Annotated in this window: 113 protein-coding genes (1 of these 113 running past the window's edge); 73 read left to right on the forward strand and 40 right to left on the reverse strand. The window is 41.2% G+C overall.

What is annotated here, in order from left to right:
* The first annotated feature begins 126 nt into the window (after nucleotides 1-126).
* The 10 genes from rnpA to ACFPZG_RS00050 all read left to right on the forward strand — a co-directional run bounded on the left by rnpA (nucleotide 127) and on the right by ACFPZG_RS00050 (nucleotide 10,250).
* Nucleotides 127-471: a ribonuclease P protein component gene (gene rnpA / locus ACFPZG_RS00005; RefSeq protein ID WP_283733419.1), complete on the forward strand. Its 345-nt coding sequence runs from the start codon at nucleotides 127-129 to the stop codon at nucleotides 469-471.
* Nucleotides 472-540: 69 nt separating this feature from the next.
* Nucleotides 541-1,314 carry a membrane protein insertase YidC gene (gene yidC, locus ACFPZG_RS00010; RefSeq protein ID WP_283733420.1) on the forward strand — a complete coding sequence of 258 codons (774 nt, stop codon included), beginning with the start codon at nucleotides 541-543 and terminating at the stop codon, nucleotides 1,312-1,314.
* Nucleotides 1,311-2,105: an RNA-binding cell elongation regulator Jag/EloR gene (gene jag, locus ACFPZG_RS00015; RefSeq protein ID WP_283733421.1), complete on the forward strand. Its 795-nt coding sequence runs from the start codon at nucleotides 1,311-1,313 to the stop codon at nucleotides 2,103-2,105. The genes yidC and jag overlap by 4 nt, the downstream gene beginning before the upstream one ends.
* Before the next feature lie 230 nt (nucleotides 2,106-2,335).
* Nucleotides 2,336-3,721 (forward strand): tRNA uridine-5-carboxymethylaminomethyl(34) synthesis GTPase MnmE, encoded by a 1,386-nt coding sequence (mnmE, locus tag ACFPZG_RS00020; protein WP_283733422.1) that lies wholly within the window; start codon nucleotides 2,336-2,338, stop codon nucleotides 3,719-3,721.
* 288 nt (nucleotides 3,722-4,009) lie between these two features.
* Nucleotides 4,010-5,899: a tRNA uridine-5-carboxymethylaminomethyl(34) synthesis enzyme MnmG gene (gene mnmG, locus ACFPZG_RS00025; RefSeq protein ID WP_317940426.1), complete on the forward strand. Its 1,890-nt coding sequence runs from the start codon at nucleotides 4,010-4,012 to the stop codon at nucleotides 5,897-5,899.
* A 61-nt stretch (nucleotides 5,900-5,960) separates the two neighbouring features.
* Nucleotides 5,961-6,677 (forward strand): 16S rRNA (guanine(527)-N(7))-methyltransferase RsmG, encoded by a 717-nt coding sequence (rsmG, locus tag ACFPZG_RS00030; RefSeq protein ID WP_283733423.1) that lies wholly within the window; start codon nucleotides 5,961-5,963, stop codon nucleotides 6,675-6,677.
* Between the two features lie 159 nt (nucleotides 6,678-6,836).
* Nucleotides 6,837-7,697, forward strand: a complete 861-nt coding sequence (gene noc / locus ACFPZG_RS00035) for a nucleoid occlusion protein (RefSeq protein WP_317940427.1) — start codon at nucleotides 6,837-6,839, stop codon at nucleotides 7,695-7,697.
* Between the two features lie 189 nt (nucleotides 7,698-7,886).
* Nucleotides 7,887-8,648, forward strand: coding sequence for a ParA family protein (locus tag ACFPZG_RS00040; protein WP_283733424.1), 762 nt, complete (start codon nucleotides 7,887-7,889; stop codon nucleotides 8,646-8,648).
* The gene (locus tag ACFPZG_RS00045; protein ID WP_283733425.1) at nucleotides 8,641-9,477 is read left to right on the forward strand and encodes a ParB/RepB/Spo0J family partition protein; all 837 of its coding nucleotides are present in this window, start codon (nucleotides 8,641-8,643) and stop codon (nucleotides 9,475-9,477) included. Before ACFPZG_RS00040 ends, ACFPZG_RS00045 begins: the two co-directional genes overlap by 8 nt.
* 65 nt (nucleotides 9,478-9,542) lie before the next feature.
* The gene (locus ACFPZG_RS00050; RefSeq protein ID WP_283733426.1) at nucleotides 9,543-10,250 is read left to right on the forward strand and encodes a DUF554 domain-containing protein; all 708 of its coding nucleotides are present in this window, start codon (nucleotides 9,543-9,545) and stop codon (nucleotides 10,248-10,250) included.
* Here the strand turns inward: ACFPZG_RS00050 and yyaC are convergent.
* On the reverse strand, nucleotides 10,225-10,827 hold the full coding sequence (yyaC, locus tag ACFPZG_RS00055; protein WP_381426360.1) for a spore protease YyaC: 603 nt from the start codon (nucleotides 10,825-10,827) through the stop codon (nucleotides 10,225-10,227). The genes ACFPZG_RS00050 and yyaC overlap by 26 nt on opposite strands.
* A gap of 64 nt (nucleotides 10,828-10,891) precedes the next feature.
* Here yyaC and ACFPZG_RS00060 point away from each other — a divergent pair, with 64 nt between their 5' ends.
* The 3 genes from ACFPZG_RS00060 (at nucleotide 10,892) to ychF (ending at nucleotide 13,198) form a co-directional block, all read left to right on the forward strand.
* The gene (locus tag ACFPZG_RS00060) at nucleotides 10,892-11,785 is read left to right on the forward strand and encodes a mechanosensitive ion channel family protein (protein ID WP_317940429.1); all 894 of its coding nucleotides are present in this window, start codon (nucleotides 10,892-10,894) and stop codon (nucleotides 11,783-11,785) included.
* A gap of 23 nt (nucleotides 11,786-11,808) precedes the next feature.
* The gene (locus ACFPZG_RS00065; protein WP_283733430.1) at nucleotides 11,809-12,012 is read left to right on the forward strand and encodes a DUF951 domain-containing protein; all 204 of its coding nucleotides are present in this window, start codon (nucleotides 11,809-11,811) and stop codon (nucleotides 12,010-12,012) included.
* An 85-nt stretch (nucleotides 12,013-12,097) separates the two neighbouring features.
* Nucleotides 12,098-13,198: a redox-regulated ATPase YchF gene (gene ychF / locus ACFPZG_RS00070; RefSeq protein ID WP_283733431.1), complete on the forward strand. Its 1,101-nt coding sequence runs from the start codon at nucleotides 12,098-12,100 to the stop codon at nucleotides 13,196-13,198.
* A gap of 43 nt (nucleotides 13,199-13,241) precedes the next feature.
* On the opposite strand, the gene ACFPZG_RS00075 is transcribed toward ychF, so the two are convergent.
* A complete protein-coding gene (locus tag ACFPZG_RS00075) occupies nucleotides 13,242-13,802 on the reverse strand; it encodes a DUF3267 domain-containing protein (protein WP_283733432.1) in 561 nt (186 codons plus the stop codon).
* A gap of 425 nt (nucleotides 13,803-14,227) precedes the next feature.
* Here ACFPZG_RS00075 and rpsF point away from each other — a divergent pair, with 425 nt between their 5' ends.
* The 17 genes from rpsF to rlmH all read left to right on the forward strand — a co-directional run bounded on the left by rpsF (nucleotide 14,228) and on the right by rlmH (nucleotide 30,223).
* Nucleotides 14,228-14,515: a 30S ribosomal protein S6 gene (rpsF, locus tag ACFPZG_RS00080; RefSeq protein ID WP_283733433.1), complete on the forward strand. Its 288-nt coding sequence runs from the start codon at nucleotides 14,228-14,230 to the stop codon at nucleotides 14,513-14,515.
* A 64-nt stretch (nucleotides 14,516-14,579) separates the two neighbouring features.
* Nucleotides 14,580-15,089, forward strand: coding sequence for a single-stranded DNA-binding protein (ssb, locus tag ACFPZG_RS00085; RefSeq protein ID WP_317940430.1), 510 nt, complete (start codon nucleotides 14,580-14,582; stop codon nucleotides 15,087-15,089).
* 44 nt (nucleotides 15,090-15,133) lie between these two features.
* Nucleotides 15,134-15,370 (forward strand): 30S ribosomal protein S18, encoded by a 237-nt coding sequence (rpsR, locus tag ACFPZG_RS00090; RefSeq protein ID WP_283733434.1) that lies wholly within the window; start codon nucleotides 15,134-15,136, stop codon nucleotides 15,368-15,370.
* A gap of 58 nt (nucleotides 15,371-15,428) precedes the next feature.
* Nucleotides 15,429-15,587 carry a hypothetical protein gene (locus ACFPZG_RS00095; RefSeq protein ID WP_283733435.1) on the forward strand — a complete coding sequence of 53 codons (159 nt, stop codon included), beginning with the start codon at nucleotides 15,429-15,431 and terminating at the stop codon, nucleotides 15,585-15,587.
* Nucleotides 15,562-16,500, forward strand: a complete 939-nt coding sequence (locus ACFPZG_RS00100) for a DUF2232 domain-containing protein (protein WP_283733436.1) — start codon at nucleotides 15,562-15,564, stop codon at nucleotides 16,498-16,500. The genes ACFPZG_RS00095 and ACFPZG_RS00100 overlap by 26 nt, the downstream gene beginning before the upstream one ends.
* Before the next feature lie 12 nt (nucleotides 16,501-16,512).
* Nucleotides 16,513-18,483: a DHH family phosphoesterase gene (locus ACFPZG_RS00105; protein ID WP_283733437.1), complete on the forward strand. Its 1,971-nt coding sequence runs from the start codon at nucleotides 16,513-16,515 to the stop codon at nucleotides 18,481-18,483.
* 2 nt (nucleotides 18,484-18,485) lie between these two features.
* Entirely contained in the window at nucleotides 18,486-18,932 is a 447-nt protein-coding gene (gene rplI, locus ACFPZG_RS00110) for a 50S ribosomal protein L9 (protein WP_283733438.1), read from the forward strand.
* Between the two features lie 16 nt (nucleotides 18,933-18,948).
* Nucleotides 18,949-20,304 carry a replicative DNA helicase gene (gene dnaB / locus ACFPZG_RS00115; protein WP_317940431.1) on the forward strand — a complete coding sequence of 452 codons (1,356 nt, stop codon included), beginning with the start codon at nucleotides 18,949-18,951 and terminating at the stop codon, nucleotides 20,302-20,304.
* Nucleotides 20,305-20,561: 257 nt separating this feature from the next.
* Complete coding sequence (locus ACFPZG_RS00120) at nucleotides 20,562-22,028, forward strand: M23 family metallopeptidase (RefSeq protein WP_317940432.1); 1,467 nt, start codon at nucleotides 20,562-20,564, stop codon at nucleotides 22,026-22,028.
* 242 nt (nucleotides 22,029-22,270) lie between these two features.
* Complete coding sequence (gene yycF / locus ACFPZG_RS00125; RefSeq protein WP_283733440.1) at nucleotides 22,271-22,981, forward strand: response regulator YycF; 711 nt, start codon at nucleotides 22,271-22,273, stop codon at nucleotides 22,979-22,981.
* Between the two features lie 5 nt (nucleotides 22,982-22,986).
* Nucleotides 22,987-24,804, forward strand: a complete 1,818-nt coding sequence (gene walK, locus ACFPZG_RS00130; RefSeq protein ID WP_317940433.1) for a cell wall metabolism sensor histidine kinase WalK — start codon at nucleotides 22,987-22,989, stop codon at nucleotides 24,802-24,804.
* A complete protein-coding gene (locus tag ACFPZG_RS00135) occupies nucleotides 24,795-26,117 on the forward strand; it encodes a YycH family regulatory protein (protein ID WP_283733441.1) in 1,323 nt (440 codons plus the stop codon). Before walK ends, ACFPZG_RS00135 begins: the two co-directional genes overlap by 10 nt.
* Nucleotides 26,104-26,931 carry a two-component system regulatory protein YycI gene (locus tag ACFPZG_RS00140; RefSeq protein ID WP_317940434.1) on the forward strand — a complete coding sequence of 276 codons (828 nt, stop codon included), beginning with the start codon at nucleotides 26,104-26,106 and terminating at the stop codon, nucleotides 26,929-26,931. Before ACFPZG_RS00135 ends, ACFPZG_RS00140 begins: the two co-directional genes overlap by 14 nt.
* Before the next feature lie 12 nt (nucleotides 26,932-26,943).
* Nucleotides 26,944-27,732 (forward strand): MBL fold metallo-hydrolase, encoded by a 789-nt coding sequence (locus ACFPZG_RS00145; RefSeq protein ID WP_283733442.1) that lies wholly within the window; start codon nucleotides 26,944-26,946, stop codon nucleotides 27,730-27,732.
* A 306-nt stretch (nucleotides 27,733-28,038) separates the two neighbouring features.
* Nucleotides 28,039-29,304 (forward strand): S1C family serine protease, encoded by a 1,266-nt coding sequence (locus tag ACFPZG_RS00150; RefSeq protein WP_283733443.1) that lies wholly within the window; start codon nucleotides 28,039-28,041, stop codon nucleotides 29,302-29,304.
* A 192-nt stretch (nucleotides 29,305-29,496) separates the two neighbouring features.
* Nucleotides 29,497-29,664: a CxxH/CxxC protein gene (locus ACFPZG_RS00155; protein ID WP_381426361.1), complete on the forward strand. Its 168-nt coding sequence runs from the start codon at nucleotides 29,497-29,499 to the stop codon at nucleotides 29,662-29,664.
* Between the two features lie 79 nt (nucleotides 29,665-29,743).
* A complete protein-coding gene (gene rlmH / locus ACFPZG_RS00160; RefSeq protein ID WP_317940435.1) occupies nucleotides 29,744-30,223 on the forward strand; it encodes a 23S rRNA (pseudouridine(1915)-N(3))-methyltransferase RlmH in 480 nt (159 codons plus the stop codon).
* Between the two features lie 223 nt (nucleotides 30,224-30,446).
* On the opposite strand, the gene ACFPZG_RS00165 is transcribed toward rlmH, so the two are convergent.
* The 3 genes from ACFPZG_RS00165 to ACFPZG_RS00175 are packed head-to-tail and all read right to left on the reverse strand — an operon-like array spanning nucleotide 30,447 to nucleotide 34,877.
* Complete coding sequence (locus tag ACFPZG_RS00165) at nucleotides 30,447-31,406, reverse strand: hypothetical protein (RefSeq protein ID WP_283733445.1); 960 nt, start codon at nucleotides 31,404-31,406, stop codon at nucleotides 30,447-30,449.
* Nucleotides 31,407-31,430: 24 nt separating this feature from the next.
* Complete coding sequence (locus ACFPZG_RS00170) at nucleotides 31,431-32,702, reverse strand: DUF4145 domain-containing protein (protein ID WP_283733446.1); 1,272 nt, start codon at nucleotides 32,700-32,702, stop codon at nucleotides 31,431-31,433.
* A 60-nt stretch (nucleotides 32,703-32,762) separates the two neighbouring features.
* Nucleotides 32,763-34,877 (reverse strand): AAA family ATPase, encoded by a 2,115-nt coding sequence (locus tag ACFPZG_RS00175; RefSeq protein WP_381426362.1) that lies wholly within the window; start codon nucleotides 34,875-34,877, stop codon nucleotides 32,763-32,765.
* Between the two features lie 527 nt (nucleotides 34,878-35,404).
* Here ACFPZG_RS00175 and ACFPZG_RS00180 point away from each other — a divergent pair.
* A complete protein-coding gene (locus ACFPZG_RS00180; RefSeq protein WP_283734554.1) occupies nucleotides 35,405-35,950 on the forward strand; it encodes a histidine phosphatase family protein in 546 nt (181 codons plus the stop codon).
* Between the two features lie 176 nt (nucleotides 35,951-36,126).
* On the opposite strand, the gene ACFPZG_RS00185 is transcribed toward ACFPZG_RS00180, so the two are convergent.
* Together ACFPZG_RS00185 and ACFPZG_RS00190 are read right to left on the reverse strand one after the other, a co-directional pair.
* Nucleotides 36,127-37,179: a DUF4179 domain-containing protein gene (locus tag ACFPZG_RS00185; protein ID WP_283733450.1), complete on the reverse strand. Its 1,053-nt coding sequence runs from the start codon at nucleotides 37,177-37,179 to the stop codon at nucleotides 36,127-36,129.
* Nucleotides 37,163-37,726 (reverse strand): sigma-70 family RNA polymerase sigma factor, encoded by a 564-nt coding sequence (locus ACFPZG_RS00190; protein ID WP_283733451.1) that lies wholly within the window; start codon nucleotides 37,724-37,726, stop codon nucleotides 37,163-37,165. Before ACFPZG_RS00190 ends, ACFPZG_RS00185 begins: the two co-directional genes overlap by 17 nt.
* 506 nt (nucleotides 37,727-38,232) lie before the next feature.
* On the opposite strand from ACFPZG_RS00190, the gene ACFPZG_RS00195 reads away from it, so the two are divergent.
* Nucleotides 38,233-38,871 carry an alpha/beta hydrolase gene (locus ACFPZG_RS00195; protein ID WP_283733452.1) on the forward strand — a complete coding sequence of 213 codons (639 nt, stop codon included), beginning with the start codon at nucleotides 38,233-38,235 and terminating at the stop codon, nucleotides 38,869-38,871.
* Nucleotides 38,872-39,046: 175 nt separating this feature from the next.
* Here ACFPZG_RS00195 and ACFPZG_RS00200 read toward each other — a convergent pair whose 3' ends face one another.
* Complete coding sequence (locus ACFPZG_RS00200) at nucleotides 39,047-39,505, reverse strand: staygreen family protein (protein ID WP_283733453.1); 459 nt, start codon at nucleotides 39,503-39,505, stop codon at nucleotides 39,047-39,049.
* A 113-nt stretch (nucleotides 39,506-39,618) separates the two neighbouring features.
* On the opposite strand from ACFPZG_RS00200, the gene ACFPZG_RS00205 reads away from it, so the two are divergent.
* Both ACFPZG_RS00205 and ACFPZG_RS00210 read left to right on the forward strand, forming a co-directional pair.
* Entirely contained in the window at nucleotides 39,619-40,101 is a 483-nt protein-coding gene (locus tag ACFPZG_RS00205; RefSeq protein WP_283733454.1) for an RNA polymerase sigma factor, read from the forward strand.
* Complete coding sequence (locus ACFPZG_RS00210; RefSeq protein WP_317940438.1) at nucleotides 40,098-40,613, forward strand: hypothetical protein; 516 nt, start codon at nucleotides 40,098-40,100, stop codon at nucleotides 40,611-40,613. The genes ACFPZG_RS00205 and ACFPZG_RS00210 overlap by 4 nt, the downstream gene beginning before the upstream one ends.
* Before the next feature lie 185 nt (nucleotides 40,614-40,798).
* Here ACFPZG_RS00210 and ACFPZG_RS00215 read toward each other — a convergent pair whose 3' ends face one another.
* A complete protein-coding gene (locus tag ACFPZG_RS00215; RefSeq protein WP_317940439.1) occupies nucleotides 40,799-41,758 on the reverse strand; it encodes an NAD(P)-dependent alcohol dehydrogenase in 960 nt (319 codons plus the stop codon).
* 145 nt (nucleotides 41,759-41,903) lie between these two features.
* On the opposite strand from ACFPZG_RS00215, the gene ACFPZG_RS00220 reads away from it, so the two are divergent.
* Nucleotides 41,904-42,449, forward strand: coding sequence for a GNAT family N-acetyltransferase (locus ACFPZG_RS00220; RefSeq protein ID WP_283733456.1), 546 nt, complete (start codon nucleotides 41,904-41,906; stop codon nucleotides 42,447-42,449).
* A 235-nt stretch (nucleotides 42,450-42,684) separates the two neighbouring features.
* On the opposite strand, the gene ACFPZG_RS00225 is transcribed toward ACFPZG_RS00220, so the two are convergent.
* On the reverse strand, nucleotides 42,685-43,617 hold the full coding sequence (locus ACFPZG_RS00225) for a GNAT family N-acetyltransferase (RefSeq protein ID WP_283733457.1): 933 nt from the start codon (nucleotides 43,615-43,617) through the stop codon (nucleotides 42,685-42,687).
* A gap of 74 nt (nucleotides 43,618-43,691) precedes the next feature.
* Nucleotides 43,692-44,654: an aromatic acid exporter family protein gene (locus ACFPZG_RS00230; RefSeq protein ID WP_283733458.1), complete on the reverse strand. Its 963-nt coding sequence runs from the start codon at nucleotides 44,652-44,654 to the stop codon at nucleotides 43,692-43,694.
* Between the two features lie 101 nt (nucleotides 44,655-44,755).
* Here ACFPZG_RS00230 and rbsK point away from each other — a divergent pair, with 101 nt between their 5' ends.
* From rbsK to ACFPZG_RS00270, 8 genes are all read left to right on the forward strand, one after another.
* Entirely contained in the window at nucleotides 44,756-45,661 is a 906-nt protein-coding gene (gene rbsK / locus ACFPZG_RS00235; RefSeq protein WP_317940440.1) for a ribokinase, read from the forward strand.
* A gap of 21 nt (nucleotides 45,662-45,682) precedes the next feature.
* The gene (locus ACFPZG_RS00240; protein ID WP_317940441.1) at nucleotides 45,683-46,594 is read left to right on the forward strand and encodes a nucleoside hydrolase; all 912 of its coding nucleotides are present in this window, start codon (nucleotides 45,683-45,685) and stop codon (nucleotides 46,592-46,594) included.
* 120 nt (nucleotides 46,595-46,714) lie between these two features.
* Nucleotides 46,715-47,638, forward strand: a complete 924-nt coding sequence (locus tag ACFPZG_RS00245; protein WP_317940442.1) for a DMT family transporter — start codon at nucleotides 46,715-46,717, stop codon at nucleotides 47,636-47,638.
* Between the two features lie 66 nt (nucleotides 47,639-47,704).
* Nucleotides 47,705-48,592: a TIGR01777 family oxidoreductase gene (locus ACFPZG_RS00250; protein ID WP_317940443.1), complete on the forward strand. Its 888-nt coding sequence runs from the start codon at nucleotides 47,705-47,707 to the stop codon at nucleotides 48,590-48,592.
* A gap of 97 nt (nucleotides 48,593-48,689) precedes the next feature.
* A complete protein-coding gene (locus ACFPZG_RS00255) occupies nucleotides 48,690-49,088 on the forward strand; it encodes a VOC family protein (RefSeq protein WP_283733459.1) in 399 nt (132 codons plus the stop codon).
* Nucleotides 49,089-49,305: 217 nt separating this feature from the next.
* Entirely contained in the window at nucleotides 49,306-50,112 is an 807-nt protein-coding gene (locus ACFPZG_RS00260) for a YitT family protein (protein WP_317940444.1), read from the forward strand.
* Nucleotides 50,113-50,220: 108 nt separating this feature from the next.
* Nucleotides 50,221-50,502 (forward strand): DUF2564 family protein, encoded by a 282-nt coding sequence (locus ACFPZG_RS00265; RefSeq protein ID WP_283733460.1) that lies wholly within the window; start codon nucleotides 50,221-50,223, stop codon nucleotides 50,500-50,502.
* Nucleotides 50,503-50,615: 113 nt separating this feature from the next.
* On the forward strand, nucleotides 50,616-50,876 hold the full coding sequence (locus ACFPZG_RS00270; protein WP_283733461.1) for a hypothetical protein: 261 nt from the start codon (nucleotides 50,616-50,618) through the stop codon (nucleotides 50,874-50,876).
* A gap of 66 nt (nucleotides 50,877-50,942) precedes the next feature.
* On the opposite strand, the gene ACFPZG_RS00275 is transcribed toward ACFPZG_RS00270, so the two are convergent.
* Nucleotides 50,943-51,113 (reverse strand): hypothetical protein, encoded by a 171-nt coding sequence (locus tag ACFPZG_RS00275; RefSeq protein WP_283733462.1) that lies wholly within the window; start codon nucleotides 51,111-51,113, stop codon nucleotides 50,943-50,945.
* Between the two features lie 155 nt (nucleotides 51,114-51,268).
* On the opposite strand from ACFPZG_RS00275, the gene ACFPZG_RS00280 reads away from it, so the two are divergent.
* Nucleotides 51,269-52,459, forward strand: coding sequence for a DUF4317 domain-containing protein (locus ACFPZG_RS00280; protein WP_283733463.1), 1,191 nt, complete (start codon nucleotides 51,269-51,271; stop codon nucleotides 52,457-52,459).
* A gap of 104 nt (nucleotides 52,460-52,563) precedes the next feature.
* Entirely contained in the window at nucleotides 52,564-54,933 is a 2,370-nt protein-coding gene (locus tag ACFPZG_RS00285; RefSeq protein WP_317940445.1) for a polyprenyl synthetase family protein, read from the forward strand.
* Between the two features lie 254 nt (nucleotides 54,934-55,187).
* Here the strand turns inward: ACFPZG_RS00285 and ACFPZG_RS00290 are convergent, their stop codons facing one another.
* The 6 genes from ACFPZG_RS00290 to ACFPZG_RS00315 form a co-directional block, all read right to left on the reverse strand.
* A complete protein-coding gene (locus ACFPZG_RS00290) occupies nucleotides 55,188-55,850 on the reverse strand; it encodes a VC0807 family protein (protein WP_283733464.1) in 663 nt (220 codons plus the stop codon).
* A complete protein-coding gene (locus ACFPZG_RS00295) occupies nucleotides 55,847-56,614 on the reverse strand; it encodes a MerR family transcriptional regulator (protein ID WP_283733465.1) in 768 nt (255 codons plus the stop codon). The genes ACFPZG_RS00290 and ACFPZG_RS00295 overlap by 4 nt, the downstream gene beginning before the upstream one ends.
* A gap of 114 nt (nucleotides 56,615-56,728) precedes the next feature.
* Nucleotides 56,729-58,063 (reverse strand): CitMHS family transporter, encoded by a 1,335-nt coding sequence (locus ACFPZG_RS00300; protein ID WP_317940446.1) that lies wholly within the window; start codon nucleotides 58,061-58,063, stop codon nucleotides 56,729-56,731.
* 210 nt (nucleotides 58,064-58,273) lie between these two features.
* The gene (locus tag ACFPZG_RS00305) at nucleotides 58,274-58,984 is read right to left on the reverse strand and encodes a response regulator (protein ID WP_283733466.1); all 711 of its coding nucleotides are present in this window, start codon (nucleotides 58,982-58,984) and stop codon (nucleotides 58,274-58,276) included.
* Entirely contained in the window at nucleotides 58,977-60,641 is a 1,665-nt protein-coding gene (locus ACFPZG_RS00310; RefSeq protein ID WP_317940447.1) for a sensor histidine kinase, read from the reverse strand. The genes ACFPZG_RS00305 and ACFPZG_RS00310 overlap by 8 nt, the downstream gene beginning before the upstream one ends.
* A 123-nt stretch (nucleotides 60,642-60,764) precedes the next feature.
* A complete protein-coding gene (locus ACFPZG_RS00315) occupies nucleotides 60,765-61,664 on the reverse strand; it encodes a DMT family transporter (RefSeq protein ID WP_283733469.1) in 900 nt (299 codons plus the stop codon).
* A 166-nt stretch (nucleotides 61,665-61,830) separates the two neighbouring features.
* Between ACFPZG_RS00315 and ACFPZG_RS00320 the strand changes: the two genes are divergently transcribed.
* Nucleotides 61,831-62,418: an N-acetylmuramoyl-L-alanine amidase family protein gene (locus tag ACFPZG_RS00320; RefSeq protein ID WP_283733470.1), complete on the forward strand. Its 588-nt coding sequence runs from the start codon at nucleotides 61,831-61,833 to the stop codon at nucleotides 62,416-62,418.
* 60 nt (nucleotides 62,419-62,478) lie between these two features.
* Here the strand turns inward: ACFPZG_RS00320 and ACFPZG_RS00325 are convergent, their stop codons facing one another.
* Complete coding sequence (locus ACFPZG_RS00325; RefSeq protein WP_283733471.1) at nucleotides 62,479-63,006, reverse strand: CarD family transcriptional regulator; 528 nt, start codon at nucleotides 63,004-63,006, stop codon at nucleotides 62,479-62,481.
* 138 nt (nucleotides 63,007-63,144) lie between these two features.
* Between ACFPZG_RS00325 and ACFPZG_RS00330 the strand changes: the two genes are divergently transcribed.
* Nucleotides 63,145-63,567 (forward strand): MarR family winged helix-turn-helix transcriptional regulator, encoded by a 423-nt coding sequence (locus tag ACFPZG_RS00330; protein WP_283733472.1) that lies wholly within the window; start codon nucleotides 63,145-63,147, stop codon nucleotides 63,565-63,567.
* 174 nt (nucleotides 63,568-63,741) lie between these two features.
* Nucleotides 63,742-65,403 (forward strand): malate:quinone oxidoreductase, encoded by a 1,662-nt coding sequence (locus ACFPZG_RS00335; RefSeq protein WP_317940448.1) that lies wholly within the window; start codon nucleotides 63,742-63,744, stop codon nucleotides 65,401-65,403.
* Between the two features lie 169 nt (nucleotides 65,404-65,572).
* Here ACFPZG_RS00335 and ACFPZG_RS00340 read toward each other — a convergent pair whose 3' ends face one another.
* Complete coding sequence (locus ACFPZG_RS00340; protein ID WP_283733473.1) at nucleotides 65,573-66,016, reverse strand: GNAT family N-acetyltransferase; 444 nt, start codon at nucleotides 66,014-66,016, stop codon at nucleotides 65,573-65,575.
* Between the two features lie 131 nt (nucleotides 66,017-66,147).
* Here ACFPZG_RS00340 and ACFPZG_RS00345 point away from each other — a divergent pair, with 131 nt between their 5' ends.
* From ACFPZG_RS00345 to ACFPZG_RS00360, 4 genes are all read left to right on the forward strand, one after another.
* Complete coding sequence (locus ACFPZG_RS00345) at nucleotides 66,148-66,897, forward strand: methionine ABC transporter ATP-binding protein (protein ID WP_283733474.1); 750 nt, start codon at nucleotides 66,148-66,150, stop codon at nucleotides 66,895-66,897.
* Entirely contained in the window at nucleotides 66,890-67,552 is a 663-nt protein-coding gene (locus tag ACFPZG_RS00350; protein ID WP_283734556.1) for a methionine ABC transporter permease, read from the forward strand. The genes ACFPZG_RS00345 and ACFPZG_RS00350 overlap by 8 nt, the downstream gene beginning before the upstream one ends.
* A gap of 16 nt (nucleotides 67,553-67,568) precedes the next feature.
* Nucleotides 67,569-68,399: a MetQ/NlpA family ABC transporter substrate-binding protein gene (locus ACFPZG_RS00355; RefSeq protein WP_283733475.1), complete on the forward strand. Its 831-nt coding sequence runs from the start codon at nucleotides 67,569-67,571 to the stop codon at nucleotides 68,397-68,399.
* A gap of 439 nt (nucleotides 68,400-68,838) precedes the next feature.
* Nucleotides 68,839-69,336 carry an SRPBCC family protein gene (locus ACFPZG_RS00360; protein WP_283733476.1) on the forward strand — a complete coding sequence of 166 codons (498 nt, stop codon included), beginning with the start codon at nucleotides 68,839-68,841 and terminating at the stop codon, nucleotides 69,334-69,336.
* A gap of 27 nt (nucleotides 69,337-69,363) precedes the next feature.
* Here ACFPZG_RS00360 and ACFPZG_RS00365 read toward each other — a convergent pair whose 3' ends face one another.
* On the reverse strand, nucleotides 69,364-70,065 hold the full coding sequence (locus ACFPZG_RS00365) for a YjjG family noncanonical pyrimidine nucleotidase (protein WP_317940449.1): 702 nt from the start codon (nucleotides 70,063-70,065) through the stop codon (nucleotides 69,364-69,366).
* 48 nt (nucleotides 70,066-70,113) lie between these two features.
* Entirely contained in the window at nucleotides 70,114-70,680 is a 567-nt protein-coding gene (locus ACFPZG_RS00370) for a DUF1648 domain-containing protein (protein WP_381426363.1), read from the reverse strand.
* 84 nt (nucleotides 70,681-70,764) lie between these two features.
* Here ACFPZG_RS00370 and ACFPZG_RS00375 point away from each other — a divergent pair, with 84 nt between their 5' ends.
* Complete coding sequence (locus ACFPZG_RS00375) at nucleotides 70,765-71,064, forward strand: DUF378 domain-containing protein (protein WP_317940450.1); 300 nt, start codon at nucleotides 70,765-70,767, stop codon at nucleotides 71,062-71,064.
* Nucleotides 71,065-71,176: 112 nt separating this feature from the next.
* Here the strand turns inward: ACFPZG_RS00375 and ACFPZG_RS00380 are convergent, their stop codons facing one another.
* Entirely contained in the window at nucleotides 71,177-72,577 is a 1,401-nt protein-coding gene (locus ACFPZG_RS00380; protein ID WP_283733478.1) for a purine-cytosine permease family protein, read from the reverse strand.
* 272 nt (nucleotides 72,578-72,849) lie between these two features.
* Between ACFPZG_RS00380 and ACFPZG_RS00385 the strand changes: the two genes are divergently transcribed.
* From ACFPZG_RS00385 to ACFPZG_RS00400, 4 genes are all read left to right on the forward strand, one after another.
* On the forward strand, nucleotides 72,850-73,371 hold the full coding sequence (locus ACFPZG_RS00385; protein WP_283733479.1) for a sigma-70 family RNA polymerase sigma factor: 522 nt from the start codon (nucleotides 72,850-72,852) through the stop codon (nucleotides 73,369-73,371).
* Nucleotides 73,364-74,524: a hypothetical protein gene (locus ACFPZG_RS00390; protein WP_283733480.1), complete on the forward strand. Its 1,161-nt coding sequence runs from the start codon at nucleotides 73,364-73,366 to the stop codon at nucleotides 74,522-74,524. Before ACFPZG_RS00385 ends, ACFPZG_RS00390 begins: the two co-directional genes overlap by 8 nt.
* 98 nt (nucleotides 74,525-74,622) lie before the next feature.
* The gene (locus ACFPZG_RS00395) at nucleotides 74,623-75,333 is read left to right on the forward strand and encodes a GNAT family N-acetyltransferase (RefSeq protein ID WP_317940451.1); all 711 of its coding nucleotides are present in this window, start codon (nucleotides 74,623-74,625) and stop codon (nucleotides 75,331-75,333) included.
* A gap of 442 nt (nucleotides 75,334-75,775) precedes the next feature.
* Nucleotides 75,776-76,717 (forward strand): Gfo/Idh/MocA family protein, encoded by a 942-nt coding sequence (locus tag ACFPZG_RS00400; RefSeq protein WP_283733483.1) that lies wholly within the window; start codon nucleotides 75,776-75,778, stop codon nucleotides 76,715-76,717.
* A gap of 21 nt (nucleotides 76,718-76,738) precedes the next feature.
* Here ACFPZG_RS00400 and ACFPZG_RS00405 read toward each other — a convergent pair whose 3' ends face one another.
* The 3 genes from ACFPZG_RS00405 to ACFPZG_RS00415 all read right to left on the reverse strand — a co-directional run bounded on the left by ACFPZG_RS00405 (nucleotide 76,739) and on the right by ACFPZG_RS00415 (nucleotide 79,877).
* Nucleotides 76,739-77,860, reverse strand: a complete 1,122-nt coding sequence (locus ACFPZG_RS00405) for a DUF4179 domain-containing protein (protein ID WP_317940452.1) — start codon at nucleotides 77,858-77,860, stop codon at nucleotides 76,739-76,741.
* A complete protein-coding gene (locus ACFPZG_RS00410) occupies nucleotides 77,844-78,386 on the reverse strand; it encodes a sigma-70 family RNA polymerase sigma factor (protein ID WP_283733486.1) in 543 nt (180 codons plus the stop codon). Before ACFPZG_RS00410 ends, ACFPZG_RS00405 begins: the two co-directional genes overlap by 17 nt.
* Before the next feature lie 297 nt (nucleotides 78,387-78,683).
* Nucleotides 78,684-79,877: a coenzyme F420-0:L-glutamate ligase gene (locus ACFPZG_RS00415; RefSeq protein ID WP_317940453.1), complete on the reverse strand. Its 1,194-nt coding sequence runs from the start codon at nucleotides 79,875-79,877 to the stop codon at nucleotides 78,684-78,686.
* Nucleotides 79,878-79,989: 112 nt separating this feature from the next.
* Here ACFPZG_RS00415 and ACFPZG_RS00420 point away from each other — a divergent pair, with 112 nt between their 5' ends.
* On the forward strand, nucleotides 79,990-80,874 hold the full coding sequence (locus tag ACFPZG_RS00420; RefSeq protein ID WP_283733487.1) for a LysR family transcriptional regulator: 885 nt from the start codon (nucleotides 79,990-79,992) through the stop codon (nucleotides 80,872-80,874).
* A 171-nt stretch (nucleotides 80,875-81,045) separates the two neighbouring features.
* Complete coding sequence (locus ACFPZG_RS00425; RefSeq protein ID WP_317940454.1) at nucleotides 81,046-81,591, forward strand: GNAT family N-acetyltransferase; 546 nt, start codon at nucleotides 81,046-81,048, stop codon at nucleotides 81,589-81,591.
* Between the two features lie 59 nt (nucleotides 81,592-81,650).
* Here the strand turns inward: ACFPZG_RS00425 and ACFPZG_RS00430 are convergent, their stop codons facing one another.
* A complete protein-coding gene (locus ACFPZG_RS00430; RefSeq protein WP_283733488.1) occupies nucleotides 81,651-82,022 on the reverse strand; it encodes a cytochrome-c oxidase in 372 nt (123 codons plus the stop codon).
* Between the two features lie 177 nt (nucleotides 82,023-82,199).
* Between ACFPZG_RS00430 and ACFPZG_RS00435 the strand changes: the two genes are divergently transcribed.
* Complete coding sequence (locus ACFPZG_RS00435) at nucleotides 82,200-82,721, forward strand: RNA polymerase sigma factor (RefSeq protein WP_317940455.1); 522 nt, start codon at nucleotides 82,200-82,202, stop codon at nucleotides 82,719-82,721.
* Entirely contained in the window at nucleotides 82,714-83,901 is a 1,188-nt protein-coding gene (locus ACFPZG_RS00440) for an NHL repeat-containing protein (protein WP_317940456.1), read from the forward strand. Before ACFPZG_RS00435 ends, ACFPZG_RS00440 begins: the two co-directional genes overlap by 8 nt.
* A 44-nt stretch (nucleotides 83,902-83,945) precedes the next feature.
* On the opposite strand, the gene ACFPZG_RS00445 is transcribed toward ACFPZG_RS00440, so the two are convergent.
* Together ACFPZG_RS00445 and guaC are read right to left on the reverse strand one after the other, a co-directional pair.
* Nucleotides 83,946-85,601 (reverse strand): ABC1 kinase family protein, encoded by a 1,656-nt coding sequence (locus tag ACFPZG_RS00445; protein WP_317940562.1) that lies wholly within the window; start codon nucleotides 85,599-85,601, stop codon nucleotides 83,946-83,948.
* A gap of 133 nt (nucleotides 85,602-85,734) precedes the next feature.
* Nucleotides 85,735-86,718, reverse strand: a complete 984-nt coding sequence (gene guaC, locus ACFPZG_RS00450) for a GMP reductase (protein WP_283734559.1) — start codon at nucleotides 86,716-86,718, stop codon at nucleotides 85,735-85,737.
* 249 nt (nucleotides 86,719-86,967) lie between these two features.
* Between guaC and ACFPZG_RS00455 the strand changes: the two genes are divergently transcribed.
* Nucleotides 86,968-87,144: a hypothetical protein gene (locus tag ACFPZG_RS00455; RefSeq protein ID WP_283733493.1), complete on the forward strand. Its 177-nt coding sequence runs from the start codon at nucleotides 86,968-86,970 to the stop codon at nucleotides 87,142-87,144.
* A gap of 95 nt (nucleotides 87,145-87,239) precedes the next feature.
* Nucleotides 87,240-88,085: a methyltransferase domain-containing protein gene (locus ACFPZG_RS00460; protein WP_317940457.1), complete on the forward strand. Its 846-nt coding sequence runs from the start codon at nucleotides 87,240-87,242 to the stop codon at nucleotides 88,083-88,085.
* Between the two features lie 34 nt (nucleotides 88,086-88,119).
* Here ACFPZG_RS00460 and ACFPZG_RS00465 read toward each other — a convergent pair whose 3' ends face one another.
* On the reverse strand, nucleotides 88,120-89,766 hold the full coding sequence (locus ACFPZG_RS00465; protein ID WP_317940458.1) for a LolA family protein: 1,647 nt from the start codon (nucleotides 89,764-89,766) through the stop codon (nucleotides 88,120-88,122).
* On the reverse strand, nucleotides 89,756-90,307 hold the full coding sequence (locus ACFPZG_RS00470; protein WP_283733500.1) for an RNA polymerase sigma factor: 552 nt from the start codon (nucleotides 90,305-90,307) through the stop codon (nucleotides 89,756-89,758). Before ACFPZG_RS00470 ends, ACFPZG_RS00465 begins: the two co-directional genes overlap by 11 nt.
* 141 nt (nucleotides 90,308-90,448) lie before the next feature.
* Here ACFPZG_RS00470 and ACFPZG_RS00475 point away from each other — a divergent pair, with 141 nt between their 5' ends.
* The 5 genes from ACFPZG_RS00475 to ACFPZG_RS00495 all read left to right on the forward strand — a co-directional run bounded on the left by ACFPZG_RS00475 (nucleotide 90,449) and on the right by ACFPZG_RS00495 (nucleotide 96,986).
* Nucleotides 90,449-90,682, forward strand: a complete 234-nt coding sequence (locus ACFPZG_RS00475) for a hypothetical protein (RefSeq protein ID WP_317940459.1) — start codon at nucleotides 90,449-90,451, stop codon at nucleotides 90,680-90,682.
* Nucleotides 90,682-91,479, forward strand: a complete 798-nt coding sequence (locus ACFPZG_RS00480) for an ABC transporter ATP-binding protein (protein WP_283733502.1) — start codon at nucleotides 90,682-90,684, stop codon at nucleotides 91,477-91,479. Before ACFPZG_RS00475 ends, ACFPZG_RS00480 begins: the two co-directional genes overlap by 1 nt.
* Nucleotides 91,472-93,103 carry a hypothetical protein gene (locus tag ACFPZG_RS00485; protein ID WP_317940460.1) on the forward strand — a complete coding sequence of 544 codons (1,632 nt, stop codon included), beginning with the start codon at nucleotides 91,472-91,474 and terminating at the stop codon, nucleotides 93,101-93,103. Before ACFPZG_RS00480 ends, ACFPZG_RS00485 begins: the two co-directional genes overlap by 8 nt.
* Before the next feature lie 265 nt (nucleotides 93,104-93,368).
* A complete protein-coding gene (locus tag ACFPZG_RS00490) occupies nucleotides 93,369-96,506 on the forward strand; it encodes a DEAD/DEAH box helicase (protein WP_317940563.1) in 3,138 nt (1,045 codons plus the stop codon).
* A 54-nt stretch (nucleotides 96,507-96,560) separates the two neighbouring features.
* On the forward strand, nucleotides 96,561-96,986 hold the full coding sequence (locus ACFPZG_RS00495) for a hypothetical protein (RefSeq protein ID WP_283733505.1): 426 nt from the start codon (nucleotides 96,561-96,563) through the stop codon (nucleotides 96,984-96,986).
* 174 nt (nucleotides 96,987-97,160) lie between these two features.
* Here ACFPZG_RS00495 and ACFPZG_RS00500 read toward each other — a convergent pair whose 3' ends face one another.
* Nucleotides 97,161-98,156, reverse strand: a complete 996-nt coding sequence (locus tag ACFPZG_RS00500) for an NERD domain-containing protein (protein ID WP_317940461.1) — start codon at nucleotides 98,154-98,156, stop codon at nucleotides 97,161-97,163.
* A gap of 125 nt (nucleotides 98,157-98,281) precedes the next feature.
* Here ACFPZG_RS00500 and ACFPZG_RS00505 point away from each other — a divergent pair, with 125 nt between their 5' ends.
* Nucleotides 98,282-99,103, forward strand: coding sequence for a GNAT family N-acetyltransferase (locus tag ACFPZG_RS00505; RefSeq protein WP_283733508.1), 822 nt, complete (start codon nucleotides 98,282-98,284; stop codon nucleotides 99,101-99,103).
* Between the two features lie 65 nt (nucleotides 99,104-99,168).
* Here the strand turns inward: ACFPZG_RS00505 and ACFPZG_RS00510 are convergent, their stop codons facing one another.
* The 5 genes from ACFPZG_RS00510 to ACFPZG_RS00530 form a co-directional block, all read right to left on the reverse strand.
* Nucleotides 99,169-99,543: a VOC family protein gene (locus ACFPZG_RS00510; protein ID WP_283733509.1), complete on the reverse strand. Its 375-nt coding sequence runs from the start codon at nucleotides 99,541-99,543 to the stop codon at nucleotides 99,169-99,171.
* Nucleotides 99,544-99,648: 105 nt separating this feature from the next.
* Nucleotides 99,649-100,524 carry a metal ABC transporter permease gene (locus ACFPZG_RS00515; RefSeq protein ID WP_317940462.1) on the reverse strand — a complete coding sequence of 292 codons (876 nt, stop codon included), beginning with the start codon at nucleotides 100,522-100,524 and terminating at the stop codon, nucleotides 99,649-99,651.
* Between the two features lies 1 nt (nucleotide 100,525).
* Nucleotides 100,526-101,452 (reverse strand): metal ABC transporter permease, encoded by a 927-nt coding sequence (locus tag ACFPZG_RS00520; RefSeq protein WP_283733510.1) that lies wholly within the window; start codon nucleotides 101,450-101,452, stop codon nucleotides 100,526-100,528.
* Nucleotides 101,453-101,457: 5 nt separating this feature from the next.
* On the reverse strand, nucleotides 101,458-102,186 hold the full coding sequence (locus ACFPZG_RS00525) for a metal ABC transporter ATP-binding protein (protein ID WP_317940463.1): 729 nt from the start codon (nucleotides 102,184-102,186) through the stop codon (nucleotides 101,458-101,460).
* Entirely contained in the window at nucleotides 102,187-103,134 is a 948-nt protein-coding gene (locus ACFPZG_RS00530) for a metal ABC transporter solute-binding protein, Zn/Mn family (protein WP_317940464.1), read from the reverse strand.
* Between the two features lie 362 nt (nucleotides 103,135-103,496).
* Here ACFPZG_RS00530 and ACFPZG_RS00535 point away from each other — a divergent pair, with 362 nt between their 5' ends.
* Both ACFPZG_RS00535 and ACFPZG_RS00540 read left to right on the forward strand, forming a co-directional pair.
* On the forward strand, nucleotides 103,497-106,631 hold the full coding sequence (locus ACFPZG_RS00535) for an efflux RND transporter permease subunit (protein ID WP_381426364.1): 3,135 nt from the start codon (nucleotides 103,497-103,499) through the stop codon (nucleotides 106,629-106,631).
* 96 nt (nucleotides 106,632-106,727) lie between these two features.
* Entirely contained in the window at nucleotides 106,728-107,336 is a 609-nt protein-coding gene (locus ACFPZG_RS00540) for an SAM-dependent methyltransferase (RefSeq protein WP_283733511.1), read from the forward strand.
* A 259-nt stretch (nucleotides 107,337-107,595) separates the two neighbouring features.
* On the opposite strand, the gene ACFPZG_RS00545 is transcribed toward ACFPZG_RS00540, so the two are convergent.
* Both ACFPZG_RS00545 and ACFPZG_RS00550 read right to left on the reverse strand, forming a co-directional pair.
* Nucleotides 107,596-109,533: a translation factor GTPase family protein gene (locus tag ACFPZG_RS00545; protein WP_317940466.1), complete on the reverse strand. Its 1,938-nt coding sequence runs from the start codon at nucleotides 109,531-109,533 to the stop codon at nucleotides 107,596-107,598.
* Between the two features lie 46 nt (nucleotides 109,534-109,579).
* Nucleotides 109,580-111,649 (reverse strand): sensor domain-containing protein, encoded by a 2,070-nt coding sequence (locus tag ACFPZG_RS00550; RefSeq protein WP_317940467.1) that lies wholly within the window; start codon nucleotides 111,647-111,649, stop codon nucleotides 109,580-109,582.
* A gap of 276 nt (nucleotides 111,650-111,925) precedes the next feature.
* Between ACFPZG_RS00550 and ACFPZG_RS00555 the strand changes: the two genes are divergently transcribed.
* Nucleotides 111,926-113,536: a M20/M25/M40 family metallo-hydrolase gene (locus tag ACFPZG_RS00555; RefSeq protein ID WP_317940468.1), complete on the forward strand. Its 1,611-nt coding sequence runs from the start codon at nucleotides 111,926-111,928 to the stop codon at nucleotides 113,534-113,536.
* 95 nt (nucleotides 113,537-113,631) lie between these two features.
* On the forward strand, nucleotides 113,632-114,894 hold the full coding sequence (locus ACFPZG_RS00560) for an MFS transporter (protein ID WP_283733514.1): 1,263 nt from the start codon (nucleotides 113,632-113,634) through the stop codon (nucleotides 114,892-114,894).
* A 228-nt stretch (nucleotides 114,895-115,122) separates the two neighbouring features.
* On the opposite strand, the gene ACFPZG_RS00565 is transcribed toward ACFPZG_RS00560, so the two are convergent.
* On the reverse strand, nucleotides 115,123-115,343 hold the final stretch of the coding sequence (locus ACFPZG_RS00565; RefSeq protein WP_283733515.1) for a CBS domain-containing protein. Its footprint extends 409 nt past the window's final position; the window shows 221 of its 630 coding nt (coding positions 410-630); its start codon lies beyond the right edge, outside the window; it ends in the stop codon at nucleotides 115,123-115,125.

Here is a 115,343-nt window from a genome sequence, read left to right on the forward strand (position 1 = left end):
GTGGCGTTCTTTGCCACGCAGTAGCTTTGACTTATGACCCCGAGCATCTGGCCGCCAAAGCTGGATTGAAAAAGCGTCCGTCTGAAAAAGAAATAGTATGTAAATAGTATGAGGGAGGTGAAAGGCTTGAAAAAACGTCAACGCGTCAAAAAAAACGAAGACTTTCAAAAAGTATTTAAAAAAGGTAAATCCGTCGCGAATCGGCAATTCGTCATCTATTCTTATATAAAGGAAGAGCAGCCAGAATTCAGGATTGGCCTCTCCGTCGGAAAAAAATTAGGAAATGCAGTAACCCGTAACCGTATAAAGCGATACATCCGTCAAGCCTTCCTTGAAATGAAAGAAGAACTGAAAAATGACAGGGATTATGTTATTATCGCCAGACACCAGGCGGCCAATTTAGACTTCCATGAAACAAAAAAAAGCCTTCAACACGTACTGAAGATTGCCAAGGCATTCAATAAGAAGTAGAACGTTATAAATGTTCATGATAAACTGAAATCAACAATAGATTTTAGGAATAGATTTGGGGGAAACAAGTTGAAAAAAAGAACCGCGTTAATACTTATGCTCACCGTTTTATCGGTATTCCTTGCAGGTTGTTCGGAATTCAATCAGCCGATATATGAAACGAGCGAAGGATTTTGGAATAAATACATCGTCTGGCCGATTGTATCTTTAATCGTAACCTTTAAAGAACTATTAGGTACGTATGGTTTTGGAATCATTGCCGTAACCATCATCATCCGCCTGATTTTATTGCCGCTTATGATTAAACAAGCGCAAAGTTCAAAGCGTATGCAGGCAATGCAACCGATCCTAAACGGATTGAAAGAGAAATACAAATCAAAAGACGCTGTAACGCAACAGAAATATCGTGAAGAAATGCAACGGGTAATGGCAGAGCAGAAGATCAACCCGGCAGCAGGGTGTCTACCTGTACTTATCCAAATGCCAATCGTCATTGGGCTCTATCATGCAATCAGCAGGATGAATGCGACGCCGGAAATCGAGATCGGTAAATTCCTTTGGTTTGAACTTGGTGCACCAAGCGTAACGCTCGCAATTATTGCAGGGTTAATGCAATTTGCCGTATTGCGTACAGGTCCAGCGATGGACAACCCGCAAATGAAGGTAATGATGTATATCATGCCTTTCATGATCATGATTTTCGGTACATTCCTACCAGCAGCACTTGCATTATATTGGGTTATCGGTAATATCATTTCAATTATCCAGAATATCTTCATTTACAAACCATTCAAGAAAAAAGAAGAAGTGGCACCTGTAAAAGCGGGAGGGAAAAAGAAATGAATAGGATAACGCGAAAGGGAGCGACAGTGGAGGCTGCGGTTTCAGCAGCATTGCAACAGCTCAATATGACGCGTGATGAAGTGGATGTTGAAATAGTCGACCCTGGGAAAAAAGGATTTTTGGGATTTGGAGTTAGAGAAGCGGAAGTCATTGTTAGCATCAGAAAGACAGAAGTTCAACAAACCACCTCCTCTATAGAAGAAAAGGTTGAAAAAATCCAAGAACCTACCTTGAAAATGACTTCCGGGCCGGTACGAGAAGAAGAAACCGTTGTACAGCCGATTGAACCGACGAAGGAAATTGTAGAGGTGAAAATCGAGGATTCTAATGCATCCGATCAACAAGCAATTAGTGAAACGACTGCGTATGTGAAGGCAATTGCCGAAGCAATGGGAATTGATGACCTTATTATCAATCATGAAATGGATGGAAAGTACATTACATTCCAATTGGAAAGTAAAAAGGCTGCATTCCTAATTGGTAAAAGAGGACAAACGTTGAATGCATTACAGCAATTGGCCCAGCTCGTTACAAATAAATATGCTGGCCAATTCAAAGTTGTACGTTTAGATGTAGGTGACTATCGTGATAGACGCGAACAATCTTTGGAACAATTTGCAGAGCGTATGGCTGATCAAGCCGTTCGCAACGGAAGGAAAGTAAAGTTGGAACCAATGCCTTCTTATGAAAGAAAAGTCATCCATAATGCTTTATCGAATCGCTTGGATATCGAAACCTATTCGGAAGGAACAGATCCGCATCGTTACCTTGTAATTGAACCAATTAATTGAATATTAATCAAAACCCCGTGAACTTCACGGGGTTTTTTAATGACGAAATATTGTTAGTCATAATCATTCACTCCTTAAAAAAATACAAGAAGGGTTCTCGTTCAAACTTATCCACATTTTTTTGGTTCACTGACTATGAGAAAGTGTGAATTTGTGATAGTATATTATGTCAGATAGTCATGTCAAAACAGTTATCCACATGTGGGTAACGAGTCAGGAAGGTGATGAATATGCAATTTGATACAATAGCTGCCATATCTACTCCAATGGGGGAAGGGGCTATCGCCATCGTCCGGCTTAGTGGAGACGAAGCTATCGACATTTCAGATAAAATTTTCCGTTCTCCGTCCGGTAAAAAACTGGCGGAAGAACAATCACATACAATTCATTATGGACACTTGGTAGACCCATCTACAAGTGAAGTTGTCGAGGAAGTGATGGTATCCATTATGAGGGCACCAAAAACTTTCACCCGTGAAGATGTCGTCGAAGTAAATTGCCATGGCGGTGTAGTGGCAGTGAACCGAGTCCTCAACCTCGTGTTGAAAGAAGGAGCTCGCCTTGCAGAACCAGGCGAGTTTTCAAAGCGTGCATTTCTAAATGGACGGATCGATTTATCCCAAGCAGAGGCTGTCATGGACTTGATCCGTGCAAAAACTGATCGTGCGATGAATGTTGCCTTGAACCAAATGGAAGGGAAGCTTTCCAAATTGATCGGAGAATTAAGACAAGCTCTCCTTGAAACGCTGGCGCAGGTAGAGGTGAATATCGACTATCCGGAATACGATGACGTTGAAGAAGTGACCATTCCACTAATGATTGAGAAGGGGACATGGGTAAAACAGGAGATTGAGAAACTACTCCGAACATCTTCACAAGGTAAAATCCTGCGTGAAGGATTATCTACCGTCATCATAGGAAGGCCGAACGTCGGTAAATCTTCTTTATTGAATAGCCTCGTCCAGGAGAACAAGGCGATTGTCACCGAAATTGCAGGAACAACCCGTGATATAATCGAGGAATATGTCAATGTCCGCGGAGTACCGCTTCGACTCGTCGATACAGCAGGCATTCGCGAAACTGAAGATATCGTCGAACGGATTGGTGTAGAACGGTCTCGCCAAGTACTAAAGGAAGCAGATCTTATTCTACTTGTCCTAAATAGTTCCGAGGAGTTATCGGAAGAAGATATCCGTCTGTTTGAAGCTACAGCTGAGATGGATCTAATCGTCGTCATTAATAAAACAGATCTCCCTCAGAAAATAGATATGCAAAAAGTATATGAATTAGCCGGAAAAGGAACTGTAGTCACGACATCGATCCTTAAGGAAGAGGGCATTGATGAACTTGAAGAAGCAATTGCAAAACTCTTCTTTGAAGGAGCACTTGAAGCCAGCGACCTCACCTATGTATCCAACGCCCGACACATTGCATTGCTCCACAAAGCACATAAGACAATCCAGGACGCTATTTCCGCAGCAGAGGCAAACGTACCGGTCGACATGATTCAAATCGATGTAACACGTACGTGGGAGCTCTTAGGCGAAATCGTCGGCGACACAGTCCAAGACAGCCTCATCAACCAATTGTTCTCCCAGTTTTGTTTAGGGAAATAGTTATTTTAACATTAGACACCAAGGATTGAAGCGAAAGGCGGCGACTCCAGCGAAAGTCGTTACGTAGAACGACTTTTGCGAGTAAAAGCGCAGCGTTACGAGCAATGTTTATTGCGAACCTAAGGGAGTAGTTAGCCACTGCCTTTATTTCTGCAAAAGGCGCAGAAATACGGCAAATCGAACTCTTCGTGGTTCGCTTGGAAAGCGTCCGCCTGTAGCGGAAATCCGATTTTGTGATTACTAATATATACAGCAATACAATTTATAAAATAGGAAGGATGAACGAACATGCCACAATTTGAAGCAGGCACGTTCGATTGTATAGTCATCGGAGCAGGGCATGCCGGCGTCGAAGCAGCATTAGCCTCAGCGAAGATGGGTGCATCGACATTGGTGCTTACCATGAACCTTGACATGATTGCTTTCATGCCATGCAATCCATCACTCGGAGGTCCCGCAAAAGGGATCGTCGTAAGAGAGATTGATGCACTAGGCGGAGCAATGGGGAAAGTTATTGATAAAACGCATATCCAAATGCGCATGTTAAACACAGGTAAGGGACCTGCCGTACGTGCACTTCGTGCGCAAGCAGACAAAGTCCTATACCAACAAGAAATGAAACGCGTTCTTGAAGAACAAGAAAACCTAACACTTCACCAAGGAGTCGTCGAAGAATTAATTGTCGAAGACAACGAAGTGAAAGGACTCATCACTCAAATTGGTGCAGTTTATCGGGCAAAAACAATAATTATCACAACAGGAACTTTCCTTCGCGGGGAAGTCATTATCGGCGATTTGAAATATTCAAGTGGCCCGAATAACCAAATGCCTGCGATCAAGCTTGCTGAAAATCTGCAGGAACTCGGATTGGAAACAGTACGTTTCAAAACCGGAACACCTCCGCGTATTAACGGCAATACAATTGATTACAGCAAAACGGAAATTCAACCAGGTGATGAAGTTCCGCGTTCATTCAGCTATGAAACAACGGAATTCATAATGGATCAATTGCCTTGCTGGTTAACGTATACAACGCCGAGAACACATGAAATTATCAATGAAAACCTTCATCTTTCCCCGATGTATTCAGGGATGATAAAAGGGAAGGGGCCAAGCTATTGCCCTTCAATCGAAGACAAAATCGTCCGTTTTGCGGATAAATCTCGTCATCAGATTTTCCTTGAGCCGGAAGGTCGAAATACAAAGGAGTATTACGTACAAGGTCTTTCAACAAGTTTGCCTGAACATGTCCAACGTAGGTTGATCGAAAGTGTACCGGGATTGGAAAAGGCGGAAATGATGCGCGCAGGCTATGCGATTGAGTATGATTCCATTATCGCAACACAGCTATGGCCGACACTTGAAACGAAGAAAATCAAAAACTTATACACAGCTGGCCAAATTAACGGAACTTCCGGTTACGAAGAAGCAGCTGCACAAGGCATCATGGCTGGAATCAATGCTGCAAGAAAAGCACTTGGTAAAGAGGAAGTCATCCTCGGAAGATCAGATGCCTATATCGGTGTACTTATCGACGATCTTGTGACTAAAGGAACAAGTGAACCATACCGTCTTCTTACATCAAGAGCCGAATACAGACTTTTGCTTCGTCATGACAACGCAGACATACGTCTTACAGAAATTGGATACCAACTTGGAATGATAAGTGAAGAACGTCATGAGAAATTCCTTGAGAAAAAGCAACAAATCGAAGAGGAAATTGAAAGACTTCGTAAAGTAACGATTAAACCGAGCGAGGCTGTTCAAGAAATTATCCATCAATCAGGGGGAACAGAGCTTCGTGAGCCAATGAAAGCAGCTGACCTGTTAAAACGACCAGAAATGAAGTATGAACAAATCATAACGGTTGTTCCACCTGAGGAAGAAATAACTCCTGAAGTAGCCGAACAAGTTGAGATTTTCATCAAATACGAAGGCTATATTGAAAAATCGATGCAACAAGTTGAACGAATGAAGAAAATGGAGAACAAGAGAATCCCCGAAAACATTGATTACTATGCAATCAATGGAATTGCAAAAGAGGCGAAAGCAAATCTTACAGCAGTAAGACCCCTGTCGATTGCGCAAGCATCAAGGATTTCAGGCGTAAATCCCGCCGATATTTCTATTCTTCTTGTATATATTGAGCAAGGCAAAATCGCAAAAATATCAGGTTAACATCATGAGACTGATGTGGAGTATAAGTCCGCATCAGTCCTTTTTTAAAAGGAGGATCCGAGTGAACGAAGAACAATTTTTAGATGCATTGAAAAGTCAGGGCATCAGTTTAACAGAAGTTCAAATGCAACAATTTAATACGTATTTCCGTTTGTTGGTTGAGTGGAATGAAAAAATGAATTTAACAGCTATAACAGACGCACCATCCGTTTATCTTAAACACTTTTATGATTCTATAACGGCGGCATTTCATATGGATTTATCAGGAAGTAAGTCCATTTGTGATGTAGGGGCAGGGGCAGGGTTTCCAAGTATTCCATTGAAGATCTGTTACCCTGATCTATCGGTAACAATTGTTGATTCATTGAATAAAAGAATTACATTCCTTCATGAGCTTGCTAAAGAGCTAAAATTGAGTAATGTTGAATTTGTCCATTCCCGGGCTGAAGACTTTGGTCAAAATCCAAAATACCGTGAACAATTTGACATCGTAACTGCTCGTGCCGTAGCACGTTTATCGGTTCTTTCAGAACTATGCGTTCCCCTTGTTAAAGAGGGTGGAGTGTTTATTTCTATGAAAGGTGCTGCAGCCGAGGAGGAATTGATGGATGCTAAGAAGGCACTTACTTTACTTGGAGCTGAAATGCTTGATAAACATTCTTTCAATTTACCTGTTGAGGAAAGCGAAAGAAACATATTCATTTTCAAGAAGGTTAAGAAAACTCCTAAAAGATATCCTCGTAAACCAGGAGTTCCAAATAAAACACCAATTGCTTAATTGTTCCACGTGAAACATTTCTTTTATACCCTATTATGTAGATTGGTAGGTTCTAACTACAATCTATCAATCTACACTTTAATAAGTACCAAAGAGGATATATAATAGATATAGCGAATATACAATTAAAGATGAGCAGTTTATAAAGGTGGTGCCGGGATGAAAAATACGTTTTCACGGTTTTTTGGTAGTGTAGAAAAAGAACCTGAGATTCAACAAATCGAGAACACTCCATCCGAAAAAGTTGAACAAGTGAAAATAGATTTGATTAAGCCAAATAAGTATCAGCCAAGAACAATTTTTTCCGAGGAGAAAATCGAAGAGTTAGCTAGGACGATTCATACGCACGGCGTTATCCAACCCATTGTTATCCGAAAAAGTAATGATGGATATGAAATTATTGCAGGTGAGCGTAGATACCGAGCAATGAAAAAATTAGGTTGGGAAGAAGTACCTGCAATTATTCGAAATCTTGATGATAGAGAGACAGCTTCCATTGCATTGATTGAAAACTTACAACGTGAAGAATTAACAGCTATAGAAGAGGCATACGCATACGAGAAATTATTGGAGTTGCATTCTTTAACTCAGGAGGCACTGGCACAGCGATTGGGAAAAGGACAGTCCACTATTGCCAATAAGCTTCGCCTTTTAAAACTTCCAAAAGAAATAAAGGATAAAATTCTTACAAAAGAATTATCCGAAAGGCATGCAAGAGCATTAATCTCTGTTAAGGATGCCGATTTGCAACATAAACTTTTCAACGAAGCAATTGATGAACAACTCAATGTAAAGCAATTGGAGGAAAGAATCCATCTTGCATTGAATCCAGTTGAAGAAGAGAAAGTAAAGAAAAAACCAGTTAAACGAAAATCCGTAAGTAAAGATGTCCGAATTGCACTAAATACAATTAGACAGTCACTGGCCCTTGTAACGAAAAGCGGCATAAATGTAAAGACTGAAGAAGAGGATACGGATGATTTTTATACAATAACTGTTAAAATTCCTAAAAAGAAATAAGAAAACAAATAAATTATAAGAGTAATTGCTCTTGCTTATTAAAAGCAGGAGTTTTTTTATGCGATACATTACCACAGACATCGTTTTTTTGATAAACTATAATAGATTGAAAGAAATATAATAAAAGTCGTCAGTCAATATAAAAAAGTATTATAGTTTTAGTATGATAGTGAGAAAGCAGGTGCAAGTGTGGGTAAAATTATTGCAATCGCTAATCAAAAAGGAGGAGTTGGAAAGACAACCACCTCAGTTAACTTAAGTGCTTGCCTTGCACATATTGGCAAAAAGGTTTTATTAATTGACTCCGATCCCCAAGGGAATGCAACAAGTGGGGTAGGGGTTAACAAAGGTGATGTGCATCAATGCATTTATGATATGTTAATAGATGATGTTGATATCAAGGATGTTATTCATCATACTAAAATGGAAAACTTAGATATCGTTCCAGCAACCATTTCCCTGGCGGGTGCTGAAATTGAATTAGTGTCAACGATTTCAAGGGAAGTTAGGATGAAACATGCGATTCAGAATGCGAAGAACTCGTATGATTATATTATCATCGACTGTCCGCCTTCTTTAGGGTTATTAACCATTAATTCATTGACTGCTGCTGATTCAGTCATCATTCCAGTTCAATGCGAATATTATGCGTTGGAAGGTTTAAGCCAATTATTAAGTACAATTAGGCTTGTACAAAAGCATTTAAATGAAGCACTAATGATAGATGGTGTTTTATTAACGATGTTTGATGCGAGAACTAATTTAGGCATTCAAGTCATTGAAGAAGTGAAGAAATACTTTCAGGATAAGGTCTACGGAACAATTATTCCAAGGAATGTTCGGTTGAGTGAAGCACCAAGTCATGGAGAACCAATCATCATGTATGATTCAAGATCGAGGGGCGCTGAAGTATATCTAGAGCTGGCAAAGGAAGTGGTACACAATGGCTAAGGGTCTTGGAAAAGGTTTAAACGCTTTGTTTCCCGATGAGTCTTTAACGAAAGCCGAATCAATTGAGAACATCCGATTGAAAAGTATAAAAGTGAATCCATATCAGCCAAGAAAAATATTTGATGAGAATGCAATTCAAGAATTAAGTGAATCGATTAAAGAACATGGTATTTTACAGCCGATTATCGTCCGGAAAGTCGGAACTATGTATGAAATAGTAGTAGGGGAAAGGCGCTTCCGTGCAGCTAAGATTGCGGGGCTAAAAGAGATTCCAGCAGTAGTCCGTCAATTGACAGACGAAGAATCTATGGAATTGGCTATTCTTGAAAATCTGCAGCGTGAAGACCTAACGCCTATTGAAGAAGCTGAAGCTTACCAAAAACTAATGGATAATTTAAGCCTGACGCAAGAACAACTTGCTTTTAGACTTGGAAAAAGTCGTCCGCATATTGCCAATCATATTCGATTATTAAGTCTACCTGAGAAGGTGCGTAGCCTGATTACAGTTGGCAAGCTATCAATGGGTCACGGAAGGACATTGCTTGGACTTCGAAAAAAAGAGCAAATTTTATTGACTGCAGAGAAAACTATTAGTGAAGGTTTAAACGTCAGACAGTTGGAAAAATTAGTTCAAAGATTGAACGAAAATGTTCCACGTGAAACAAAGCCAAAAGAGAAAAACATCTTCCTTGAAGAACGAGAGTCTAACTTACGGGAATATTTCGGCACCAATGTTACCATTAAGAAGTCGAAAAATAAAGGTAAAATAGAAATTGAGTTTTTCACTGAAGAAGACCTTGAAAGAATATTAGATTTATTGAATGATTAAGCATGTACCTATTTTGCTCATACTGCAAAATAGGTATTATTTTTAATAGGCGGAAGTGAAAAACCATGGTATTGTTTGGTTCGATTGTAAATGTTGTGTTAATCATTTTGGGCGCGTTAATTGGACGTTTTTTAAACAATATTCCGGAACGCATGAAAGAAACTGTGATGTATGGAATTGGATTGGCTGTAGCAGCAATCGGAATACAAATGACGTTTGAAAGCACACAAATATTAATTGTCATAATAAGTATTGTAATTGGGGCTATTATTGGTGAATGGATGGATCTTGACGGCAAGATAAATCAGTTAGGTCAGTATCTCGAAAGTAAATTACCGTCAAAACAAGAAGGTCCCGGTATTGCGCAGGGATTTGTAACAGCAACGTTGATCTTTGTTGTAGGCTCAATGGCGATTATAGGGGCTATCGATAGTGGACTTCGTAACGATCATGATGTATTAATCATGAAAGGTGTACTTGATGGATTCACTTCCATCATTTTAAGTTCGACCTTGGGAATAGGTGTGGCATTTTCGGCAGTGCCTGTTTTTATTTATCAAACAATTATAACATTACTTTCAACACAAATAAGCCGCTACGTGCCGGACGAATTATTGCAGTTTTTCATTTCTGAAATGACGGCAACAGGCGGCCTAATGATTGTTGGAATTGGATTGAATTTGATAGGTATTACAAAAATGCGCGTTGCTAATTTTATACCCGGAATCTTTGTTGTAGGAATCGTCGTTACAATTGTCCATTATCTGTTTTGAATCTCCCGTATGCAAGTTGCAACGCACGGGAAATAACTCTGCTCATTTCAAAGGGAAGGTGTAGTCGAGTGCTTTGAAGGACTGCCTGCTCCATAAATCCAGATATGTTAACAACCCCTTTAATGGATAAATTACCGACAGGCGGCAAAGCCTTTCCAACAGCTTTTCCTGGGTAAAGAGGTCCATTATGCAATAATAGTTGTCCAATCGAGTCGTTTTTTCCTAAACATGCGTCGATCGCTACAATGAACGTTGAAGGATCCTGTTCGAATGTTTCATCCAAATGTTTTTGTAGATTAAGTGCATGTAAGGGTTTCTCCAGTGTTCCTATTACGGAAAACGGAAACAGTAAAGATTCTGATAAATGAGAACCTGTCAGGGGACCCAGTGCGTCTCCCGTAGATCGATCAGTTCCAATGCAGAAGAATGAAATTGAATCGTTTTGGAAGGGAATATGCTTGAGAAAAAATGAACTAAGATTCCAAACAGCGCCTGTGGCATCATAATGTATCCGGAAATCATAATCCGTAGAAAGTGTTGAGTGCATGACAAAACTCCATTCTTGTATTGTAGTCAAAATGATTGATTGTTTAGCAGTATACGCGACTATGATGAGTTTTATACTGAAAGGAAGTTTGTAAGTGACGAAGGAGAATATGGAGAAGTTAATCGAGTTTTTTTTTAGTGATGACACTGAAAAAGTAAGTAAATTCTTTTTTAATGAACAGGTTTGGATTGGCCTTCTCTTAGTTGCTGTTAGGATTGCTTTTATCATCGCCATTGCCTTCATCGTTGTACATGCCGGAAAATTCATCATTAGACGGTTATTCAGGATTAAGTTGAGAGGTCCGATACGTAGAGAAGAAAGACGTGAGAGGACTTTACTAAAGTTACTGGAGAATACTCTTAGCTACGTCGTCTACTTTTCTGCGATTTTAGCCATCCTACAAGAGTTCAATATAGATGTGAAAGGACTTGTTGCAGGGGCGGGGGTGTTGGGCCTCGCAGTAGGATTTGGAGCCCAGAGCCTTGTGAAAGATGTTATTTCAGGTTTTTTCATTTTATTTGAAGATCAGTTTTCTGTAGGGGATTATGTGAAAATTGGTACGGCAGAAGGTATGGTAGAAGAGATTGGACTACGAACTACAAAATTGAAAAACTTCACGGGTGAAATTTTCATTTTGCCAAACGGTACAATTTCACAAGTAGTCAACTATTCCATGAAAAATTCATTGGCAATTGTCGATGTAACGATTCCATTTGAATTAGGCATAGAGAAAGTTGAAAAATCCATTAATGAATTCCTACAATCATTCAATAAGGATAATCCAGATTTACTCGGAAAACCTAAATTAATAGGTGCGAATGATTTTACTGAAAACTCCGTAATTGAACGAATCATTGTGGAAACAAAACCGATGCGTCATTTTGATACAGCAAGAAATATAGGAATTGGGTTGAAGAAGTATTTAGGAGAGCAAGGAATCGAAATCCCATATCCAACACTTGTAACAAAGTCATTTGATAACCAATAGGGATGAAAGGGGAGGTTGAGCATATGGCGGATAAAATTTTTCAATTGAATGACGTGGTTGAGATGAAAAAACCGCATCCATGTGGTAAGAATGCTTGGAAAATCATTAGAATGGGCGCGGATATCCGTATCAAATGTGAAGGATGCGGACATAGCGTCATGATTCCTCGAAATGAGTTTGCAAAAAAGATGAAAAAGGTGCTTATTAAAGGCGAAGTTGAACATTAATTAGACAGAGACCCAAACAATTCTTATAATAGAAGAGTTGTAATGAGTATAATGAAATTGACCTATATGAAAGGTTGGGAAATAAATGGCGTTAACAGCAGGAATCGTTGGTTTACCAAACGTCGGGAAATCGACATTATTCAACGCAATTACGAAGGCTGGAGCAGAGGCTGCAAATTACCCGTTCTGTACAATCGATCCGAACGTTGGAATAGTGGAAGTACCTGATGAGCGACTTCAAAAATTGACAGAGTTAGTTGTACCTAAAAAGACAGTACCAACCGCTTTTGAGTTTACGGATATTGCCGGAATCGTTGAAGGTGCAAGTAAAGGGGAAGGGTTAGGAAACAAATTCCTATCTCATATTCGTGAAGTAGATGCGATTTGCCAGGTAGTCCGTTGCTTCAATGATGAAAATATCACCCATGTGTCGGGTAAAGTAAATCCAATTGACGATATAGAGGTCATCAACCTTGAACTAATCCTCGCTGATATGGAAAGCGTGGACAAGCGATTGACACGTGTATCCAAGATGGCGAAACAGAAAGACAAGGATTCAATGGCTGAAGAGCCTGTGTTGATAAAACTGAAAGAGGCTTTTGAGAATGAAAAGCCTGCCCGCTCAGTGGAATTGACTCCTGAAGAGTTCCAACTGATTAAAGGAATGCATTTATTAACAATCAAGCCAATGCTATATGTTGCGAATGTGTCTGAAGATGAAATTGCTGAAGCAGATTCGAATGAGTATGTGAATACGGTTCGTGAATTTGCGAAGCAGGACAATGCAGAAGTGATCGTCGTTTGTGCGAAAATCGAGGAAGAAATGGCTGAATTAGACGAGGAAGAGAAAGAAATGTTCCTGGAAGAGTTAGGCATTAAAGAATCAGGCCTCGATCAGCTGATCAAAGCGGCTTATCACTTATTAGGATTGGCTACTTACTTCACAGCAGGCGTTCAGGAAGTACGTGCATGGACGTTCCGTAAAGGAATGAAAGCACCACAATGTGCCGGCATTATTCATACCGACTTCGAACGTGGCTTCATCCGTGCGGAAACAGTAGCATACGATGCTCTTGTTAATGCGGGGTCAATGACAGCTGCAAAAGAAGCAGGTAAGGTTCGTTTGGAAGGAAAAGAGTATATCGTTCAAGACGGCGATGTAATGTTGTTCCGTTTTAACGTGTAATATAAAACAACCGGCAAAGGATAATTATCCTTGCCGGTTGTTTTCATTGTATATGTTTTCCTGGTTCAAATAAGTATAACCTCGGCAACTGGGGGTCATCTTTAACAAGCCAATCATCAGGAAGTTTTTTCAACTCTTTATGCATCGCAAAGTCACCGGCTGCTCCACCAATCAGAAAGGCGGCAAGAGTGATCAAAACCCCATTTCCGATAACAAGACCAATGATTGCTGGCAATACCCCGGTCGTCCAAAAAGGAAGCAGTAAGGCCATACGAATAGCCTTATTCGTCATAGGGACGTCTGTTGTCGCATAGGCAATGCCTAACTTAAGATTCACGCCAACAACCATCTTCTTCCAAGGAACCCCACCGAAAACCCTGAAACCAAGCAAGTGAAAAAGTTCATGAAGAACAATTAAAAGTATATAACCACCTACAAAATACAAAAAAGTCCAGATCGTAATCGAATAAGAAAGCCCACCCTCAATAAGCATTCTCATAACAAGTAGCCCAATAAGTGTAAAGAAAGAAATCCACATCCCTCCCTTAGCCACCTTAGGCAAATCTATCTCAATAACCTTATCCGGTTCACCAAAACTCCCCATAAAATCACCTCGTATTTTCAGTATACACGATTCGGATAAGTTGAAATTAAAATTAATCAGTACTCGCCGAGGATTGGAGTGAAAGGCGGCGACTCCTGTGGGATTAAGCGAAAGCCGTTACGAAGAACGGCTTTTGCGAGTAAAAGCGAAGCGTTACGAGCAGGAATGCCGAAACGGATGCCTTAATTTCTGCAAAGAACGCAGAAATACGGCAAATCGAACCCTTCGCTGTTCGATTGGCTCACCCGCGCCCCACGGAAAGCGTCCGCCTGGAACGGAAATCAGTGATTAAAGAAACTTCATTTTTATTTAATAGTTGAATATCCAAACATATCATGCTAAAATATGATGATGTGAGTAATAACATTACTTACTCCTTGCCCGCCGTCATAAGTGGGCCAAAGTCCATAAGGAGGTGACTAAAGATGAGAAAGTACGAAATCATGTACATCATCCGTCCAACAGTAGAAGATGAAGCTAAAAAAGCGTTGATCACTCGTTTCGATGACATCCTAACTTCAAACGGAGCGGAAATCATCGAGTCGAAAGAGTGGGGCAAGCGTCGTCTTGCATACGAAATCGACGACCTACGTGAAGGCTTCTACCAATTGGTAACAGCTAACGCAGGTACTGAAGCAATCGATGAATTCAATCGTCTTGCGAACATTAATGAAGATATCATTCGTTATATGGCTGTTCGTCTTGACAACTAATCTATAAAGAACGAAAAAGCTGTAAAAAGTATTACTTGAAATTGATGAGGGAGGTTGGAATCTGATGATTAACCGTGTCGTTTTAGTTGGCCGATTGACAAAAGATCCTGAACTCAAGTACACACAGGGCGGTGTAGCAGTAACACGCTTCACACTTGCGGTAAATCGAACATTCTCGAACCAACAGGGAGAGCGTGAAGCTGATTTCATCAACTGTGTCACATGGAGGAAACAGGCAGAGAACACTGCAAACTTTTTGCGCAAAGGAAGTCTTGCCGGAATCGAAGGTCGTATTCAAACGAGTAGTTTCGATGGACAAGATGGTAAACGTGTCTTTATGACGGAAGTTGTAGCAGATAGCGTACAGTTCCTTGAGCCGCGTAGTGCGAACTCTGAAAAATCTGGAGCTGCTTATGGTAGTGCACCACGAAACGAACAACCTTATTATCAGAACCAGCAGCCAAATCAACAATATCAACAACCAAGTCAACAAAATTATACACGCACTGACAATGACCCGTTCGCAGCGGGCAGCGGTCCGATAGAAGTATCGGATGACGACTTGCCGTTCTGATCAGGCATTGCCATTGACGTAATCAAGTAAGGAGGGAAAGCGATATGGCACCACGCCGTGGAGGTAAAAGACGCCGTAAAGTCTGCTATTTTACATCAAATAACATTACACGTATCGATTATAAAGATACTGATCTACTTAAGAAATTCGTTTCTGAACGTGGGAAAATCTTGCCTCGCCGTGTAACTGGTACAAGCGCAAAATATCAACGTAAATTAACGACTGCTATTAAACGTGCTCGTATTATGGCACTTCTTCCGTTCGTAGCGGAAGAAAGATAAAAAAACATTTTTAACCGCCTTGTGAAACGGGTTTTCCCGGTCCAAAGGCGGTTTTTTATTGGCCAAAAGATGCGCATATACAGTCTTTGGTTTAATGGTTCCAATCATGATACAATTAAAGGAACTCACATTCAATAAGACGACAGACGAAGATGAGATAGTAGTCAGTTGTTGGACGGAGGAAAAGACTGATGCAAGACCATTCAAAGAAAATTAAATACGGTGCAATGATGCTTGCATTATTCACCATACTTTTGGCGGGGGTTTTTTTTATCCCGTTAATTGGACTGATAGTCATGTTTTTCCTTCCTCTACCGATTATTCTTTATCGATTACGGGAAGATAGAAAAACGACATCATATGTTGTTTTATCGGCAGGTCTACTTGCTTTACTTTTAGGAGGCCCTATACTGCTGCCTTTTGCCCTCGTTTTTGGGATTCTTGGCTTTCTTATTGCTGAGTCTCTATTACTTGGGAAATCCAAATTATATATCTTTATGAGTTCCGGTCTTGTTTTGATCATCGTTGGAATTTTAACCTATCTCATGTTGGCTTTGTTCTTTGAGGTCAATATCATGGATAGTTTGATGGCAGTGTTGAAGGAGTCAGAGAACCAATTCAAGGCTTCATTAAATGAATTCGGCGCATTACCGGAAGGATACGAAAATGTTGTTGCCGAGGCATTCATGTTATACCGATCCTCAATTCCGGCTGTCTTTATATTATCCGTGTATGCATTCGCATTCATTATGGTAATCCCTAATCTCATGTTGCTCAGAAGACTTGGTCATAACGTACCGAAGTTCCCACCATTTCATCAAATGAAATTACCTGTGATCACCATTTTTATTTATGGGTTGTTTATTCTCTTACCCTTTGTGATGAAAATGACACCGGACTCTTCGACATATTTGCTTTATATTAATGCGACGATAATTTTAAGGGTATTGTTATTATTACAAGGTCTATCATTGGTCCTTTATTTTATGTACAGGATGAAGCTGCCGGGGATTGTTACGTTTTTCTCAATAATTTTAGCCTTGTTATTTAATCCAATTACTATACTTCTTGGCATACTTGATATAGGCGTGAATATCCGAGCTTGGATCAAGAAGGACAACTCGAAGTAAGGGGATGAGAAAATGAAGTCGTTTTTTAGAAGAAGGGCTATCCGATATCCATTGATTATCATTTCTCTCCTTGGATTGATAGCCGCTGTCCTTATATTCTTATTGAACTTCTGGGCCGGCCTTTTATTTACAATCCCTTTTATATTGGCAATAGGGTTCGCTTGGAAGCTTGAGGAGCAAACTTATATCGAGACGGAAAAGCATATTGAATCACTTTCCTATCGGATGAAGAAGGTTGGGGAGGAAGCGCTCCTTGAACTGCCGATTGCAATTATCCTTTTCAATGAAAAGTATCTCGTCGAGTGGGCGAACCCTTTCGCTGCTGCTATCTTCAAAAAAGAGACACTGATAGGGGATGAATTGTTCCATCTCTCTGAAACATTCCATTCAATCTTAAAGAATGAAGAACAAGATACACCACCACTAAAGGTTGGTGATTCAACCTTTAAGGTCGTCTACAGGCCAGAAGAAAAACTTCTCTACCTGTTTGACATTACTGATAAAGTAAGTATGGAATCTCTTTATTATAAAGATCGGACAGTACTTGGAATTATGCTTATCGACAATTACGATGAACTTTCCCAAACGATGGATGACTCCACAAGGAGCCATCTGAATTCTCTCGTTACATCCCTTGTGAATGACTGGGCAACCGAGAACGGGATATTCGTGAAAAGGATTGCTTCAGATCGTTTTATGGCAGTATTCAACGAGGGTATTTTATCTAAATTGGAAACTGCAAAATTCACGATACTTGATGATATTAGGGAAAAGACGGCAAAGCAGAATGCAGGCTTGACGTTAAGTATTGGAGTCGGGACAGGATCCGCTTCACTTACCGAGTTAGGAGAGCTTGCCCAGTCCAGCCTGGATCTTGTATTGGGCCGTGGCGGAGATCAAGTGGCGATCAAGCGCACCGATGGAAAGCTGAAGTTCTACGGAGGCAAGACCAACCCGGTGGAAAAAAGGACTCGTGTACGTGCGAGGGTCATCTCACATGCATTGCGGGATTTGATCCAGGGCAGCGATAAGGTATTAGTCATGGGTCATAAAATGCCGGACATGGATGCAATAGGGGCGTCAATCGGTGTACAGAAGATGGCCCGGATGAACAATGTCAAAGGGTATGTCGTCCTCAATTTCGAGGAGTTAGATGGCAGTGTAACTCGATTGATGGATGAGATAAAGGAGAATGATGAGTTGTTTGAACAATTCATTGACCCTGAAACTGCATTATCGATGTTGACAGAAAAATCGCTTCTTGTGATCGTTGACACGCATAAGCCAAGCATGGTCATTGATGACCGGTTGATCGGCAAGGCAGAAAAGGTCGTTGTCATCGATCATCATAGACGGGGAGAGGAATTCATCAACAACACGATGCTAGTTTACATGGAACCTTACGCGTCATCTACTGCGGAGCTTGTTACAGAATTACTTGAATACCAGCCGAAACATGAAAAGTTAACGAAGTTAGAGGCAACTACCTTGCTCGCAGGGATTGTAGTCGATACGAAGAGCTTCACGTTACGGACAGGATCCAGAACCTTTGAGGCTGCATCTTATTTACGGACATATGGGGCTGACACGGTACTTGTGCAACGTCTTCTGAAGGAGGACATTGATACGTATATTGAGCGCTCCAAGATTATAGAAACAGTTGAGCTGTCACCGTCAGGTATTGCAATTGCCAAAGGCCAGGATGGAGTGGCATATGGTTCTGTTCTAATTGCACAGACAGCTGATATTCTTTTGACGATGAAAGGGGTAGTCGCCTCTTTCGTGATTGCACCACGTGCAGATGGGAAAATTGGCATCAGCGCAAGGTCACTTGGGGAACTTAACGTCCAACTCGTTATGGAAGAACTTGGCGGTGGGGGTCATTTGACTAATGCGGCCTGCCAGTTTGATGTGGAAACGGTAAAAGAAGCGGAGGATATATTGAAAGCCGCTATAGAAGATAAATTGGAAAGGGGAAAATGACGATGAAAGTAATTTTATTGAAAGATGTTAAAGGGCAAGGTAAAAAAGGTGAGGTAAAAGAAGTTTCAGTAGGATATGCACAAAACTTTCTATTGAAAAACAAGTTGGCAATTGAAGCAACACCTGCAAATCTAAGTCAGCTTGATGGCCAGAAAAAACGTGCTGAAAAAGATGCAGCACAGGAATTGGCAGAAGCGAAAAAGTTGAAAGAACTTATTGATGAAAAAACAGTTGAAATGAAAGCAAAATCCGGAGAAGGCGGTCGTCTTTTCGGATCCATCACAACTAAACAAATCGCTGATGCTTTAGAAAAAAATCATAAAATCAAGGTGGATCGTCGTAAGATGGAACTGCCTGATGCAATTCGGTCACTTGGGTATACAAATGTGCCGATTAAATTGCACTCAGAAGTTACAGCTACGCTAAAGGTCCATGTAACAGAAGAGTGATAGGGAGCGATAATTGATGGATCAGATGTATGATCGCGTTCCCCCGCATAACAATGAGGCAGAGCAGTCAGTCATAGGTGCAATCTTTTTACAACCGGAGGCACTAATTACGGCCTCCGAACTTCTTCAACCAGATGACTTTTACCGGACGGCGCATGAAAAAATCTTCAATACAATGCTTGTTTTAAGTGATAAAGGACAAGCGATTGATGTAGTTACTGTCACTGAAGAACTTTCTGCTAAGAAGGAATTGGAGGACGTCGGCGGGATCTCGTATTTGACTGAAATCGCTAACGCGGTGCCAACAGCAGCAAATATTGAGTATTACGCGAAAATCGTTGAAGAGAAAGCCATCTTAAGACGTCTTATACGGGTTGCAACAAATATTGTCGAAGAAGGCTTCACGAAAGAGGATGAAGTAGAAGCGGTCCTTTCAGAAGCCGAGAAAAGGATCATGGAAGTCTCCAACCGAAAGAATGCCGGAGACTTTAAACATATAAAAGATGTGCTTGTAGAGACATACGATAATATCGAACTTCTCCATACAAGAAAAGGGGATGTCACAGGTATTCCGACGGGCTTCAGGGATTTGGACAAGATTACTGCTGGCTTCCAGCGTAATGACCTTATTATTGTAGCTGCCCGACCTTCCGTCGGTAAAACGGCATTCGCATTAAATGTGGCACAAAACGTGGCAACAAAGACGGATGAAAACGTTGCGATCTTCAGTTTGGAGATGGGTGCGGAACAGCTCGTCATGCGTATGCTTTGTGCCGAAGGGAATATTGATGCTCAGGTGTTGCGTACGGGTAATTTGGAGGCCGAAGATTGGCGAAAATTGACGATGGCGATGGGGTCACTTTCTAATGCTGGAATCTTTATAGATGATTCACCCGGTATCCGTATTAATGAAATCCGTTCGAAATGCAGACGGCTTCAACAGGAACATGGTCTTGGCATGATTATGATCGATTATCTTCAGCTTATTATGGGAAGTGGTCGTTCGGGCGAGAACCGTCAGCAGGAAGTATCTGAAATCTCACGGTCCTTGAAGGCGTTAGCGCGGGAATTGAAAATACCTGTCATTGCACTTTCCCAGCTTTCCCGTGGTGTCGAACAACGTCAGGATAAACGCCCGATGATGTCTGACTTGCGGGAATCAGGAAGTATTGAGCAGGACGCGGATATTGTATCTTTCCTTTACCGGGAAGATTACTATGATAAAGAAACAGAGAATCAGAATATGATTGAAATCATCATTGCAAAACAACGTAATGGCCCAACAGGTACTGTAACTCTTGCTTTCGCGAAGGAATATAATAAATTCTTGAATATCGATTGGAGTCAGCATGAAATGTCGTCCTATCAATGATAGAAGCCTTGATTTTCCTGTGTGTCAGGTAAATCAAGGCTTTTAATTATTTTGGGACTTTATGATCAAGCAAAATATTACATATTTCAACCTAATATTTGGAAAATACTAAGAATATTTGGATACAATATCACAGTTTCATTACAAAGTGTCGGATTTTGCCAAGCAAGCTTGCGAATGTGTTAAATTAGAGAAGCGTGAAAACTTTCAGTATGATGGGTGCTTTATTGACACCTAATCGGAAGGAGTCTTAAACGATGTTTTTCAACAGGAAAGAAAAGAAGGAAGATAAAAGTAGTAATTTCATATATAGAAGATTGCAAAAGGTAGGTATTATCACAGCCACTTTATTTGCAACGATTGGAATTGGATCGGGGTTTGCATTCGAAAAAGCTGAAGATGCATCCATACATACGGTATATCATGTCTATTCAGATGGCAAGTATGTTGGAATGCTATCTGACGAGAAGCAAATAGAACAACTTACGGAAAATAAGCTTCAGAAAGCGGCCGAAGATTTTGATGGTCTTCCCTTAACAATAGGGACTGAGCTGTCTGTTGTCCCAGAAAATGTATTCACAGTGGAAACAGATGACAAACAAGTTCTTGGCAAACTTCAAAACATGCTAACTGTTGAAGCAGAAGCAATTGGCATTAAAATTGATGAAGAAACATCACTCTACGTCAAAGATATGGCCGAGTACGATGAAGTGATCCAGACGCTTACACTGCAAACAGTCTCTCAAGAGGAACTTGCAGAATTCGAAGCCCGCAACCAATCTACTGAACCTATACCACCTTTGAAAGAAGATGAAACACGACTTGTAAAAATCCACTTCAGTGCAGACTTACAACCAGTGAAAGGGCAAGTGGAACCTGAGAGTGTAAGAAGTGTACAAGAGATTGTAACTCTTCTAAACAAAGGAACATTGGAAGATAAGAAGTATGAAGTTCAAGCAGGGGACGTATTGGGGAAAATAGCGAGTGCTCATAATATGACTACCGCTAAACTAATGGAGCAAAATCCAGGAGTTACTGAAAATTCATTATTACAAATTGGTCAGGAACTTAATGTAACTGTACTTGAGCCTCTCGTCGAAGTTGAAGCACATTATGAATCCAAGAAAGTAGAAACAATTAAATTTAGTAAGTTGACCGAAAAGGACGAATCCCAGTTTAAAGGTGAGAAAAAGTTAAAACAAAAGGGATCGGACGGTAAAAAATCGGTCACACAATTAACCCGAATGAGAAATGGGAATGTAATCGGCAGATCTGTTGTTGAAGAGGATGTTTTAGTTGAATCGGTCCCTGAAATAACATTAGTCGGAACGAAAGTTATTCCATCTCGTGGAACCGGGAAATTCATGTGGCCTGCTGACGGAGGATATGTATCCAGTCAGATGGGTAAAAGATGGGGAAGGGTTCATCAAGGCATCGATATTGCACGCCCATCCTCTCGCTCAATTTTTGCAGCGGATAATGGAGTAGTTACGAATGTCGGTAGACACGGTACCTACGGAAACAGGATTATCATTACACATAATAATGGGTATAAGACGTTATACGCCCACTTGGCTAAAATGGATGTAAAAGTGGGACAAACTGTTCCTAAAGGAACAAAAATTGGTGTTATGGGGTCCACAGGACGTTCAACGGGTATGCATCTTCATTTCGAAGTGTATAAGAACGGTTCCAATATCAATCCGTTATCTGTGTTAAGATAATGAATAGGGATGGAGACGCTACAGTATTCTGTACCGTCTCTTTTTCCTTTTTATCAACATTTGTTTTCCCGGGAAATAATGATTAAAAGGCGGGAAATATTTAGAAGGTAATATGAAGGTTTGCATAGAATATAGATAGAGGGCCAAATGTAGTATTGTAGCAATTTAAATGCTTAATTGTATAAGAAATGATAAAGTGATAGAACAAAAAGGACGCAACCGGGCGAGAAAGGAAATGGATTATGCAAAACAAAACAATTCTTGTAGTAGATGATGAAAAGCCAATCGCAGATATATTAGAGTTTAATTTAAAGAAAGAAGGCTTTACCGTTTATTGTGCTTATGATGGGGAAGAGGCGCTTGAAAAGGTGGAAGAAGTGCAGCCCGATATTATGCTCTTGGATATTATGCTTCCGAAGCGAGACGGTATGGAGGTCTGCAGAGAAGTAAGGAAGAAGTATGATTTTCCAATCATCATGCTGACAGCAAAGGATTCGGAAATCGATAAGGTATTGGGGTTGGAATTAGGTGCGGATGATTATGTGACAAAGCCTTTCGGTACACGTGAATTGATCGCAAGGGTAAAGGCGAATCTGCGCAGACATTCAAAAACAATATCGGAGGAGCAGGAAGAGGCAACTAATGAAATCACAGTTGGTAGCCTTGTCATTCAACCTGACGCTTACTTAGTACAAAAGCGTGGAGAGTCGATTGAGTTGACGCACCGCGAATTCGAATTACTCCATTATTTGGCTAAGCATATCGGACAAGTGATGACAAGAGAGCATCTATTGCAAACAGTATGGGGCTACGATTACTTCGGCGATGTGCGAACTGTCGATGTCACGATACGACGCTTGCGCGAAAAGATTGAGGACACACCAAGTCACCCAACTTGGATTGTAACAAGACGTGGTGTCGGTTATTATTTGCGTGACCCAGAACAGGAGTAAATGAAATGCAGAAAGTCGGTTTTTTTCGATCCATCCACGTTAAATTCATACTAATCTATATCATGCTGATTATTGTAGCAATGCAGATTATCGGGCTTTATTTCGCGAGGGAACTTGAAACCACATTAAAGGCAAACTTTACGAATTCCGTTGTCGACAGGATGAACCTTGTTGAATTCAGTGTGCGTGAGGAATTGATAAAGGACCGTTCACCTGATGATCCAACAATTGAACAAAGTCTCCGTGCTGTCCTTTCGGGATTCAACTCGGAAGATATAAACGAAATCCGCGTCATCGATTCAAAGTACCGGATTCGTGCAACATCAGTGCTGGACAATCAATCATTAGTCGGCCAGCGTTCTATGGAGGATAGTGTAAGACGGTCAATTTCCTCTGAATCTATCTCGGATATGATTAATCTCGACATGGGAAAACGTGTCATGGTGCGTGTAACTCCAATCATGAACAATAAAGAAGTGGTTGGGGCACTCTATGTAACGGCTAATATTGAAAAAGTGTTTAAGCAAATTGATGAGATTAACCAAATACTTGCGGGTGGGGTAGCGGTTTCGCTAACCATCACAATCATCGTTGGTATTTTCATAGCGCAGACCTTCACAAGACCCATTTCAGATATGAGACGCCAAGCACAAGCGATGGCACAGGGGAATTTCTCGAGGAAGGTACATGTTTATGGAAATGATGAAATGGGGCAACTGGCAATTGCCTTTAACCATTTGACGAACCAACTTCAAGAGTCGCAATCGACAACCGAAAGTGAACAGAGGAAATTGGCATCGGTGCTTGAAAATATGACTGATGGTGTCATTTCTACGGATCGAAAAGGCCGTGTCAGCCTTATAAACGACTCAGCCCTATTGATGTTGCGCATGACACGTGATCTCGTATTGAACCGTCCTATTGCAACCATTTTAGGCTTGGAGCAAGACTACACATTTGAAGATCTCATTCAGATGAAAGATTCCATTGCGCTCGATTTCAGTACTGAAAAAACACCCTATATACTTCGGGCAACATTTTCAGTGACACAGCGGGAAACCGGTTTCGTAAATGGCCTCATCGTAGTCCTTCATGATAATACGGAACAGGAAAAAATTGATATGGAAAGACGGGAATTCGTATCGAATGTTTCCCATGAACTTCGTACCCCATTAACTACGATGCGCAGCTATTTGGATGCTCTTGCAGAAGGTGCTTGGAAGAATGAAGAGATTGCTCCATCATTCCTTCGAGTGACACAAACCGAAACGGAGCGAATGATCCGACTTGTCAATGACCTATTGAAACTTTCAAGAATGGATAGTAAAGAATACGAATTGAACACCGAATGGGTAGAGTTCAATCATTTCTTCAACTCGATTATCGAGCGTTTTGAATTCTCTAAGTCGCAAAAGGTGGAATTCAAGCGATTATTGTCTACGACTGATATGTTTGTTGAAATTGATACCGATAAAATGACACAAGTCATCGACAATATCATTTCCAATGCACTTAAATACTCCCCTGATGGAGGAGATGTCCGTTTCGGAGTGACAACTTCGGGGACATTTATTAAAGTGATGGTCTCTGATGACGGAATGGGAATCCCGAAAGCAAACGTCAATCGCATCTTTGAAAGATTTTACCGTGCAGACCGGGCAAGATCTCGGGCAATGGGCGGAACAGGCTTGGGACTTGCCATCGCCAGGGAAATGATTGTTGCACATGGCGGGGAAATATGGGCTGAAAGTGAAGAAGGGAAAGGGACAACCATATTCTTTACGTTGCCTTTTGAACAACAAGAGGATGGTGAATGGGATTGAAGTATATTGAACCGATTAAATCGATCATATTACTATTGCTCGTTCTATTGAGTGCCACCTTCACCTTCTCAATTTGGACGTATACACCAAGGTTAGATCCGATTGAACCTTCCCCGACAGTGGACATCTCCATTGGAGAGCGAAAGAAAGTGAAGGATCTCATTAAGCCGTATAAATTTTTGATAAAGTATGATGAGATGCTCAGAGGTACAACCGACTCGGACGATATTGAAGGCGTGTTGAATGAAATGAGCAGTTGGAAAGTTTCCCAGTTGGTCTATCATTCAACCGAGATGAATAAGGAACAGATGAAGTCCTTTTTCCAGCAAACGAACCAATTTACAATGTATTTTCAAGGGGATGTTCCCCTTCAAGTATATGATGATATTTTACCTATTGAGGATAGTTACATTCCTCCATTTAGTTTTGACCGAATGGTCGTGAAATGGAATCCAAAAGAGATTGCATTTGAAATTCATTTCATTAACCGTGCGTCAGGACTACGTTATTCAGGAAAAGTTACACCTGGAGATCCGATGGATTCCTATCGTGAAATTGTCCTTGGAGGAGAGAATTTTAGTAGGTACGCGGAAGTGAACGTTCCGGAACCGACCTATATTGCCGTTCCTGTTGATCCGATTCATATGGACCGAAGCACGTATTACCAGGAAGAACTTAGCCCTACCCGCTTCCGTGATGCCTTGTTCAACGACCCGAATGCGGTTAGACGCAGCCAAGTGGATGCGACACATGAGGAATTTGGGGATGATCATGCACGGTTAGTTGTTAATACAGAGTCGAAAATGTTGAATTTCGTCCATCCCGCTGCCGAGAGTAGAGAACCTACTTCACCCGCGGACTTATTATTTGACGTTATCGATTCCATTAATGAGCATGGAGGGTGGACGGATACATTCAGATTTTCATACATCAATGCCTTTTCCCATATCGTTAGGTTCCAACTGTACAATTATGGCTATCCAGTTTACAGCGAAAATGGGACAACGGAAATCGCTCAGTATTATGGTAAAAATCGGATTTTCCGTTATATCAGGCCGTACTATACCCTTGATGTAAAAATAATGGATGAAGAAGTGGTTCTCCCTGCAGGTACGGAAATTGCTAATGCACTGAGCAAGTCCGATAAGTACGACTTCGGATCAATTGAGGATATAACTTTGGGCTATATGATGAGGCATGACTTGGAAAAACGGGCGTTAATCATGGAGCCTGCCTGGTTTTATTTGATGAAAGGGAAATGGATACGCTATTTGCCTGATCAAAGTGGAGGTGAGCAGATTGGATTGGAATAAAACGAAAACCATTTTCATTGTCGTCTTTTCGATATTAAACGTTTTCCTTTATTCCTTATATCTAAAACAGCACACCGATGCATTGAATGTGCAAGTAGTCGGGAAAACATCGATTGAAGAGATAATGAAACAGGAGAATATCACTTACAATCTCTCGCAAGAGACAAAAAATGATTTCTACTATGTCTCTGCCAATATTAAAATGTTTACAATAGAGGAATTGGAATCATTGAAAAGCCAGTCCATTGTAATCACTGATAATACACGGATCACTTCCGAGATGAGCACTCCGATATCCATCCGCAATTCAAAAGGGGATTATCATTTTCCGGAGTTCCTTACGAAATATGTATTGAATGGAATGGACTATGAACTATGGGAAGTGAACAAGGAAGAAAAGAGGGCTATTTTCTTTCAAAAGGTGGACGGAGAACCGATATTCTATAGCCCCAATGCCATGCTGACCGTTTATTGGGATGATGATTATGAGGTTACCCGGTATGAACAGCGAATGCTTAAGGAATTCATTAGCTATAACCGTAAGAAGGATTTACTGACACAGGACGAGGCAGTCGGATCTTTGGCAACGCGGGGGTATTTGAAGCAGGATTCTAAAGTGTTAAGTGTGACAGCAGGATACTCATCACTTATGCAGTTAACGGAAACCCAAGTATTTGCCCCAACCTGGAATATTCGTGTAGAATTAAAGGACGGTAAAATTGAGGATTATTTTATCAATGCAATTGAAGGTAAAGTGATAGAGTTCCAATTGGATAAAACCGAAGCGAAAGAACCTATGGAAGAAGAAGAATAAGGAGTTTTTATCATGCGTTTTAGTGTGCTCTGTAGTGGTAGTACGGGCAATTCTATATATGTTGAAACTGATAAACATGCATTTTTAGTAGATGCTGGATTGAGTGCAAAGAGGATGGAGCAACAGCTTGAAAGCATCGGTCGTTCGATGTCCAATGTTGACGGGATATTCGTTACCCATGAGCATAGCGACCATATTAAAGGGATTGGCGTGTTGGCACGAAGGCATAAGGTTCCTATCTATGCCAATGAAAAAACATGGAATGCCATGAATGGTCTCGTTGGCGAGATTCCGTTGGAGCAACGTTTCCATTTCAATATGGAAACCTCCATGACCTTTGGGACACTTGATATTCAGTCATTCGCCGTTTCACATGATGCAACGGATCCGATGTTCTATGTATTTCATGAAAATAATCGGAAGCTTGCAGTCATTACGGATACGGGATATGTCAGTGAACGGATGAAAGGGCATATCGCAGCATCGGATGCATACGTTTTTGAAAGTAATCATGACGTCAGCATGCTGCAAATGGGCAGATATCCATGGTCCATTAAACGTCGTATATTGAGTGACGTCGGGCATGTTTCCAATGAAGATGCCGCGATTGCGATGAGTGAAGTTGTAGCTGAGAAAGAGACAAGAATCTACTTGTCACATCTTAGCAAGGATAATAATATGAAAGATCTCGCAAGGATGAGTGTTTCGCAAACATTGGAAGCATGCGGGATCCGCACAGGTGAATTCGTGCATTTGTATGATACCGATGCGGAAAAACCGACAGAGCTTGTCACTGTTTAATAAATGTTGAAAACCTCGCCTTCGGGTGAGGTTTTTTTGTTAACGGTGATACCGTGCTCAAGTAAGCAGTCGTCGCGCTCAAGTAAGCAGGTTCCGCACTCATGTAAGCGGGTTCCGCGCTCAAGTAAGCAGATGCTGCGCTCAAGTATGCGGGCGTTGCGCTCAAGTAAGCAGGTCCCGCGCTCAAGTATGCGGGTCCCACGTCCAAAAAGCCCGCAAATTCAATAAAAGTTCTTCATACATTTGATTCTAAATACAAATAATGGGGTAGAGTGAGTGTAACTGTATATAGAAAGGGAGAGGAGAATGGACGAATTCAATCAAGGTCCTCGTAATGAAGAGGAAAAACCGATTATTCATGAACCTGAAGAGCGCGAGGAGCCATTGCGCTACACTAACCGTTCACCAAAACCGAAACAACGAGGTGGATTTCTTCCCGCCCTTTTTGGAGCCATTCTCGGGGGACTCCTTGTCTGGTTTTTAATGAATACAACAACTGGGAACGACAAAGGCACGCCATTAGTCGAACGTGAGCAATCGGGTGTGGACAATCTGACAAGTGAAAGGGTCTCTGTCGACATCAATACGGATGTCACGGATATCGTCGGGCAAATGGCCGACACGGTCGTAGGAATTACAAACCTGCAAACCGTACGTAATTTCTGGTCTTCCACTGAAACGAGAAGGGAGACCGGCAGTGGATCTGGTGTCATCTATAAAAAAGAAGGCGGCAAAGCATATATCGTCACGAACCATCATGTCGTTGAAAATGCAGAAGGGCTTGAAATTACATTTGATAACGGAACAAAAGTGGAAGGAAGGCTGATCGGAAGTGATATGTGGACAGATTTGGCAGTAGTTGAAATCGACGGTTCACAAGTGAACACGGTCATTCAATTTGGTGATTCGGACGCATTGAAACGTGGCGAAACAGTCATTGCCATCGGAAATCCGCTCGGCCTCGGTTTTGCGGGATCTGTTACGATGGGAATTGTGTCCGGAAAGGATAGATCAATTCCGATTGATTTTGATAAAAACGGAACTGTTGACTGGCAGGCTGATGTCCTTCAAACAGACGCAGCCATCAACCCCGGAAACTCTGGCGGTGCGCTTATCAACCTGGCGGGTCAGCTCGTAGGCATTAACTCGATGAAAATCACCCAAGAAACAGTGGAAGGCATCGGCCTCGCAATCCCGATTAATATCGCTGTTCCGATCATTAAGGACCTTGAAATGACAGGAACAGTCAACCGACCAACAATGGGTGTCAGCCTCATGAATTTGAGGGACGTCCCTTCATCACAGCAAGAACAAGTTTTGAAGTTGCCTAAGGATGTTACGGATGGTGTGATCGTTACTCAAGTATTGCGGAATACACCAGCTGAGGTTGCAGGCGTCAAGCAGTATGATGTGATTGTTGAAATGGATGGAAAGAAAATAGATGACATGGTCGGGCTAAGGAAGCATCTTTACAATGACAAGGAAGTTGGCGATCTGATGAAGATGAAAGTGTACCGTGCCGGAAACCTAATAGAAATTGAAATGGAATTAAAAGATGGTAACACATTCTGATTAAGATGTCGAAAAAGCGGACAGAGAATGTTACAATTTTGACAGGGATGTAATATTTCTTATCCACAACAGGCAGCATAGCTGAATAGCGGCTATACTGCCTTTTTTTTCTGCATGGTTTTTGCACATGTGGATAAGAAAAGAAAACCGTGCATAACTTTGTCTGTAAAATATTGAAAGAAGGAAGTGTATATGATGAAAATAAATAGCTGTGAAACCCATATAAACCATGCACTTGATGTGTTTGTTGCTCAAGAGGAAACGTTTCCGATAATGGAGAAAATCGAAGAAGAAGAAAAGTTATCCACAAAATGCGATTACTGCGACACGCCCGCAACGTATATTGTGGCGAACGAATAATCGGGCACAACATATAGGTTTAAGTGTGGATATGTGCATAAGTAATGTGGATAACATTTAAAAGAAGGTGGAAAACCCTGTGAATATTACAATTGTGTCAGTTGGTAAACTAAAAGAAAAATACTTAAAAATGGGAATCGATGAATATGCAAAACGACTCGGTGCATATGCAAAAATCGACCTCATCGAAGTGGCAGATGAAAAAGCACCTGAGTCTCTGAGCGATGCAGATATGGAAATCGTGAAGAAGAAGGAAGCCGATAGGATTCTTGCAAAGATCAGTCCTGACGCTTACGTAATTGCATTGGCAATCGAGGGTAAGATGAAAACTAGCGAGGAATTAGCTGCAGGGATGGAATCATTGATGACATATGGCCGTAGTAAAGTCGTATTTGTCATTGGCGGATCGCTTGGCCTACATGAAGATGTACTGAAACGGGCAGATGAGTTATTATCATTTTCAAGAATGACATTTCCGCATCAGTTGATGAAATTAGTACTGTTGGAGCAGGTTTATCGAGGGTTTCGAATTATGCGGGGAGAACCGTATCATAAGTAAATGCGGTTTTTTCCTTTGCAAATATGCTCGTGATGAAGCCAGGGAGGATTGTTTATGGAGCTTTGTTTCAAAAAACAATCTGGAAACTCTATAATGTTGACAGGGTATAGCCGTAGGATTGCGACGCCTGGTCCCTCCCCTGTATAGGGGAGGACAGGCCCCACATAGCCGTTGTCGCAAATGAGCAGCGTGTTAGGGACAAGGCCATTATATTATCTGTTTTTTACTTAAGATCAGAGTTGGGAACGGATCCACCGTCCCTGTTGTAGTATAAGTTTACTAGTTCCTGGGAATAAGCGCTAAATTCAGTGTTGGAGTTGCCTTTTCCCATGTCTACGCCGGAATAGACCCAAAATAGGAGTTTCCTTATTTCGTTTGCATTTTGTTTTATTTGCTCTTTCGCTAGCTTTTTCTGTTCTAGTTTATCCGCCTTTTGGTATTGTTCTGACTGGTAGATGTTTACCAAATTAGGTGGTGCTGCATTTTCTGGGCTGCTGTCAATTGCTTTCAGTTGATCGCCTAAATAAAGGCGGATCTCATTCTGTTCCTGTTTAGCTGGAAAAATAGTGGATAAGAGGGAAAATTCCTGTTTTCCATTTTCCGTTTTTTTATCAATGGCACTCTGTACGATTTCCATTGTTGCTTCGCTTGCGGCATGATTATAAGCAAACAGCATCCGACCAGTCGCTAAATGATCAATAATAGGCTTGTATGTAACAAAAAATAACGCCAGAAGGGCAAAAGAAGTGCTGATAAAGAACCAGCTTCTAAATACTTTTTTCCCGACTAACTTTAATATCCATATGAAAATAGCACCGAGTAAAACTGGGAGAACTAAAGCGATTAATAACATTGCCAAGAAATCAAAAGTGCTAATATCCGAATTTATATCTATTTCAAGAAACTTTGATAAGAAATCCAGAATAAGACCACCAGACACTTTATCATCTATGTAACTAAATGCTGTGAACAATCGAATATAGCCTGGGCTTTGCTTAACTAAGAGATGATCGTCATATTCAATCACAGTAATCCCGGTTCTTAAGGAAACAACGTCATTATCAATGGTATCTCCCTGCAAATAGGTCACACCAGTGAATGTTTGCAATAGTTTATCTGTACCATAACCAATAAAAATAAAAAGGATCCCCACGATAATAAAGAATTTTAGTAGATTTCCCAAAGATGCTCCCCCTTTAGTCTCGTTTTAGAACTTCATTTTTTCTCTTATTTCTTTTGGAAGTACTATAGGGTTCGAAGATCGCTGTGGGATTTTTTCATCTTCTTCTTTTATCCCAGCGTAGTCATCCTGGTCAAAATAATCATCTCTACACTCATCATCTTCATCATCCTCATCCTCATCAATTACTTCATCTCCTTTCTTATACTTAACCTCATCATATAGGGATTCATACTTATCAGCTTCATAATCAAACATTTGTTCAAATTCACTGTCCGAAGCAAAGTCATCCTCTGGGGCTGCAGCCACTTCGTTTTGATCGTGTATTACCCATTCATTCAGATGTTCTAAAAACTGGTGGCGCAGTTTAAGCAATCCATTTTTATTAAAACGATCATCATCGCCAAGTTCATGGGCGGCTTTATTTCCAAGTGTTCTAATCGTAGATAGAAGATGATACAATTCATTGGAAATATATTCCTTATCATATAAATATTTTATGCGTCTATATTGTTCAATTTTTTCTAATGATAAGTTATTGTGAATAGATATTTGCTTCGTAAACTCTTCTGAGACAAGGCGAAGCCTGGTGGTAGCATCTGAGGTTAAATTCATATTTAATCTTTGTGCAACCTCCTCTAACCCTTTATGAATTTTTTTAATCGCCTCTCGATCAGAAATAAGGGATACCCGATGTGGATTCTCCTTTAATTCCGGATCTATCATGTTGTTTGAACTTGTTTTCTTTTGTTCTTGTTGGTTCTTTGCCCCTGTAATTGAAGCAACAGCCAAAATCAAAATACTAACTAAAGTGACAAGTCCAAGTTTCAACACATTCGCTTGCCAAACGTTTGGAGAAAATAAGAAAATCAATTTATCCATAAATCCAACCGGAGAGGTAAAACTGGCGTACATATTCAAAATCCATCCAATCCATAGTAGGAATGATATGGAATTTGTCGTTAATTTCCACTTAATTGCTAAAATGGCTACAATCAATCCGGCAATCGCACCAATAACCACGTTCCATAAGAAACAGGCTAATCCAAATCCGAATAGGAGCCAAGCAAAGAAAATTAACGTTTGACTTCTCTCATTTTCAAGTCTCAATTTTTTTTCGCCTATCATGAACAATAAAAGAAAGGAGTGCCCTAAAAATAGAAACAAAGTATTCTGTGCAAATTGATCCCAATCTACAAACAGAGCCATCAACATCACTAATATAAAAGGCATCCCCATCCAAAACAGTATTTTATCTAAAGAACGCATGGGGCTCCATTCATCAATGTTATTTTCCATATTCTCTCTCCGCCTTTTCAAACAAATACGATAAAATGACCAATCAGACAAAAGAAATGTTTAGTCCTTTGGGATATCTGTTATTTCAATTTCCTGTAATAATTCAAAGGTGATTGCCTCTTGATCTAATAAAGTTAACCGATCTGCTTGATTGTTCCTTATCTCTTGCGTCAAGTTTCTGATCCAGCGGCCATCGCCATCAATAAATCCGTTGTTTTCCTTTACTTTTTGGTTAATATAAACCTGTAGCCACTTGCTGGCTTCCTCACTAAGAATCAAGCCATCCTTTTGTTTTAATTGAAGAAGCGCCATTTGGTATAATTCCTCCGCTGAATAATGAGGGAAATCAAAATGGTAAGGAATCCGTGAACGCAGACCTTCATTGAGGTCCATCAGTTTCTCCATATCTTTGCGGTACCCAGCCAAAATAACCACTAAATTATCCGCATGATCTTCCATTTCTTTAATGAGTGTATCTAAGGCTTCTTTTCCAAATCCAGATGTATCATCAGAGGCCAAAGAATAGGCTTCATCAATAAATAAAATGCCGCCCATTGCTTTTGAAATAATGTCTTTTGTTTTTAAAGCGGTCTGACCGACATATCCGGCCACAAGGTCACTTCTTGATGCTTCAATAAAATGCCCATTCGACAGAATGCCTGCCCCTTTTAAAAATTCACCCATTACTCTTGCTACCGTTGTTTTACCAGTACCTGGAGGGCCGTAAAAAACCATGTGCATTTTCGTTTTCTCCGGACTTAACCCATTTTGAAAGCGCAAGTTATCAATCACAATCGTGTTCAAAATTCTCTGTGCTTCCGTTTTTATATCCTGTAATCCGATTAAGCTCTGCAATTTATTTATTGCTGATTGTTTGATCGACTCTAATTCTTGGCGATTTTGATTATTTGCTTGCTTATCTGTCGCACGTTTTACATCTTCAACGGTAATCATTCGTGTATTTTTGATCTTCTGTTCACGATCTTTTCCTACGCGGATATTTAATTCCTCTTCTATCTCTTCTGCAATATTTCGGGCCATTCTTGCATTTCCGTCCACTTTCCCTTGTTTTGCTTGTCCTTTGATTGCTCGTGTAATTTCCTTTTTTACATCGTCAGGACAGATATATCCCTTATCTACTAAGATATTTTGGATAATGACCGCTACTTGTTCCGGTGTATAATCATAGAAGTGAAAATGTTGTTTAATCCGGGAACGAAATCCTTCATTAGAATTAATTAATTTCTCCATGTCTGCTTGATAACCCGCTAGAATGACCATAAATTCTCCTTTATGATCTTCCATTTCTTTGATCAATGTAGCGATCGCCTCAGGTCCAAAATCCTGTTCATCCCCTACTAGTGAATAGGCTTCATCGATGAATAATGTTCCGCCCAGTGCTTTACTCACAGCTTTTTTAACTTTGGGAGCTGTTTTCCCAATATGTTCTGCAACAAGCTGAGATCGATCAACTTCTACTAAATGCCCTTTATCCAAATACCCCAATGAGGCAAAGATATCACTCATAATGCGAGCCATCTCCGTCTTTCCTGTTCCAGCGGGACCCATAAATGCCATATGAATATTGGGTTTATTTTGTCTAATATTATCTGAATTTTTCTCCCTACCCACCAATGAATAGATCATTTTTAACACTTGTCTTTTAAAAACATCCAAACCGGTCATCCCCATTAATTGGTCAATGGCCTTATTGAATCGATGAAAGTCTGTTTTTTCATTTTGGATATAGAAAAATTCCAACTTGTAAGAAAGCCTTTCTGGAACTTCTGGAATAGTCTGCTTATTCAATACTGCCTTCTTTGCCATGCTTAAATGTTCTTTGAAATCCGTTGTTTCACAGAATAAATCAACAACTTCTCTTTCTCCCCAACGAATTAATTTGGACATGTATTCTGCAAGATTTCTTGCTGTTTCATAGCTGGGCATATTTGTCATCATAACGGCTGTAGGGATGTGGTCAATCGTCCAAATTCCACTTTTCTCCTGATGAATGGCTAAACCGTCAATAATCAATTCTCCTGAAACTGTATATTGTCGGTCATTATCATCCTCGACATTATAGTAAATACCATCGTTTCTTTTAGAGTAAGTAAGCCACTCATTCATGCTGTCTTCTTCCGTTCTCATGTCATAATAATCAACGATTTTGTTCATTTCCGTAAATATTTCATAATCCGTTTCACCGCTGAGAATCATTAAATAAATGTCTTCCGGTCTATTCCAGTTAATTAAATTTTCAAGTCGACCTTGTGCCCTTTCAGCCTTTTCTTTTGTTTCCGTGATTAAAAGTTCGTCCCCTGTTTGCGCTTGATAAACACCGAAAAAACCTTGGTCGGTTTGTCGAACTCTTAAGCCTACTTCGATTTCTTTTGGCTCTTCCTCTACTTCTTCCATCGTCTTTATTTTTCGACTAAAAATCCCCACTGACAGTACCTCTCTTTCTCTGTGAAACTATTCGCCTATCATTCTCAGAGCCTTCACTAAAAATAGACCCTCCCGAACAGATATTTTCTACTCATCCATAAACATAGATAAATATTACCACATTGTGAAATTGAGAAACAGTGGAATGGAATCGAGATATAAGGTATTAATAATTCCTGTTTGTTTTTTTAACTGATTAATAACCCATGTCATACACTAACAGTAAAAGAATGTTTATATGAAAGGAGAAAAATGCACTGAATAAATTGTTACTTAACGCCCTTAGAACTGGGGGATTTATATTTTATGCAAGGCATGGGGAAGCAACTGTTGGAAGTGATTTAGCCAATATAAACTTTCGAAATTGTTTAACCCAAAGAAATCTTTCTGAGACGGGACGTCGTCAGGCTATTTACTATGGAGAAATTCTCCGATACTTACAAATACCGTTTCAATATCCTATTTCCGCAAGTCCTTTTTGCAGGACGATTGAAACAGCACAGTTAGCATTTGGAAGTTGCAATGTTCAAGTCAATCCCTTTTGGTTTGAGATATATAGGTTGGATGGAAATTTAGCTAGCAGTGATAGACAACGAATTTTAAATAATTTTAAGTCTGTTTTGGAAATGGTACCAGCAGAGGGAAGAAATAAAGTGATTGTTGCTCACAGTTTCCCAGAAGGGATAGGTTTAGGTCAAATACCTTATATGGGGACAGTTATTGTTAAGCCTAAAGGGGAAGGAAATGGTTATGATGTAGTTAGTCAATTATCTTTAGCAGATTTGAGTGCTTTATGTAGTTAGAGGAAAGTTGCTTTATCAGAAAAGCATAGGCGAACCGTACCATAAGTAATAAAGAATAATTAATAAACCACTCAAAGTATTTTTATGCTTTGAGTGGTTTTATCGTATCCTCTTTTGAACGAATATTATACTATGGTCGATTTTGTGCTCATTTCATCATTAAGCATTTGTATTTTTTATCGCTCAACATCTAAAATGATATCGTCTAGTTGCATTGTTTCAACCGACTCATAAATGTTATCTAAGTTTTTAAAGTGGAATATAGGTGTGAATATTAACGTTTTAGCATCTGGGTGCAGCTGTCCAAATGTAATCATATAATCTGTTACACCAGAATTCCCATATCCACCGTTAAACTTGGATTTATACGTATTTCCTAAGTCATCCTTTAACAGTAATTCTGAATAAATTACGTTATATTTATTATTTAGCATTTCATTGTGTATGCCTTCTTTGTAATTAACGATGGATGAGTATGGTGTATACGTAATTTTGTTGATTTCTACGTTTAGATCGTTCTTTTCTGATTTAGGAACTTCAACTGTTTGAACAATTGTATCAGAGGCCACTGCATAAATTTCGAAATCCCATTCGCCTTGAACGATGTCACCGTTTTCAGGATTAGATAATTCACGGATATTGAATTGGAACGTACCTTCATCAATAGAATGTGATAAAGGTAAAATAACGGTTGTCATACCTGCATATTTTTTGTGAGCGATTTTATAAATGTCATGCTCTGCATGGAACAAGGAGTTTTGCCCACCATTTAATGTGAAACTACCATCGATTAAGGCAATTGGACCTAAATCTTTGTCTGTTTCAATTGAGTAGCTAACGAAAAGCTTTTTACTGTCTAATAATGTTTCGGTAATTGTAATTGTCGTGCCATTACTTTCAACCGTCATATTTTCAGCTTCTGCAAATTTGTCATAGCCAACTAATGTTGTGCCATGATCTTTTTCAGAGAACAGCTTAAAAATACTATTTACGAACGGAATTTCCTGTGCAAATGTTGTGTATGAAAGTCCAACCAATGAAGTGGCACCAATACCAATAGCTAGGCATGCAGCTGCAATTCCTTTCGTCCATTTTTGAGAGCTATTTTTTTTGATTTGTTTTCGCAAATCCTTTTTAAATTGTGCCTTTTCAAACTCTGGTACCTCCACCTCTTCAAATTCATGGACATTTATATCAATTTCATTAAAATGATTAAATTGTTTCTTCAATTTGAATACCTCCTAATGATTTTTTAAGCTTCTTTTTTCCGTGATAAAGTCGATTATCGATAGCAGACTTTGTCATTTGAAGCTGACGTGCGATTTCCTCTGTGTCATAGTCTAGTAAGTATTTCATAATAAATATTTTTTGATTAACTGGTTTTAATTTTGAGATAATGACGTAAATATTTTGCTGCTCTTCGAGTAGCATATTTTTTTGGTACGTTAATTCGTCTGCTGTGAAGTCTAAATTAAGAGAAAGGCTCTCTTTTTTTCGCATTTCGGTACGGATATAATCGACTGCCTTATATTTTGCAATGACACAAACCCATTTTTGAAAATCCGTAGGCTCACCCATAAACTTTTTGGCATTTTTCCAAATCGACAATAAAATTTCGTTACAGCATTCCTTAGACAGATCATTTTTATTAAGTGGTCCTAATGTTTTTACGACCACCCCTTTAATAAGCGGTAAATAATGATCAATCACATAATCAAGAGCTTCTTCTTCGCCGGCTTGAAGAAGGGCTATAAAATTTTGCTCGTTAATTTTCATCCGAATCTCCTTTCCTAAAACGATTTTGTAAAAGCTTTTACACTATATATAACGTTAAGTGGCAGACAGTTTTCGCAAATAAAAAAATGTTTTTAAAATAGAGATCGATTACTTCATTCATTCTCGTTATGATGAAAATCCCCTTCATATACTAATGTAATCGAGTACCTCAAAATTAAAGAATTTAGAAGAGTTGTAGCAGGGGCAGTTTGATGAATTTTTATGATGCTTAAATAGTTGAGAAAACAAGATGTTTCTTTTGGAATGATTTTTATGCGTGTTGGCTAAATTAATATGAATGGATATTTTCAAGAATATTCTAGTATAGAAAACCGGTTAAATTTTTCTTTTCAACTAGATGAAAGCTATATAGTTCAACATTAGAAGAGTTAAATAAAACGTAGGGATATATGGTAGAATATGTGGAATTAAGGATAAATAAAAACTGCATATAGAGATAGTACGGAGAACCGTACCATTAAAGCTTACAGATAAGGATGATACCAATGGGTAATACTTTTATTTACGAAATGCGTAAGCCGGCAACAGAAGAATTAGGAAGAACTTATCCTGCAATATTCCTAATGCATGGAATGGGAAGTAATGAACAGGATATTTTGACTTTAGTAAGTGGGCTTGAAAAGGATGCCTACATATTTGGTATTCGAGGTCCGATTGAACAGCCACCTGGATTTGCGTACTTCACGATTGAAGGATTTGGAAAACCTCATCGTTCAGTATTTGCTGATACGGTTCGGAAGTTGGAGGAATTTATTGAAAATGCCTTAAATACATATGCAATAGACCCGGAAAAGGTATTCTTAGGCGGTTTTAGCCAAGGAGCCATTCTCTCGATGACTCTCGGTTTAACGATGAGGGGAAGAATAAAGGGAGTGATGGCCTTTAGCGGTTACATTCCACTCTTTGTAAGAGAAGAGTACTCGAAACAGCAAACAAGCAATCTACAGATATTTATTTCTCATGGTGAAAAGGATCCAGTTTTTCCACTTGCATGGGGCGAAGCGAATCGGGATTATTTCAATAAATTAGGTGCTGCTGTAACCTATCATGCTTATCCAGCAGGACACACAATTTCGTTAGAAAACTACAATGATTTCCGGGAATGGCTCGATCAGCAGCTATAAACAAAATAACTTTTAGGAGTTTTATTTATTGATTTAAAAATAGAGCACTTCAGTAAAGATTACTGAAGTGCTCTATTTTGGGAAAACTGCTTAAGGATGGTACTCTTTAATCGTGTTATGCTTTAAAACTTCCTATTAGATATTAAATTTGTACTTTACTCATTAATAAAGAAGATCATGTTGTGGACAAACTGCTGAAAGTGCCCCAATTCTCTTGAATAGCGAACTGAGGATAAGTAGAAATAAAATTTACTACAATAATTGCATTATCTAGGTTAGGGTAATTACTGAATAAAAGGTTATCACCGTATCGTATAGCTCTTAGTGCAAGTGGTAACTCACGTTTAAATATTTCAAAGCGTTTTGCAGATGTATTTTGATTGTATTCTCCTTGGTCTATATATAAAGAAACATAGAAATATAAACAGCCCCTATTCATCCACCATTCACCTAACACTTCATCTCTCATCTGAGGGTTAACTTTATCCCAAGCATATTCATTTCCAATCGTTAAAAATAAATCTCCAGTCTCATCTGAGTGAGTAAGTGTGTATCGCCTTGGAATAACAGGTTGCATCGCATTGAACCCATTTCTATATTGAACGGATAGCTTTTCTGGATTGAACTTGCTCAAGCAATCATCTCCATTTCGTTTTTGTATCCATATGCCAATATAAACGTTTAAAAACTATCTGTTGCACGAATAAACGAAAATGAATCGTATTATAAAGTGAAGGAGGTTGAGTAATGAAAACGTTCGCCGGCTTACGTGTTCATGAAATTGTTCAAACTTATAGTGACACCTTAATACGAATTGCTGTACAGCAGACAAAAATTATGTCTGAGGCTGAGGATATTGTTCAAGAGGTCTATTTGACACTCATGAGACAGAAAAAAACCTTTGAAAATGAAACACATTTAAAGGCTTGGCTCATCAAAGTAACTTTTAATAAATGCAACGATTACTTTAAGTCTTCCCGTGTCAGGAAGACGTTACCGATAACAGAAGAGATGACATTTACTGCAAAAGAAGAACAGAATGTTCTTCCTGAAATTTTCGAACTTGATCAAAAAGAGAGAGTCATTGTTTATTTACATTATTACGAGGGCTACACAACTGCGGAAATTGCCGACATATTGGATATGAATGTAAACACAGTAGGCTCGAAGCTGAGAAGGGGACGAATGAAGCTAAAAACTTTTTTAGAAGAAGGGAGTAAAGTGCGATGAGCGCTTATAAGAAAGTAATGAAACAGATTCAGGCTTCCGAAGAATTTAAGAGTAAAATGCAAGAAGAGATGATGGAATATGGGAAAAAAGAAAAGAGGGCCTATATGAAAAATACGAAGCTTGTAGTTGGTAGTTTAGTTGCTTGTGCTGTAATCGCTGTGGTTGCTTTAACAAATATAAACAACGGTGTAGCGTTAGATTTGACGGAGAGAATTGTAGTGGATCATTTAGGTCCTGCTGCAAGTGCAGTGGTTAATATTGATGGAGTGATAACAGAAGTCGGCGAAGATGGTCTGAGCTTCACGTTGGATAACGGTATGCAAGTAGTGGTAACAGATAATACAGAATTGGGAATAGATGGTCCAACAGCAGCACCTAAGGAAGAACAGTTATTTGAACCTACATTTAGAGTGGGCAATCTAATAGGCGGTTTTACGGAAGACACGTCGACAGATCCAGTTACTGCAGCAGTAATTTATACTAACTGGAACTTCGAAGATCCTATTCGATAAGGTGCCCGGTATCATAAGTAATAGGGTTTAATATACTCAATTAATAAAGGGGTATCTTGAAAAGTCAAGCTTTCATGACACCCCTACTTTTTATCGCAAATCTCTGTGAAAATTTGTACATATGCGGTTGTCATTCAAAAAGTGCCACCATCTTCGGGTCTCAAATTAGGGACACAATGGGCTTTTTATGAAGAAATCGTAACAACAACTTTACCTTGTGCATGACCCTCTTCGAAATACTTAAAGGCATTAGGTAATTCGTTAAATGAAAATCGTCGATCAATAACAGCAGTTAATTGATTATTTTCTGCGAGTTCCTTAATGAAATTTAAATCTTCTTGTTTATGAGTTTGCATGAAAATGTTTATCTTTTTGTTTCCAATGGAACGAAACATTGCTTGAGGCATTTGTTTTGGAGAACCACCAACAAGTATAAACTTTCCACTCGATTTCAGTGCTTTTAAGTATTCTGATATTGGTTGATACCCATTTACCCCAAGAATTAAGTCATAAGTATTATTTTTATCGAAAATAGTCTCTTTCTTGTAATCTATTACATGATCTATATCTAAAGATTTTATGATGTCAACATTTCGTGTACTACAAACAGCTGTCACGTTCGCACCTAATGCTTTTGCAATTTGAACTGCGAAGGTGCCAACACCACCAGAAGCACCATAAATTAAAACGTCTTGTCCTTCTTGGATATTTCCCTTATTTCGAAGTGCTTGAAGGGCTGTGGATGCAGCCATTGGTAATGCAGCTGCCTCTTCAAAGGAAATGTTTTTAGGTTTCATGGCAATTGAATTTTCTGGTACAGCAACATATTCTGCATATCCACTCCAGCCACTACTCGATAAATCTCCGAAAACTTCATCCCCAACTATAAAGTGTTTGACATTTTTCCCGACAGCTTCAATGGTACCTGCAATATCCCCGCCAGGAATCCTAAATTTAGGCTTCGTAATGCCAAATGCAAAACGCGCAACAAAAGGCTTTCCACGCAAAAGCACAATGTTACCATAGTTTATAGATGTTGCGTGTACTTTTACTAGGACTTGATTGTCATTACAAATCGGTTTTTCAATATCTAACAGTTCTAAAACATCGGGTGAGCCATACTTGTTTGTAACGTAAGCTTTCAAAATCTATCCTCCTATTAACATATTTCAGGTCCTTACAGTCTATTCAAGATGACAAACTTTAACTCCTATATTTACTTCCGCAAATATATAATGTTTTAATTGAATAGAATACAGATTTTCAAATATTGATCAAGGAGAAATTAGAATGCTAACTGTTCGACAAATCTATCAAAAAGATTATCCAAACGGGAAAAAAGTATTTTATAAATATACGTCGGAGAAATATTATAATATCCATATAGATAGAAACGATAATGGTTGGAACTTCTCTTTAACAGAAGAAAGATTTGCATGCCCTTTTGTAAAAGAAATTCAAGAAGAAATTTTCGAACCGTATAAAGAGGGTTCGGAATATTATTTGGCAAAGCTTCATGATGAAGAGGTTGCTATTATGGTAGTCCAACAAATGGAGTGGAATAATACATTATTAATTCATGATTTATATGTTGACGATCGATATAAGAAGAATGGTATTGGGAGAATTTTAATGGAAGTGGCTAAGAAAAGAGCAACTGAATTATGCGTCAGATCTATCATATTGGAAACACAAACATCTAATTATCCAGCTATCCAGTTTTATTTGAAAAATGGTTTTGAATTGATTGGATTTAATTCAATATCTTATTCGAATGAAGATGTAAAGAAAAATGAAGTGCGTATTGAAATGGGCTATAGACTAAAAGATCTTTAGAGGATGATTTCAAGCGCTTTTATAAATAAACGTTAGACGGTATATGACAAACATCGAATAGCAACGAGGACAGGTTCCTTGGCCTAACAAGCCAAGGAACCTGTCCCCGTGGGCATTGTGGAGTTAACGTTTACATCTGTTAAAAATATCGAATGGACTCCTCGTATTCCTCCAATAGCTTTAATGCAATGGATGTGTCCCCTGAATCCACATGCAGGCTGATATTCAGGATTATTCAAATTGTTAGTTGCTTCGAATAAACGGTTGTTTGTGAATGGGGGCTCATTCCCACTTGTTGATATAAACGGTTTGCATTTGTTAGGCTATCGCTGTCTACATACAAAAGAATCGTTTTTTGTTTACGTTTATATGCTAAACCAAATGTATGAAGCAGCATTGCCTTGCCTAATCCTTGTTTTCTATATTCCCGTTTCACACCCAATAAATCAATAAATACTCCATCATCTTGCAATCTACTCATGAGGAATCCTACTGGTTCAGAATCCTTCCATACAATAAACCATAGGCTGGGATCATAGTCGTCAGCTTTTTTTTGAGAAATCCATGTTGAACCATCCTTTTTTGTATAACCCCATGCATCCCGGAATGTTTCGTCGTATATCGAGAATAGAGTGTCTTCGTCATGATTAGGCCGAAATGATCGTAACGTCATTCCCTCATGTAAATAAGGCACGTTTGGTGGGGATTTTAACTCGATTTTCATTCGTTCATACAACCTACTAAATTGATATCCACGATTTTCAACAAGATTTCGAGCAGCAATATTGTTAAAAGGAACTTGGTTCATTAAAGTTTGCACTCCATCTTTCCCTTTAGCTAGAATATTGGCTCGTTCCTCCACTTTGTTTAGTAGAAGTGAACCAATCCCTTGATTTTTATACTGCGGGTGGACAAATACACAAGTATCCATTCTGTTAGCTCCTGTTACCTCAACAAAACTATACCCAATTATTTCATTAGTTGAAGCAAGGGCAATCCATGCATCTGTTTCAATTTGAACGGAATTCCATATATCCAGTACATCTGACAATGTAATATCCGGTTCACCAATCTCCTCGATATCACATGCTGATATCAAATCTGTAATCACTTGAGCATCTTCTACTGTTGGATTTTTAATAATAACCTTCTGTTCCCCTGTATCCATTTATCGTACTCCCCCTAATGCTAATAAATAATTTTATTATGGCTTTCACCAAACTATTAGCCGCACCAAGTAAGTTAAACATTAGTTCTGTTAAAAATGTTCTTCTTAATAATCAAGTAGTTCTTGATCTCAAAGTTTAAATAAAAAAGATTTGCTCTTATTTCAAATTCTTCCCTCGTCTTCGGCAATTCTGTTTCACGAATGGATTCTTCGTATTCCTCTAATAGCTTTAATGCAATGGTTGTGTCCCCTGAATCCACATGCTGACTGATATTCAGAAAGATACTCGCAAGCATCCCTCTTTGTTTGACTTCCAACTTCGATGAAGAAACAATGCCTATGATGGCTACCATTTGTTTTAGGATTTCGAGTTGATCCTCTCGCATTTCAAGATAATAATAATCTTTATTTTCTTTTCGTAACAAATGATTTTCTACATCTTGTATAGTGAGGTTTTTAGCCTGATTAAGGATATTTTCAACTTCGACTATCTCTTTTCCATCCCACTCTTGCTCACTATCCTTTAAAAATGTAGAGAATTGATATAGAATTGTGCTGAATTTATTTTCGATATCCTTTTTATATTGTTCGATTTCTTTCTTGAAACTTGGCATAATGCTGTTTACGAGTAAGGCGATTCCTATACCTATGAAAATAATATAGAGCTCATTCAATAAGTTTTCGAGGTTAGCTTCCTTAACTGTATAAATATGCAAAACAACAACTATGCTTGTAATAAATCCTTCTTGAGTACGCGTTTTTACAAGTACAGGGACGAAAAATAAGATGAAAAGAGTCAATGTGATAGGATGGTACCCTAATAACTCAAAAAAGATGGAACCTAAAATTAGAGATAATAGCGATGCAAAAAACTTCTTTTGAATGGAATGCAACGTCTTTTTCTTTGTCTTCTCTATACACATTATGACGATAATGGCTGCAAATGACGCAAACTCCAAGTCGAATAAACTTGCAATCCAAATTGCCAACCCGGCACCTATTGCAGTTTTAATTGTCCGATAACCCATTCCGATCATAAGTATCACCCTCTTATTTTCTATATTTTATTATACCCAAGTTCAGGAAAAAACTGATAGTAGTAACTGTTTCATGAAAAGAGAAAGGAGTTGGTGGTCATATGGCTAAAAGTAAAATAACGGTGATTGGAAGTATTAACATGGATTTAGTGACGAGCACCAGCCGAATCCCTAAAGTGGGCGAAACATTGCTTGGTGATTCGTTTCATACCATTCCCGGAGGAAAAGGCGCTAATCAGGCTGTGGCTGCGGCTCGGCTTGGTGCGGAAGTGACCATGATCGGAGCTGTAGGTGATGACTCCTTTGGTGAAACGGTAGTGAATAATTTAACAAGTCATGGGATAAACACTGAAGATATTATTAGGATTAAGGATTGCTCAACTGGTATTGCCTCTATTACAGTATCGGACAGGGATAATAGCATTATTGTTGTACCTGGTGCAAATGACCATATAACTTTAGATATCATTGAGCAAAACGAAGATAAGATTAAAAATAGCGATATTCTATTATTACAATTGGAAATTCCGCTTGAAAGTGTGATAAGGGCTGTACAGTTAGCGAAAAAGCATAACACCCTCACGATATTAAATCCTGCTCCCATTAGAAAGCTCCCTATGGAGTTACTGGAAATGGTGGATTATTTAACGCCTAATGAACATGAGCAAACGCTGCTGTTCGGTTCAACGGGTGGCACTGAAAAAGAAGTAGAGATGTTAAAAGAAAAGTGCATTGTAACGAAAGGTTCCAAAGGGGTTATGCTTTACCATAACGGCGATTGTTTAGAGATTCCAAGCATTCAGGTTGAAGCCGTTGATACAACAGGTGCAGGCGATTCGTTTAATGGGGCGTTGGCCTTTTCTTTATGTGCAGGTACTAAAATTGAAGATGGCTGCCGGTTTGCCAATGTTGTTGGGGCAATTTCAGTCACGAAACTTGGCGCACAAACTGGTATGCCGTCTATAAAAGAAGTTGATGAATTTTTACAGGCCAATAAGTTAAATTGAACTGAAACGGAGAGATCACTAATGAAACCAGTAATAGTAGATGTGGATACCGGCATTGATGATGCATTAGCAATTACATATGCTTTAAAATCCCCTGAGTTGGATGTAATCGGTTTAACGACATGCTTTGGAAATAACTCACTTGAGAATACAACCCGTAGTACACTCGTGATTTTAGAGAGACTTAGGAAGACTGTGCCCGTCTACATGGGTGCAGATAAACCGCTGAAACGTGGGATAACTAAATTCCCACTTAATGTTCACGGGGAGGATGGCTTGGGTAACAACTTCTCAGAAAATCCTGTCAGGGAAGCGGAGGCTGAAAGTGCGGTAGATTTCATTATCAGCCAAGTAAAAAAGCGTCCACACGAAATTACACTAATTCCAGTCGGGCCGTTAACGAATCTTGCCCAGGCTATTATAAAAGCACCGGAGATAATCCCTCTTTTCAACGAAGTGATCATTATGGGTGGTGCAGTGTTTGCCCCTGGTAATGTAACACCTTATAGCGAGGCAAATATATTGGCAGATCCGGAAGCCGCGGATTATGTGTTTTCCTCAGGGCTTCCAGTAACTATTGTCGGTCTTGACGTTACGATGAAGACAATCTTACCAGCGGCAACGACAGATGAATGGCGGGCTATAGGAACAGACGAGTCCCGTTTTTATGCAGATATGACAGACTTTTATATACAGGCATACGAAACATTTGAACCGGGATTTGGGGGATGCGCCCTGCATGACCCATTAGCTGTAGGTGTCGCTATAGATCCTGATTTTGTTAAAAGGGAAGAATGGAATGTAAAGGTTGTCCTGGATGGAGAAGAGACCGGAAGAACAGTGGCATCCGCTGAAGGCGAACCAAAAGTTCAAGTTTGCACTGAAGTGAAGGCGGAACAGTTTTTAGACCATTTTCTTGGCCGTATTTTATAAACGCTAAAATAAGAAACAGTGTCACTCCCGGTTTTTATTGGGTGTGACACTGTTTTTTTTTATGATACGATACAGTTGAACGACTAGTAAAAGACTTCACAACAACGGCGGGAGTGGCGAATGAATCGACTTAAAGGTATTTTAATGATCATAACGGGAGCAATGATGTGGGGGGCAACGGGTCCGATGATGGAATGGATCCTTGCGACGAGCGATATGACCATCTCCTTCATGCTGACTGTCCGCTTGATAGTTGCGGGCTTTTTTGTTTTACTGTTTTTAAAAATGAATGGTAGGGATATTTACCAACCGTTGCGGCATAAAGTCTGGCTACAGCAAATGATCATTTTCGGGGTGTTCGGCATGCTTGGTGTACAGCTTGCGTTTGTCGGGTCCATTAACGCAAGTAATGCGGTCATTGCGACATTATTTCAGTTTTTAGCACCCATTTATATTATTCTTTTCGTTTCAGTTCGGCATAAGGTATTGCCGCCTGCCGCGCAAGTGGTCGGAATGATTGTGACGATGGTAGGCCTTTTTTATCTTTTGACGAATGGTTCGCTGTCCGGATTTGCACTTAGTGCAGGGGCAGTCGCCTGGGGAATTTCTGTTGGTTTCGCGTTTACATTTTACACGCTTTATCCCACAAGGTTAATGAAAGAATGGGGTGTCCTCTTATCTGTAGGCTGGGGGATGCTCATAGGCGGCGGGGCATTGTTCCTCACAAGTGTTACGAAAATGCAGGCTGGTTTTGTAACCCTCGGTGATTGGAAAATTACCTTGATTCTTTCACTTGCCATCATCGTCGGTACGGTTGCCTTCCTTTTATTTTTAGGTAGCATGAAGTACATTTCACCCGTCGAAACAAGTCTTCTTTCAAGCTTCGAACCGCTGACAGCGATGATCATATCCGTCATCTGGTTCGGTAGTGTACTTGGTAAATGGCAACTTGTTGGCGCAATTATCATGCTCATTGGTGTCACAGGGTTATCGATAGCGGGAGGAAAGGTGAAAGAGGAAAAGGGACAGTTAATTAAACGGTAAATTCTGTAACATCTCTTGCACATCTTCGTCCTACAAAGTAATGAATAAATGGAAAGAGTGGATGAGATGAAGAAGAAGGTTGTGCTGGCGGGGGGCACTGGATTCATCGGGCAGTTTCTTGAGAAGCAATTTATTGAATCGGGGTATGAAGTTGTCCATATTTCGAGACGTCCTGAGCATATTTCTTGGACGGATCAAAAACGTATTATGGAAGCGTTGGACGGAGCGGAAATGCTCATCAATCTTGCAGGAAAAACTGTCAATTGCCGTTATAACGATAAAAACAAGAAAGAAATCATGCAATCAAGAACAGAGACAACCGAAATTCTTGGGCAGACAATCGCCAATTGTGACAACCCTCCTCCGCTATGGATTAATTCAAGCACTGCAACCATTTATCGTCACGCGGAAGATCGACCGATGACTGAAGCGGACGGGGAAATCGGTAGCGGATTTTCCGTTGAAGTAGCAAAAGCCTGGGAAGCATCTCTTTTTGAATTTGACCTCCCAAAAACAAGACAGGTTGCCCTTCGTATCGCCATTGTCTTAGGCAAGGATGGCGGGGTCATGGAACCCTACGTGAATCTTGTCCGTTTCGGACTTGGTGGCGTTCAGGGTCCGGGCAACCAAATGTTTAGCTGGATCCATATTGAAGACTTATATCGTATAGTCCTCTTTATAAAAGAGAATGAGCAGCTTGAAGGTGTGTTCAATTGTGCAGCGCCAACTCCAATTACAAACCGGGAGCTAATGGCGCAGTTTCGCAAAAGGATGAATCGGAAATTTGGTCTCTCCTCTCCGAAATGGATGCTTGAAATGGGGGCCGTTTTTATAGGTACGGAAACCGAATTGATATTGAAGAGCCGGTGGGTTGTGCCTGAACGCCTAAAGAATGAGGGTTTTCATTTCAAATTTGAAACGATTGAAAAGGCACTTCAGCAGATTTTGAAGTAGTGGAAAAAGCCTATAATAAATTGGTTTATTTATTAAAGGATAGATATACTTTAATAAGGATAGCAAAATTTGCAATTAGACAAGGAGACGATTTACCATGGGAAAAGTTTTACCTTTTTTAATGTTCCAAGAGGGTAATGCAGAAGAAGCGATGAACTTTTACACTTCACTCGTTAAGGATTCAGAGATACTGAGCATTGTCCGTTACGGAGCAGAAGGACCAGGAGATGAAGGCACAGTGATGCAAGCCAGATTCTCTTTAAAAGGGCAGGAATTCATGTGTATTGACAGTAATGTGAAGCATCAGTTTACATTTACACCTTCTTTCTCTATCTATATCACTTGTGATTCTGAAGAAGAACTCACTGAACTATACGAGAAACTGCTTGAAGGCGGTCAGGCACTGATGCCAATAGATAATTACGGGTTCAGTAAGAAGTTTGGTTGGGTAAACGATCGCTTCGGAGTTTCGTGGCAAATGGATCTTCCTTTTTGAAATAAAAATTGTAAATATTATCAATAATGTTATATCAATAAAGCATGTTGACAACCCTGTTTTCCTTCTGGTAGATTACTTCTAATATAAGAAAATCTAAGACGTGAAAAAGTAATTTGGGTGGTATCGCGAGTAAGAACTCGTCCCTGTTGCGGGACGGGTTTTTTATTTTTAGTTTCATAAGTTGTCTTCTTTCAGGAAAGGGAGGTTTACTAAATTGAAAAACTTGGTTGTCATTGTTGGTTCGCTCATTGTTGCATTTGGATTCAATTTCTTTTTGGTGCCGTATGGAATTTTAAGCAGCGGAATAAGCGGGCTTGCCATTTTAATTGGCCTTGTTACTCCATTTGATATTGGGCTAATGAATCTCTTGCTCAATTTACCGTTACTCATTTTAGGATACATTAAACTTGGCCGAACAATAACGATTAACACACTCGTTTGCGTAGCTTCCCTTTCAGCTTTTTTATATCTTTTACCTGCTGTTCCTATTACAGATAATATCCTTCTCTCAGCTATTTTTGGGGGTATCATAGGCGGTATTGGTGTCGGGCTGATTTTAAAGTACTCAGGCACGTCTGGCGGATTGGATATTATTGCAATCATCCTTTCCCGAACAAGTAATGTAAGCGTTGGTCTTCTCCTTACTGGGATGAATGGTGTCATCGTCCTTATTTCCGGAGCTTTCTTCGATTGGAATATTGCTTTATATACACTACTGTCCATTTATTTGACAGGTAAAATGATTGATACACTCCATACTGATCACATTAAATTAACGATGCAGATTGTGACGACAAAAGGAGAGTCCATACGGAAAGAATTGCTGGATTCCGTCTATCGGGGCATTACGATCACTGAAGGTTATGGCGGGTATACACAGGAAACAAAACATATCCTAATGATGGTGGTGACACGTTACGAGACGATGCAGATTAAAAAAATTGTCCGCAAGTATGATAAAAATGCCTTCATTAATATATTTGAAACGATTGAAGTCGATGGTCAGTTTGCAAAAAATTAGATTTACCTAGTTAGTATGCCCCGTTAATCCCAATCCGCGCATAGTTTTAGGATATTTTACAATACTAAGCACGCCGTAAAATATCTAATTTGCAGGAGGGAAGATAAAATGGCTACTAAAGATTCGGGTCCGAGTTGGAAAAAGAACCATCCAAGTACCAAGTTAGGTAACTCTGTGCAAAAGGCAGATCGTTCTGTTAAACAGGCAATGTCGCATCCTGAGGAAATGGCTGTTGAGCACGCTTTTAATTCCATTGAAACTGCTGAAAATGCATACATGAATGCAGAGGAGCACAACGAGCATATGGATACAGTTCAGCAAAACAAAGAACAGTTAGACATGATGAAGCGACAATTGGATGAAGTGCAAGAGATATTGGAAGAAGAATAAGAAAAGAATCACCCCATGGGCTTTGCGGAGCTTATAGGGGTGATTCACTATACGCTTAATTCACTTGTGATATATTGATAGTCCTTTATAATATAGATAAGGAGGTGGAAAACATGGAACAGGAAACTATGCTGAAAGAAATATTAAGTGCCTTCAAACTTCATGCCGAACACATAGACAAGCGATTTGAAGAGATGGACAAGCGTTTTGAACAGCGGTTTGAACAAATTGATAAGCGATTTGATCGATTGGAAATGAAGGTTGACGGAATACGTTTAGATTTAACGGATACACAGAAAACCACTAATTTCTTATTGGGTAAAGTAGCGCACCATGAAGAAAAATTTCTTGAGCTTTCACAACAAAAACAATAAACACCACTTTTCGTTAGTATGAACTTTAGGTTTTAATTCATTTCTTTTTTGTTATGAATGGGGCAATTATTTTTGATTCCATTTCTTTTCCTTCACAGATAAGATCTCCACTTTGGCTCCATATTCACCTCGAATCACCTTCCTTGCGCCGATGGGAGTTCTTGCATTAACTTGCTTGATTTCTTTTGTCCCATTCTGCTCCATTGTTACGATAAAGCATTTGGACCCGCACATCATGTAACTCACTCCCATATTTCTTTACTTTCATTATAGGATAAATTTACTTTACGCGTATTATTCCTGTTAACCTAATAATTATTGCTATAATTAAGAGTGTCCGAGCCAAGTTTCGGACTCTCTTTTTCATATTTTCAAGGGAGTTGGATGAATAGATGAACAAAAAGGCAATTGCGGACATCCGCAAGCGTTTTAAATTGGATACAGACCTATTGAAGATTACTAATATTTATAATGTCTACATTAGACAAGAAGGCAATGAAATTTATCACGAAGTAAGCCAGCCGTTTGCCATGTTAGATCGGGAACAACAGGAGCTATTTTTGGATAACTTTAAAAAAGTGTTAGGCGGGAAATTGGACGCGAAACTGTTTGAAGTGAAATTTCGCCCTCAAGCTGAGGAGCAAGAAGATCATACGCAAAAGCTCTTATATGATGCTCTTCATGCGGACGAAGTGGCGGATTGGAAGGAAGGTATGCAACGCATTGCGCAAAAAATGGTGCAGGATGTTCAATATGAAAAGGACATTGTCATCACTTTCATTCGCGGGAACTACTACAAACCGACGAAACGGGGAAGTGAAGAAGCGGAAATTGCGGCCCGGGATGAAGTGTATAAGAATCCATTTATACTTTGCAGCATGAACCAGACAGTTGAACCGAAGCGATCACTTGTGTTCGATTTCAATGAAAAGGAGTTCAAGTCCAGTTTTGTAGCGGATCCTATCATTAACCTTACATCTCCGATCGGTGGGTTTTTATTCCCAACGTTCACTGACAATGCTGCAGATGTTAACCATATTCTTTATTCTGCAGGGAAAGCGAATAAGCCCAACTACCATTTCATCGAAAACGTTCTTGACGGCGAGGAAATCATGACTGCCGATGAAGATAAAATTGTTTTTGAAGAAATTGTTAGATCGGTCACCGGAAATGAAATAAATACAAGAACTCTTGCAAGTGTTTATGATGAAATCCAGCGCATGATGGAAGTCGACGAAGAGCAAGATGAAGAAGAAAGCGTTCCAACCTTGGACACAAAAGAGGTGACCCGCGTTCTGAAGGCAAGTGGCGTGGAAGATGTGGACACGGAAAAGGTGGAACGGGCCTTCCGAAGTGTAATTGACGACGAAACATATGAGCTGAAAGCGAGCCATATCGTTCCAAGCTATACATCGAAATCGATCAAGATTGAAACAAAGGTTGCGAATATTGCTATCAGCCCGCAAGACTTAAGGTATGTAAGGCAAGTAGAGGTCGATGGTAAACGTTGTATATTGATAGAGGTAGAGGAAGACACGGTCATTGAAGGATTTACAATAATTTCGGAAGAGTTATTGAAATAGATTCAGAAAATGCATGACGACTGCATATAGTAGACAAGATCATTTTAAAAGGACTTTTTATGTTATAGTTAGCAAACAAAAATTGAGAAGTCGAGGTATGCAGTATGAATGAAGAGTTACGAAAAGATGCGGAAGATTGTTATCGACGGGCTGAGGAGAAGGCTGTAGATTACTTTAAATCGCTGTCAGTTCAACTCGAAAATAATACCTACGTCGCTACATTGACAAGAGACATACAACTATGGAAACAGGATTATTTGGGCCATTCGCTACTACAAAGTTTTACACGTGGGAAAGGAAAACCGGATTCCCATAAGTACCATCAATACATCCAATGGTTGGATAATGCCGGAAAACTGGATAGTTACTTGGATCGAAGCATTTCATATATTTTTATGCGGGATTTGGGGAAAGACTTGAGCTCACCCGATACACTATACAGAATTCAACATGTCGTTGACGATTTAAAAATAGATCTACTTCATTCAACTGCAACTGACCGCGGGGAAATGTTCAGCATGCATACGTTATACCGTTGGGCCCAGAAGGAAGGCATTGAATCGTCAATGATTTGGGTCTTAGACAAACTAAAAACGGTGTCCTCTAATCTTCCGGAAGGGATGAATCGTGAAGAGGCTAAGCGAAAACTGATTAAAATCATTGCTGGGGTCGTCATTCACCAGATTGAGGAGATGGGCGATCATCTTTCGCCCGAAGAGCGCGTCGGGAAATTGGATGAAGCAATTAGGTTAGGCTATTCCTATGGCCTAACCTATCCGTTTATCGATGATCTTTTGGATTCAGAAGTCCTGACCGATGCAGAGAAAAAACAATATTCACGTTTGATAAGATCGACCCTCATCACAGGATCCGTGCCTGATTTAAAATCATGGGACGGAACCAACCGGGAACTAATTCAATATATTCATTCAGAGCTCCGTGAAGCCTTTACATATATTCAGTCGCAGTTAGAGCGCAAGGGAAAAGAAGATTTCTTCGAACAATCCTTTGTGTTTTTTCACTCTCAGGAAGTGGATCGTGAAAAGGACTTATCAAATGCAAATTACACCAATGAAGAACTTTATATACCGGTTATTTTGAAATCCGCTTCTTCACGTTTGATTGCCCGTTCGGTGCTTACTGTTAAAGAGGATAAGGAATTCGACAATCGGACTTTCTTCTATGGGATTTACAACCAACTTGCCGATGATTTCGCTGACATGTTTGATGATATAGAGGCCGGTGCGGTTACTCCCTACACGTATTATTTGAAATATCATAGGGTTCGCCAGGATTTGATCAACCCTTTTGAATTATACTGGACGGTCATTTTCAATTTGATCCATAACGTGTATCACTCGGACACGAAGACACGTAATGTTATGTTGAGCCGTGCGCTGAATGGCCAGAAGCGATTCAAAGAAAAAGTAGGAGACAAGAAATACAAAGAATTGATGGGGATATTCGCTACAGGAAATCCGAAATTCGATGGACTTATACAAAAGATGGTAAGGAAATCTAATGATGTAGACTTCCTTGATAAGTTAGTTAGGGATCAAATCATTGCAAACTTTAAAAATGAAAGCAAAGAGCGTGAAGACTTTGTAAACATGGCCAAGACTGTGCGGAATCAGATAAACACCATACTACATATCCCTAAAAACGGAATTGCTTCTTCAATGGATGAGTCAATCATTGATGCCGCAAATTACAGTCTGTTGGGCGATGGAAAGCGGCTTCGACCAATCATGACTTGGGTTATGGGTGTCCATGAATACGGATTGGATGAGTCAACTATTGAACCGCTTCTTAAATCATTGGAGTATATGCATACGGCGTCCTTAATCTTTGATGATCTACCAGCTCAGGACGACTCGTCATTCCGACGGGGGCGTCCTACCGTACACAAGGCGTATAATACAGCCGTGGCGGAATTAACCGGCCTCTATCTAACCCAGGAAGCAGTTGTTGAACAAGCCTCTCTTCGCTTTGATCCGCAGGTTGTCCTCCGTCTGATCCGGTATTCAGCAGGAAAGACAACGGAGATGTGCAGAGGTCAGGCGATGGATTTGAATTCTAAAGGCAAAGAATTGACGTTAGACCAATTAAATACGATTTGCTTTTATAAAACAGGTATTGCCTTCGAGGCTTCTCTTGTCATGCCTGCAATTTTAGCGGGAAGGCAGGAAGAGGAAATAGAGGCATTGAAAACATTTGCTTACCACGCAGGCATCGCTTTTCAGATCAAGGATGATTTACTTGATGTCGAAGGTGATCTCGAATTGCTTGGAAAGCCAGTCGGTCAAGACGTTGAAAACAATAATTCGAATTTCGTATCCATCCTCGGTAGTGAAGGTGCACGAAAGGCAATGTGGAACCATTACTGCCACGCTATGGAAGCACTTCAAGAGCTCCATTATAAAACAACCTATTTGAAACAAATACTGGACTACACTATAAACCGGGATTATTAAGATGCCATTAAACGTCCAAAGCTTTGAGCTTTGGACGTTTGTTGTGCAATACAAGTCGCAATGAGGATTGGATACTACCCTGATTATAGGTTATCGATCATTTCCCAGGGTTTATTGATCATTTCCCAGCATTTATCGATCAATTGGAGATTGATATCGATTATTTCCCGGCTTATATCGATCATTTCCCGGGATATATGGTCAATTCGGGACCTTTGACTCGCTCGCTGAATTTACAGCAAGCCGATGATGCATCAAGATGCGCCATCGGCTTGTTCTGCCGGGGAGATCGAATCTTCGCCGTACTGCTCCTTAATATACCGCCTTACTTGCGAAACGATATAGAAATACCCGATTGCAATCAAACCACTGAAAATCCAGCCACTGATCTGCCTGTAAATTAGCACCTGCCCATACCCGTCGACTCCGTAAGAATAAATAAGATAGGCTTTTAAAGACGATTGAAATAGGCCTTTGAAGACAAATAATCCAGTCACCATCTGGTACCATTTGAAAATGCCTTTGGTTGAAAACAACGCTTTGCTCTCTTCACGCGGGTGGCCCTGCAAGTAGGCGAAATCTACCGCGAAATAGAGCGCAAGCGGTCTTCGGAATAAAACAGACAACAAGTAAACGCTCGAATACATGTAACCGAGATAGACTTGATTCCACAATAGGTTTTCCGCATTCCCCGACAGCAGATTTACGGCCGTACCTAAGAATAGGGAGAGAATGATAAAGAGACCACTAATATTAAATTGCTTTTCACGAACGAAGCGATAAATCGTATAAATTAATCCCGGGACAGTTGATAGCAACAACGCGTAGTAATCGCCGAATGGTTCGCGCCCATAATTCCACACTATAAAAGGAAGAGCCATGTAAAAAACGAGATCGAGCGCCATCAGCTTCTTCATGACGATGTTTCCTCGCCATTCGTTTCATTATAATATTGAATGGCTTGTTCAATAAATGTGACAAGGTCATCGTGAAAATACAAAAATCCGGTGACCTCCTGCTGCTTGCTCAAATGCCATACTTTATTCGCAAGCTCAAGATTTCCTTTGTACATGACATGCACAAGAGAGATCCAACGTTTCGCCAATTGCTGGGCAATTTCACTGGTCGGACTTTCACTGACATTGGCTTTGACCTCCCGGAATAATGCCGTAGCTTCACTCGCCAATTCACCGTCGGCACCAAGACTCGGAAATTGTTTTAAAAGGGCTTGCTCCTCCTCAGAAAAATATTGATTCCAAATTTTTTTCAAAGCCTTTTTATTGTTTGGAGAAGAGTAGAACGTCTCAAATATTGATTTCCAGTCTGTAGTTCCTTCAAATTCTGCTAAATATAATAAAGACTTAATGGAGCTTTCCATTCTTTTTAGTTGCTCCTGTTCCTCCTGGATTATCTTCAACCGCATTTCCAACAGGTCTTTACTATTCAATTGTTTGTCGTTCATTGCATCTTGGATAGTCTCAAGCGGCAAGCCTATGTTCCGTAACGTTAATATATAATGAAGCTTCGACACGTCCTCTTCGGAATAAAACCGATGACCGTGCACAGTCCTTTTAGTTGGAAGCAATAATCCAATTTCATCATAATAGCGCAATGTGCGCACTGATATATTGCTAAGCTCTGCAAGTTTCCCAATTGAATACAAAGTTTTCTCCACCCCCATCACGTTACCTTCATTATAGGACCTTCCGTTACGTAAGGGGCAAGTGTTTTTTGAAAAATAAAAAAGACATTACCACACCGGAGAACTTCCGATAGCGGTAATATCTTTAAGTCATCAAATAATAATTACACCAAGTAAAACTGCAATGATTAATAGAAGAATACTTAGTCCCCACATCATCATAAATGAATAACGAATATGCTTACCCATTTCAAGTCCTGCAAGTCCGAGTGCCAACCAAAGTGCTGGCGACAATGGGCTAACAAATGTACCGATAATGTTACCGATGATCATTGCGTATGCAGTAGAGAGTGATGGGATGCCGAAAGTAAGGGCAACCTGGTCAATAATTGGCAACAGGGCAAAATAATAAGCATCTGTGCTTAGGAGCAAATCGAAAGGTACTCCAAACACACCGATAATGATATGTAAATACGGAGCGACGAATTCTGGTAAAATGGTTACAAGATCTGTCGCAATCGAAGTGAGCATATTTGTACCGTTTAAGATACCTAAGAAAGATCCAGCTGCCAAAATAATTGTTGCCATCATAATTCCGCCCGGAGCATGCTCTTTAATACGCTCCATTTGGTCTTTAACTTTCGGGAAGTTGATTGGCAAAGCGAGACTTACACCAATCATAAATGCAAAACCTGCCGGGATAACTCCCCATACAAGGACACCAATCACAGCAACTGCAAGAATGGCGTTGATCCACAGAAGTTTTGGACGCTTTAAGTCATCTTCTTCAGCAACAGTAGCCGCCAATTGTGCTTCAGCAATCGTTGAGTCGGAAATATTATCTCCATACGTTTCTCCGGCAGCCTCTTTTTTCGCGATCAACCGTTTTTCACGATAACCTAAAGTAACAGCAATAATGATTAATAAAATTATACCAATAACCTGAATTTGAATAAGTGGTCTCCAAAGCTCCGTTACATCTATATCCAACACAGAAGCCGTTCTTCCAAGCGGACCAGCCCAGGGAACCATATTCATAATCGAAGCAGCAGTTCCAACAAGCATTAATAGTAAATACGGATTCATCTTCAACCGTTTGTATAATGGAAGTAGTGCAGGGATTGTAATTAGGAAAGTCGATGCACCAGAACCGTCCAAGTGAGCGATTGCAGCAATGATTACGGTTGCAACTGCAACTGCGATGACATTTCCGCGAGAAATTGCAATCATTTTGTTAATAAGTGGATCGAATAACCCAACGTCTTGCATGATTCCAAAAAATAGAATGGCAAAGATGAACATAATGGCAACGCTTGCAACTTTGGTTGTACCTTCTGTGAAAAACACACCAATTTCATCGAAACCAAAACCGGCAGCAAATGCCCCGGCAACTGGAACTAATACAAGTCCAACGATAGGAGAAACTTTCCCGCTAATTAGCAACGCAACAATGATGACAATAGTAATTAAACCAATAATACTTAGCATATATGTCTCCTTCCTAGCAAACCGAAGTCCACTCATGAAAAAGAAAGGTTTGTGTAAGCGGATACATACTTAACTAAAAAAACAAGTATCCGCACAAAAAAATAACCATCTCTATTTCAAAATATTCTATAGTTAGAAATTTATCATAAAGAGGTTAAATGTATAAGTTTATGTAACTAAAATCACTAAAGGATGTTTTGATTGTTTTGTTCATTTTGTCCACGGTGTGTATTTTCGTTCAGGACGGCCGATGTCTCCGTATTTTAACTTGGCATCCGCTTCTTTTACGGACACTAAGTATTCTAAATAGCGTCGTGCGGTCGAGCGACTTACACCTACTTTGCTTCCGGCATCCAACGCAGTGATGCCGGATTCATCGCTTTCTTGTAAGATCTTTTTTACCTTTTCCAACGTTAGTTGATCGATTCCTTTCGGTAATCCTTCCTCAACATCTTCGATTTTTGATGTTGTAGTTACTTGGTGGCCCGTCAAGCGGTCTATCTCCTCTTGCTGCAACTCCGACTTTGTCGTAAAAATAAACTTTTGGTTTCGGAAGCTCAATAATGTACGTTCAAAGCGGTCAAAATCGACCGGTTTTACAATATAATCAAAAATCCCACCACGAAGCGCTTCGGCGATTGTCTCTACTTCTTTTGCTGCAGTGATCATAATGACATCAATCTCAGTAAACTCATTCCGCAATGTCCAGAATAAATTCAATCCTTGAACGTCTGGTATATAGACATCCAACAGAATCAGTTGTGGCAATCTTCTTGTGCTGCGCAAATAAGTAAGTGCTTCTTCACCTGTCTTTACAACATGCTCTACAATGAATCCTTCCACACGATTGACGAATTCACGGTTAATCTCCGCAATTCGAAAGTCATCTTCAATAATTAAAACCTGAATCGACTCAAGCATCTTGTTTCCTCCTTTCATCCACTTCTTTCGGCATTGAAAGCACGAAGCTTGCACCACCGAGGTCCCCTTCTTCCAAATATAGTTCCCCATCTAATCTTTCTACAAGTTGTTTTGTTAGTGATAACCCAAAACCACCATGTTCGCCTTCTTTTGAGGTAAAGCCTTGTTCAAAAATCCTGTTCATATACTGTGGAGGAACACCTGCACCGGAATCGTCGATTTCAAAAATAATATCATTTCCGATATCCGTAAAAAAAATAGCTATTTTACGTTGAGTCGGTGGAACCTTTTTTACAGCATCCATCGCATTATCGATTAAATTTCCGATAGCAGTCAGTAATGCTTCACTCTGCATTTCATTTAAATAAGTTTCCAGTATACTATCTTCTTGAATTGTAAGTTCTATCCCTAATTCGCTTGCCTGATTGATTTTCCCAAGTAATAGCCCGCTCACCTTCGGGTCTGACACTTTTTGAATGACTAAGCGGATCCAGTTTTTTTGAACCATGCTTTCCTGCTGAATATAGGAAATTGCTTCTTCTTTTTTATCAAGTTGCAATAGACCAAGAATCGTATAGAGTTTGTTTGAGAATTCATGTGTTTGTGCCCGTAATGCATTTGTATATTGTTTAATCGACCGTAATTCCTTTGTTAATAAATCAATTTCAGTCTTATTGCGGAATGTGAATACTGTCCCGGACAATGAGTTATTGTCATAGATGGGCATTTTATTGGCAAAAACAATTGTGTTGCCAATCAATATTTCCTGATCGATTTGATCATTATTATCTCGAAGGAAATTAAGTAAATGCTTTGCAGCTGATAGGTCGTTGATCGACATACCTTCGTAGTTTTTTGAATGAATGACCTGATTGAAAAGTAACCGTTGGGCAGCAAAATTGATCATCGTAATCATGCCGTTTTGATTTACAGCGATAATGCCTTCATGAGTGGATTGAAGAATCGCGTCTTTTTGAATTAGCAAATGTGCAATTTCTTCAGGTTCCAGGCCGAATAATACTTTTTTAATATACGATGCTATAAGAATGGCACCAATTATAGCAACAATGGCGGTGTTTAATAAGACAATCCATAGATGGATATTATAAGACTTTATAATTGATTGGATATCATTCACTAAAAATCCGACCGATACGACGCCCACAATTTGCCCATCCAAGTACACAGGGACTTTTGCGCGTACTGAGCTGCCTAATGATCCAACAGCTTTTGAGACATACGATTCACCAAAAATCAGCGCCCTCTCATTATCTTCCCCTACCATTTTCTTTCCGATTTTTTCGGGAAGCGGATGTGCGTACCGAATTTCCGAGGTATTACCGACGACTATAAACTCAGCCTTTGTTGCTTTTTGAATAGGCGATACAAGGGGATTAATAATGGATGCGGGGTCATTATGCTTAAACGCTTCAGCTAATTCCGGGATAAGTGCCACACTTTCCGCTACACCAAGTGCACGATTGCCAACCTGCTCTTCCATCGTGTTGGATATGAAATGGCCGATATAAATTCCGATTCCTGTAATTATCGCAATGACAAGGACACCTACTAATAAGATCATTCTCATTTTGAAGTTAATAATGAAAGTTGGTTGAAGATGTGGGTTTTCGACCCTTCTTTTCTGTCTATTCATCATTTCGTCGGCTCCTTATATTTCAGGTGCCTGCGCACCGAACTATTCCGACTATACAACACATTTGCTGGAAAAAGAAATTCAAAATATATGTACATAAAAAAATGAGAAGCGAATGCCTCCCACTTATTCTTGCATATATCCAATTTTTTTACGTCTTGATAATTTCATTGAATTGTTCTCGCTGACAAATGTGGAGCCTAATAGCAAAGCGCCTCCAAGCAATTGAACAACTGTCGTTTGTTCATGCAGGATGACGGCGGAAATCACTAATGATGTAATGGGATCTGCATAACTTAAGGCGGCGATACTTTGGCCTTTTAACTTTCTTATGCCGGAAAAGAAAAACAAGTAAGCAAAACCTGTATGTACAACCCCTATGATGATGATAAACGGAATTGAAGAACCGGAGACATCCAAAACACCAAATCCCTCAGTGAAAAATACATATGGCATGAGAAGTGTCGTTGCGATTCCAAGTTGTATTAATGTCGTTTCAAGCCCATCCATGTTTTTGATGAACTTATTTATAAGCATTAATGAGGCGTAAAATGCCGCAGCGACCAAACCATACCCAATGCCAATAAGATCCTCTACTCCAGATGCACTAACTTTCCCGTTTCCAACGATAAATAACATCCCAAGCATGGCAATCGCAATGCAGATTATTTTCTTTGCCGACAGTTTTTCCTTCAGAACAATCGGAGATAGGATCGTGACAAATACTGGCGCAAAGTAGTAGCTAAGGACAGCGTTCGATATAGTTGTATGCTTGAATGCTTCAAAAAAGAAAATCCAGTTTACACTTAATGCAATACTTGAAGCTATCAAAAGAACAGCATTCACTTTCACGAATGCCCATGGAATTTTCTTTTTCATTATGATTATGACCGTTGTTAAGAATAAGCTGCCAATTAAACCGCGTACTAAGGCTATTTCACTTGAAGATAAATCTATATACTTTACAAATACACCAATCGTACCGAAGATGATCATTGATAATATAAACTGGAATTTGGATTTCATATTCTACTCCTTATGTTCAGTGAAACGGCTTTATACAAATTCATTATATACATGATACTCTATTACGTATATCACAAAAATCTATAAATTTATAGACCCTTCTATCCCTTAACCAAAATCCAACCTATATATATAGTGAGGAAGACATTTTGAAAGGGGCATAAGTATGGTGAAAATTGTATTGGATGCGGGACATGGGCTAAATACGCCGGGGAAGCGGTCACCTGACGGGGAAAGGGAATGGTGCTTCAACAACGAAGTGATCAATGCATGTACTGAGAAGCTTGCTACATATGAAAATGTACAAGTGATGCGCGTAGATGATCCGACCGGAAAAACAGATGTGTCACTTAGGAAACGAACGGATCTGGCTAATAGATGGAATGCCGATATCTATGTCGCAGTACATCATAATGCAAATACGGGTAAGTGGGGAAGTTGGACAGGCGTGGAAACATATGTAATGGATTCACCAACAGTTGGATCTACATCTTTAAAACTTGCGCGGCTTGTTGGTCCGCAGATTGCAAAAGCGATGGGATTGAAGGATCGTGGGGTGAAAAGGGCAAACTTTCATGTGCTACGCGAAACGAAAATGCCTGCCATACTGACGGAGGGCGGATTCATGGATTCTCTAATCGATATCAAAGCACTGCGTTCAAAAGAGAAACTGAAGAAACAAGGAGAGACGTTGGCTGAGGTACTTGCGGTTTATCTCAAACTCCAACCGAAGTTAGAGAAAAAGTTCATTTAAAAAGGAAGGAGGCGCACTAAATATGCGCCTCCTTTATTTTTAATATATTTTATAAATGTTCTACTCTGCTATCGGCATAGTTGAATCGCCAATCGTGCCGGAAATGAGTTGTTCAACATGCTTGGAAACCTCATCGGGTGTTGTATCCAATGCCAATGCCAACTCTTTAAACAAGACTTGCCGTATATCCATTAATATTTCTATGTCCCTTGAGCCTAACTTTTTCCCTTCACTTTCTAATTCCATTTCTTTACGGGTCAATGTGTTTGCCATAGCGGCAATCTTCAAGGGGTTACTTGTTTTTAAAATTGAGTTGAAGGCCTGGTATCTTGTTGTTGGACGTTCTATCCAATCTCCAGTTGGTTTTGTGAAACACTCCAATATGATCTTTGCTTGTTCCTTAGAGACAATGTCCTTCAAAGTGGAAAGATCGCTGTCTACTGGGCAATAAATTGTTAATGTAGGCTGATTAACAGGATGCAAAATATAATAGGATTTCGTTATTTCACCGAATGTCTCTTCAGACATGTCCTTTATCTTACAAACACCATGCGGGCCATATGTGACTAAATCACCGACTTCATACAATAGTATTTCCTCCTGTCTAAGGTAATTGTCAACCAGGTTTACAATAAGTATATGCCAAATCATTAAAATTGTCAACTTAGTTGACGTTTAGGTAAACATTTATTATAGTACGGGTATATATTTCACGGAGGTAATGAAATGAGTAATAATTCAACTAAGAATGTCTTGGATCTGATGAGAGTGCATTACACGGCATTACGATCATTAGCGGAGCAACTCTGGGGGGATGAAAAAGACATTCCTATCACGATTTCGGAGTGGTATATATTATCTTCCATACAGGACGGAAACGACACAATTACAAAGATCTGTTCAAAATATGATATGTCGAGACAAGCTGCTCACAAGTTTATTAAAGGGTTAGAGGGGAAGGGCATTGTATCATCAACATTAAGTACAGAGCGTAAGGGAAAGAAGGTTATTAGCTTAACTGAGTTAGGTATAGATTGCTATACGGAGACAGTTGTTTTGAAAAATAAGATAGATCTACAAATATCTGAGAGGTTAGGCAAGGATAATTTCCAACGACTAATAGATCTATTGGACAGAGAGTGGATATGATGCTATCCAAATATGAATCTATAGTCGTTTTGATTTATTCTTAGTTGTGTTACAATATACAGGGTTAAGATTGAATCGGAAAAGGTGTGTTCCTAGGTCTCGCCTTGGCTTGCCGATGCATTATGGGAGCGCGTACATCCTTTCTCAAATCTCAAGGCATAAAGGAAGGTAAATATGAGTAACAGACAAAATACTACAGACGTTATCTTAATTGGCGCCGGAATCATGAGTGCAACTTTGGGGACTTTGTTGAAAGAACTAACACCAGATTGGAAGATTAAAGTGTTTGAGAAACTCTCAAATGCAGGCGAGGAAAGCTCAAACGAGTGGAATAACGCGGGCACGGGCCACGCTGCATTATGTGAGCTGAACTATACCGTTGAGAAATCCGATGGATCCCTTGACATCAGTAAGGCGATAAAGGTCAATGAACAGTTTCAACTTTCAAGACAATTTTGGTCTTATCTTGTAAATAATAATTTGATAAACAATCCTGAGGAATTCATCATGCCATTGCCCCATATGAGTTATGTACGTGGGGAAGAGAATGTGAAATTCTTGAAAAAACGTCATGATGCACTATCCAATAACCCCTTATTCAAAGGGATGGAATACTCTGAAGACCCTGAGACTCTTAAAGAGTGGCTTCCGTTAATGATGAAGGGGCGGAATGTAAAGGAACCGATTGCGGCAACAAAAATCGATTCCGGAACAGACGTCAACTTTGGTGCTTTAACGCGTATGCTATTCGACCATTTGAAGGGCAACAACGTTGAAATTCATTACCAACACAATGTAACTACCATAAAACGTACAAGCGATGGTCTATGGGAATTAAAAATTAAGAATCTAAATAGTGGTGCAGTGGAAGTCCATAAAGCGAAATTTGTCTTTATCGGTGCTGGCGGCGGTAGTTTGCATTTATTGCAAAAATCCGGTATTCCAGAAGGAAAACATATTGGCGGCTTCCCGGTTAGCGGATTATTCATGGTCTGTAAAAACCCTGAAGTGGTTGAGCAGCATCATGCGAAAGTATACGGGAAAGCATCGGTTGGTGCACCACCTATGTCAGTTCCGCATTTGGATACGAGATATATCGACAATAAAAAATCATTGCTTTTTGGTCCGTTCGCAGGCTTCTCTCCGAAGTTCCTAAAAACGGGTTCGAATTTGGATTTGATCACATCCGTTAAGCCGTATAACGTATTCACAATGTTAGCCGCGGGTGCAAAAGAAATGTCATTGACTAAATACCTCATTCAGCAGCTGATGTTATCGAAAGAACAGCGTATGGAAGAATTACGTGATTTTGTTCCTGAAGCGAAGAGCGAAGATTGGGATATGGTAGTCGCCGGTCAACGTGTACAAGTTATTAAAGATACTGAGGCTGGCGGCAAAGGTACACTCCAATTCGGAACGGAAGTTGTAACTGGAGCCAGTGGTTCAATCGCTGCACTATTAGGTGCTTCGCCTGGAGCTTCAACTGCCGTTCACGTAATGCTTGAAATTTTGAATAGATGTTTCCCGCAGCAAATGAAAGAATGGGAACCGAAAGTTAAAGAAATGATTCCTTCCTATGGCGTTTCGCTTGTGGAAAATCCTGAATTACTCCAAGAAATCCATACTTCAACTGCACAGGCGCTTGGTCTAGTAACTGAACAGCCGGTAGAGGAAGAGTCTGTGGACGTTGTTGAACCAGAGGCGACTGCTGAAGAGGATTCGCTAATTGTTGATACGGGAGACACGGAGAACGACGAGACATTGGGAGTAGATAGAGAAGTTCCGAATGTGGATGCCAACTTGGTAGTGGAAGAAGATCCAAAGAAAGAAGATTAAATGAATGTTAAAAGCTGACGGGCTCTTGCTCCGTCAGCTTTTTGTTCGTCTAGGCTACGGGCGCTAGCCCCTCGAGACGCTTCAGACTTGAAGCAAAAGGCAAAAAGCACCTTTTGTTCAAGTCTTCCAGCGCTTGTCGGGGCTAAGCAGGCGCCCTGCGCTTTTGTTTCTAAAACGTATACCGGGCGACTTGCTCTCCGTCAATTATGAACCCGTCAACTTCATGGAATCCCATTTTTTCATAAATCCGTTTTGCATGTTCATTAGCCGGTTCGTACGATAGCGTAATGGTTTGGTGACAGTCCTCTTTTCTTTCCTGAATATCATCAATAACAAGTTGAATCGCTTTTTTCCCGTACCCTCTGCCTTGGTGGTTTTGGTCAATCATCATCCGATAAATCCAGTATTCATGATCATCATCGTCTATTCCATATAGTGCAAAGCCGACCATTTCCTCACCATGATAAATTCCCTTCGCTGTAAAATTTTCAAGAAAATTCAACTGGGCCAACGATACAACGTTTGACGCCACGAAATTTACTTGATCCTCCCGAACACGGAGTGAAGTAGCCTTATACCAATTTTCTTTTGTTATCGCCTGTAGATGCAACATAATTCATCTCTCCCTTGAGGTAAATTATACAAAGAGAAATATAGACGTGGATAGACCTGTAAAAAATAATTATTAATGTTATAATAGTTAACGTCGCAATCACCCTTCAAATTATAGAAAGGGATTTTTTTATGATTATATTACATAATGTCAGCAAGAATTTTGGGCAGTTTAAAGCCGTTAAATCTGTTTCTTTGTCGGTTAAAAATGGTGAGATTCATGGCATCATCGGAGCAAGTGGAGCCGGGAAGTCAACTTTGCTACGACTCATGAATTTACTGGAAATCCCGGATGCAGGCGACGTGGATATAAACGGTAAAAAATTAACAAGAATGCGTGGTAAGGATCTTCGGCAAGCACGAAAGTCGATTGGGATGATCTTTCAACATTTTAATTTGGTCGCAAATAAAACGGTATATGAAAATGTAGCGATGCCGTTGAAGTTGTCGAAGTTTCCAAGGCGAGAACGTAAGAATCGTGTGATGGAGTGTCTGCAGTTTGTTGGGCTGGAACGTTTCATGGACAAGTATCCCGCACAACTGAGTGGGGGACAAAAACAGCGTGTAGCAATCGCAAGGGCACTCGCGAATAACCCTCAAGTATTATTATGTGATGAACCAACGTCGTCACTTGATCCAAATACGACTGCTGAAGTCCTGAGTGTCTTGGAAAATGTGAATAAAAGTCTTGGTGTCACAATTGTAATTGTCAGTCATGAGATGGACGTGATCAAAAGCATTTGCAATCGCGTAACCGTCATGTCTGATGGTGAAGTTTACAACACTGTTTCGATAGAGCCAAAAGGGATTCGTGTCATAGACAGCAATCCTCAGAATTTTGTGGAGCAATTGACGAAGGATGGTGAAATTGGCCATGCCTGAGATTTTGATTCAATATGAAGCTGAAATATGGCAGTCCATTGGGGAAACCTTTATTATGGTAGGGGTTTCAATCTTAGCTGCAATCCTTGTTGGTCTTCCTGTAGGTACGTTGCTTTACCTTTGTAGGAAGGGACAACTTTATGAGAATCGGTTCATCTTTTCTATATTGAATTTATTGGTGAACGTCACCCGTTCATTTCCGTTTTTATTGTTGGTTGTTTTTTTACTCCCGTTTACGAGAATGGTCATCGGGACAGCTATTGGTACAGCCGCTGCGACGGTGCCACTATCCATCATCGCCATCGCTCATTATTCGCGCTTAGTCGAACAATCCTTATTGGATGTACCGAGAGGCGTCATGGAGGCGGCTGTTTCAATGGGTGCTTCAGTAAGGCAAATCATTTTTAAATTCTTGTACGTCGAAGCCAGATCTGGCCTCGTCCTTGGATTGACAACGTCGATTATCAGTTTTATATCCTATTCGACAATCATGGGTGTTGTCGGAGGCGGTGGTATTGGGGACTTTGCCATTCGGTACGGTTACCAACAATTCAAAGATGATTTAATGATGTACATGATAATCATTATGGTCATACTGGTACAGCTCATCCAATTTACGGGGACAACTGTATCAAGAATGATAGATAAAAGATAATAGTGGGAGGAACAACATGAAGAAACTACTTGTGCTAACGGCAATGTTACTTGTCCTATTAGCGGGTTGTGGCAGCAAGGATAAGGAAGCAGAAAAACCTGCAAATGTACAAAAAGAAGAGGAAAAAGTGACGTTGAAAGTCGCTTCCCTAATTCCACCGATGACGGAAATTCTTGAGCTTGTAAAACCGAAGCTTGCTGAAGAAGGGATCGAACTGGAAATGGTTGTATTAGGCGATAACGTACAGCCGAATACTGCGCTTGCCGCAAAAGAAGTGGACGCGAACTTCTTCCAACACGTTCCATACATGGAGCAATTCAATGCGAATAACAATGCAAATTTAGTTCCGATCACTCCAATCTATTTCGCAAACTACGGAGTATACTCGAAAGACTATAAATCAATCGATGAAATGCCTGAAGGTGCTGTAATTGCAATGGCAAATGATGTATCCAACATCGACCGCTCATTGTCATTACTGGCACAACATGGAGTCATCGAGTTAGGTGAAAAAACAGATACGTACTATACAAAAGCAAATATTGTCGACAATCCGAAAAACTTCAAGTTCGAAGAAGTCGATTTACTGATGCTTGCGCGTATGTATGATGACGCGGATGCGGTCGTTATGACACCTGCTTACGCAGCACCGCTTGGCTTGACTCCGAAAAGCGATGCACTGTTAACGGAAGGCATTGACAATGAATTCGCGATTACATTAATCGCTCGTGAAGACAATAAAGACTGGGAGCCGATTCGAAAATTGGCAAAAGCAATGACAAGCCCAGAAGTCAAAAAGTTCTTGCAAGAGAACTACGACGAAACTGCAATTCCAGCGTTTGAATAAAATAGTATGATCGCCATTCAAGTTGTTTTGTTCAACTTGAATGGCTTTTTTATGTGAAATTCCTTACCGAGTGTGTCGGCAAAAAAATATTGGTTATTTCCCGGGGATTATCAATCATTTCCCGACATATATCGATTAATTTAGAGCAGTTATCGATTATTTCCCAACATATATCGATCATTTCCCAGGATATATTGTCATTTCGGGACTTTGGACCCTCCGTGTTTTATCCTTTTTCTCGGCAAGACATCCTTAAATCTGGTGAGTCGGTGGTAAAGTGCTTCAAGTCGGTGGTAACACCCAGAGAGTCGGTGATAACCTCCCAAAACTCCGCGCAACTGGAATAGCTTTTTCGATAATTACTGGTGTATGATAAACAGGAATTCAAGTTACCTATAAGACTCTCATTAACTACGAAACATAAGGAGGATATTGAAAAATGAGCACATCAACCACTACATTGACAATGCACCGTACATTTAATTGCACAGCAGAAAATGTTTTTGAAGCATGGACAACACCTGAATTGATGAAAAAATGGTTCTTTACAATGGAGCCGACGAATAAAGTTGCAACGAATGATCTCCGTGTAGGCGGATCATGGGAAATTGTCGACCACAGGGGTGGCAAGGATTATCGGGCAATCGGCGAGTACCTTATAATTGATCGGCCTAACAAGCTTGTCTTTACATTCAAAATGCCTCAATTCAACGATTTGCAAGACGAAATTTCAGTGGAGATAAAGGACTTGGAAAAAGGCTGCGAAATGACTTTTGTACAGGGGATTGTCGTTCCGCATGAACCGGAATGGACCGAAGAGGACATTGAAAAAGCGATGAAGGAATTTCATGATCAAACTGAACAAGGCTGGGGTTATATGTTCGAAGGTCTGAAACAATTGATGGAGACTGGGAAAATTACGTATCCGGCGCTTTAAGATAATTTGTAAAAACAACCGCATTCATTAACTGGACGCGGTTGTTTGTGTGATTATCGACTGAAACTCTTCCCAATCATGAATTTCATATGTAGGCTTTGCTAAGCCACTATTCTCTTTTCGTTTCGGATTATACCAACATGTATCAATGCCAAAATTGTTGCCGCCGCGGATGTCCGACGAAAGCGAGTCCCCTACCATTAGGACGCGTGATTTGTCTTTAATAGCCAATTGCTTGAATACATGCTCGAAAATCTCCGGTTGTGGTTTCTGGAAACCGATCTCCTCAGATGTGAAGATTGCTTCGAATGTCTCGGTAAGGCCGGAAGCAGCGATTCTTGCCAACTGAACATCTTTAAAACCATTGGTCAAAACTGCTATCCTTTTGCCTTTAAGGGACTGAAGCATCGTCGTCACTCCATCTATTAAATGGACTTCTTTCCCTAAATAATCGAGGTACATTTGGCCGAACGTTTCGGCATCCATTTTAAGGCCGTGCTCGAGGAATACCCTTCTGAAACGCTCCGTTTTCAAATCGGCCAATGTCGTCCTGCCTTGCTCCAAATCCTCCCAAAGCACCGTGCTGACCGCCCGATATGTCCCTCTGTAATCTGCTAGTGCATTCGGAAATCCATGTGTTGTGAACACATTTGTAAACGCATTTTTTTCGGTCTCTCCGAAATCCATTAATGTATCATCCAAGTCGAATAAAAACACATCGTATTTCATTCCTACATCTCCTGACTGACTTAAAGCTGTGTATTTAGTATATCACCATTATTTATGTTTTATCGATCGGATAATGAAGAAGGCTATAGAGCCGAACATGATGACAAGGAAAATAGGCAAGAATAGAATTCCAAGGGATTCGGCTTTTCCCAACGCTACTTGTGCAATATTAAAACTCAAATAAACAAACAGTAAGACACATTCATTTTTAATTACGTTTAGAAATAATATTGAATTTTTGTACTGGAATTCAATATTATTTCTATTTAGGTTCATATAATTATGCCATTCCGGGTGTTTCTCTAAAAACGTAAAGAAGACGGCCATTAGAACAGCGATGATGGGAAGAATGACGAGCTCCCATTTGGAACCCCAACGATTGACCTCGCCGGCAGCGTTATAATGTGCTGGAACTTGGTCAGGCAGTTGATTCCATACAGAAATTAAATAAACGGTTCCTGCCATAAACGCGATGATCGAAACGACGTCAAAAAGCCTCTGCAATGCAGACTTCGGAATATCCAATTTCGGTTTATTGTAACTGTACTTATCCATTTTGCTTTTAAACACTCCTCTGCTGCCTTCTTTACGTAGCAAACTTGGAAAAAGTTTCATGCGATTTTGACACTTGCACGAATGTATTAAAAATCGTTTTTAGCAAAAGATAATATGGAAAGTATAATGAAGGAGGAATTCATGATGGGAGCAGTTCGGCGCATTGCTTTGGCTTTAGTCATTATAGGAGCATTGAATTGGGGATTGATCGCATTTTTTCAATTTGACTTGGTAGCTTCTATATTCGGTGGACAGAATGCATTTCTTTCGAGAGTAGTTTATGCTCTTGTAGCAATTGGAGGGTTGATTTGTTTAGGGATTTTATTCAAACCAGATGAGGAAATAGAGAGAGTGGATCACACTAGACGACAACACTTTAAAAACCCAGACCTGAACACCGAATTCGGAGAAGAACCAGACTTCAAGGATGAACGGAAGAAATAATACGGTGACGGGCACTTAAAATTGCTTGGGTTGCTTGTCAGCTTTAATGTTTCTATATTGAAAAACCATGCCCGCTATTATCAAGCAGGCATGGTTTTTTTATCATTCATCGTTACAATCTATCCTCTTCTACTGAATGAGAAGGTTCGTGTTGCAAATAAAATGCGCCTTTCGTCAAAATTGCAATGATGACCGTCAAAATTGCAGCTAACACTGCTGCAAAAAATGCTGCTGTCGATTGGAGGAACACTCCCAAATAGCCAAGTGCTGCAATAGTTCCAAGTACGCTTGCGACAAGAAGTGACACTACGCCGACAGGATTCCATTTATATAAATAATCTTGTGTGGCAACATAATAATTGGGTCCGATTTTCAACCATTTTTTAATGACCAGTGCATCCGTAACCAAGATAGACGCCCATGAGAACAGGAATACACCCTGGAATGTCATGACCGTAGCGAGATGATCTACAATGTTGCCTAACATTAAAGCAATCGCTGTCAATGCGGAGACGACAACCCAAAATCGCCGACCTGGGGTGAAACGGAAGATATTTTCAAAGAAGTTTGATAAGGAGAGTGAACTACTATAAATATTTGTGACATTAATACGCAATTGTGTCAACATCGTAAATAACGCACCGCCAATTCCAAGCAGCAGTACAATATAAACGCCTGGATCCGACTCCAAATAACGGACGCCGAACCAGATACCTAATCCTCCCATAACGCCATAACAAAAAATTTGAGGAATGAACCCGATTGCTAAAGATCCTACTTTAATATCTTTAGGGCGTAAAAAACGGGCATAATCTGAAGCGAGAAGAGCAGTTAAGCCCATAATCCCATTATGCATACCGATACAGAGCAGCAGGGCGGTTCCGCCAAGTTGAACCCCTTCCGGCATATAAGAGAAAACAGGACCCGTATAAACGGCAGGTTTGATAAATGAAACGACAATTGCAGTGATCAAAAAGAAGACGAAAATCGGTAATGACCATTTTTGCAGCTTATCTAATTGTTTAATTCCAAACCAATTTAGAGGAATAACAATGAGTCCGAATACGAGAATTAAAACCCATCTCGGAAAGGAAGGGAGAAAATGATGAACGGCCGATATGAGAATCAAGCCTTCAAATGCACAATACATAATAAAATTCGATGCGTAAATGAGTGAAGTCAAAGATGCTCCAATATAGCCAAAACCGCCGCCCCGGGATAATAGGTTTACGTTCATTCCCGATTTAGCTGATAAATAGACGATGACTGTACCAAGCAAGCCTGCTACGATGATTGCATAGCCTGCAGAAATAAGTGCATTAGGAGCCCCGAATTGAAGAGCCATCACACTTCCCATCTGGAAGTAAAAAATAGCTGTAGCGATACCAAACGTAATATTCGTAATGCTAAGCCATCCAGCCTTTCGTTCCTCACGAGGTACCCGGTCCAATGAATAATCTCGGACGACCTCTTCTTCTGTGTCTTGTTGTAAATTAGTATGTTCTGTTGACATATATTTCAGCTCCTTATTGTGAATCGCTCACTCCTTCTGCCCTAAATAGTATTTTGCTCAAACTTCTTGTAAAAATGCGCACTCCACTATTTTACCAAAAAGTAATGAAAAAGTCTTATAAATTAGATTGGAAGAGATCTGTGTTAATAGATAAGTATCAATTTAAAATCGGCATGGACTTTGTTAAAAAACTACTAAAACATAATAATTATTTAACGTGAAACCGTTTCATCATTTGCTTTGTCTAACATATAAGGAAGGGAGGCGGAGGGGTGGAAAAGCTTGAACGAGATCGATTACTTTTAACTGCGATGGATTCCTACGGGGATTATTTATTGCGGCTCATATATGCAATTGTCAAAGATGAAAAGAAAGCCGAAGATATCGTACAGGAAGTATTCATTCGATATTATTTAAGCCTTGAAAAATTCGAAGGCCGCTCGTCCGTTAAAACGTATTTATACAGGATTGCCGTTAATGAGTGCCATAACTATTATAAAAGCTGGGCGTTTAGGAAAATGGAGATTTCCAATCTATTTGGTCATTTGTTAGTTAACAAGGATACGCCTGAAATAGAGATACTCCAAAAAGAGTCGGATGATAATGTTGCGAAAATGATAGAAGGACTACCGCTCAAGTATCGGGAAGTAATTTGGCTGCATTATTTTTCAGAGTTGACCGTCACGGAGATTTCAGATGTGCTGAATTGTCCCGTAAACACTGTCAAAACACGGCTTGCAAGGGGAAGAAAACTGGCACGAATAGCACTGGAGGAGGGGAATGATTATGCATGAGCATTTGCGAAAAAGCTTGGATCAATCGATTCCTGAACAAGTTAGGTTAAAGGACGAGCAAAAACGAGCGATTGTTGCGGAAGCCCATCGTCGGTTGGAAAATGAATCGCCTTCAAGGAAGCCTACATTGAAACCGCTAATTGCCACAGTTGCTGTTGTCGGTCTTGCCGTGTTTTTAGGTGTACCGTACATTCAGAATGAAATAGGTGAACAAGCTATTGAAGAATTGGCCCATGCTGATGCCTTGCAAAAGGTTTCCATACCTGGCGAGAATCTTACGACGTTAATTAACGCGATTTATGTGGATGAAACGAAGGAAATGATTTATTCGGACGGGAAGAGAATTTACGCTTTTGACACCGAATCAAGTACAAAAGAGATTCTCGTTGATGGCGACGAGAATATATCGGGATATGAAGTCGCGGCAAATGAGAGTTGGATTGTTTGGAAGCAGGAAGATGTTGAGGGCTATTTCGTTTTGAATCGTTTAAACGGAGAAATTCGAAACATTCCTGATGAATTGCATGGAATGCGGATTGAAGGGGATCAGCTAATCTATACGTCTGTGAGTTGGGGTGATGTATGGCTCACTCGGCTTGATTTGACGACGCTTGAACAGACCCGACTCTACGACAAGTTGCAAAAAATGTATGGGCAATACGCTTTTGGCGAAGGAAAACTTGTTCTTGGGGATCCTTATACTGAAAACGACCCTAACCAAGTACCGTTTTCTGTATATGATCTCCAAACAAATCAAAAAATCGGTTCCTTTGTCTTTCCATATGAGAGTGTGTATAACCTTACTGTTTCCGAAAACAGGGTGTTTGCGGAACTTTATAATGAAGGGGATGAGATGGCCACCCTCGGTTATGTAGATTTAACTGATGGAAAGCTCTACACAGTGGAGACGCCGGATTTTGTGACGTATGCAGTGTATCGGGATGTGCTGGCGCTAAGTACACCTGAAACGAGCTCTAATACCGTTGAGCTTTTTAAAATCAAAAATAATAAAACGCATGCACTACCGGTGTTAGCACATATACAGGAACGCCTTGTCAGACCACGGTTTACACCTGAAGGAATACTGGTCGTTAACGTGGAGAATGCCGGTTTTTATTCGATGTATGTGGTGGACGCAAATAAGTTGGATTGAGGGATGGCAGCCGGGAAGGCAGCCGTCCTTTAATAAAAGAAGGAATCACTCTGTTTTTGTTGAATTAAGTACTGGATTCAATTGAAAGGACTGATAATGTGGATTTATTTAATACGATAAAGAAGGACCGGGAGTATTGGCTTGTTGACCAAGTGAAAGATGAAAGTGTGCTCGATCAGGAATATATAGAAGCTTTTAGTAGTTTGTTAGATGAATGGCGGGAAAAACAAATCGGGTATTTGTCTCTATTAATGGATGCAAGGTATGAGCAATGGTTGTTGGATCAGGGTTTTCGTAAGGTTTCAACGATTGTGGAGTATACTAGAGCGTTGGATGAACTTTTTACGGTAGATCCCGAGATCGCAGTGGAGGCGCTTGAAGATAGTGAAATGGCAGACTTGGAATTTGCGGAGCTGTATGAACAATGCCGCAGCGGGTCTGCAAATAAAAACAAGTTGTTTACAATCGAACAAGTCATGGAATCGCTTGAAAATGAAATTGGTCCCGAATGGAGAGCATCTTGTTTCATCTTCACGAAACTGGGCGAGCCAATCGGCTTGAGTATACCGGTTATCGAACAAGGAACTGTCGATGAGGGGCGCCTGTTTTATTTCGGCGTCATGCCGAAATGGCGAGGAAAAGGATATGGGGCTGCGCTTCATTGGAGTTCACTTCATTTGCTGAAGGGAATTGGTGCAACGACATACGTTGGCAGTACGGATGAAGCAAATCGACATATGATCGGCATATTCGAGCGAAATGGCTGTGTGTTGAGGGATCGGAAAGGGATTTACCGGATAGATAGTTGATAAGTTCTCGTTTACTCATTGGAACTTCTCGTTCAGGCATCGGGAGTTCTCGTTTATTCCTTGGAAGTTCTCATTACGGCGACAAGAGTTCTCGTTTATTCCTTGGAAGTTCTCATTAAACCGTACGAACTTCTCGTTAAAGTTTCAGGAGTTCTCTATCTCCACATTCCATAAGGCGAAGATCCATGGTTTACACGTCAGGGTCCATTCATTTCATGTCAAGGTCCAATCTTTTTCACAAGGGTCCATTCTTTTCATGTCAAGGTCCATTCTTTCACGCAAGGGCCCATTCTTTTCATGTCAAGGTCCATTCTTTCACACCAGGGTCCATTCTTTACGCGGCAAGGTCCATTCTTTCTCACAAAGGTCAATTCTCCTCCCCGCAATAAACAAATGACAGCACGCCCCGCCTATTGTACGATAGGGAAAAGGGGGAATTTTCATGATACATATTGGAATCATTGGCCTCGGAGCCATTGGTCAGCGGTTGATCAACCAATTCAAACAAAACGATGAGGTCACAATAACGGCTGTGTGCGACAGAGCGGAAGCGCTGGCACACGAAACGGCTGACAAACTTGGTGACGTTCAAGCTTATACCGATCATAAGCAGTTGCTATCTAACAAGCAGGTGGATCTTGTCTATGTGGCAGTACCACCAAAATTTCACCACGCCATCGTGATGGATGCCATTCTGGCGAAGAAGCATGTCCTATGTGAAAAACCGTTGGCGAACTCATTGGAAGAGGCAAGGGAAATGGCGGATGCTGCGAAAGATGCTAACATTGTGCATGCCATGAACTTCCCGCTCAATTATGGCCAAGCGGCAACGAAATTTGCTGAGTTAATCCAAGAAAACTACGTTGGCAAGTTGCGCCGTCTCCAGCTCTCAATGCACTTCCCGGAATGGCCGCGTGCTTGGCAGAAAAATGACTGGGTTGGCGAGCGAGAGCAGGGAGGCTTTGTTCTTGAAGTCGGCGTTCATTTCATCCAACAGACATTGAAAGTATTCGGCGAGCTTCACAATATCAAAACTCGTTTGGAATTCCCTGAAGACAGGGTGCTATGCGAGACTGGCATCATCGCCACCGCAGAACTTGCTGACGGCACGCCTGTCTTGATTGAAGGGATGAGCGGACAAGCTGGGAAAGAGCATATTGGATTTACCGCATTTGGATCAGAAGGTGTTCTGACATTGGAAAATTGGGGCCAATTAAGTGGCGGAAAAACAGGCCATGGCCTACAACTGATTTCCCTCGAAGGAGTGGAATCGCGCAGGTTGATTGATGAGATTGTAAAAGCAGTGAATGGGCAAGAAGCGGATCTTTATGACTTTGAAGTCGGCTACCAAGCACAGAATATATTAGAGGCATTAAGAAAATAAAGATAGAGGGGTGTGCCCCCTCTACTTCTCTATATCAATAATTATTTCATCCAACTCAAACGTTTCCATCGGTGCAGTACTGCTTTCATTGCGGTAATAGGCCCCGTTTTCATATGTGCCATCCCTTTGTGAAAGCACAACTCTTGGGGTGACAATTAACTTTTTTGCTTTGGGATTAAGTTTTTCAAATGTTTCTGTATGGGAAAGACGTAAAATAAGGCCCCCACCGCTACTACCTCCAGTTGCGTACGTATGACCCAAATCATCCTTAACGACCACTCCAACAGAAATGAAATCCCATTTCGCATATAGCTCTTGTGTGATGAATTCCTGATAGAAGAGGATGAACGACATCGGGGTATAAGCGACTTTATTGACCGATACCGTCACATCATTCCCCGCAGAGGACAATCCAACAGATTGCTCCACATTGTCTGTCGCATGCAGATCGAATTGGAATTTCCAATTCCCTGCGATTTCTTTCTCGCTGTATGTCGGATCGGATATCATCCTACTTATATCGAATTTTGACGTTTCGAGAAAAATCCCAGTGATGTCGAATTCAAAACTACCTTCCTCCACTCGATTTTCCGGATACATTTTGGCTGTTGAAACACCTACATAACGGAAATCATCCACCTTTTTTATGTCGCCGCTACCCGTTCCCATATGACCTCCGACGTGATTGAGAATGTTAAGCGTGCCTTTGAGTGATAGATCGTCTCCTAAATCTATCTCCGATGTCAGTTCATATGTGACGTAAAGCGTTTTCCCATCAAACACTGCCTCATTCAAAGTGATGCTAATGCCATTATCCTCCTGAGTCATCGAGAGCGTATTGGCATGTTCACTATAGTTTTCAAAAAAACCATCGTCGTTAAACCACTTGAAAACTTGCCCGATGATCGGTATTTCTTGCGCGAATGAAGTGAACGACAGTCCGAATAGTGCAGCTGAAGATAATCCAATTGAGATTGATGCTGCTACGGCCATCTTTCTCCATCTAACAGGCTTCGGCCTTTTGATAATTTTTCTTTTCAAATCCATCATCACTTTTGCTTTTTCCGCTGCACTAACTTCCTCTTCTTCAAATTGGCTGGCGTCCATATTAATATCGTTCAAGTGATCATATATGTCCTTCATACGAAAACCTCCCGTTTTGCCGTAATCTTTTTTTACCCCTGTACACCCGGTTGTCGATTGCCGATATACTCAATCCTAACTTTTCGGCGGTCTCTTCGGATGAAAAACCAAGCAAATACCGCATGATAAAAATCTTCTGGTCCATCGGCTCCAGTTCGTTCAGCAACTCTTTCACTCGATCTTCCGCAACCTTTGAGACTTCTACAGGGATTTCAATAAATTCAGAGGCTACTTCAATGTTCTTTGCTTCTTTTCGGTAATAATCGATTGCTTTATATTTCGCCACGGCACAAATCCAGTTTTTAAATTCATCCGGGTTTCGACCGCGAAACTTCTTTGCGTTCTGCCAAATCGCATGGAAAATATCATTGACGCATTCACCAATCAATTCCTCTTGTCTGACGGGTCCAAGAACTTGTCGAACAACACTTTTAATAAGCGGTAAATAACGGTCAACGATGAAGTCCAAAGCATCTTCCTTCCCGGACTGCAGACGTTTGATGAAATTGTTTTCATGTGTCCTCATAGTTTTCTCCTTTGTTTTTGGTAAAGGCCTTTACACCCTATATAACGAAAGTTAGCTGATGAATCTCGCGAGGTTGTTAATTTCTTTTAAATGATGGCGGTCTGTTTATAATGAAGCAAGTAAACGTACAGTTCCTAAGTCCTTAAACGACGATAACTCCTCGCAATTGACCGATAACTCTACGTAAGTGACCGATAACTCACCACAAGTGATCGATATCCAAAAAACTACCACAGACTCCGCGCCCACCATAAAACAACATGAAAAAACCCTCAGTCAAAGACCGAGGGCAGTATCTTACTTCGTAAAGTTATCAAAATATCCTTGAATGAACACAATCGGTGTCCCTTTATCCCCGCTACCTGAAGTCAAATCGGACAAAGACCCGATCAGGTCAGTCAGCTTACGAGGGGTTGTCCCTTGGGATTCCATTGAGCCGACGAGATCGTCATCTTTATTCTCAATGAATTCATTGATTGCTTTTTTCAATTCATCGCCGCGCAGATCGGCGAAGTTGTTGTCTGCGAGGTATTTCAATTTAATTTCATTCGGTGTTCCGTCGAGGCCTGCTGTATATGCAGGGGAAACGACTGGGTCTGCAAGTTCCCAAATCTTACCGACCGGGTCTTTGAACGCGCCGTCGCCGTACACCATGACTTCAACCGTTTTACCTGTTTTCTCTTTCAGCATAGCCTGAATCGTGTCAACAACTGGTTGGCAGTTGCGTGGGAAGAGCTTGACGCTGTCTTCTGTCGCTTTATTGGAACCTAAAAGCCCGTATGTTTCGTTATAGCCGCTGCCGTCAACGGATTCAGAAAGAATATCGTCCAGGCTATAAACCTTTTCAACGCCGTTCGCGTTCAAGATGCGTTTTGTTCTGAAACGTGAATGGATGTCGCAAGTAAGTACGTTTTTTGTGTAATCAAGAATCGTCTTCGCATTATTCGAGAAGATGACTTCGCATTCTACGCCGTATTCTTCAACGATCGATTTATAGTAATCAATATAATCAATACCTGTAAATGTATGTTTATTGTAGCCGAAATGGCCACGGAATTCTTCTTCATTCAAAACGTCCGTCCAAGGGTTGACGCCCTTTTCATCAAGTGTGTCAAGATCGACAAGGTGATTGCCGACTTCATCAGATGGATAGCTGAGCATCAAGACGATTTTCTTCGCAGCACCTTTTGCAATCCCTCTTAGACAGATGGCAAAGCGGTTACGGCTCAGAATTGGGAAGATGACGCCGATTGTGTCGTCGCCGAATTTCGATTGAACGTCTTTCGCAATATGATCGACTGTCGCGTAATTGTCTTGCGCGCGAGCTACGATGGATTCCGTGATTGTAACGATATCTCTGTCATTGATCGTTAATTTTTCTACTTCCGCCGCTTTCAATACGCTATCTACAACGATTTCCTCGATATTGTCCCCTTTATTAATGATTGGGCATCGAAGTCCTCTGACAACCGTTCCAACTACTCTTTCCAATGTTATCGCTCCTTATCGGTGTAACTTAACTGACGATCTACTTGTATGATACTACCAATTGGTGGTATAAGTAAAATTAATATATCTAATAATGGATATAAGGGGTGGTTATATGGTTAGTAAATTAGATTTGTATCGTATTTTTTGTGTTGTAGGTAGAAATGAAAGCTTTTCCGGGGCCGCGAAGGAACTTTTCATGACCCAGCCAGCCATCAGCCAATCCATCATGCAGCTGGAGAAGGAGTTAGATACACGCCTTTTCAATCGAACTCCTAAAGGTGTCACGCCGACAAATGAGGGAAGCCTTCTGTTGGAGTATGTTAATTCTGCTATCAATTTAATCGAGATCGGGGAAGAAAAGATTGCAGAGTTCAAAAATCTCACAATCGGAGAACTGCGGATCGGCGTTGGCGATACGATTTCCAAATACTTTCTCCTTCCGCAACTTGAGGCCTTCCGTAATCGATACCCAAGTCTTAAATTAAAAATCGAAAATGGAACGACGGATACGCTCATTTCATTGCTGAAGTCCGGGGAAGTCGATATTGTCGTATGCAATTTGCCTGTTGACGATGATGCATTGAACGTGAGATCGTGCATGGATATCCATGATACATTTGTATATGGAGACAAATATCGGAAACTGCTTGCAAGGCCAATCGGATTTCAGGAGCTTGTGAAACTACCTCTAATTTTCCTTGAGCCGAGTTCGAATTCAAGAAAGTACGTCGAAGACTTTCTATTGTCAAAGGGCGTGAAGATTTCACCGGAGTTCGAATTGGGATCTCATGATCTTGTCGTTGAATTTGCACGGATCAATATGGGGATTGCATGTGTGACAAGAGAATTCACGGAGGATTATCTCGAAAGTGGCATGCTTCAGGAAGTGCAGTTGAAGGAGCAGATTCCGCATCGCAGTATCGGGGTTTGTTCTTTGAAAAGTGTGCCGCTATCACCGGCTTCGACGAGGTTTTTGGAGTTATTAGTACCGGAGTGAAGTCAGTTATGCGGGATTATTTCGGTTTATGCTTTTTTGGTGGCGTTTATGGACTTTTAATAACATTTATGCGTTTTTAGCCGATATTATGCGTAAATAAGCGGATTTATGCGTGTATATCGGGGTTTATGCTTTTTTAGCAACAGAGATAATAAAAGGGGGACGACTAAAATGTTTACGTATCAAATTAACGATGAAATTGAATTGCGTCTATTGGAAGTGCGACATGCGGAACAATTATTCAATCTAACCGACAAATCACGTGATAGTTTGCGTGAATGGCTTCCGTGGATCGACTTCACAAAGACGGTGGAAGATTCAAGGGGCTTTATCCTTGGAACGATGCAGCAGTTTAGCCGCAACGATGGGTTTCAAGCGGGGATCTGGCATAAAGGGGAACTTGCTGGTGTCATCGGTTTGCACGGCATCAATTGGTCAAACAAATCGACATCCATCGGCTATTGGCTCGGGAAAGACCACGAGGGGCATGGATTGATGACACAAGCATGTGAGGCGATTATCGAATATTGCTTCACAGAATTGGGATTGAATCGGATTGAAATACGAACTGCGACTGAAAATAAAAAGAGTATGGCGATCCCGAACAGACTTGGATTCCAGCAGGAAGGTCATATAAAACAAGCAGAGTGGCTTTATAACAAGTTTGTCGATCATTTTGTCTTTGGAATGGTGAAAGAGGACTGGAGGAATCGGTAAGAAAAAATGTAACAGGCGAAGGAATGAAAAATACATTCCTTCGCCTGTTCGTCTACCATCTAATTCTTTTCCAAACGAGTCAGTACGTTGAATCCAAAGCAAAGTACACCTAAAACGGTCATTACTCCGCCTAATGTTGCGAACAGGAAGAATATCTCCGGTCCTCCTAAAATAGCAGTTGCGATGCTGATCATCATAATTGGCAATCCGATATTATGAAGCCAGAAATGCGCTTTTGCCAACCCGGATTGCTCCAGGTTTGGATACAGATGATAAAATAGCCCGACCAAGGCCAAAGACACCCATCCGACCAAGTTCAAGTGGACATGCACAGACGTTAAGTTAAAGACATGCGTGAAAGACATGTATAAACCGAAAGAAATACCAATCATGAAATACACCACTGAAATCTTCATCAAAGTTTTCGCCATCTTCATTACACCTCCTTCCTACATTTAAATCGTTCATAGTATTCTATGATTTGTATCAACATAGGAATGAGGGTGTTTGAATGAAATTCAAAAGATATTTTTCCGATTATACAAACTCTTGTAACAAAACATAATCTGAATCGACTTATTGGTACAGCTGAAAGGGGGCCGGCCTTTTTGAATGAAAAATCACTGCATATCTCGGAACTGTTTAACCAGTTTCATAAGGATGTGTATCATTTCGCTCTGTATTTCACGAACAATAAACAGGATGCTGAGGATATAACGCAGGAAACGTTTCTTAAGGCGATGAAAAACCTGCATCAATTGAAGGACCCACAAAAAGTGAAGACATGGATATTATCTATTACGCGATTTACGGCAGTCGATTGGATTCGAAAGCAAAAGTTAAGAAGCCTGTTTCCGAGAACAATATCTGATGTTACTTACGAAGAAGACGTAAATAGCCGACATATAATTGGGGAAGAAAACTGGCAAGACCTTCAACGTGCGCTCGTTAAACTGAAACCGCATTATCGTAGTGTCATAATTTTAAGGGGATTGAACGAGCTTAGTATAAAAGAAACTGCCGAGGCGTTGCGATGCAGTGAGGGGAAGGTGCGGGTGGATTTTCACCGAGCACTTCAAGAATTGAAGAAGGACACTAACCTCAAAGAAGGGTGGGAGAGCTATGAATGAACCTACTGAAAAAGAGATAGAGTTCTTACAAAGTCTTCGAAATCGACCGGATAAGGATCCGGATAAAGAATTCGTTAGCCGTCTACAAAGACAACTTATTCAACCTTCAACTAAAAATGGGCCTAAATTCATCCCGATTGCAGTCACTTCACTGGCATTCATAACTTTTCTTGCAGTGACTTTCCTCTTTCTCAATCAACCTCCAAACGGGGTTCCACTTGTATTGGAGGAACCTATAGACAAAAAGGAAGCCATTGAAAATACTCCTCAAGATGGGATGCTGATTGCCGAAAAGGAACAAGCCAAAGTGATTCTGGAATTGCCTTATGGTGAAGGAATTAATCAACCGGGAATGCCGCAAAAACGGCCAGGAGGCAGTGATCGTGCAGTGGAGAGCTTTTTTGTAAAAGATGGCGTCTTTTATCTATTGGACAATGCAGCCCGGAAGGTGATGGTTACAACGCTGGAAGGTCATCTTTTCACCATCCAATTGGATGATTCGGAGGATGGTAAATGGTATCGAGATATCTTTGTGGATGAAGACAACAATATATATGTACTTGATTCATCTTATTATAAGGGAGTTAGTAAATTCAGTCCGGAGGGTGAGCTGTTGGAAGTATTTCCAATCAAGGCGGACATGATGGATCCAAATGCAGTTGTTGTAAATGAGCAAAATGAAATAATTGTCCACGATGTACGACCGCTCATGGAAAATCTGATGACAGGGGAAATCTCAAGACCCCTAAAAACCTATGAACATGATTCCGTCACCGCCCAAATAATCCGTAAAGACGAGCAAACAGAAATCATCAATATCAAAGAGGCTGATATTGAACAAAAGATTACCGTTCCATTCGATCATACAACTGGCGGCATCCGTATTTTAGACATCCGATCCAATCAACTCATCTTCGAAAAAACGGAAGTGGCCGATACGCATAAAATAATGGCGGAATTTCATGTGTATGTCATCAATAAGGAGGGGAATGTTTTAGGTGCAGTTAGAGAGCCCCATGAGCAATCGGCCTATTATTCAACCCATTCATTGCGAATGCAAGGGGATAAGATCTTTTATCTATCAGCAGGTGCTGATTCAGTAGCTATCTATGAATTGATCCCTGGGGAACGGTTTGAGAAAAAACTGCAGGACCGGATTGATGAGTTTTTGAATGAATAAAAAAGATGCCTGCCCGCTAAGATTTCACCAGTGGCAGGCACCTTTTATTTCCGTCGGGATCGGCCGATGGTATGGATTAGGTAGACGAACATTAGCAAAAATATGACGAAGAGAGCCTCGATTGTCGGATATTGCCAAAGGAAACTTGAGCGTCCAACGATGGCTGAACCGATGAACAAGCCTGCCAAGAGAATACTAAGGGAAAACAGCATGATGCTAAATGACAGACGATTGCTGATTTGATCAAGTTTACCTAAAATCATTTTTAGTTGTTGGGGATTAACATCCAAACTGAGTTTTCCCTTACGGATAGTCGTTGCAATCGCTTTTAATTCCTTCGGGAAACGGTAAAGGATACCCAAACTTCCGATAATCTCAACCCATGAGTTTTCTAAAACCTTCTTTGGATTATAGCGTTTCCACATGAGCTTCTTCCCGAAAGGTTCAACAGCCGTCATCATGTTCAACGATGGATCCAACTTTGAAATTACACCTTCCAATGTTAGAATGGATTTCCCCAGCACAGCGATTTCCGTAGGTATCATAATATTATGTCGGTAAGCGACTTGGAACAGCTCAATGAAAATAGTACCCAGGCTTATTTCATCTAACGAGATATCATAGTATTTGTTTTGTAGTTCATCGACGTCCCTTGTAAATGCCCGTAAATCCGTTTCATCGGAAATGATGCCCATTTCGTAAAAAAGACTTACCATTCCTTCCGTGTTTCGATTACGCATATGGAGGATAAGGGGGGCGAATTGCTCTTTTAGTTTATTGTCAAGCCGTCCGACCATTCCGAAGTCTAAGTAAGACACGACGTTATCAGGCAATATGAAAATATTCCCCGGATGTGGATCCCCGTGGAAAAACCCTTCATCTAAAATTTGGTGGAGCATCGAATCGAAAATCCTCCGAGCGATCAATTTGCGATCGTACCCGTATTGGTCGAGTTTTTCCAAATCATTCGCTTTAATCCCTTCAATCTTGTCCATCGTCAATACTTTATCCGTTGAAAAATTCCAATGAACCTTTGGGATGGAGACGTTTGGCTGCTTTTCAAATTGTTTCGCAATGCGTTCACAGTTCCGCCCTTCCAAACGGTAATCAAGCTCGTTATGCAATGACTTTGAGAATTCAACGATCATATCGCGAAGGCGGTAGGTTTTTGCCCAATCCGCCCTTTTCACTAAAAACTTGGCAAAATCGTCAAGTATGGCAAGGTCAGTCTCCATCGTTGGCCTTATGTCGGGGCGCTGCACCTTAACTGCTACTTGTTCACCCGAATGCAATCTTGATACATGGACTTGGCCAATTGAAGCAGTCGCCAAGGGCTCCTCTGAAAACTCGCTAAAAAACTCCTCAAGCGGTCCATCCAATTCAAACTGGACAATTTCTTGAATTTGTTCAAAAGGAACGGGCGTAACATGATCTAACAGCTTCTCAAGCTCAAACGCAATCATCGGAGGAACAAGATCACGCCTCGAACTTGCAATTTGCCCAAGCTTAATGAAAGTCGGTCCAAGCTCCTGTAATGCCTGCCGGAGTTTTTCACCGATTTCCTGCATATTCATATCGGACGTGTCATGCTTTGATTCATTACGAGTTATTAGGCCTAAACGGAGTAGGAAACGGCTAAGTCCATTCCGTAAAAAGGCATGGATAATTTCTTTAAAGCGTTTCGTATGGCGAATTTTCATTTTCAAAAAAACTCCTCCAGTTTTTTATGGCTGTATGACAGATATACCCGTTTGGGGGTCGGGTTATCCATTCGTTTTAGAGGTCGGTTTTAAAATGAAAAAAGGGCTGGCATTTAGCCAACCCTTCCGTTAATCAATAAACCTTGTCGCCATTAAAAATAGAATTCTTCACAATAACATAGTCAACTGTGCGAATTGCATCCAATTTATTTCCGCCAGCATAAGAGATAGAAGACTGGAGATCCTGCTGCATTTCCGTCAACGTGTCCTGCAACTTCCCTCTATACTCAACATGCATTTTCTTTCCTTCAACGTTCTTCTTTTCGCCTTTTTGGAATTCCGACGCAGAACCGAAGTATTCCTTATACAGCTTGCCATCCACTTCAATTGTTTCCCCAGGGGATTCTTCGTGACCTGCGAAAAGTGACCCTATCATAACCATGGACGCACCGAAACGTACGGATTTCGCGATATCACCGTGTGTACGGATGCCGCCATCCGCGATAATCGGCTTCGTCGCAGCTTTTGCACACCAGCGAAGTGCCGCCAATTGCCAGCCGCCTGTTCCGAAACCTGTCTTGATTTTCGTGATACAAACTTTCCCTGGTCCAATACCGACCTTAGTAGCGTCAGCGCCCGCATTTTCAAGCTCGCGGACAGCTTCCGGAGTACCAACATTACCAGCGATGACAAAAGTCTCGGGCAAATGCTTTTTCAAATGTTGAATCATACGGATGACTGCATTCGAATGGCCATGCGCGATATCAATCGTCACATAATCCGGAACGAGTCCATCTGCAGATAGTTGCTCCACGAATCCATACTCATCTTCCTTAACGCCGACACTAATGGAAGCAATCAATCCTCGGGCATGCATATCCTTAATGAATTCTGCACGTGTTTCCGGATTGAAACGGTGCATGATATAAAAATAACCACCTTCAGCTAACTGGACAGCAATCTTTTCATCAATGATTGTCTGCATATTTGCAGGAACGACCGGCAAGACGAATTTATGTTTACCTAATGTGACCGAAGTATCACACTCTGAACGGCTATTTACTATACATTTATTAGGAACTAATTGAATATCTTCATAATCAAATACTGTATCCATCATATACACTCCCAAATACGAATATTATTTATATTATTTAGTTCATCGTTCGTACTTTTGTAATTTACATCATTTTATTCCATTCGTCAACTGCTTACTATTAGTAGTAGGCTTAAAAGTCAGAACCATTCTCGTTGTAATAGGCTTTGCTTCTTGAAATTAAATTATACTTGCTTTATTTTTATAGGAAGCGAAATAGAAGATGAATATGCTACACTGGTTAAATAAAAGCACAAGGAGGATAAAATCATGCAATATTCGAAGTCGAAGATGGAACTGCTTGTGAAAAACAATGCGGAATTGACGAAGAGGCTCAAAGATATTATGAAGGAGCACGAATTAGAGAAGAGTTTCGCATTGAAGGCGTTGTATCATGCTGAAGTGAAGGAAAGCGGAAGGTTCATGAAGGATTATCAGGAGTTGTGATAAATATAGAGAACGGCAGCGCAGAAAATGCGTTGCCGTTCTATTTTTTTGAAGCTTAAAAGTGATACGATAGTTAAAAAGCGAGGAGATGGATTATGGATCGAGGCTCAATAGAATATATAGTAGGTTGCATGGCGACCTATAACGGAGAAAAAGAAATTCAACGTATTCAAACGGGGCATCGGCTCAAGCTTGTTGAATTTTGGAATATACGAAAAGGCGATCGCGTGCTTGAAATCGGCTGTGGCCAAGGTGATACGACTGCGGCATTAGCGTACAAGGTTGGAAATCAAGGATTCGTCCATGGCATCGATATTGCGCAAGCCGACTATGGCGGGCCAATTACGTTGGGAGAAGCACGCAATCAATTATTGGATTCCGATATGGGCGATAGAATGAAGATTGAATTCGGTGTGGACGTTTTATCGGATGAAATTGATTTTCCCCCAATGTCCTTTGACTATATTGTCTTTTCACATTGTGCATTTTATTTAAGGTCGGAGGAAGAGCTTACCGTCATTTTAAGCAAGGTACAAAAATGGGGGAAGCAGCTTTGCTTTGCGGAATGGGATACGCGGATTCAAAGGCTCGAGCAATATCCACATCTCCAAGCTGTTCTCATTCAAGCACATTATGAATGCTTCAAGGAAAGCAGTCTCGCAAATGTGCGGACATTGTTCACACCTGCCGATTGTCTGCGCATTGCAAAGGACGCGGGTTGGACGGTTGCACGGGAGCAAATCATTCAATCGCCGGATTTGCAGGATGGACAATGGGAAGTTGCAATGACTTTAAAGGAATATGAAGGGGAAATCAATCGTCTTGAAGTAGTACCGGATAAATTAAGATCACTGCTTCATTCGGAAGTGGAGTTGTTGAAGGCTGCGAAGGAAAAAGTAGTCATTGAACCATTATCGGTGTTTGCGTTTGTCGCTGAATAAAAAAATACCGGAAGACAAAAGCTTCCGGTATTTCTCATTCATGCTTCAAATCATACCCAACGACCGTCCAAATCCCCGTGTTATCTTGGCGAACCAATCGTTTCAAATAGATTTTGGAAATGGATGATTTGTCACTATTCACTTCAACAACTGCATCCGAATTAGTTTGTTGCAACACTCTCAACTCTTCGTATGCAATTGGATAATCACCAACGATTCCTCCCGGTGAAAGTTGCAGGCTCGCGAAAACTTGTGCAACGAAGACAGGATCCAAATTCCATGGCGAATGCCCAGCATCGACGCTCTTTTGCGTGTTTTCTACAACGGTAAGATCATAAGGCACATCGATTTCGGGAGAGGTATCGCTAATTTTATTTGATTCCGGCAATTCAATTGCCCCACCCGTTAGCTCCTTCGCAAATGATTCAATATCTTTCCATGGGGTATTCCCGACAATACTGAACTCATAGCCATCTTCTTGCCAACGGACAGAGTGGATTGCTTTCATTCCGGCAGATTTTCCCCTGGTTCCAAATAATCCTGCATCTTCCTGTACGGATTGTTGTATTTCCGCAGGTTGGCCATTTACCAATCCGATAATCGACTTATAATCAGGCTTTAATGCCTCGTCTGCTTTCTTTTGAGAAAGGACAATTTCACCGTCATCGGCAAAACGGTAATAGCTCTTCACATTAATTTCTTCCAAACCGACTGCAATATGCTTTAAAGAAGAGCCTGTGGTTTCCTCATTTGGTAGGGTTGGGATGAATCCGGCAATAGCTTTAGCCTCCTGCAAATCGCTTACGATTTTTTCAGGGTTTGTTTGAATTACTTCATAACCTTCTGGCGTAATGAAGGATAGTACTTCTTCCGGTATTACATCCATCATTTCAATTTCGGAGTATTGGACAGTGTATTGTAAGGCGTTTTGCCATGCCGTCTGTTTTTTTAACGGCAAATTCGTTTCATTATCTATCCAAACCTTGTACGGTTCGCCGCCCTTTGGTGAAACTTCAAGGATAGTCGCCGATCTACCTGCAATCATGTCTTCTCCAATGATTTCAGTCGATAGGGCAGCTGTTATGTCATTGATTTCATTGCCAAGTTCAAAGGTGAAAGGATAGGTATCCGGGAAAGTAGGAAGTATGTGGATTTGCTGACTCTCGGGGTTCAACTGCCACTTTTTATCCCCATTATTGACCGTAATGACTCCACTATTGAAGCCCTCGTTTCCTTTCACGTAATAACGCCCTTTTTGATCCGCCCAAACTTCCATTTTTGCTTGGATGGTCGTCTCTCCTTCTTCATTTGTCGATTGTATTTCAATCGATCCATGATACGCCTGCACTTCGCTGAATGCCTTTTCCATTGCCGCTACAATTGAAGTGCGGGTCAACGGGATTAACACTGCAAATACAAGAAGGCAAGCGGCGGCGATACCAATTAAACCGGTAAATAAATTTCGTTTTCTTGATTTCCTTTTCGTTGATGTGCCCAGGGAGTTGGCTAACTTCTCCCAGAAGTCAGACGCGGGCATTTCAGGTTCCTTAAGAGCACGGACAAGCTTGACTGTTGAATAAAGTTCCTTTAATTCCCCACTGTCCCCATGAACATCATCCGGCTTCTTTTCTTCATTCAGTCGGTCGATGAACTCGGATAATCTTTGTTCTTCATCTTTCATTCCTCATACCTCCATTCTCATTCATCTTTTTTAAAATTGATGCAAGCGCCTGTAATGCACGGTGTTGCATGACACGGATATTACCATCGTTTTTATCCATGATTTTTGCGGTTTCCGCAGTCGAATAGCCTTTCAATATTCGTAGTTCGATGACGGTCCTTTGTTCTTCATTCAATTGACCGAGTGCTTTTTCAATAAGAAAACGTTGGTCACTCAAACTGGTTTCATCATCAACCGCCGCTTCTAAAGGTTGAATGGCATCAAGTTCAATTGTTGTGCCCCGTCGTTGCTTCTTTCGCCATGAATCACGAATCAGGTTAAGGGCGATGGTTTTTAAGAAACTCAGATACTTAGCGGATTCTATCCGTCCCTTTCGAAAATAGGGAATCGCTTTGATGTACGTTTCTTGCGTAATTTCTTGGGCCTCCTCCCGATTTTGCACTTTATAGTAGATGAATCGGTAGAGCGGCTCCCATGTAGTGCGGCAAATCTCCTCAATTGGGGTATTGTTTGGACCTAACTCATCGTGTTTCATCGGCATACGTTCACCTCTTCCAAGTTGCTCTATATACTAAAACGACTTTTGTGGTTGAATCGTTACAAGTTAATTTGATTGTGCGAAGAGAAAACGAATCATACAAGTTTAGTGGCATACATATGTAATTCAGCGGAAAAAAGTTGAATGTTCTCTTCCGGAAAATTTATTGATCATTTCCCGAAGTATATCAATCATTTCCTAACATATATCGATCAATTCGAAGAAGTTATTATTCATTTCCCGTCATATATCGATTATTTCCCGGGATATATGGTCACTTCAGGACCTTTGACTCGTCAAGAATGGTCTCAAAAAGATGATATTTTCAAACTTCTATTGGGTAAATGTAGTAAACTGATAAAAATGGGGGTGTTGTGATGAATTCATCTAATAAGGTGTTATCTTTACGTGACGTCACAATGACATATGGGATAAAGACCGTATTGAATGGCGTGAACTTGGAAGTGGAACGGGGACAGATCATAGGCTATATCGGTCCTAACGGTGCCGGGAAAAGTACAACTGTGAAAATCATGCTTGGTTTAATAGAAGATTATAAAGGTCATGTGGAAATCTTTGGGCAGGATATTGCTTCTGGGGACCCATCTTACAAGAAGCGGATTGGTTACGTGCCGGAGCAGGCGGAACTGTACGATAATTTGACGGCTATGGAATATTTGGCATTCACTGGGGAGTTATACGGGCTTGATAGAAAATTCGCCGAGGAGAAAGCGCAGAAGCTTATGGAGGAATTTGAGTTAGGTCATGTGATGCATTCGAGGATTTCTTCCTTCTCAAAAGGGATGAAACAGAAAGTGCTTATCATTTCGAGCCTGCTCCATAATCCGGATCTATTGTTTTTTGATGAACCATTGAGCGGACTTGATGCGAATAGCATGATGGTCATCCGAGAGATGCTTTCACAATTGGCAGCTCAAGGAAAGACGATATTTTATTCCTCACATATCATGGATATCGTCGAGAAGATCAGCAATCGAATTGTGCTGCTTGTCAATGGAGTTGTCGTGGCGGATGGCAGCTTCGAGGAATTGCAGGAGAGAAGTGAAGAAGGATCACTGTCGGGCATCTTCAATCAGCTGACTGGTTTCACGGATCATGCAAGCAGGGCGGAGCGGTTCATCTCGATTGTAGAAGGCGGAGCTAACAATGAATGAGTTCCGTGCGCTTGCACTCCTTTCAAAATTCAAATGGATTTTTGTGAAGATAGGAATTGACTATCGCGCGATGGAAACGATATTGCGCATGAAACTGACAATGGATGGCAGACGGACGCCGACTATTTTCAATGGACAAAAGAAGAAGGAAGGCAATCAATTCCTGAAGTCTTTATGGATCTATGGGCTATACGGATTAATGATTATCCCGTTCATGTTATTCGGGGACGGCCATTATATCTTCCAGATGAGTATCGTATTCGGTATCATGATGTTCATTTTGGCAACGACGATGGTATCCGATTTCTCCACCGTGTTGCTTGATATTCGGGATAAAACGGTATTGCAGACGAAACCCGTAAGCAGCAGGACGATTAATACGGCGAAGATTATCCATATATTGATCTACATGTTTTTCATAACAGGAGCTTTCATCGCAATACCGCTTATTATAGGGTTGTTCAAAAACGGGATTGCATTCACACTTGTCTTTCTTGCAGCATTGATATTAACGATGCTTTTCATAGTTGTTTTCACTTCTCTTATGTATTTTGTAGTCCTACGCTTTTTCGACGGCGAAAGACTGAAGGATATTATTAATTATGTGCAAATCATACTGTCCGTAGGTGTTATCATTGGGTATCAAGTCGTCATTCGTGCATTCAATTTCGCAGACTTAGAATTGATGTATACATTCAACTGGTGGCATGTGTTTTTACCGCCGATGTGGTTCGGAGCTGCCTTCGAATTGTTGTTGAATCAAGACTTTTCAACTACACTCATTCTACTATCGGTGCTTGCTTTGATAATCCCGATCATTTCCATTTATATTTATGTGAAGCTAATGCCTTCATTCGAAAAAAACATGGATAAGTTAATGAGTGAGTCGAAAAGCAGGAAAAGGTCCGGGCGCATGACGGATTTCTGGGCAAGGGTCTGTTGCCGAAATCGGGAAGAGAGGATGTTCTTCCGTTTTGCGTCGTTGATGATGAAACAGGAAAGGAATTTTAAGCTTAGAGTGTATCCATCCCTTGGATTCGCCTTCATCTTCCCATTCATTTTCATTTTTACGGAATTGCAGATGAGAACTCTTGCAGAAATCTCAACCGGTAGCATGTTTTTGCTCATCTATTTCGGGAACATGATGATTCCGACAATCATTCACACGCTTCAGTTTTCCGATAATTATAAAGGAAGTTGGCTATTTAAGGCATCGCCGATCCAGCAACCAACGGCAGCATATAGTGGGACGTTGAAAGCATTTTTCATAAAGTTGTATGTACCGGTTTTCCTGATGCTGTCAATTGCGTTTATTTCCATTTTCTCGATAAGAATTTTACCGGACTTGTTCGCGGTATTATTAGGTGCAATCCTCCATACATTGCTAACATATAAATGGATGAATGCTGATGAATTTCCATTCACGCAAACATTTGAGTTTGCACAATCACAAGGGTCCGCAAAGATGTTTTTGATCAGCCTCGGAGCAGGGCTTTTCGTTATCGCGCATTTAATTGCGAATGCAGTGGTTGGCGGGATTTATGTGTATATCGTGTTATTGCTGATTGCGGTGTTTTTCGGTTGGCGTAAGGTGTTTCCTATGGAGAGTGGGGAAGTTAGATAGAATGCAAAAAGGATGCATGTGGGGTGCATCCTTTTTGCGTTTATGCGTCTTTTTAGTGATTTATGCGTGATTGATAGAGTTTATAAGGTTTTGGGGCGTTATATGCGTGATTGCGGGGATTTATGAGCTTATTGGGGAGTTTTTGCGTTTTTGGATTGATGAAGGCGATTTTAGGCGGCCGTTAAAGATTTCTGAACTGCCTCTTCAAATGGTAATATATAAGCAAGCGCCTGTACGGGTGATTGTCTCGGAAGGAGATGAACAAATGGGGATTCATTTAACTCAAAACAAAATTATGGATTTATGTGGCTCTGTTTCGTTCAAACGGGGCGAAATGTATTCTCGTGCAGGGAAAGTGGTTATTGAACAATGTCATGATGATTATTGCAAAGCGGTTGTGGAGGGGAAGGAAAATTTCCATGTGACAATCAACGTTGAGAACGATGGTGAAATTCGGACGGAATGTAGTTGTCCGACTTTACCTTTTTATAGATACAAATGCCAGCATGTGGCGGCTGTTTTGATTACCATGAATGAACGTGAAGTACCAACTGAAAGTTCATTAACGGAAGGCTTACTTTCCATTTTCGATAGCAAGCCGAGGTCCAGCGGGCATCAGCTTCATTTTGAAGATAGGGAAGTGTTGGACCTAACCTTTACTTTGTCACCGGTTCCGACTAAAAAAGCCTTTATGTTAGGCATTAATTTGCAAGTGGAAGGAGTACCAGTAGAAGATATTCGGCAGTTTTTGGAGGATGTGAATGAAGGACGGGCAAGTTCATTGAATTCTACCTTCACGTTTGACGTTAATCTCCATTGTTTCAAACGGGAAGCGGACGCGGTCTTACAGAGGCTGATTGAGATTAACAATGGGGCATACAATTACCGTGGAGGTACTCCGCGAACGTTGGTCATACCCCCACCCGCTTGGGAAAAGCTTCTTCCGGATTTGAATGAAGCACAGGAAGTTGACTTGGAAATCTACGGCAAGCCGGCAACACGTTTACGTATCCGTGAAACGGGCTTACCAGTCAAATTTCACTTCGGGAAAAGACCGGAGAAGGGACATTTCTTGAAAATTGACGGGTTGGATCATGTTCTTATGCTACAACCTTATAATCTTGTCCTTAGTGATATGCAATTGTTTCGATTATCAGGCGAGGATTGCAAGCGGCTTGCAGATTTGAAACAGATGGTGGAAACGTCGGGAACGCATCGTCTCCCGATTTCCAATGAACAAATTGGCTTTTTCATCGAAAAAGTAGTTCCTGGTTTGCGTAGGATTGGCGAAGTCCAACTCGATGAAACAGTTTTGGACCAGCTTGTGAAATCCCCATTGAATGCAAAACTGTATCTTGACCGAGTGAACAACCGATTGCTTGCGAGCCTTGAATTCCAATACGATCATATGGCCATCAACCCTTTAATTGAAAGGGAATTGCCAGCAAGCTCCGTTTTAGTCCGCGACTTGGAAAAGGAAGAGGAGATCCTACGGATAATGGAGGAAAGCTCATTCGCTCAGACAGATGAGGGTTATTTATTGCATAACGAGGAATTGGAATATGAGTTCCTATACAATGTCCTTCCGAAGCTAGAGAAGCTTGTACGCGTCTATGCGACTACTGCAATTCGGATCCGGATTTTCAGGGGAAGCGCCAAACCACGTATTCGCGTGAAAGCATTTGAAGAAAAAACTAACTGGCTTGAATTCAAATTCAGCATGGATGGCATTCCGGACAAGCAGATTCGCGGGATTCTTGAAGCACTTGAGGAAAAGCGGAAATACTACCGATTACGTAGCGGTGCCCTTCTTTCACTTGAAACGAGGGAGTTTGAAGAGATTCGTCGCTTTATGAATGAAGTACCCGGCGAGTTAGATGAACTGGAAAAGGGTTTGAATATGCCGATTACCAGGGGGCTTCGTTTTCTGGACTCTGTCGGCAACAATGAAATACTTGCTGTTGAGGAATCAGCCCGTCAGTTTCTTGGTCAGCTTTTGCATCCGGAAAATTCCGCGTGGGACATACCATCGTCATTGGAAACTATCTTACGCGATTATCAAAAAAACGGTTTTAAATGGATGAAAACGGTCGCTGAATTCGGGGTCGGTGGTGTGCTTGCGGATGACATGGGGCTCGGAAAAACATTGCAAAGCATTGCGTTCATCGAGTCCGAATTGCCTAAAATCCGGGATGAAAAGCGGCAGGTACTTATCATTTGCCCGTCTTCGCTTGTCTATAACTGGTTGAGTGAGCTAAAGAAGTTTGCGCCGGAAATTGACGCAATCGTGTTGGATGGGAATAAAAAGGAGAGGGCTGAGCGACAAGCTAATGCTCATGACAAAGATGTCCTGATCACCTCCTATCCGTTAATACGACGGGATATTGTATGGTACGAAAAGCAGAAATTCCATACGGTGTTTTTTGACGAAGCGCAAGCGTTTAAAAATCCGTTCACCCAGACTGCAAGAGCGGTTAAGAAGTTACAGGCGACCCATCGGTTTGCGTTGACGGGAACGCCTATCGAAAATTCATTGGAAGAGTTATGGTCAATCTTCCATGTCGTTTTTCCCGAACTGTTCATGGGCTTGCGGGAATTCAGTGAGCTTTCGCGGAAAACGGTCGCACGACGCATCCGTCCATTTTTACTCCGGCGGATGAAAGAGGATGTCCTTGAGGAGTTGCCTGATAAGGTTGAGTCAATCGAGTCGTCGGAATTGCTGCCGGAACAAAAGGAGCTCTACGCTGCTTATTTGGCAAAGCTGCGACATGATACATTAAGGCATTTAGATAAGGATACCTTGCGGAAGAATAAAATTAGGATATTAGCAGGACTAACAAGGTTGCGTCAAATCTGTTGTCATCCCGGTCTTTTCGTCGATGGTTATGAAGGAACCTCCTCGAAATACGAGCAGTTAAAGCAATTGATCGAAGAATCGAAGCGTGCGGGAAGGCGGGTGTTGATCTTCTCGCAGTTCACGAAAATGCTTGGAATCATCGGCAGGGATTTGGCAATGGAAGGGACGCCATTCTTTTATTTAGATGGCTCAACGCCTTCAGAGGAACGACTTGAACTATGCGACCGATTCAACGCGGGTGAGCGTGATCTGTTCTTGATTTCATTGAAAGCAGGCGGAACGGGATTGAACCTTACGGGGGCGGACACCGTCATATTATACGACCTATGGTGGAACCCGGCGGTCGAGGAACAAGCGGCGGACCGTGCACATCGGATCGGCCAGCAGAACGTCGTCCACGTCATCAAACTTGTTGCACGTGGAACAGTTGAGGATAAAATGAATGAGTTGCAAGATAGGAAAAGGGATTTAATAGGTGAAGTCATTGACGCGGAAATGGGTTCGTTACTGACGGAGGAAGATATAAAGGATTTGTTGGAGATTTAGTGCCGCTGTTTAAGTGTTGCCGGAAACGAAGATACTGAAGTTGAGGTGAATTAGTTGAAAGCATTTAAATTTTTGATAGGAACAGTCGCGGTCCTTGCCCTTATTGCATTTGGCGTCTATCATTTTGGCACGAAATTCATTGCAGATGAAGTGATGGGTCAAGTTGCCGCGGAGTTAGAGACGAGTGGTCAGTTGGACAATTTGAAAAAGGAAATCCAAAATAATCCGGAGTTGCGTACGTTCATTGAAGAGGGGAAGAACGCGGATAGCTCTAAGTTGCCTTTCAAAACGAAAGAGGAAGCCACCCGCGTCCTGCTCAAGAAATTCGACCTTGCCGAAATCAATGATATTCAAGTTAAAGTGCGTCAAGGCATGTCGGCATCCGAGCAACAAGAGCTGTTGACTAAGATTCAAAGCAAGCTGACGGAAGAAGAGATGCTTGCATTGAAAGCGTTGGCGTACAAAGAGTTGTTTAAATGAAAAACCGCTTCAGTCGTAGGTGACTGGAGCGGTTTTTCGCTGTGAAAGTTGCTTGCAATAATTTTATTGATCATTTCCCGGAAGATATCGATCATTTCCCAAGGGTTATCGATCATTTCAGACGAGTTATCGATTATTTCCCGATAGTTATCGATCATTTCCCAGGAGTTATTGTCATTTTGTTACCTTTGGCCCCTTCGAATCATGGAGCTCTCTAATCACTTTAAGGTTTGCTATATAGAATCTTCCCCTTTTTTCCCCTTCAAAGGGAATTCTGAGTTGCCCTAATAGCCGTTTCACTTTTTGGATGTTGTCCAGACGTAAAAAATGCCGGCATTCTTTATTGGAAATACGATAACCAATCAACATAAAGTAATCCACTATCGCTTGAACATGGGCTATCTCATCAACATGACCGCATTGTTGACAGCCCCATCCGTTGTATATTGAAGTCATTCCTTGAAAGCCACATTGGACACAACAAACTCCCGAAATAAGTTCAGACGGCTGAATTCCATATCTTGATGCCAAAGGAAAAGGATCATACTCGCGATGGGCACTATGCAGCATATTCGCGATTTTCTTGAGAGGAAGCGAACTGGTAACATTGTGAAATGAATGAAGTCTACGAAGAAAAATAGGGATTTCAAAGGGGAAGAGAAGCTGCAAATCTTTACGATGGTTCACAAATTGCTGTTGCGGCCGGGGGAAAACCGCTGCATGATGAATGGAAATGGAAAGCTGATGTGCATGAAACCAATCTTCAAGGAGCATTTTATTTCGCTCCAGTTGAACGGACGGACATTCAAATGCGTCGACTTGTCCATTCTCAAGGGTACGCGTCAGTTGATTATATTCTTCACGGAAATTGATCTGGCCAGCAATATTTTTCATTTCCAAGATTACGGCGCCTTGCTGACAGGGGAAAAGCGTGTCGATTTGGAATTTCCCAGTAGATTGGAGATTCAAATCGTGAAAGATGTAATGCTCGAAAGGGAACTGATATTTATTGAAAACATCTGCCAGTATTCTCTCACCGTTATCACCAGCCCTGGTTATCCTTAGTTCATTCTCAATATCTGCATATCGAGCATGACTCTTTGGCAACCGTCGCAATAATGCTTCTAACCCAACCGCTTTTAATGAACTTATTTTTTCCTTTATGATCAATCAAACTTCTCCTCCTTTAAAACCACTCTATCACACTAATTAGATAACTTCATTGATTTCGAAACATATAGTTAATTAATCCATCTCCCTTTATAATTAGCTTAAGGAATATGAGGAGGAACACAATGTTAACAACTGAACAACTACAATCAATTGCAAACTTGCAAAAAGAATGCGAAACAAACGACGGGAATTTATTGAAATTAAACTGGGATATGCTTCGCCAACGTGAAGATCAAGCGATGGATTTCTTTCATTACGTGGATGGCGAGCTCGTTGCGTATTTGGCCCTTTACGGCTTTGGCTCAACCGTTGAAATCTGCGGTATGGTGAAGCCCGCCCATCGAAACCAGAACCACTTTACAAATTTATGGCATCAAGCGCTGCTGGTCATCAAAGAAAAAGGATATAAAAAGATCCTTTTGAATGCACCTTCCACTTCCCAGTCTGCAAAAGAGTGGCTTGAGAAACAGCCATGTACCTACGACTTTTCTGAGTACCAAATGGTGTGGAAACGGCAGTCTTTGGAAGAAGGCAGTGGCGTCCTATTAAGGCAATCTACCGAGGAAGATGTCCCGTTTGAAATCGAATTGGATGTGTTAGGCTTCGGCATGTCGTTGGAAGATGCCACCATTCATCAACAAGAAGTGAAAAATTATCCGAATGACGCGCATTTCATTATTGAAGCAGATGGCAAAAGGCTCGGCAAGATACGAGTGAGCAGAAATGATGGCGAATCCTATATTTATGGATTTGTCATTCATCCCGACTTTCAAGGAAAGGGATACGGTCGCAAAGCCCTGCAAGCGGTCGTCCATTTGGAACAACCTTCTGGCAACCCGATTAGACTTGAAGTAGAAGCGAAAAATCGCAATGCCCTCCGCCTCTATGAGTCAATCGGATTCCAAACAGTACAAGGTCAGGATTATTATCTTTGGGATGAATAAATAAAAAAATGGGCTGTCAAGAACAGTCAGTTTTTACTGACCTTCAAGACAGCCCCATTCTTTATTTACCCTACCACAACCTCACTCATCAACCCATGCATATTATCCTCGGTATCCCTAAAAAACACCATCCACGTTTCGGTTTGTCCTATCTTCGCGACCATATGCGGTTCATCGATGAAAACAACCCCTTTTTCCCTGTAGTTTTCATACGCCTGTTGAATGTTCTCCACGTGAAAGTACAGGACGGAGCTTGCGTGTGCGAATTCCTCTTTTTCAGGTAGGCTGACGAGTAAGCGTACGCCGTCGCAATCAAAGAATGCCATCGTATCCGTGTTGAATAATAGTTGCAAACCTAATTGGTCTTTATAAAATGCTGTTGCCCGTTCGATATCTTTTGCCGGTACCCCAATTTGCCCAATTTTCGTAATTGTTCCCATAAAAAAACCTCTCCCCTTTTGTCTGTTTATTTCATCATACACGATTGCCATTGGGCTTTGCATCACTTTTTTAGACAATTGGGAAGAGTTTTATCAAATTGAGGCTTATTCAGGCAATGTTTCGGGACGGATGAACCGTGAGATGTAGCCGTGTTTTGGTGACCCGATAAAGCTGATTAAAAAGATAATCCCGGTAGCAAATGCCATGGACCCTGATATCGATGTATCGATCCAGACGGCGATATAATACCCACCTATTGCGGATGTGATACCGAACAGGGCACTCAGACCTAACATGACAGACAGTCGGTCAGTCCATAGATAGGCTGCTGATGCCGGTGTGATGAGCATAGCCACCACCATGATGGCGCCGACTGCATCAAATGAAGCGACGGTCGTAATTGACACAAGTGTCATGAATACATAATGCATGAGCAGGACAGGAATGCCGAGGCTTGCCGCTAATGCGGCATCGAATGTTGTAATTTTCCACTCCTTATAGAAGGCAAAGATCATAATGAGCACAATCGCAAATACAATAAGCAAGATGAATGTAGCTTGAGGAATTTCACCAAGCAACGGGACACCCATTGTATGCCATGGAACGAATGTGATTTCTCCCATTAAAGCATGCTGCACATCTAAATGGACATTACCTGTCTTCGTTGCAATTAAAATAACGCCAATTGCAAACAGTGTTGTGAACACAACACCGATAGAGGCGTCTTGCTGGACGCCGAGTGAATGGAGCCATTGTACTAAAACGGCTGTCAGCAAACCTGCAATGATTGCGCCAATCAGCATAGGCATGCCGTTTAACTCTCGAGTGATTAAATAAGCGGATACGATTCCTAACAGGACTGTATGACTGATGGCATCGGCCATCATCGCCATCTTTCTAAGAATGAGGAAGACGCCAATGATCCCACAAGAGAGCCCGACTAATGAGGCGGTAAGTAAAATCCAACCTTCGTAACTCAATTTATTCGCCCTCCTTCACAGTTTGGCGAGAAATGGAATGAATCCCCACATTATGATGTTTCCGTTGCATCCTTAGTTGGATTGCACGAACCAACAATCCGCGTTGTGCTCCGAACACAAGCGAAATGGTGAAGATGGTAGCGGAAGCGATGACGATAAATGGTCCAGTCGGCAACCCTTTGCCCATTGTACTGATTAGCGTTCCAATCATGCCGGATCCCCCGCCGAAAATGGCTGAAAGGAACAGCATCTGCTTGAATGAATGGGTCCAGTAATGAGCGCTGACAGCTGGAATGATCATTAATGCCGCCATTAAAATAACACCAACCGCTTGGATGCCAATGACGATGACAAGCACGAGCATCGTTAGATAGACGCCATTCATAAGCGAAGTTGAAAGTCCGAGGCCCTTTGCAAAGTTTGCGTCGAACAAGAAAAGCTTCCATTCCTTGTATGCGATAATGATGACCGAAATGACGATAATAGCGACAATCAGCATTGTATAGACATCTGTTCGAACCATTGATGCCGCCTGACCGAAAATGAAACTATCGAGACCGGCTTGATTGCCACCGCCAGTGCGGCTGACGACCGTCATAAGCATGACGCCGAGCCCAAAGAAAACGGATAGGATAATTCCCATCGCAGCATCTTCCTTCACCCGGCTGGACGAGCGGATCCAGTGGATAAAACATGCACCAAGGAATGAACTGACAGCAGCTCCTAAAATCATAAAAGGTAAATTTTTGTACCCGATAATGGAGAAAGCGATCACGACACCCGGCAATGCAGCGTGTGATAATGCATCACTCATCAGGCTTTGTCGCTTCCAATAGGCCAGACAGCCAATCATTCCGGAAGCTGTCCCTAATATCAATGTGCTGAGCAGAACCCACTGCGCGTTAGGAGATAAAAATACATCTAACATAGTGATCAGGCCTCCTTCATCCAGCGTAATGTCCCGCCGTATGTTCTTTGTACATTCTCCTTTGTGAAGATATCCTTCGTTTTCCCATATCCAACAATGGTTTTATTCAAAAGCATGACATGGTCGAAGTAATCTTCCACCGTCAATAAATCATGATGGACCACCATTACCGTCTTGCCGGCGGATTTTAAATGCTTCAATGTTGTCATGATGGCCGTTTCAGTAGCTGCGTCTACGCCGACGAGCGGCTCATCCATGAAATAGAGATCTGCATTTTGGACAAGCGCTCGTGCCAAGAATACCCGCTGTTGCTGACCTCCTGATAATTGGCTGATTTGTCGATCGGCATAATCCGCCATTCCCATTTGAGCGAGCGATTCCATCGCGAGTTCTTTGTCCTGCTTGGATGGCCATTTAAACCATCCGACTTTACCGTAAAGCCCCATTAGTACGACATCCAAAGCGTTTGTAGGAAAATCCCAATCAACTGATCCTCTTTGGGGAACGTACCCGACTCTTGATTTTGTCTTAGCAAGAGTCGAATCGAAAAACGACACGTTTCCAGACAATGATGGGTGTAATCCAAGTATCACTTTTATCAAAGTGGACTTCCCAGCGCCGTTAGGTCCAACGATACCCGTCAAGGACCCAGGTTGAACGTCAAAATTCACGTCATAAAGCACTTTGTTTTTCCTATAAGATGCGGAAAGGTTTTCAACCTTAAGTACAGACATTTAGTTCCCCTCCCCTAAGAGTGCATCGTGTATTGTATTCACGTTATGCTTATACATTCCGATATACGTTCCTTCTGTAGTACCAGCATCTCCCATTGCGTCAGAAAACAGTTCGCCGCCTAACTTCACATCCAGCCCTTGTTTTCCAGCTCCTTCAATCACAGCTTTTATCGAGCTTTGGTTAATACTGCTTTCCACAAATACTGCAGGAATCTTATACTCCGTCAGTATGGCAATCGTATCATCGATATCGGAAATTCCAATTTCATCTTCCGTACTTAACCCTTGTAAACCGACCACTTCAATATCGAAAGCGCGCCCGAAATAACCGAATGCGTCATGGGCTGTAACCAATACACGCTTTTCTTTAGGAATTTGGCTGAGTTTATCTTTTGATTCCGCAAGAAGTGCATCAAGTTCTTTAAAATAGGATTCCTTGTTCGCATTAAATTCATCTGCATGTTCTGGAGCAAATTTCATTAATTCATCTGTTGCAGTCCCGAGAGCGATTTTCCACAAATCAATGTCAAACCAGACATGCGGGTCAACTGCTCCATTCTCGTCTTTTAGTAGACTTTCTTGTGCAATGGAATCAGCAATACCGATCGCAGGCTTTTTGCTGCTAATACTAGCAAATACTTCTCCCATATTCCCTTCAAGGTTTAGACCACTATAGAAGACAATATCACTGTTCTCCAATTTCTTGATATCTCCTTGTGTCGCTCTGTATAAATGAGGGTCAACACCTGCCCCCATTAAGCTTTCCACTGTAACGTGATCGCCGCCAATAATGGATATCGGCTCAGCAATTTGTGCAATCGTCGTGACAATTTTGATTTTGCCATCTGAGCTGCTATCATCCGTCTTCCCTTTGGAACATGCCCCCAATACTAAAAGGGATGATAACAACAACCCTGCTAAAATTACGCTTAATCTTTTTTTTCTCAATTCAATTTCCTCCTAATTAATAATCATTGAATAAAGTTTCCCTTGTGCAACATTTTGCTTAAAAAAATGAAGTCCTACTTTTAAAAGGAAATTAGCCTACCATTTCCAATCAAAATGGTCTCTCATAGAGATAGTATTCACAAACGTCTAATATGTTGCTATACAAATTCAGTGACAGGATGACTTTTTTCTAATTCACATCCTTGAAACTCCTTTCCCCGGTCAAATAAGTTTCCTCAAGGAAACTATTTCTAAGTTAAAAGTAATTCAAGAGGCTACATTTGTCAATAGCCTTATTTCAAAAAATCTAAAAGTCCGTTTGCAAATTACGTCAAAAGTCTGAGAAAGAATCCGTCTGAAGCATGTTATTAGGGTTGGGAAAACTTGTTAAGCTAAGTACCGATGGCAAGGAAAGGGGTATGGTCGTGAAAGTATTGGAGTTCATCGTTCGGAAGAAGGTTTTGGTCGGTTTATTGTCGGTGCTTGTTGTAGCTTTGGGGAGCTTTGCGGTTTTTAAACTGGATAAGGAGATTATGCCGTCGGTGGGGATGGATGGGGCGGTTGTCTACATCGATGCGGGAGATATGGCTGCGACGGATATGGAGCGGTTCATCACTTCACCTTTGGAGCAACGGCTCGCAGGAATTGAAGGTGTTGAGGAGATTCAATCGACGACGGCAGTAGGGAGTAGCACTTTCAATATAACGATTGCCCGTGGGCAAAGCGAAAAGGTTATGAAATATATTGAGACTGCGGTGAATGAAACAAAAGCAGGCCATCCGGAAATAAGGGAAGCCGCAGCCTATCAATTTGGCGTCCGTCCGGGCTATGAGTTTTTCATGGATCTGTCGGGCGATGATCTTCAAGCAATGACTGCGTTTGCCAAGGATGTGCTTGAACCGCGGCTTGAAAGTTTAAAGGAAGTTCAAGATGTTAATCTATCTGGAGTGGCGGAGCAGGAAGTGTCTATTGCTTTCAATCGGGAAGAAATGAAAAAACGTGGATTGGATATTTCGCAAGTAGCAGGGTTCATCGCACAGGCGAATTCGGAAGCAACACTTGGCGAACTGCAGGATGGCAGCGATGCATCACTTCTACGCTGGAATTCGAAGTTTGCAGATATCGACGACGTGAAGCGTATCGAAATTCCGACGGCGGAAGGGTTCATTCAACTGAAGGAGATTGCGGACGTTTCACTAACGCCTCGGGAAAGTTCGTCTTTCGTATGGAAAAACGATACGAAGGAATTGGTGTTCATTCAGGTAGGTAGGGCTGCGAATATTACGCAGATCGACATGGCGAAGGCCGTCCGTGCTGAAATTCAAAAAATGCGTGACGAAGGACTTGTGAAGGGCTTTACGTTGAATGAAATGGTGGCGCAAGCAGATTTCGTGCAAGAATCGATCGATGGGGTCGTCGTCAATATTCTGATTGGTAGTGTCGTGGCGATTGCGATTTTGCTTTTATTCCTAAGAAATGTCCGTGCGACGCTTATCATAGCGGTGTCCATTCCGACATCGGTGTTGCTGACCTTTTTAACGGTATATGTGCTTGGATACAGTCTCAATATGCTGACGCTTATCGGGCTTGGACTCGGGATCGGAATGATGGTGGATTCGTCGATCGTCATTTTGGAATCGATTTATCGACAGCGGGAGCTTGGGATCTCGAAGTTTGAGGCAGTTCTTGCAGGTACGAAGGAAGTTGCGGGTGCCGTGTTTGCATCCATGCTGACGACAATCGTTGTATTCTTGCCAATCGGTTTTATCGGCGGGGGATTGGGTGAGTTCATGATCATCCTTGCGATTGTTGTTGCGCTTACATTGATAAGCTCGGTGCTTGTAGCATTCACGCTCATTCCTGTCCTTTCGGAGAATTTTCTTCGGTATCGGGGCAGCATGGATCGCCGAAAAGAGAGCCGTTTTAGTAAAGGATACAATGCGATTGTGTCATGGATTGTTGCGAAAAGGCGCCGTTGTGTACTTGTCATCGCACTCTTTTTCGGACTTTTCGCAGGTTCGCTTCTCCTTGTGAATAAAATACCGATGACCGTTATGCCGGACATTTTTAATCGATACAGTGAACTCGTTGTCGTGGTGGAAACAGGAGTGGAGCCCGCTGAAAAAGAGCGGATTGCGCGATTGATGAACGACAGGTTGGCGGGAATTGAAGATGTCGAATCAAGTTATGTGTTGGATAACGGGGGCAGTGAAATGTTTGTCATCGTCAATATGACGAAAGATGAGAAAGTCGTTCACGAGCAGAAGGAAGTGAATGAACAGATTTTACGGTCGCTCCGTGAATTCCAGGAAACGGAGCCGATACGAACTGTGCAACTTGCTCTGTCCGAAGTTAGCGGTGCGCCAGTACAAGTGATGATCAAAGGGGAAGACTTTGGTCAATTGCAGGCAATTGCGGAGGATTTCATGGGGCAACTTGGCAAAGTTGAAGGAATTGTCGGGATCACAAACTCGATGGAGCGCACATCCGAGGAAAAGAGGATTGTGTTAAACGAGAAGGCGATTGCGGATGCAGGTTTATCGCAACTACACGTGAAGCAGTTCATTGAACAGGCTTTCATTGAAATGCCTATTGGACAAATGGCATTGGACGGCGAAAATGTGCCGCTCATCGTAAGCTGGAATGAAAAAACGGATTCAAGTCATACACTTTTCAATTTGGAAATCGCGACGATGGAAGGCGACAAAAAACTATCGGAGTTTCTTCACTTGGAAGCTGTTCGCACACCTAACGAAATCACGCATAGTGGCGGGGACCGATTCATCATGGTTTCAGCGGATATTGAAGGTAGAGATTTAGGTGCGATCAATCGCGACGTGCAAAAAGTCATTAGCGAATTCAATGCACCGACCGGTTATTCAATCGATGTAGCCGGCGATATCGAACAGCAACAGCAGCTCATGATGGAAATGCTGTTTGTGTTAGGGATTGCGCTTTTCCTCGTCTACTTTGTAATGGCGGTACAGTTCAATCATTTAGGGCATCCGCTCATTGTCATGTCCGTCATTCCGATGGCAGTAATCGGCGTCATTATCGGATTGTTCGTGACGCAAATGGAATTGAATCTATTGTCCGGGATGGGAATCATCATGCTCATTGGCATTGTGTTGAATAATGCAATCCTATTGATTGACCGCACGAATCAGCTTCGTAGGGCTGGAATGTCGATGGAAGCAGCTTTGGTTGAAGCGGGCAGGAACCGGATTCGCCCGATTTTCATGACGACATTGACGACGGTTGGCGGAATGGTGCCGCTTGCTCTTGCTTCTGGTGCATCGGGCAATTACCAGGCCCCGCTCGCAACTGTGTTGATTTCCGGATTGCTGTTTGCGACGTTCATTACATTGCTATTGATCCCATCGGTGTATCGACTGTTTACACGAAATGAGAAAGTGATTGAGGCGGAGAAAAGTCGCGGTAGGAAGCGGTTAGTAGGAAGGGTGGTTGACCCGCTGACGCAATTAAATAGTAAGTGAACCCGAACGCGGTTTCCATGGTAATTTCATGGAACCGTGTTTTGGCATTTATACGCGAAGCCAAGTACAATGAGGAATAGGGTAGGTGGTTTTCGTATGAATGAAAAAGAGTATGACAAACTTCTTCAAATAAAAACGGCTGGGACACTTGAATTGTTAAGCCAGTCTCCTCATTATAATCGCTACGAAGCAACACCATATGAAGCACTCGATACGCTTTTCAACGAGTATAAGTTAGGGCGGGATGATGGTTTTGTCGATTTCGGATGTGGCAAGGCGCGCGTTTCATTTTATGTCCATCATCATTTTTCTTCATCGGTGGCTGGGATTGAGATGAATGGACAGCTCTATCAGGACGCGATTGTGAACTTAGCAAGCTACCGGCGAAAAGCAAAGCATGCAGGCGGAGCGATACGTTTTGAACGTTGCTTGGCGGAGGAATATCAAATTGATGCATCGGAAAACCGGTTCTATTTCTTTAATCCGTTCTCAATACAGGTATTCATGAAGGTAGTCTGGAATATTCTTTGGTCCGCAGAATCAGAACAACGCTTGGTTGATATCATCCTTTATTATCCAACGGCTGAATATGTGCAATTCATGGACAACCATACGCAGTTTGAACTGTGGAAGGAAATTAAAGTTGACCAGTTGTATGATAAAAATGAAAATGAACGGTTTTTGATCTATCGAATGGGCGGGTGAAGTGGAGATCCGGGGTTATCGGTCAATGTCACAAGTTTATCGGTCACTCTCCGCTGGTTATCGGTCAAATTCCGCGAGTTATCGGTCACTTTCACAAAGTTATCGTCGTTTTGTGACCTTTCACCTATAACGAACTCACAGCAAAGTAAGTTTCCTAATTGGCCAAAGGCATTTGGCGAGGCTCGACCTGTCCGCGGGCAACATAAATTACCGCGGGAAAGTGAATATCCAGTCGCGCCTAATGCTCTTAACCAACCAATCACAACAAATGCATCGCGGCTTCCGCTTCATCCCATGGGACCGGATAGCCCTTGCCTTTCGCACAGAAAATTGACGTCGACGTGTATTCTGGATCAGCGTCTTTATTGTAGCCGATTGCCTCAATCACTTCAGATGCATTGTGGCACTCATCATAACCGCCGAACTGCAATGTGAGCGCACCCTTTCCGTTTGTGTATGACGCAAAAACCGTGCTGTAATTCATGAATGTGGCGACAGGGACGCGGCCTATCACGACAGTTTTTCCACCGATTGTTTCGGGCGCCCCAAAAGTTCCGAAAGCTTGCTGGATATCTGAAAGTACACGTCCAATATGATCCATCTCGACTTTGATCTTAAAATCATAATACGGCTCCAACAAAACATTCTCCGCCTTCTCCAGTCCTTGCCGCAATGCACGGAATGTCGCTTCTCTGAAATCGCCGCCGGATGTATGCTCGTTATGACCTCTACCTGTTAGCAAGGTGATTTTCACGTCGGTCAATGCGGACCCTGTCAATAAACCATGATGTGGGCATTCGAAAATATGTGTACGCACAAGGTTTTGATTGCCGATGGATAAGTCATTGGCGTGACAGACATTGTCAAAGGAAATTCCGCTGTCCCGTTCCGCCGGTTCAATTTTTAAATGAACTTCAGCGTAATGCTTTAGAGGTTCAAAATGACCATACCCAATTACAGCAGACCCAACCGTTTCTTTATAAAGGATTTTAGGATCACCGAAAGATACATCGAAATGAAAGCGTTCGTTGACAATCTGCTTCAATACTTCGAGTTGGATGACGCCCATTACATGGACATGGATTTCTTGGACTTGTTCATTCCAGACGACATGTAGCGAAGGGTCTTCCGCATCTAAAATTTTGAAGCAGCGGAGCATTTCTTTCACGTTGATCGCTGGATTGAAAATGACTTTTGACGTCAATGTCGGGATGAGGTCAAATCCTGCTTTTCCAGTCAGAGCACCAATCGGATCCCCAGCACCGGCTTCCGTCAATCCGGTCACCGCAATGATTTCTCCAGCGTGTGCTGCATCGATCGCCTTGAATTTATTCCCGTTGTACTGTCTAATCTGTGTGATCTTCTCCACTTTTTCCCCATAGGCAATCTCATCCCGAACTTGTATTACTCCATCGATTACCTTCAAAAACGTCACGCGCTGTCCGTTTTCGTCGTGCCTGACCTTATAGACACGCGCCGCGAAATCGCCTACATCTGAATAATACGTAGCGGTGAGTTGGTCGAACCCACGAAGAAATCCAAGAACACCAATATCTTTTAACGCAGAGCCGTGACCATATGCAAAGACATCGCGCCTACTGATCATCCGCCTTAAAGCGTCCAGCCAAATCGCTTCATCATAACCGGTATCCATATACCGCTCTAACAATGCCTCATCACGCTCCGCGATGAATTCAATAAGTTCCTCCGATATACCGCCGTTAGCCAACTCTGCCAAATCAAAAATGTCATCCGTTAGACTACCCCTTATTTCATCTATAACAGTTCCCAAGTCGACGCCTTCCCGGTCGGTTTTATTCAAAAAGAAGAAAGTCGGAACACCGTGTTTTTTCAATAACTGCCAAACAGTTTCCGTATGACCCTCCACACCATCCGCGGCGCTTATGATGATAATGGCGAAATCCATCACTTGGATGGCCCTTTCCATTTCGGGTGAAAAGTCTACGTGTCCCGGCGTGTCGATAATCGTATAGTGTGAGTCATTGAAAGTGAAGGTTGCCTGATCCGCAAAGACGGTAATCCCGCGATTCTTCTCGATATCATGGCTATCCATGAAGGCATCACGATGATCGACGCGCCCTCTTTGGCGAATGCTATTCGTATGGAAGAGCAGTTGCTCGGAAAAAGTGGTTTTACCCGCATCGACATGGGCAACGATTCCAATTGTTTTGTACATAGTACACCTCGATCTTGAAAAAATCGCACCCCTTAAAGGAGTGCGGTTATAAGTCTTTTAGTAGCTGTTTTATCTCATCTGGAGGGAGGGGTTTGGAATAAAGGAAGCCTTGCACTTCATTGCAGGACAATTGTTCAAGGAATTCTTCCTGTTCACTTGTCTCGACCCCTTCAGCAATGACGTTTAATCCAAGGTTATTTGCCAACTCGATGATTGCTTTTACAATCATTGAGTTGTTTTTGCTTAGTTCCCTTATAAATGCCCGGTCGATCTTTAAGTGACTGATTGGAAATTTACTCAAATAGAGAAGGGAAGAGTAACCCGTCCCGAAATCATCGACACTGACAGACACGCCAAGTTCTTGTAGTTGCTGTAAGATGCATTTGCAATGCTGCACATCGGACATTACACTTTCCGTGATTTCTAAGTTTAAATAAGACGGATGCAAGCCGGTTTGGGCTAAGATTCTTTTAACATCTTCAACAAATGTCGGCTGGCTGAATTGCCTCATTGAGACATTGACGCTAATACGGAGTGCTGGAAAACCATTATTTTGCCAATCCTTTGCCTGGGCACAGGCAGTTTTCAACACCCATTTTCCAAGTTGAAGGATGAACCCGTTATCTTCAGCAGCAGGAATAAATCTTGCAGGTGGGATATATCCCTGATCGGGATGATTCCATCTTGCCAAAGCTTCAAAACCTTTAATCTGACCTGTTTTCAAATCATATTGTGGTTGGTAATGGAGTTCGAACTGATTTTTATCCAAAGCCTGGCGAAGCTCACGTTCAAAGAAGGTCTTTTCCATCAATTTTTCATAAAGTTCCTCTGTGAAAAAGCGGAATGTTCCTTTGCCAGCCTCTTTTGCCACATACATTGCGGAATCTGCATTGCGCATTAATGTATTGTAATCCCGACCGTCCTCAGGATACAAAGCTACCCCGATGCTTGGGTCAACGAAGACTTCCTGGTCAGCAAGAAGATAGGGTTGGGAAATTCCTTCTACAATATTGTCGATGCTTCTGATCAGTTCAGCCTTGTCCGTGAAATCTATCAGGAGAATAAATTCATCCCCACTTTGCCGAGCTACGGTTTCATTTTCAGAAACAAAGTCTTGTAGTCTTTCCGAAACCGCAACGAGCAATTTATCACCAATATGATGGCCTAATGTATCGTTGACGTTTTTAAAGCGATCCAAATCCAAGAAAAGAAGGGCGAATTGATTGTCCGTCTGACTAATTTTTTGTTTCACTTTGTCCTGTAGATTCCTTCTGTTTGGCAAGCCGGTCAAGTAATCAAAATACGCCATATGTTCTATGGCTTTTTCGGCTTTGACGCGTTCTGTAATATCACTGGCAGTGCCGACGACTTCAACAATTTTCCCGTCTTTTGCAATCGGAGAAAGGTAAACAAGGAACGAGTGGCCGTCATAGGTTAACTCAAATTGGACAGTCTTCCCGGCCACTCCTTCTTGTAGATAATTTTTAAACGTTCCTAACTCTTCATCGGTAAATGAATGGTCAACTTCATTGTTATTCAACAGTTCTACCGAAATTCCGAGACTCTCTTTGATTTGACCTTCAAAAAGAGTAAAGACAATAGAGCCGTCTTCCGCTGTCGTATATTTAAAAATAGCATTCTGTAAGTTTTTCACGGTTGTTCGAAAGTCGTTCTGCAATGCGATTTCAAGAGATTCTTCAGCCCTCTTACGAGCCGTTATATCATGGCGGATAGCGATATATTGTTCAGGGTTTCCGTTGGTATCGAGAAAAGGAACGATTGTTGTGCTTACCCAATAATTGGAACCATCCTTGGCTCTGTTGCAAATATCGCCTTGCCAAACCTCACCCTTTTGAATCACACTCCACATTTCTTTGAAAAAGCTCGTTGGATGATATTTAGAATTAATGATCCGATGGGTTTTCCCAATCAGCTCGTCACTTGTGTATTGGGATAATGCACAAAACTTTTCATTGACATATGTAATGACGCCTTTTGTATCTGTTATCGCAACAACGGAAGAGTAATCAAGTGCATTTTCAATATTACGAAGGATTTTCAGCGTCTTGTTGAATATCTCATTTATGGATGGACAGTCAATATCTGAAGGTTGCATTTAATAATCCCTTTCTTATACAAAACAGCGCAAGATTTGCGGAGATAGATTTTTGTAGTAGTGGTTAGGTCTAAAGTTGCAAACGGCCAAGAAATTACTAATTATTATTAATTATAGCATTATCAAATACCCCCGTACAATCGTGTTACTTTTTTTTTAGCTCCTATCAAGTATAGAAGAATGAAAAAAAGGGATACATCTATCACGTGGAGAATCTAACTAATAAACAGATTGGCATAGTTTTATTTGAAAGGCAGATAAATGGGGGGCTTAAAAATGATGAAGTGGAACACTCCGGAGAGTCTTGAAGATCTATTATGCGAAGTGGTAGGTTGGGATAGTCGAACGGGTACTGAGGGGGAAATTGAGTTTGCAACACGAATTTTAAAAAAGATTTTGGAAATGCACTACTTTCAAGAAAACAGTTCTCATATCCATTTTCACGATGCAGGTAAGGGCAGAAATGCGGTTACAGCGTATTACGATAGTGGGGTTACGAATAAAACAATTGTCTTAATCAGCCATTTCGATACTGTACATATAGAAGAGTTTGGTGGCTTGGAAGAGTTAGCATTCAATCCGAGCGCACTTACGGAAGAATTGAAGAAAAGGATAACCGATCTACCCGAGGATGTACAAGCTGACCTGAAATCCAATGACTATCTATTCGGTCGGGGAACGATGGATATGAAGATGGGGCTTGTTTTACATCTTCATCTCCTGGAAAAGGCAAGCATTGAAAAATGGCCAATCAACCTTCTTTTATTGACAGTACCGGATGAAGAAGTGAATTCTTCGGGAATGAGGGCTTCGGTAAAGGGGTTACTCGAGTTAAGGGCAGAATATGGTCTACAATATGAATTATTTTTGAATGGCGAGCCTTCATTTTCACAGAAACCGCAGGATACAAACTATTATATCTACTCGGGATCAATCGGAAAAATTATGCCGTCAGCGCTTTTTTATGGGAGAGAAACCCATGCCGGGGAACCGTTAAGTGGGATAACGGGTCATTATATGGCATCCTATCTTACAAAAGCAATGGAGTTCAATCCACATTTTGTTGAAGAGGAATACGGAGAAAAAACCCCGCTTCCCGTTTGTTTACAAGAGATTGACTTGAAGGAAGATTATTCCGTACAGACTTCTCATCATACTGCGGCTCTATATAATGTCTTTTTAATGCGACAAAATGCAGATGATATTATGACGATTTTTAAACATACCGCTGTCAATGCGATGGCTGAATGTACGAATGACTATAAGGCAATTTGTGAACGGGAGGGCGTCACACCGATTGGGGATATCCGAGTTTTGGAATACACGGAATTGCTTGAGTATGCGATTAAGAAATTAGGCGCAACTGAAGTAGAGGGTATTATTAAAAACGCAGAGGCTGATGATTCGTTTGACGAACGGAAAATGTCCATGCAGATTACCGATGATTTAATGAGGATTTGCCAGGAACTCGCTCCAGCGACTATATTGTTTTACGCACCTCCATATTATCCTGCCGTCAATTCATCTAATAATGAATTGGTCCGGGATAAGATTGCTTTGACGAAAAGGGTGTTGAAAGAGGAATTCAATGTTAATGCAACTCAAGTGCATTATTTCAATGGAATATCCGATTTGAGCTACGTTAATTACGATTCGGCGGATACTGGATGGCAGTCTTTCAAAAATAACACGCCAGTGTGGGGAGATACATATAGTATTCCGTTTACGGAGATGCAACAGCTTCAATCCCCTGTGATGAATATCGGGCCATTTGGAAAAGACGCGCATAAGCTAACCGAACGTCTTCACAAGGAAAGTGCATTCAAGTATACGCCATTTGTTTTGACCAAAGTAATTGAAAGCATGTTTGCGGAAGTGAAGGCTTAACAGAAAATTAATAGTTAAAACCTATTGTTTCAAGGCTATTAATTGTACACTGTATTTATAGACTATAATGAAGGTTCTTGAAAAGGGGTGGGGGAATGGGGAATAAGAAGTTTAATAAGACGGAAAAGAGTTGGATGTTTTACGACTGGGCGAACTCGGCCTATTCAATTATTATTACAACAGCAGTTTTTCCGATTTACTACAAGTCAGTGGCGACGAGTGCTGGTGTTGAGTCATCGCATTCGACAGCGTATTTGGCGTATACCGTTGCGATTGCCACGTTCATCTTAGCGATGATTGGGCCGATTTTAGGAACGATTGCGGATTATAAGGGATTAAAAAAGAAGTTTTTCTTAACCTTTTTCCTAATTGGTTCACTTTCGACGATTTCCTTGGCATTTGTGCCTGACGGTACATGGCTGCCGCTGTTGATCATTTATACGATAACGGCCGTCGGATTCCATGGGGCAAATATATTTTACGATGCATTTTTGGTCGATGTGACCCCTGTGGAGAAAATGGATGAAGTGTCTGCTCGTGGATTCGGGTTAGGGTATATCGGTAGTACGATTCCGTTTATTATCAGTATTGCAATCATTCTTTTAGCTGACAACGGAGTGATTCCGCTTTCGATGGCGGTAGCAACAAAGTTAGCATTCGTCATTACGGGAATTTGGTGGTTCACGTTCACGATTCCGATGCTCAAGAATGTTGTACAACTTCATGGAATTGAACAGGAACCAAGGATTCTTGCAAGCGGCTTCCGAAGACTTGGAGAAACGTTTAAGGAAATTAAGAAGTACAAAACAGTTTTCATCTTTTTATTAGCATATTTCTTTTATATTGATGGAGTAGGAACGATCATTTCGATGTCCACAGCATATGGAACGGATTTGGGTATCGGTTCGACCGATCTTTTGATTGTCCTATTCGTCACTCAAGTCGTTGCGGCGCCATTTGCACTTATATACGGTAGGCTTGCAAAGAGGTTTTCGGTGAAGGCAATGTTATATGTTGGGATTTTCGTTTATATTATCGTTTGTATTTACGCGTTTTTCTTATCGTCAGTGATGGATTTCTGGATACTTGCAATGCTCGTCGCGACCTCCCAAGGCGGTATCCAGGCATTGAGCCGCTCATATTTCGCTCAACTTGTACCGAAAGAGAAATCCAATGAATTTTTCGGTTTCTATAATATTTTTGGGAAGTTCGCTGCCGTCATGGGACCAATGTTATTGGGGGTTACTGCCCATGCAACGGGAAGCTCGGCATACGGAGTGTTTAGCTTGGTGATCTTGTTCATCATCGGTGGGATTCTATTGCGGATGGTTCCGAAGCCGGCGAGTGAAGCTGTATAAGGCGATATAAAAAAACAGGCGAATTCGCCTGTTTTTTATTTTACGTCTATACTCCGTGCGCCAGAAGCTCGGGTCATAAGTCAAATTTGCTTTGTGGCAAAAAGCACCACGCCGCAACTTTGCCTTATGCCAGAGGCCGGCAGGATGCCGGTCATGCAGTCGTTGCCGCAGGACGCGGCGTCCTTAGACTGCGAACCCCTGCTATGCAGGCGCCCTGCGCTTTTGTTCTTATCTCGGTTTAATTTGCTGCATTTGTAAGATTCTAAAGCCGTTTTTCTCTAATTTTTCACGTATTTTAGTTGCTTCTTCTCCAGATTTTCCGTTTTCCAACGTGAGGACAACTCTTCGGGCAAGGGCAGAACCATTGTCGAGCGTCATTAGGCCCTCGATGTTTTCATCCTTTAACACCGTTGTCAATTTTCGGATCATGCCGCGTGCTTCGGTTGAGG

Origin of the sequence: Sporosarcina thermotolerans (assembly GCF_042658975.1) — a bacterium.
In the GTDB taxonomy this organism is placed as follows: domain Bacteria; phylum Bacillota; class Bacilli; order Bacillales_A; family Planococcaceae; genus Sporosarcina; species Sporosarcina thermotolerans.

Bases quoted from the DNA above. Each gene is read 5' to 3' on its own strand.
- ACFPZG_RS00380 (WP_283733478.1), bottom strand. From the start codon at position 72,577: ATGTCAACAGAACATACTAATTTACAACAAGACACAGAAGAAGAGGTC.
- ACFPZG_RS00220 (WP_283733456.1), top strand. From the start codon at position 41,904: ATGCTAACTGTTCGACAAATCTATCAAAAAGATTATCCAAACGGGAAA.
- ACFPZG_RS00555 (WP_317940468.1), top strand. From the start codon at position 111,926: ATGATGAAGTGGAACACTCCGGAGAGTCTTGAAGATCTATTATGCGAA.
- ACFPZG_RS00045 (WP_283733425.1), top strand. From the start codon at position 8,641: ATGGCTAAGGGTCTTGGAAAAGGTTTAAACGCTTTGTTTCCCGATGAG.
- ACFPZG_RS00170 (WP_283733446.1), bottom strand. From the start codon at position 32,702: ATGGAAAATAACATTGATGAATGGAGCCCCATGCGTTCTTTAGATAAA.
- ACFPZG_RS00420 (WP_283733487.1), top strand. From the start codon at position 79,990: ATGGTTAGTAAATTAGATTTGTATCGTATTTTTTGTGTTGTAGGTAGA.
- ACFPZG_RS00540 (WP_283733511.1), top strand. From the start codon at position 106,728: ATGAATGAAAAAGAGTATGACAAACTTCTTCAAATAAAAACGGCTGGG.
- ACFPZG_RS00355 (WP_283733475.1), top strand. From the start codon at position 67,569: ATGAAGAAACTACTTGTGCTAACGGCAATGTTACTTGTCCTATTAGCG.
- ACFPZG_RS00550 (WP_317940467.1), bottom strand. From the start codon at position 111,649: ATGCAACCTTCAGATATTGACTGTCCATCCATAAATGAGATATTCAAC.
- ACFPZG_RS00205 (WP_283733454.1), top strand. From the start codon at position 39,619: ATGAAAACGTTCGCCGGCTTACGTGTTCATGAAATTGTTCAAACTTAT.
- ACFPZG_RS00545 (WP_317940466.1), bottom strand. From the start codon at position 109,533: ATGTACAAAACAATTGGAATCGTTGCCCATGTCGATGCGGGTAAAACC.
- ACFPZG_RS00120 (WP_317940432.1), top strand. From the start codon at position 20,562: ATGTTTTTCAACAGGAAAGAAAAGAAGGAAGATAAAAGTAGTAATTTC.
- ACFPZG_RS00335 (WP_317940448.1), top strand. From the start codon at position 63,742: ATGAGTAACAGACAAAATACTACAGACGTTATCTTAATTGGCGCCGGA.
- ACFPZG_RS00300 (WP_317940446.1), bottom strand. From the start codon at position 58,063: ATGCTAAGTATTATTGGTTTAATTACTATTGTCATCATTGTTGCGTTG.
- ACFPZG_RS00475 (WP_317940459.1), top strand. From the start codon at position 90,449: ATGTTCTCTTCCGGAAAATTTATTGATCATTTCCCGAAGTATATCAAT.
- noc (WP_317940427.1), top strand. From the start codon at position 6,837: ATGAAAAATACGTTTTCACGGTTTTTTGGTAGTGTAGAAAAAGAACCT.
- ACFPZG_RS00485 (WP_317940460.1), top strand. From the start codon at position 91,472: ATGAATGAGTTCCGTGCGCTTGCACTCCTTTCAAAATTCAAATGGATT.
- ACFPZG_RS00470 (WP_283733500.1), bottom strand. From the start codon at position 90,307: ATGCCGATGAAACACGATGAGTTAGGTCCAAACAATACCCCAATTGAG.
- ACFPZG_RS00440 (WP_317940456.1), top strand. From the start codon at position 82,714: ATGAATGAACCTACTGAAAAAGAGATAGAGTTCTTACAAAGTCTTCGA.
- ACFPZG_RS00370 (WP_381426363.1), bottom strand. From the start codon at position 70,680: ATGAAACTTTTTCCAAGTTTGCTACGTAAAGAAGGCAGCAGAGGAGTG.
- ACFPZG_RS00340 (WP_283733473.1), bottom strand. From the start codon at position 66,016: ATGTTGCATCTACAGGCGATAACAAAAGAAAATTGGTATAAGGCTACT.
- ssb (WP_317940430.1), top strand. From the start codon at position 14,580: ATGATTAACCGTGTCGTTTTAGTTGGCCGATTGACAAAAGATCCTGAA.
- guaC (WP_283734559.1), bottom strand. From the start codon at position 86,718: ATGGATACAGTATTTGATTATGAAGATATTCAATTAGTTCCTAATAAA.
- yycF (WP_283733440.1), top strand. From the start codon at position 22,271: ATGCAAAACAAAACAATTCTTGTAGTAGATGATGAAAAGCCAATCGCA.
- ACFPZG_RS00400 (WP_283733483.1), top strand. From the start codon at position 75,776: ATGATACATATTGGAATCATTGGCCTCGGAGCCATTGGTCAGCGGTTG.
- ACFPZG_RS00105 (WP_283733437.1), top strand. From the start codon at position 16,513: ATGAAGTCGTTTTTTAGAAGAAGGGCTATCCGATATCCATTGATTATC.
- ACFPZG_RS00310 (WP_317940447.1), bottom strand. From the start codon at position 60,641: ATGATGAATAGACAGAAAAGAAGGGTCGAAAACCCACATCTTCAACCA.
- ACFPZG_RS00330 (WP_283733472.1), top strand. From the start codon at position 63,145: ATGAGTAATAATTCAACTAAGAATGTCTTGGATCTGATGAGAGTGCAT.
- ACFPZG_RS00275 (WP_283733462.1), bottom strand. From the start codon at position 51,113: ATGATGTGCGGGTCCAAATGCTTTATCGTAACAATGGAGCAGAATGGG.
- ACFPZG_RS00065 (WP_283733430.1), top strand. From the start codon at position 11,809: ATGGCGGATAAAATTTTTCAATTGAATGACGTGGTTGAGATGAAAAAA.
- rpsR (WP_283733434.1), top strand. From the start codon at position 15,134: ATGGCACCACGCCGTGGAGGTAAAAGACGCCGTAAAGTCTGCTATTTT.
- ACFPZG_RS00535 (WP_381426364.1), top strand. From the start codon at position 103,497: ATGTTATTAGGGTTGGGAAAACTTGTTAAGCTAAGTACCGATGGCAAG.
- ACFPZG_RS00390 (WP_283733480.1), top strand. From the start codon at position 73,364: ATGCATGAGCATTTGCGAAAAAGCTTGGATCAATCGATTCCTGAACAA.
- ACFPZG_RS00410 (WP_283733486.1), bottom strand. From the start codon at position 78,386: ATGAGGACACATGAAAACAATTTCATCAAACGTCTGCAGTCCGGGAAG.
- ACFPZG_RS00305 (WP_283733466.1), bottom strand. From the start codon at position 58,984: ATGCTTGAGTCGATTCAGGTTTTAATTATTGAAGATGACTTTCGAATT.
- ACFPZG_RS00465 (WP_317940458.1), bottom strand. From the start codon at position 89,766: ATGAAAGATGAAGAACAAAGATTATCCGAGTTCATCGACCGACTGAAT.
- ACFPZG_RS00365 (WP_317940449.1), bottom strand. From the start codon at position 70,065: ATGAAATACGATGTGTTTTTATTCGACTTGGATGATACATTAATGGAT.
- ACFPZG_RS00270 (WP_283733461.1), top strand. From the start codon at position 50,616: ATGGAACAGGAAACTATGCTGAAAGAAATATTAAGTGCCTTCAAACTT.
- ACFPZG_RS00315 (WP_283733469.1), bottom strand. From the start codon at position 61,664: ATGAAATCCAAATTCCAGTTTATATTATCAATGATCATCTTCGGTACG.
- ACFPZG_RS00210 (WP_317940438.1), top strand. From the start codon at position 40,098: ATGAGCGCTTATAAGAAAGTAATGAAACAGATTCAGGCTTCCGAAGAA.
- ychF (WP_283733431.1), top strand. From the start codon at position 12,098: ATGGCGTTAACAGCAGGAATCGTTGGTTTACCAAACGTCGGGAAATCG.
- ACFPZG_RS00240 (WP_317940441.1), top strand. From the start codon at position 45,683: ATGAAACCAGTAATAGTAGATGTGGATACCGGCATTGATGATGCATTA.
- ACFPZG_RS00490 (WP_317940563.1), top strand. From the start codon at position 93,369: ATGGGGATTCATTTAACTCAAAACAAAATTATGGATTTATGTGGCTCT.
- ACFPZG_RS00155 (WP_381426361.1), top strand. From the start codon at position 29,497: ATGATGAAAATAAATAGCTGTGAAACCCATATAAACCATGCACTTGAT.
- ACFPZG_RS00375 (WP_317940450.1), top strand. From the start codon at position 70,765: ATGGGAGCAGTTCGGCGCATTGCTTTGGCTTTAGTCATTATAGGAGCA.
- ACFPZG_RS00445 (WP_317940562.1), bottom strand. From the start codon at position 85,601: ATGAAAATTCGCCATACGAAACGCTTTAAAGAAATTATCCATGCCTTT.
- ACFPZG_RS00510 (WP_283733509.1), bottom strand. From the start codon at position 99,543: ATGGGAACAATTACGAAAATTGGGCAAATTGGGGTACCGGCAAAAGAT.
- ACFPZG_RS00075 (WP_283733432.1), bottom strand. From the start codon at position 13,802: ATGGGGAGTTTTGGTGAACCGGATAAGGTTATTGAGATAGATTTGCCT.
- ACFPZG_RS00150 (WP_283733443.1), top strand. From the start codon at position 28,039: ATGGACGAATTCAATCAAGGTCCTCGTAATGAAGAGGAAAAACCGATT.
- ACFPZG_RS00250 (WP_317940443.1), top strand. From the start codon at position 47,705: ATGAAGAAGAAGGTTGTGCTGGCGGGGGGCACTGGATTCATCGGGCAG.
- ACFPZG_RS00050 (WP_283733426.1), top strand. From the start codon at position 9,543: ATGGTATTGTTTGGTTCGATTGTAAATGTTGTGTTAATCATTTTGGGC.
- ACFPZG_RS00285 (WP_317940445.1), top strand. From the start codon at position 52,564: ATGAATGAAGAGTTACGAAAAGATGCGGAAGATTGTTATCGACGGGCT.
- ACFPZG_RS00320 (WP_283733470.1), top strand. From the start codon at position 61,831: ATGGTGAAAATTGTATTGGATGCGGGACATGGGCTAAATACGCCGGGG.
- ACFPZG_RS00520 (WP_283733510.1), bottom strand. From the start codon at position 101,452: ATGTTAGATGTATTTTTATCTCCTAACGCGCAGTGGGTTCTGCTCAGC.
- jag (WP_283733421.1), top strand. From the start codon at position 1,311: ATGAATAGGATAACGCGAAAGGGAGCGACAGTGGAGGCTGCGGTTTCA.
- ACFPZG_RS00230 (WP_283733458.1), bottom strand. From the start codon at position 44,654: ATGATCGGAATGGGTTATCGGACAATTAAAACTGCAATAGGTGCCGGG.
- ACFPZG_RS00100 (WP_283733436.1), top strand. From the start codon at position 15,562: ATGCAAGACCATTCAAAGAAAATTAAATACGGTGCAATGATGCTTGCA.
- ACFPZG_RS00245 (WP_317940442.1), top strand. From the start codon at position 46,715: ATGAATCGACTTAAAGGTATTTTAATGATCATAACGGGAGCAATGATG.
- ACFPZG_RS00455 (WP_283733493.1), top strand. From the start codon at position 86,968: ATGCAATATTCGAAGTCGAAGATGGAACTGCTTGTGAAAAACAATGCG.
- ACFPZG_RS00345 (WP_283733474.1), top strand. From the start codon at position 66,148: ATGATTATATTACATAATGTCAGCAAGAATTTTGGGCAGTTTAAAGCC.
- ACFPZG_RS00190 (WP_283733451.1), bottom strand. From the start codon at position 37,726: ATGAAAATTAACGAGCAAAATTTTATAGCCCTTCTTCAAGCCGGCGAA.
- walK (WP_317940433.1), top strand. From the start codon at position 22,987: ATGCAGAAAGTCGGTTTTTTTCGATCCATCCACGTTAAATTCATACTA.
- rpsF (WP_283733433.1), top strand. From the start codon at position 14,228: ATGAGAAAGTACGAAATCATGTACATCATCCGTCCAACAGTAGAAGAT.
- rplI (WP_283733438.1), top strand. From the start codon at position 18,486: ATGAAAGTAATTTTATTGAAAGATGTTAAAGGGCAAGGTAAAAAAGGT.
- ACFPZG_RS00425 (WP_317940454.1), top strand. From the start codon at position 81,046: ATGTTTACGTATCAAATTAACGATGAAATTGAATTGCGTCTATTGGAA.
- ACFPZG_RS00255 (WP_283733459.1), top strand. From the start codon at position 48,690: ATGGGAAAAGTTTTACCTTTTTTAATGTTCCAAGAGGGTAATGCAGAA.
- ACFPZG_RS00505 (WP_283733508.1), top strand. From the start codon at position 98,282: ATGTTAACAACTGAACAACTACAATCAATTGCAAACTTGCAAAAAGAA.
- ACFPZG_RS00360 (WP_283733476.1), top strand. From the start codon at position 68,839: ATGAGCACATCAACCACTACATTGACAATGCACCGTACATTTAATTGC.
- ACFPZG_RS00350 (WP_283734556.1), top strand. From the start codon at position 66,890: ATGCCTGAGATTTTGATTCAATATGAAGCTGAAATATGGCAGTCCATT.
- ACFPZG_RS00560 (WP_283733514.1), top strand. From the start codon at position 113,632: ATGGGGAATAAGAAGTTTAATAAGACGGAAAAGAGTTGGATGTTTTAC.
- ACFPZG_RS00430 (WP_283733488.1), bottom strand. From the start codon at position 82,022: ATGGCGAAAACTTTGATGAAGATTTCAGTGGTGTATTTCATGATTGGT.
- ACFPZG_RS00265 (WP_283733460.1), top strand. From the start codon at position 50,221: ATGGCTACTAAAGATTCGGGTCCGAGTTGGAAAAAGAACCATCCAAGT.
- ACFPZG_RS00460 (WP_317940457.1), top strand. From the start codon at position 87,240: ATGGATCGAGGCTCAATAGAATATATAGTAGGTTGCATGGCGACCTAT.
- ACFPZG_RS00195 (WP_283733452.1), top strand. From the start codon at position 38,233: ATGGGTAATACTTTTATTTACGAAATGCGTAAGCCGGCAACAGAAGAA.
- rbsK (WP_317940440.1), top strand. From the start codon at position 44,756: ATGGCTAAAAGTAAAATAACGGTGATTGGAAGTATTAACATGGATTTA.
- ACFPZG_RS00175 (WP_381426362.1), bottom strand. From the start codon at position 34,877: ATGAACAAAATCGTTGATTATTATGACATGAGAACGGAAGAAGACAGC.
- ACFPZG_RS00145 (WP_283733442.1), top strand. From the start codon at position 26,944: ATGCGTTTTAGTGTGCTCTGTAGTGGTAGTACGGGCAATTCTATATAT.
- ACFPZG_RS00525 (WP_317940463.1), bottom strand. From the start codon at position 102,186: ATGTCTGTACTTAAGGTTGAAAACCTTTCCGCATCTTATAGGAAAAAC.
- ACFPZG_RS00225 (WP_283733457.1), bottom strand. From the start codon at position 43,617: ATGGATACAGGGGAACAGAAGGTTATTATTAAAAATCCAACAGTAGAA.
- ACFPZG_RS00405 (WP_317940452.1), bottom strand. From the start codon at position 77,860: ATGAAGGACATATATGATCACTTGAACGATATTAATATGGACGCCAGC.
- mnmE (WP_283733422.1), top strand. From the start codon at position 2,336: ATGCAATTTGATACAATAGCTGCCATATCTACTCCAATGGGGGAAGGG.
- ACFPZG_RS00135 (WP_283733441.1), top strand. From the start codon at position 24,795: ATGGGATTGAAGTATATTGAACCGATTAAATCGATCATATTACTATTG.
- dnaB (WP_317940431.1), top strand. From the start codon at position 18,949: ATGGATCAGATGTATGATCGCGTTCCCCCGCATAACAATGAGGCAGAG.
- ACFPZG_RS00295 (WP_283733465.1), bottom strand. From the start codon at position 56,614: ATGGGGGTGGAGAAAACTTTGTATTCAATTGGGAAACTTGCAGAGCTT.
- mnmG (WP_317940426.1), top strand. From the start codon at position 4,010: ATGCCACAATTTGAAGCAGGCACGTTCGATTGTATAGTCATCGGAGCA.
- ACFPZG_RS00480 (WP_283733502.1), top strand. From the start codon at position 90,682: ATGAATTCATCTAATAAGGTGTTATCTTTACGTGACGTCACAATGACA.
- ACFPZG_RS00280 (WP_283733463.1), top strand. From the start codon at position 51,269: ATGAACAAAAAGGCAATTGCGGACATCCGCAAGCGTTTTAAATTGGAT.
- ACFPZG_RS00290 (WP_283733464.1), bottom strand. From the start codon at position 55,850: ATGAAGAAGCTGATGGCGCTCGATCTCGTTTTTTACATGGCTCTTCCT.